Here is a 115,343-nt window from a genome sequence, read left to right on the forward strand (position 1 = left end):
GGGTCTGGCCAGTGTGGAAGCTGTGGGATTTCGCCCAGCCTAGGCCGAAGCGGATGCTCAGGCTGCCCATTTTCGCGGCGGCATCGACAGCGCCCGGATCTTCGGTCACGTACAGGCCCGGAATACCGATCTTGCCGGCGACACGCACCACGCCCATCAGCGAGTTGAGCACCGTGGCCGGGGCTTCGGATTTGACGCCGTCGTGACCATGGCCGCGAGCTTCGAAGCCGACGCAGTCCACCGCGCAATCCACTTCAGGCTCGCCCAGCAATGCAGCGATCTGTTCGTGCAACGGGGTGTCTTTCGACAGGTCAACAATCTCGAAACCCTGAGCCTTGGCGTGGGCCAGGCGGATGGTATTGACGTCTCCGACGATCACCACCGCCGCGCCGAGCAAACGGGCGGAGGCGGCTGCGGCCAGACCGACCGGACCTGCACCCGCGATGTAAACGGTGCTGCCCGGACCAACGCCGGCGGTAACGGCGCCGTGGTAACCGGTCGGCAGAATGTCGGAGAGGCAGGTCAGGTCACGGATTTTCTCCATGGCCTTGTCGCGGTCCGGCAGTTTCAGCAGGTTGAAGTCGGCGTACGGCACCAGCACGTATTCGGCCTGGCCGCCGGTCCAGTCGCCCATGTCGACGTAACCGTAGGCACCGCCGGCGCGGGCCGGGTTGACGGTCAGGCAGACGCCGGTGTGTTGCTCCTTGCAGGAACGGCAGCGCCCGCAAGCCACGTTGAACGGAACGGACACCAGGTCGCCGATTTTCAGGTTTTCGACGTCGCTGCCCTTCTCGATCACTTCACCGGTGATCTCGTGCCCCAGCACCAGACCGACCTGGGCGGTAGTACGGCCGCGCACCATGTGCTGGTCGGAGCCGCAAATATTGGTTGAAACCACACGCAGGATGACGCCGTGCTCGATCTTCCTGCCGCGCGGGTCCTGCATTTTCGGATAGTCGATTTTCTGTACTTCGACCTTGCCAGCGCCGAGATACACCACACCACGATTGCCAGACATGCTTTCACCTCGCTGTTGTTTTTATGGAACCGCGCCGCCCAGGCAGGCAGCGCGTTAAGTGCTCGGGTACAGATGCTGATTCTTGTGTTGCCTGTTATGGCCTCATCGCCAGCAAGCTCGCTCCCACAGGGGTACGCATTCCAATGTGGGAGCGAGCTTGCTCGCGAAAGCGATCTAGAGAACGACCGTGCGATTGGCGTTCAAAAACACCCTCCGCTCAATGTGATACCCCACCGCCCGGGCCAAGGTCAGGCCTTCGATATCACGCCCCTTGGCGATCAGGTCTTCGGGGTAATGACTGTGATCCACCGCCTCGACGCCCTGGGCGATGATCGGCCCCTCGTCGAGGTCGTTGTTGATGTAATGCGCGGTGGCGCCCACCAGTTTCACGCCCTTGTTGTAGGCCTGGTGATACGGCTTGGCGCCCTTGAAGCCCGGCAGCAGCGAGTGGTGAATATTGATCGCCTTGCCATCGAGCTTGCGGCACAGCTCCGGCGACAGCACCTGCATGTAGCGGGCGAGGATCACCAGTTCAGCGCCGGCCTCCTCGATCACCTGCAACACCTGCCGCTCCTGGGCCGGTTTGTCGTTGGGGTCGAGGGGGAAATGGTAGTAGGGAATCTGGTGCCAGTCGGCCAGCGGCTTGAGGTCCGGGTGGTTGGAGACCACCGCCGCCACATCCATCGACAACTGGCCGATGCGCTGGCGGTAGAGCAAGTCGTTGAGGCAGTGATCGGCCTTGGAAACCATGATCACCACTTTTGGCCGGTAGTTCGGCGCGGTCAGCTCGAAGATCATGCCGAACGCCTGACCGCGTTCGGCGAGGCCGGCGCGGAAGGATTGCTCGTCGAAGCCTTCGGGCTGACGGAATTCCACCCGAATGAAGAACCGGCCCGAAAGCCGGTCATCGAACGAGTGGTGTTCGGTGACGTAACAGCCCTGCTCGAACAGAAAACGCGTCACCGCGTCCACGGTGCCGAGAACGCTGGGGCAGTCGGCGGTCAGAATCCATGTATCCGGGGCGCGGCTCATCGTTTTCTCCTGGGTCTGGCCTCTGATCGTTCCCATTGCTCTGCGTGGGAATGCCGCAATGGACGCTCTGCGTCCGTTCTTGGGACGCGGAGCGTCCCGGGATGCATTCCCACGCAAAGCGTGGGAACGATCATTACGCCTGAACGCTTAGGCCGTATTCGGCAGACGCATCCTGCAACCACAACCACCAGTAATCCGAGAAGCTGCGACGGATCAGCAGTTCCCAGGTGTCTTCGGCGGTGTGGCGAATCATCAGCTGCGACTTGGCGAACACCGTGCCAACGGCCTTGCCGACCGGGAAGTTGTTCGGGTGCACGTCGTAGCTGGTGGATTTCATCAGCACCTGACGCACGTTCGGGCCGCTCAGTTCGAGTATTTGCTGCCCGCCGCTGACGTTGACGATTGCGATGTGCAGATCGCCCAGCGCTTCGCGCAGTTTCTGCTCGGCGGCGAATTCTTCACCGCTCGGCACGATCAGCAGCCACTCATCCGGCCCCATCCATTGCAGGCTGGTTTCGCCTTTGACGATCACGCTCAGGGCGCCCGGCAATTCGATGCCCAGCGCTTTGTGCACGCCGGCAGCGAACGCGGCATCGTGACCGTCGCCACGGATGGTCAGATGGCCGAGGAGTTTCTTCTCGCGCACGGTCACGCCGGCGGTCTTGCGGCCCTTGCCGACCAGGCTGGCGAGGTCGGCGTGATGCAGCGACGACTCGGCCTTGGCCCCGTTGGTCGGGCGTTGTTGGTAAACGTTGGCTGCGGTCATAAAGCACCTATTCTTTTGTTTGATCGTTCCCACGCTCTGCGTGGGAATGCCGCCATGGACGCTCTGCGTCCGCTCTTGGGACGCGGAGCGTCCCGGGATGCATTCCCACGCAGACGGTTCGACGCCTCGACGTGGGAACGATCAGTGTCAAATGTTCTGGCGATCGCCTTTCGGATCGAAAAACACCGAAGAAACGATTTCCGCCTCGATCACGCTGCCGTCCGCCAGCGGTGCGAACACCCGCTCGCCCATGCGCTTCAGACCGCCTTTCACCACGCCCATGGCAAACGAATAGCCGAGGGAGTTGTGCGCGTAGCTGGAGGTCACGTGGCCGACCATGGTCATCGGGATCGACTGCTTGGTGTTGAACACCAGCTGTGCACCTTCCGGCAGCCACACGTTCGGATCGATCGGCTTCAGGCCCACCAGTTGTTTACGCTGGTCACGCACGCAGTCTTCACGGTTCATGCCGCGCTGGCCGATCCACGAGAACGGCTTGGTGCGACCGACACACCAACCCATGTTCAGGTCGTCCGGGGTCATCGAGCCGTCGGTGTCCTGGCCGACGATGATGAAGCCCTTCTCGGCCCGCAGCACGTGCATGGTCTCGGTGCCATACGGGGTCAGGTTGTACTGCTTGCCCGCCTCGACGATTTTTTCCAGCACGCCCATCGCGTAGTCGGCCTGGACGTTGACTTCGTACGACAGCTCACCGGTGAACGAGATGCGGAATACCCGCGCCGGCACACCGCCGACCAGACCTTCTTTCCAGGTCATGAACGGGAACGCTTCGTTGGCCAGATCGATGTCGGTCACGGCGCTGAGCAGCTTGCGACTGTTCGGGCCGGACAGGGTCATGGTCGCCCAGTGGTCGGTGACGGAGGTGAAATACACCTTCAGGTCCGGCCATTCGGTCTGGTGGTACAGCTCCAGCCACTGCAGGACGCGAGCCGCGCCGCCGGTGGTGGTGGTCATGACGAAATGGTTGTCGGCCAGACACGCCGTCACACCGTCGTCGAAGACCATGCCGTCTTCCTTGCACATCAGGCCGTAACGGGCCTTGCCCACGTCGAGCTTGGTCCAGGCGTTGGTGTACACGCGATTGAGGAACTCGCGGGCATCCGGGCCCTGGATGTCGATCTTGCCCAGGGTCGAAGCGTCCAGCAGGCCAACGCTGTCGCGCACAGCCTTGCACTCGCGTTTGACCGCGGCATGCATGTCTTCGCCGTTTTTCGGGAAGTACCACGGACGTTTCCACTGGCCGACATCTTCGAACTCGGCGCCGTTTTTCAGGTGCCATTGATGCAGCGCGGTGTAACGCACCGGTTCGAAGATGTGCCCGCAGTGACGGCCAGCTACCGCGCCGAATGTCACCGGCGTGTAGTTCGGACGGAACATCGTGGTGCCCATCTGCGGGATGGTCACGTTCAGCGACCGGGCGGCAATGGCCAGACCGTTGACGTTGCCGAGCTTGCCCTGATCGGTGCCGAAGCCCAGTGCGGTGTAGCGTTTGACGTGCTCGACCGACTCGAAACCTTCGCGGGTCGCCAGTTCGATGGCGGCGGCGGTCACGTCGTTCTGCAGGTCGACGAATTGTTTTGGCGCCCGGGAAGTGCCCTTCTCGTGCGGCACCTGGAACAGCGCCAGCGTCGGTTCTTCGTGGCGGCTCAGAGCTTTCGGCAACACGCCTTCGACGGTCTGGAAACCTGCTTCGGCCGCAGCGCGCACGCCACCTTCAAAACCGTCGGCCAGGGAATCGCCGAGACCGTAGACGCCGTTGATGCCACCGACGCACACGCGTTTTTGCGGTGCTTCGCCGGGTACGAAACCGAGGATGTCTTCGCGCCAGATCGGCTTGCCGCCAAGGTGCGACGCCAGGTGAACCACCGGGCTGTAACCGCCGGAGCTGGCGATCAGGTCGCAGTCGAGCCATTCGCCCGGGCTGGTGACCTTGTGGCCTTTGACATCGATCGCCGCCACGCGGGCAGCGGTGACGTGCTTGCTGCCACGGGCCTCGATCACGGCGCTGCCGGTGAGGATGCGAATGCCTTTGGCGCGCGCTTCTTCCACCAGTGCACCACGCGGATTGCTGCGCGCGTCGGCGATGGCGACCACTTGCAGGCTGGCGTCGAGCCAGTCCAGCGCCACCCGATAGGCGTGATCGTTGTTGGTCGACAGCACCAGCTTTTTGCCCGGTGCCACGCCGTAACGGCGCACGTAGGTCGACACTGCGCCGGCGAGCATGTTGCCCGGCACGTCGTTGTTGCCGTAGACCAGCGGACGCTCGTGAGCGCCGGTCGCCAGCACCACACGCTTGGCGCGGACGCGGTGAATGCGCTGACGCACCTGGCCGATCGGAGCACGGTCACCGAGGTGATCGGTGAGGCGTTCGTGAATGGTCAGGAAGTTGTGGTCGTGGTAACCGTTGACCGTGGCGCGCGGCAACAGCAGCACGTCCGGAGTGTTCTTCAATTCAGCGATGACACTGGCCACCCACTCCATCGCAGGCTTGCCGTCGAGGCTTTCGCGGGAGTCGAGCAGGCTGCCGCCGAACTCTTCCTGTTCATCGGCGATGATCACCCGCGCACCGCTGCGCGCAGCCGCCAGCGCAGCGGCCAGACCGGCCGGGCCGGCGCCGACGATCAGCACGTCGCAGTGCTGGTTCATGTAGTCGTAGGTGTCCGGATCGACCTCGGTCGGCGAGCGACCTAAACCTGCAGCCTTGCGGATGTACTTCTCGTAAGTCATCCAGAACGATTGCGGATACATGAAGGTTTTGTAGTAGAAACCCGGTGGCATCAGCTTGCCGCCGACCTTGCCGAGAATTCCCATCATGTCGTTGTTGACGCTCGGCCAGCCGTTGGTACTGGTGGCGACCAGGCCCTGGTACAACGCCTGTTGCGTGGCGCGCACGTTGGGAATCTGGGTGGCTTCGGTTGCACCGATCTGCAGCACCGCGTTCGGCTCTTCGGCACCGGCGGCGAAGATGCCGCGCGGACGCGAATACTTGAAGCTGCGGCCAATGATGTCGACGCCGTTGGCCAGTAGGGCTGCGGCCAGCGAGTCGCCTTCGAAACCTTTGTAGGTCTGGCCGTTGAAGGTGAAGCTCAGCACTTTGTTGCGGTCGATCCGTCCACCGTTGGACAGGCGATTGGTCTGGCTCATACCTTCTCTCCCAGCGCCGTCGTAGCTGTTTTCGCAGTGTCAGCCTTGTCGGTGAATTGCGGCTTGGTGCCGATCTTGTAGGTCTCGAGAATCTCGTAGGTCACGGTGTCGCGGGTGACGTTGAAGTACTGGCGGCAACCGGCGACGTGATCCCACAACTCGTGGTGCAGACCGCGAGGGTTGTCGCGGAAGAACATGTAGTCGCCCCACTCCTCGTCGGTGCAGCTGTTCGGATCCAGCGGACGCGGAATGTGCGCCTGGCCGGATGCATGGAATTCCTCTTCGGAGCGCAGTTCGCCGCAGTGAGGACAGAAGATATGCAACATGGGGATTTCTCCTGTTAGTGGGCGACAGCCGCAGCGCCGTGTTCATCGATCAACGCACCGCTGTGGAAACGGTCGATGGAGAAAGGTGCGGCCAGCGGGTGCATTTCACCCTTGGCCAGACTCGCGGCAAACACGTTGCCCGAACCCGGTGTGGCCTTGAAGCCGCCGGTGCCCCAACCGCAGTTGAAGAACATGTTCGGCACCGGGGTCTTCGAGATGATCGGGCAGGCGTCCGGCGTGGTGTCGACGATGCCGCCCCACTGACGGTTCATGCGCACCCGCGACAGCACCGGGAACATCTCGACGATGGCCTGGATGGTGTGCTCGATCACCGGGTACGAACCGCGCTGGCCGTAGCCGTTGTAACCGTCGATACCGGCGCCGATCACCAGGTCGCCCTTGTCGGACTGGCTGATGTAACCGTGCACGGCGTTGGACATGATCACGCTGTCGATGATCGGTTTGATCGGCTCGGACACCAGCGCCTGCAACGGGTGGGATTCGATCGGCAGACGGAAACCGGCGAGTTTGGCCATGTGCCCGGAGTTACCGGCGGTCACCACGCCGACGCGCTTGGCGCCGATGAAACCCTTGTTGGTTTCAACGCCGATGCACACGCCGTTTTCCTTGCGGAAACCGATCACTTCGGTCTGCTGGATCAGGTCCACGCCCAAGGCGTCGGCGGCACGGGCAAAGCCCCACGCCACGGCATCGTGACGGGCCACGCCGCCGCGACGCTGAACGGTTGCGCCCATCACCGGGTAGCGGGTGTTTTTCGAGCAGTCGAGGTACGGAATTTCGTCCGCGACTTGCTTGGCGTTGAGCAGTTCGCCGTCCACGCCGTTGAGGCGGTTGGCGCTGACCCGACGCTCGGAATCACGGATGTCCTGCAGGGTGTGGCACAGGTTGTAGACGCCGCGCTGGGAGAACATCACGTTGTAGTTCAGGTCTTGCGAAAGGCCTTCCCACAGTTTCATCGCGTGTTCGTACAGGTGCGCCGATTCGTCCCACAGGTAGTTGGAGCGGACGATGGTGGTGTTGCGCGCGGTGTTACCGCCGCCCAGCCAACCCTTCTCGACCACGGCCACGTTGGTGATGCCGTGTTCTTTGGCCAGATAGTAGGCCGTCGCCAGACCGTGCCCGCCGCCGCCGACAATGACCACGTCGTAGACCTTTTTCGGGGTCGGCGTGCGCCACATGCGCTGCCAGTTTTCGTGGTGGCTGAGGGAGTGTTTGAAGAGGCCGAAGCCCGAATAGCGTTGCATAGTCATGTACTCCAGAACGCTCAGCGATAAACCGGGAAGTCAGCGCACAGGGCCGAAACCTGCTGGGCGACGTTGGCCTCGACATCGGCATCGCCGAGGTTGTCGAGGATGTCGCAGATCCAGCCGGCCAGCGTCACGCACTGGGTCACCTTGAAGCCGCGGGTGGTCACCGCCGGGGTGCCGATGCGCAGGCCGGAGGTGACGAACGGCGACTGCGGGTCGTTCGGTACGGCGTTCTTGTTGACGGTGATGTGCGCGCGACCGAGGGCGGCGTCTGCGTCTTTACCGGTGAGGCCCTGACGGATCAGGCTGACCAGGAACAGGTGGTTGTCGGTGCCGCCGGACACTACATCGTAGCCACGTTTGATAAAGACGCTCGCCATCGCCTGAGCGTTGTCGATCACTTGTTGCTGATAGGCCTTGAAGCCAGGCTCCAGCGCTTCCTTGAAGCACACGGCCTTGCCGGCGATGACGTGCATCAGCGGGCCGCCCTGGGCGCCGGGGAATACCGCCGCGTTGAGCTTTTTCTCGATCTCTTCGTTCGCCTTGGCCAGGATCAGGCCGCCACGCGGACCGCGCAGGGTCTTGTGGGTGGTGGTGGTGACCACATCGGCGTACGGCAGCGGGTTCGGGTACAGACCGGCGGCCACCAGACCGGCAACGTGGGCCATGTCGACGAACAGCAGCGCGCCAACCTTGTCGGCGATCTGACGGAAGCGCGGGAAATCGAGGGTTTTCGAGTAGGCCGAGAAACCGGCGACGATCATTTTCGGTTTGTGCTCGACGGCCAGACGCTCGACTTCGTCGTAATCGATCAGGCCGGTGTTGGTGTCGATGCCGTACTGCACGGCGTTGTACAACTTGCCCGAGGACGACACCTTGGCGCCGTGGGTCAGGTGACCGCCGTGGGCCAGACTCATGCCGAGAATGGTGTCGCCTGCTTGCAGCAGGGCCAGGTACACGGCGCTGTTGGCCGAGGAACCGGAGTGCGGCTGGACGTTGGCGTAATCGGCGCCGAACAGTTGCTTGGCGCGTTCGATGGCCAGCGCTTCGACCTTGTCGACGTGCTCGCAGCCACCGTAGTAGCGCTTGCCCGGATAGCCTTCGGCGTATTTGTTGGTCAGGCCGCTGCCTTGCGCTTCCATCACGCGTTTGCTGGTGTAGTTCTCCGACGCGATCAGCTCGATGTGATCTTCCTGACGTTGCTCCTCGGCATTCATCGCCGCCAGCAGTGCATCGTCGTAACCCTGGATCCGGTCTTGCTTGCTGAACATCGCGTCTCTCCCAGCGGCATCTGTGCGCCATTCGTCTCGGTAAGGCACGGCGTTCAGCCAGTGCCCTTTGATGCGATGGTATGGCCGGCGCAGGGAGGTCAAATGCCTACGGACGCCACGCAAAGGTGCGTTTACGACATGGCGGGGACGACGGACTCAAACAAGCAGCTGGCGCAAGGCCAGAAGGACCATGAAATGCGCGGGATAGAGCGCATACGCCCAGCGCCGCATGGGTGGCGCGTGGAGGTAAGTGGCGTGTCGCAACAGGAACATTCCGAGCAGTGGCGCCATCAGGCAGGTCGCAAGCCCGAAGATGGCGACGATGTTGCCGAACTGCGCGGCTTCGTACAGCACCCGCCATTGATTCGCGGCCACACACACCAGCCCTGGTAGCAGGCTGAAATACCAGGGCCGATGAAATACCAGCAACATCGCCAGCGGCAGCAGGACGCCGAACAGACCGAACATCAGCCGCTCCGGGAACATCGCCGCCGCCAGTAAGGCTCCGACTCCCAGCAGTCGTGAAATCAGCACTCGATCCTGCCAGCCTCGCGCCACCAGCAAACCCAACGCCAGCGTGGGCATCACGTTCAAGGTGTCGGGCTCGGGAATGTACAGACGGTAGGGAATTTCACTGATAGCGCTGAACAGCAGCAACCAGCCCAGATAGCGCCATTCGGTCTTGCGTGCGCCGTCCCGCGTCAGATTCGCCGCCATCGCCAGGCAGAACCACGGGAACGCCAGCCGTCCCGGCACATACAGCCAATCGGCGCTGATCCCGACATATCGCAGGTGATCGAGCAGCATGCTCAGCAGCGCCAGCCACTTGAGCAGATCGAGTGCGCCGTCGCGCCGGCTCAGGTGCATAATCGGCTCGCATCCTTGTAAAGTTTTGACAGCGACATCCCGTGTGCTCCCCGGATGATCTTCGGTACAGTGCGCACCATCATTGACCCCACGAAGCGCCACAAGCGCCTCGATTACGGAAGCCGGCCATGACCGACAAGAGCCAACAATTCGCCAGCGACAACTATTCCGGTATCTGCCCTGAAGCCTGGGCTGCCATGGAACAGGCCAACCACGGCCACCAGCGCGCCTATGGCGACGATGAGTGGACAGCACGCGCCTCCGATTATTTCCGCAAGCTGTTCGAGACCGACTGCGAAGTGTTCTTCGCCTTCAACGGCACCGCCGCCAACTCCCTCGCGCTGTCGTCGCTGTGCCAGAGTTACCACAGCGTCATCTGCTCGGAAACCGCCCACGTCGAAACCGACGAATGCGGCGCACCGGAATTTTTCTCCAACGGTTCGAAACTGCTGATCGCCGGCACTGAAAACGGCAAGATCACCCCGGCCTCGATCCGCGAGGTCGCGCTCAAGCGCCAGGACATCCACTACCCGAAACCGCGCGTGGTGACCCTGACCCAGGCCACCGAAGTCGGCAGCGTCTACACCCCGGAAGAAGTCCGCGCCATCAGCGACACCTGCAAGGAACTGGGCTTGAACCTGCACATGGACGGCGCGCGCTTTTCCAACGCCTGCGCCTTCCTCGGCTGCTCGCCGGCGGACCTGACCTGGAAGGCCGGCGTCGACGTACTGTGCTTCGGCGGCACGAAAAACGGCATGGCGGTGGGTGAAGCGATCCTGTTCTTCAACCACAAACTGGCCGAAGACTTCGACTACCGCTGCAAACAGGCCGGGCAACTGGCTTCGAAGATGCGCTTCCTGTCGGCGCCGTGGGTCGGCATCCTGGAAAACGACGCCTGGCTCAAATACGCCCGCCACGCCAACCACTGCGCGCAACTGCTGGCTGAACTGGTCAGCGACATTCCGGGCGTGGAACTGATGTTTCCGGTCCAGGCCAACGGCGTGTTCCTGCAACTCTCGGAACCGGCCATCGCCGCCCTGACCGCTCGCGGCTGGCGCTTCTACACCTTCATCGGCAAGGGCGGCGCCCGCTTCATGTGCTCGTGGGACACCGAAGAAGAACGCGTACGCGAACTGGCGCGCGACATCCGCGAAGTCATGTCGGCCTGATCGCCTCCCCGTGGCGTTGATCGTTCCCACGTCGAGGCGTCGAACCGTCTGCGTGGGAATGCATCCGGGGACGCTCCGCGTTCCTCTCAGCAGCACCGCAAGATTCAAGGATGAATCCCATGGGCCGAAGCCGCTACACCATCACCGAATCCGACAAACCTCACTTCCTGACCTGCACGCTGGTGGAGTGGCTGCCATTGTTCGTTCGTCCCTACCTCGTCGACCACCTGCTCAACTGTTGGCGCTATCAACAAACCCATCAGGAGCTGAAGCTCTACGGCTACGTGATCCTGGAAAACCACCTGCACTTCGTCGCCCAGGCGCCTGACCTGAGTAAATCCCTGAGCCAGTTCAAATCCTTCACCGCTCGACAGATCATTGATGATCTGCAAAGTAAGGGTGCAGAAAGAGCATTGAATCGGCTTCGCTTCAGCAAACGGGCACACAAGGAAGATCGGGTGTATCAGATGTGGCAGGAAGGTGCTCACGCAGAGGTGGTCTACAGCGAAGAAGTCATGCGCCAGAAACTCGATTACATCCACAACAACCCGGTAAAGCGCGGTTATGTCGAGTTGCCTGAGCACTGGCGGTATTCGAGTGCCCGAAATTATGCAGGGCTGGAGGGGTTGATCGAGGTTCAGCGCTGGTACTGAAGCCCCCGATATCCCACCCGCAGATCGTTCCCATGCTCCGCGTGGGAATGCCTCCCGGGACGCTCCGCGTTCCTGCCACACCACCGACGCAACGCCTGCCACCGTCATGACGCGGAGCGTCAAAGGCTGCATTCCCACGCGGAGCGTGGGAACGATCACTACTCATAGCGACAACTGAATTTCCTACCGTCGCCACAGACGCCTATTCACGCATGGTCACATCGGCCTCCCTACTCCGATCGTTCCCATGCTCCGCGTGGGAATGCATACCGGGACGCTCCGCGTTCCTGCTGCACCGCCGATGCACGCCAGGCACCGTCATGACGCAGAGCGTCGAAGGCTGCATTCCCACGCGGAGCGTGGGAACGATCACCACTCAAAGCGACAACTGCATTCCTACCGCCGCCACAGACGCCTATTCACGCACGGTCACATCGGCCTCCCTACTCCGATCGTTCCCATGCTCCGCGTGGGAATGCCTCCCGGGACGCTCCGCGTTCCTGCCGCACCGCCGATGCAATGCCAGGCACCGTCGTGACGCGGAGCGTCGAGGGCTGCATTCCCACGCGGAGCGTGGGAACGATCAGGCTCCCCCCTTCCATTTCAGCTCCATCGTCTACATTGTTTGTCGAGCCTTCGCTCGCATAACAATAAGCAGGAGCTTGCGCATGTCGCTAAAAGGCAAAACCTTGTTCATCACTGGCGCCAGCCGTGGCATCGGGCGCGAGATTGCGCTGCGGGCTGCGCGGGACGGGGCCAATATCGTGATCGCGGCCAAGAGCGCCGAACCGCATGCCAAATTGCCCGGCACCATTCACAGTGTCGCGGCGGAAGTCGAAGCGGCCGGCGGCAAGGTACTGGCGTTGCAAGTGGATGTACGCGATGAAGACGCGGTGCGTCAGGCGCTGGCCCAGGCCAATGAAAATTTCGGCGGGATCGATGCGCTGGTGAACAACGCCGGGGCGATCAAGTTGACCGGTGTGCAGCACATCGAACTCAAGCGTTTCGACCTGATGCATCAGATCAACACCCGTGCGGTGTTGCTGTGCAGCCAGGCGGCGTTGCCCTATTTGAAGAAGTCCTCTGGACACATTCTCAACCTGTCACCGCCGCTGAACCTGGCCAGCAAATGGTTCGCGCAATACAGCCCATACACGGTGACCAAGTACGGCATGAGCATGCTGACGATCGGGATGAGCGAGGAATTCGCCCACTACGGGATCAGTGTCAATTCGCTATGGCCGCAGACCATGATCGCCACGGCGGCGATCGAGTTTCAGCTGGGCAATCGCGAGTCGTTCAAGCATGCGCGCACGCCGGCGATCATGGCGGACGCGGCACATGTGATTCTGAACAGCAGCGGACGGCGGATTACCGGGCGGTTGTTGATTGATGAGGAGGTTTTGCGGGAGAGCGGCGTGACCGAGTTCGATCATTACCGTTTTGAACCGGGAAGCGATGCGAAGTTGATGACGGATTTGTTTGTCGACTGAACGACAAACCCTGTGGGAACGAGCTCGTTCCCACAGGGTTCATGCCTCCATCAGTATTCGATCCGTACATCCCCCTTCGGCACGCTGCAGCAAGAAAGAATGTACCCCTCCGCCTCGTCGTCCTCGGTGATCCCGCCGTTGTGATCCATCTCTACCTCGCCGCCGAGCTTGAGCACCTTGCACGTCCCGCAGATCCCCATGCCGCAGGCTTTCGGGATCATCAGGCCGACCTTGGCCGCCGCCGCATGCACGGTCTCGCCCGGAGCCACGCGGATGCTCTTGTCCGATGAGGTGAATTCCACCAGGTGCAGATCCGCCGCCGGGATTTCCGGTGCTTCGGCGGCCTGCTCGGCCTGTTCCACCGCATCGGCGCGGGCTTCCGGCGGCGTGGCGCCGAAGGACTCCTCGTGATAGCGCTTCATGTCGTAGCCGGCGTTTTCCAGCAAGCGCTTGACCGCTGTCATGTACGGCGTCGGGCCGCAGCAGAAGACTTCACGCTCAAGGAAGTCCGGCACCATCAGTTCCAGCATCTTGTGGTTGAGATAGCCGCGATAGCCGGCCCAAGGCTCGCCCAGCCCGTGCTTCTCGCAGATCAGGTGCAGGCTGAAGTTGTCGATCCGCGACGCCATGTGTTCCAGCTCGCGGTGGTAAATGATGTCCTTCGGTGAGCGGGCGCTGTGGATGAACGTCATGTCGACGTTGCCGTTGGTGTCGTAGAACCAGCGCGCCATGGACATCACCGGAGTGATACCGACGCCACCGCTGAGGTACAGCACTTTCGGGCTCGGGAAGTCGATGGCGTTGAACAGCCCGACCGGGCCGTGCACCGCCAGCTCCTGACCTTCATGCAGGGTGTCGTGCAGCCAGTTGGACACCTTGCCCCCCGGCACGCGCTTGATGGTCACCGAAAAGCTGTACGGCACCGACGGCGAGCTGGAGATGGTGTACGAACGCATGATCGGCTGGCCTTCGATTTCCAGCTCCAGGGTCACGAACTGCCCGGGCTTGAAGAAGAACAGGATCGGCTGGTCGGCCATGAAACAGAAGGTGCGCACGTCCCAGGTTTCCTGGATGACTTTGACGCAACGGACGATGTGTCGGCCATTGGCCCAGGTCTGGGTGGTGACCGGATTCAGGAAGCTGTTCGACATGCTGTTCTCCACGGCCGACTGTCGGCCTTCATGTGGCGATTCTGCGTATAGCGTGAACGCCCCGTTTACCTATCCGCGACATTCACATACTTATCGCGACCAGCCCCCAACCACCGGGGGTTGCGCGTCGGGAACAGATTGCACCATGTCGCCCATGGATAAGGTTCCCGCCTGCGCCGGCCCCACACTCGCCCCAACACAAACGGTTTCTTTACACCTTGCGCTGCAACCCTGATCAGCCACTTTCGCGGCCACGCAGATGGCCTTGAGGAATTCATCGATGGACACCGCAAAAATCAGCCTGGGCGACCTGCTGGAACCCGCACGCAAGGCCACCGCACAAATGCTGCAGGAGCGCGAGCGCACCTTTTCCCTGCCGCAACCGTTCTACAGTGACGAGCGCCTGTTCGATATCGACATGCAGGAGATCTTCCAGAAAGAGTGGTTGATCGCCGGCATGACCTGCGAGATCCCGGCCAAGGGCAACTACCTGACCCTGCAGATCGGCAAGAACCCGATCATCGTCATTCGCGGTGCCGAAGGCGTGGTGCATGCGTTCCACAACGTCTGCCGCCACCGTGGCTCGCGCCTGTGCACCAGCGACAAGGGCAAGGTCGCCAAACTGGTCTGCCACTATCACCAGTGGACCTACGAACTGGACGGCCGCCTGCTGTTCGCCGGTACCGAGATGGGCGCCGATTTCGACATGAATCAGTACGGCCTCAAACCGGTGAACGTGAAGACCGCCGGCGGCTACATCTTCATCAGCCTGGCGGAAAACCCGCCGGCCATCGATGACTTCCTGTCGACCCTGAACCACTACATGGAACCCTACGACATGGAGAACACCAAGGTGGCGGTGCAAACCACCTTGATGGAAAAGGCCAACTGGAAACTGGTGCTGGAAAACAACCGCGAGTGCTACCACTGCAACGGTTCGCACCCGGAGTTGCTGAAAACCCTGCTGGAGTGGGACGACGTCACCGACCCGCGCGCCGACCAGGCGTTCAAGGATCACGTCGCCGCCTCTGCCGCTGCCTGGGAAGCCGAGAAGATCCCTTACGCTCACGCCAGTTTCGGCCTGCGCAACCGCATCGTGCGCATGCCGCTGCTCAAGGGCACCGTGTCGATGACCATGGACGGCAAACAGGGTTGCGCCAAGCTGATGGGCCGGATCAAGAACCCGGACCTGGGTTCGATGCGCATCCTGCACCTGCCGCACTCGTGGAACCACTGCATGGGTGACCACATCATCGTCTTCACCGTGTGGCCGATCAGCGCCCAGGAAACCATGGTCACCACCAAATGGCTGGTGCACAAGGATGCGGTCGAAGGCGTGGATTACGACGTCGAACGCATGCGCAAAGTGTGGGACGCGACCAACGATCAGGACCGTCGTCTGGCCGAAGAGAACCAGCGCGGGATCAACTCCACCGCGTACCAGCCGGGGCCGTACTCCAAGACTTATGAGTTCGGCGTGGTCAACTTCGTGGACTGGTACAGCGAGCGGATGCTGAGCAACCTCGGCGCCGAGCCTGCACCCTACCTCAAAGGCGTCCCGGTTCAGGGTTAAACCCGCGCCGTACAACAAAACCCGCAGACGTCGTCCGACGCTGCGGGTTTGTTTTTTCGTGCCTTACTTCGCCATGATTCTCATGCTCGAAACCTTGCCATCCAGCGTGTTGCTCGGACCGCCTCGAATGACGCGGTAGGCACCCGCGTCATAACTCCTCTCGAAGCTGCCAATGATCACCGGCGTAGTAATGTCGCTTATAAAATCCACCCGTGCGTAGCCCTGGTTTTCATTCACGTTCTTATTTCCATAGACCATGAAACTGGAGCCGCCCTTGGCTTTCACAACCTTCGCGGACCGCGCTTCATCGTTATCACAGTCACCGCTGAAGTTGAATGTCCGGGTGGTCGCGAGGTTCACCGTACAAACAACATTTTCAGTGGCGGAATTGCCCTCGTAGAACACCACACTTGCGTCACGAAAGTCGCCTGGCGCCGGTGATTTTCCTATCGAAATACGCGAGATCTTTCCATCCAGACCGTTATTACGAACATGGGTTACTTTGATATCGGCGCTTTCAAAGTTGGCCTCGAAACTGCCAAGTTTTACTGATTCATTGATCCCGATATCACGTTTAACATCAACAAAGGTGTAATCGTCACTGGTATTGCCACCGGACGAGTCATAAACACTCAGACGTGTACCTTTGGCGATACCACGCAACTCAAGCGAGCGCGCTTCATCATTCTCACAACCCCGTGCAGGCAAACTGAAATCGAGATCCTGCCCCGCCGGAACAACACAGACACTGTCACCGGTCTTGTCCACATTGTTTTTCGAGTAGAAGTAGAAACCACCCTGAGTCAATGCGGCTGCGTAGGGGAAGGCATCCCCCGTCTGATTGAAATCAATCGTCAGGAAGCTGGGGGCGGTGCGCTTGCCCAGTGCGCTTGCACAATGGTTATCAACACGGCGCTCAAGCCAGGTCAGGTTGTTATCGGTACTGCCCGCATGCAGTGATGTCGCGCCCCAGCCGTGGAACTGGTTCATCACGAACAGCCTTGGCCATTGAGTGAATCCAGTGACTGACACGGTCGGATGGTAATTCGTCCAGCGCGAAGGGCAACTCCATTCATGCTTGAGCGAAGTAATGCCCAGATCCCAGTAGTTCTGGCTTTCCCATTGACTGTCCTGCAGGACATTGATGGTCTTGCCATTGACGTTGTACTCCCCGGCATTTCGGTCGGTGAGAATAACCAGTCGCTTGCCGCTGCCGATCATCTGCTCAAGCGTCGGCCATGTACGGGTGTTCGGATAGGCCTTGGGATCGAATACCCAATCAGCCAGACCTGGCACCCGATTCATCGCATTGTTGAATTCGGCCCTTCCCACAAGGTTTTCCAGCAACAGCGTCACGACAGCGTTGGGATTACTGCGCAGATAAGGCAGAAATACATTGTTCAATGCATCGGCAAATTTCATGTCCGTACGTATGTCGCAAGTGCCTTTTTCTCCGGTGTGACACAGATAGGCATCGGCCCCACCCGTCAGGTTCCCGGGGTGCAAGTCCAGCATGAAACCACGAACGCCCCGGTTGAGCTGAGTGCGCATGTCATCCAGATAACCATTGTGAGCAGTGACCCACGAATATTCGTTGAACGGCTTCTTGAAGTCAGTGATACCCGGCGCTGTTTCAGCGGCGGACACTAACGACAAAGAACCAAGCTGGGCACACAAGAGCCCCAGCGAAAGTGCTGTTTTCTTGATAGTAAACATTGTTCAATCTTCCATGATAAAAGTCCCGACAATCGAATGACTGCCGGCAACTTATTTACCGAAAAATCAAACAAGTCGCATATCGAATATATAGTTCCGAATGTTTTTATAAGTTTGAAAAACAAAAATGCGCCCAACCGGGCGCACTTGAGTTAAATACACTAGATTGATCGCCAGCGAACTTCCCCATTCTCGGCGATAAATTCTTCAACGATATTTTCGCCATCCAGCCGAACTTTCGCATATCCGTTCAACACCCGCAGCGGGTAGTCCGGATCGTTCGCATCCTTCGTCTCCGAAAACAGCACCCGCGAATGTCCGTTCAGCTCGCTGGTGGTGCCGTAAGGAATCGCGCCGTGCCCGGCACAGCGCGCATGCAGCCCACCTTGTGGTGCGTAGACGATGCCGTTGTGCAGATGCCCCCAGTACCAGTAATCCGGCTCGCGCCCCAATGCATCGCACACCGGCTGATACAGCGCGGTCTTGTTGTGCCCGGTGATGTCAAAGCCCTGATGGTGGCTGAGCACCATGAGTTTCTTGCGTTTCGGCAGGCCCTTCATCCACTCGATCTGAGGCTTGTTCAGAGTGCCGTCCATGTACAGGTTCATGACGTCCGAGGCATACGCCGTGTCCAGACCGACAATCAGCCAGTCGTCGTTGATCAGGGCAAAGTAGCTGGTGCCCTGCTGCCCCGGAAAACGCGCGGCCAGTTCCTTGAAATAGCCGTGGGCGCCGCTGTACATCTCGTGGTTCGAATTAAGGGTGAACGAGCCGCGGGTGCCCATCGGCCAGCCCGCCATGTCGGTGTCTTCCTGAGAATGGGTGCCGGCGTAATAAACGTCCCCCAGGTGAATGGTGAAATCGGCATTGGCCAGTTGCATCTGGTTGGCCACCGACACCGCCGGCGCATGGCTGTTGAACGGACCAGTGCCCCAATCGCCGGCAATCGCCAGCGTTACCTGGCGATCCATTTTCACCAGTGCCGGATCGGTGCCGAAGGTCGCGTGATGGCGCAGGTTTTCAATCCACTTGAGCAGCGCCTCGCTCCACAGCAGATCCAGCAGTTCCCACTTGCGACAGCCCAGCAGCGTGCCGTCCTTGAGCACTTTGGTCTGCAGTTGATCGGGCGATTGCGGCAGCGGCGTCGCGTTGCCGATGCGCAGGATCGACAAGCCGTGGGACAGCTCCCATGGCACCGCCGGTTCGTCGTCCGGCAGCTCGCCGTGCTTGAGCACGTATTGCGCCTGATCGTGACCGCGCTGGAGCAATTTGATGATGGCTTGAAACTCCTGCGGCTCGAGTTCGCTGATGAGCTTCATCCAGGCCATTTCGATGCGCGTGAACAGGCCGTGCAGGCGCACCTTGACCTTGTCGTATTCGTGTTTCAGATGACCGACCGCTGACATGACGTAATCCTCTATCCGTAAGGGTTCACAGGGTTTTCATGAATTCGATCAGCGCACGCTTGTCGTCGTCCGACAGCGTCGTGCCGTACAGGTGACCGCTGTTGTGGTTGCCCTCCAGGCGCGTGTCGTAGGTGAAGTCCGCCGAGGCCTTGGCCTGGGCGCCGCTGGTCACGAAACCGACGTTGACCGGGTCGTAGACATCGGAGCCGGTGATGAACACCTGCGGACGTTTTTCCGGCGGTTGCAGCAAGTCCCACAGGGTCGGCACCGAACCGTTGTGCAGGTACGGCGCGCGCAGCCAGATGCCGTCGGTGGGCGTGTTGCTGTAGCTCTGGGTCTTGCGGTAGGCGCCGAAATCGAACGGCGGTTTCTTGAAGGTATGGAACGCCGCCACCAGCCCGGTAGTGAACGAGTTCAGCCGGTGCGGATCGGTGCCGAGCTGGTCGATGTTGGTGGTGACCTGCCCGGTGTCGACGCGACCGAAATCGTGACAACCCGCGCAGTTGGCCTCCCACACCGGTTTGCCCTGAGCGACCCTGGCCTGATCCAGTGCCCACGGCCACGCCGGCGCCTTGTGTCCGAGCAGCCAGTTGGTCACCCGGTTGAAACTCGGCGGCAGCACCGATTCCGGCGTCGCGCCCACGGCCATCGCGGCGGCGTAGTTGCGCTCGTGGATCTTGTTGTTATTGCCGTCCCAGTGCAGGTACATCGATTCCCGGGGTTTCTGGTTCCACACTTGCGGCAGGTCGACGGTGCCGATGGTCGAGTCATCCGGGAAGCCGAACACCACCATTTTCGTCGGGTTGAAGGTGTCGGTGCGTCCCGGCCCCTGTTGCGGGCGCAGCTTCTGCCAGGCGTAGGCCTGCTTCTGTTTGAGCAGCGCGGTCTTGGCCATCGGGATGATCAGGTAACGGTTGTAGAGCTTCTCGAAAAAGCCCAGCTGGAACTTGCTGTTGATCGCCGCCATCACCGCGTCGGTGGTGAATTTCGGATCGCTGGCGCAATCGTAGGCGAACCACTGGAAGGCTTGCAGTTGCAGGGTATTGGCCGGCGCGCTCGGCACATTGACCGCGACGTCGCTGGCATTCGCCCGGTAGGAGCCGGTGTGGCACAACGCGCAGTTCGGCTCGACGGTCGGGTAGCCGATCTGCCGCTTGGCCATCCCGATCGGCAGGTCCTTGCCGTTCTCGAACAGGAAACCGAAGACTTCCCAGCCGCCGGGTTTCGGCAGTTTTTCCGGGCACATCTGCGGCAATACCGAGAACAGGTAATAGGGAATACGCGCTTCGATGCCCAAACCAATCGCGGCGTATTTGTAGTGATCTTCGTCGGAGGCGTACTCCTGCTCCGGCACCACGCGCAGCATCTGATACCAGGTCTGGTAACCGATGAACGCCAGCAGCGCGACCACTACCAGCGTACCGACCTTGAACGCGTGGTTCTGCCAATGCCGCGCCCACGCCGCGCGCCATTCGCGCCAGCCGTCACAGAGCAGCGCCAGTGGCCGGTTTTCAGGCGTGGTGCCGAGGTACAGCAGAATGCCGAGGATCAGGAAAAAGCTCAGGTCGCCCATCAGCATCGGCACGAACACCGAACCCTGACTGCTGGTGTTGATCAGGTAGATCCAGAACGCCACGGCGATCAGCCGCGTCAGCACGCACAGCCAGGAATGCACCACGTAGCGCGGCGCGTTGAAGCCCGAGGGCATGTAGAACACGCTGATACCCACCAGCAGCATCCCGGCGTTTTCCAGCCACGGGTCGGAGAGTTGCGGCGGCAGGCCGACCACCGATGTCAGCAACCCCGGCGCAAACAGCGCCGGGATCGCGAACACCATGTTCATCGCAATGCCTAGCCAGATGAAGCGTTGAAACCAGCGGATGTAGCTGTCCATATCAGTTCCCCAGATCCTACCCACGTCGACGCGTCGAACCGTCCGCGTGGGAATGCATCTCGTGACGCTGCGCGTCACAAAAGCGGACGCAGAGCGTCCATGGCGGCTTTCCCACGCAGAGCGTGGGAACGATCGACGGCTATCCGAGGGCGGTTTTCTCCAGGTGTTCAAGGATGATCGGATACACATCGACCACCGCGTTCTTGCCGAACATGCAATCGATGTGGCCGTAACCCGGCACCACATGCCGGCTGTAGCGCTCCGGCCCGTGCTTATCGCAAACCCGCTGATAGGTCTTGAGCGTACTTTCCGGCAGATAACACTGATTGTCGGCGCCGCTGATGAAGCAGATCGGCATGGTCAGCCGATCGAAGTGCGGCATGTACACATCGTGCCCTTTGAAATCCACCAGATGCCCTTTGCGCACGATCAGCGCCAGGTGTTCGAAGGTCTCGATGTTGGACTCGCCGAACAGCTCGTGCAGGTTGTCATGCAGTGTCTCGTTGAGGGTGTCGTGGCGATACAGCGAGGCGTACATGAAGGTGATGCGGTGGCACACCGGGTTGGTGCAATAGCCCTGGGCTTCGATCCGCGCGTAGCCGTTGAGCGCCTTGTCGTAGAGCCGGTTGAACCAGTTCTCCTTGCTGTCGGCGTAGGCGGTCATCGATTTGATACCGATCGCGTCGAGCATCCCCGGCAAGTGCAGACCGGCCTTGAGCCCCGTCGCCGTCGCGACCACCGTGTCGGCGGCGATCTGCGAGCAGACCACCGAACGCACGCCTTGCAGCCCGGCGAGCAGCGACATGAAGAACGTGGTCGCGCCGTAGCAATGCACCACGCATTGCACGTCCTTCGCGCCGGTCTTCTGCTGGATCTGCGCAATGGCGGCCTTGAAGTCGTACTGGGCGATCTGGTCACCGTTCCATTCCTTCTTGCTCGCCGGCAGCAGGATGCTCACCCGGAAATCCAGCAGCCACACGTCGTAGTCGTGCTTGCAGAGAAACTCCAGCAGGTTGGTCTGGATGGTATCGGTGGAAAAGATATTCGAGCCCACGCCCAGACCATGCACCAGCATCACCGGGCCTTTGCTGCCAGCCTGATAGCGGGTCAGACGCAACTGCACGGCATCTTCGGTGGAGAAGAAATGCACGGCCGGCGTCGGCGCATCCAGCGGCCGTTTCAACCGTGGCGGCGCGTCGGGGTTGAAGTATTTGTCACCGGCGAACACCCCGCCGTAACTCTCCCAGAGGATCCCGGCGAAGAACTTGCCGAACCGCGCCAGCCCTTCGATGCGCTCGCGCTCGTTGCGCGCATTGAGGACCTTCATGGTGGTCATCTGTTTGGCGAAGTCGGTCGGCTTGATGTGCATCACGCCAGAGCCGATCACCTCGCCGGTCTTGTCCGGCCCGCGATACAGCGTGACGTAGAGGGTGCTGGTGTCGTGCCAGATATTCAGCACGCCGTTGTCTTCCGGCACGGTCTTGAAGGCGCTGAAGAAGTAGTCGTTGCCGTCCTCGGCCGTCAGTTTCATGTCGTACTTCATGTGGCGCGTGTCGACCTGCTGCTCGAACTGCTCGAACAGGTTGAACACGCCGTTGCTGGCGGTCAGCGGCTGCGGCGACAGCGCCGGGGCGATCACCGTGCCGACGATGGTCGCGGCATGCTCCGGCTCCTTAATCATCCGGTTGAGGTCGTTGGCGGTGATGGTCAGGGTGAAGTCGATCGGCGAGTTGTCCGCCTCGCCGCGCTTGGCTGCCGCCTCATAAACCTTCAGGTCGGTGCTTTGTGCGGCGGTGAATGCGCGGGAGAAGTAGCCCTTCATGGTCTCGGTGAATTGCACGCCAAGGGTCGGTGGCACCGGTTGTTTGCGCGGTGCCGAGGGCAATGTGTAATCGATCCTCCAGCCCCGGTCGGCGGCCAGCAGGCCCATGTTGCGCTCGCTCACGGCGGAGATGGTCAGCAGTGGGTTGACCGCCAGTGACGTCGGGATCACCGCGCCGTCGGTCACGTACAGATTGGCGTAGACGTCGGTGCCGGTCGCACCACTGAACACCTGGCCCTTGTGGTTGACCACGCCTTGCGCGGCGTCATCGCCCATCACGCAACCGCCCAGCGGATGCACCGAGACGATGCTGTGCTTGAGCAGCTTGGTCCAGATCGGGTTCTCGACCCAGATCCCGCCCAGGGCCTTGGTGCTCTGGTACAGGCGTTCGTTGCCGATCTTGAAGTTTTCCTGCTCGCCGACGCCCGGCCAGTCGATGCGCAGTTGATCCTTGCTGTCGAGGACCATGCGTCCCTGACCGCTGTCGTGGCTCATGATCAGGTAGGTCTGCATGTTGTGCAGCGCGCCGTGATACGGGCCGCGCAGAAAGCTTTCCGCTTCGCGCTCCTTGTACTTCACTTTGCCGCTGAAGCTGTCGTCGGTGGGCTTGCCGATCATCTCGGCGAACCCGGCCATCGCCGGCACCATCGGCCGGCCGAGCGCTCCGGGGATCGAACCTTCCTCGATGACCATGCGACTGCTGCGGTCACCCTCGGTGCGCATGTCGATGATCGAGGTGATGCACGGGCCGACCGGTTGCAGTTCCTTGGCCGAATGCGCGCCGAAACCGATGCCGTTGATGGTCTGCTCGCAGTTGTGGCCGAAGCCGAGGATGTCGCCGTTGCCGCTCATGTTCTCGCCGAGCTGGCCGGACATCACCAGGCCCTTGTCCCGCGAGCGCAGCAGAATTTCGGTGGAGCCGAGGGTGCCGGCGGACACCACCACGATGTCGGCTTTCACGAACAGCGTCGGCGCGTCGAACTTCTCGCGGCCGCTGTCGAGGTATTGGAAGTGCACAATCCAGCCGTTGCCGTCGCGCTCCAGATGCCGCACCTGGGCCTGGCAGAAAATCTCCGCGCCGTGATTGGTGGCGTCCGGCAGGTAGTTCATCAGCGTGGTGTTCTTGGCCTTGTTATTACAGCCCGAAACGCAGTCGCCGCAGTGGTTGCACGGCAGTTGCTCGACGCCGACGTGGTTGAGGTTGTTGGGCAGTTTGTCGAAGGTCACGTTGATTGGCGGCTTGTAGAAGTGCGCGCCTTGCTTGAGGAAGTCTGCGGATTTTTTGTTGGCGTCGAGTTTCGGCAGGTTTGGCGCGGTGCTCGGGTAGGGGTTGGGTTTGAGCATCTCCCGGGCCCTTTCGTAACCCGCCTTGAGCAGGCCGTCGTGGTCCTCGCGCACCGCCAACGGCCAGCGTGGATCCTTGAACACATCGGCTGTCGGTTCCAGCGAGACGTTGGCATTGATCAGCGACGTACCGCCGAGGCCGCAACCGACCACCACGTTCTGCTGCGCGTTGACGTGCAGATCGAACAACCCGGTGCGCGAGCCGATATGGCCGTCCGGGTCGTGCACCTGCAACTCCTCGGTCGCGGCGATCATGGTATTGGGATATTCGCCGGGCTGAATCTCCCGACCGCGTTCCAGCAGACAGACCCGTTTACCGGCCCGGGACAGGCGCGACGCGGCAATGCCGCCGCCATACCCGGAGCCGATGACGATCACGTCGTAATGTTCCTTGATTTCGCTGATGGGCGTTGCGATCCGTGTCATGAGGGGGTTCCTCTCTCAGGCAGATGGGGCAACTCTGCGGTTGCCTGCAATCAATGGGCGAACGGGCACCTGGCCTCCGGGAAATCCCGACGGCATTACAGCGGTTTGGGCAGGAATCAGGCGCTACAGACGGGCGTGCTGATTGGCGGCACGACGCAACGTGCGCTTGCGCGGCGAAGGTGCCGGCAGCGCGCGGAGCGTGCAGGGACTGAGGGGTAAGCGGTGGGGCCGGGTATCCATCACGCGTTCTCCCTGAACCAGATGTGGATAAGTGACAGCTGTCCTTGTGCCATTGCAGTGAAGACAGGCACCGGATCGAAGTCAAGGCAGGCTCTTAGAACTGTATGAAATGTGATCAATTGCCGTTTGGACTAAGCGCGCCGGGGGCTGCAGAGTTCAGCGAACAAGTTATCCACATAGCCACCCACAGCTAATGGGGACAACTGTGGATGAGATGGAAAAATAATCGGTTTTTTGTGAAGAAATACCGTGACTTATTCAGAAACAGGGTTTCCATTTGTGATTGATTGTTTTTTGATCAAATCTCTGCACATCCCGGATTACTTGGCTTTCAAGGGATGGCAAACACCTTATCCACAGAAGCGCCAACAGAGTTCGGGGGTAACTTGGCGTGCGCTGTGGAAAAACGCTGGAGGCGTTGATAAATCGGGGTTTGCGAGGGAATTGACGGGTTGAAAGGCTGAATTGAACGTTTTTTGATCAAGCCTCTGCAAGCCACGTTTTATATGGCCCCTGGCGGATAGCGAACATCTTATCCACAGAAGCGCCAACAGAGATTGGGGGCAAGTCTGTAAGTTGCCCAGGGGAAAAAGCTCGTAAAAACCGCGAGTCAGGCTGGTTGTTTATTGATCTGATGGCTGGAGCGCTTGATTGGCGTGGGGTGCAGGGAGGGGCGAACACGTTATCCACAGATCCGCCAACAGGGATTGTGGTTAAACCGCCCTCTCCCGCGGGAGAGGGTCAGCAACGTTTGTTTAGCGGACCACACCTTCTTCGATCAGCAGCTTCAGAATGGCTTGCGCACCGGCCTGCGCGGTAACGCCTTTGAGCACCTGCCCACCGCCACCGCTGGCCTTGGCCGTCGCTGCCTTCATCCGGTCCGCCCCGCTCTTGGCCTTGATCACCTTCAACCGTTTCGGCCGGGGCTTGGCCGGTTGCAGGGTCGCCACCGCAAGCAATTCGTCCTCCACCACTTCCACGTCTTGAGCCTGGAGAACACCGCGCCGCGCCGGGCCGTAAGCACTCTGCCGAGGTTTGGGTGCGGCGTTATCCACAGTCGCCAGAAACGGTAGGCGCACCTTCAACCGGCGCCGCTGCCCACGGGGCAACGCTTGCAGCACCAGTGCCGAACCGTCGTTGATCGACTCGACCTGCGCCAACCCAACCACCAGCGGCCAGCCCAGTCCTTCGGCCAGCAGAAACGGCAGCATCCCCGAGCCTTCGCCGGTTTCCGCCTGGCTGCCAGTCAGTACAACCTGTGCACCGGCATCACGCAGATACTCGGTCAACGCCGGCAGCGCATCGGCGCCAGCCGGTTGTTCCAGCACGTGCAACTGTTCCAGTCCCATGCCCAGGTAGGCGCGCAGCGCCGGTTCCGCGATGTCGCCGGCGTGCAGCACTTGCAGATTGTCGCCCGCCAGTTGCAGGCCGAGCTCCACCGCGCGGGCATCCTGATCGGCGCGGCGCGGGCGGCCGGAGGTCGGGTGGGCACCGATTGAAACCAGACTGATGATCTTTGTGCTCATAACCGTTCCTTAAGCCGCATCGCGCTTGGCTTCGTTGCGGTAAGCCTCTACCGCCGCGATCAAGGCCTGAAGAATTTCCGCGCTTTCGCCGATCACCGACAGGTCGGCACGCTTGATCATGTCGCAACCCGGATCGAGGTTGATCGCCACCACCTTGTCGCAGGCACCGATGCCTTGCAGGTGCTGGATCGCCCCGGAAATCCCCACGGCCACGTAAACCCGCGCGGTGACCCAGGTGCCGGACGCGCCGACCTGACGGTCGCGGGCCATGAAGCCATCGTCCACCGCCACCCGCGAAGCGCCTTCGGTGGCACCGAGGGCGGCAGCGGTCTTGTGGAAAAGCTCCCAGTCCTTGACCCCGTTGCCGCCGGAGAAGATGAACTCGGCTTCGGCCATTGGAATCGCTGCCGGGTCCACCGCCACCGCGCCCAGATCCTCGATCCGTGACAGGCTGCGCGCCACGGGTGTGGATAACTCCACCGGCAGCGCTTCGTGACGGGTTTCGCTGACCGGTTCGGCGCACTCGGCGGACGCCAGAATCAGCCGCGCGACCGGGCGGGCCAGATCCTGCAACCCGGCACCGGCGCGACCCATACACTCCTGATCCTTGACCTGCCACACCCGCGTGGCCGGGCGCTCGCCCAGCGCCGCCGCGAAACGCCGACCCAATTCGCCACCACCGCTGCGGCTGTCCGGCAGCAACCAGTGACGCGGGTTGAACTGGTTATCCACAGCCCGCAGACCCTGGATCCGTTGTTCCGGTGCATAACCGCTGAATTCTTCACCTTCCAGCACCAGCAAGCGGTCAACGCCTGCGGTGGCGAAAGCGTTTTCCTTGTGCTCGCCGAACACCACGGCCAGCACCGCACCATCGCTGCCGGCCAGTTGACGGGCCAGGCCGAGCAGATCGCGGTCGTGGCTGCTCAAACGGCCACCGACCATGTCCGGCACCACGCTGATATAGAACGCCGGAGCCGGCACCTGATGCAGCGGCAATTGCACTTCGACCGCTGCCGAGCGTTTGACCGCCCCGCCCTGCTGGGCGCCGCTGCGGTCGATGCGCTTGATGCCGTTCGGCCCGATGAAGCCGATGCCGTGCAGGTTCTTGCGGATGATCCCGTTCGGGCCCATCCAGCTGTGTTGCGCCGGTTGCATGGCCGCGTGCAGCGGGTGCAGGCGGTTGCGTGCGATCCACTCGGCGCGGGGGTCGCGGCGGATAATGTCGCTCATCAGTGGGCCTCCGCAGGTTCACGTTTGGCCGGGGTGGCAGGCTTGTTCGGCGCGGCGTCTTCGAGCAGCGCGTCGGCCACCAGTTCGGCGATGTCCTTGATCAGCGGACGCGGTTCGACCACGCCTTCGAGCATCGCCGTGCACTGTGGACAACCCACGGCCACCAGCTCGGCGCCGGTCTCGCGGATGTCTTCCATGCGCATGTCGGGGATCCGCTGCTTGCCCGGAATGTCGGTGATCGGCGCCCCGCCACCGCCGCCGCAGCAGCGCGAACGGAAGCCGGAACGTTGCATTTCCTTGATCTCGATGCCGAGGGCGCGCAGCACTTCGCGCGGCGCCTCGTACTCGCCGTTGTAACGGCCGAGGTAGCACGGGTCGTGATAGGTCACGCTGTTGCCTTTGTGCTGACCAAGGTTCAGCGCGCCGGCCTGGATGATTTCCGCCAGATAAGTGCTGTGATGCTGCACGAGATAATTGCCGTCGAACGCGCCGTACTCGTTTTTCAGCACATGGAAGCTGTGCGGATCGCAGGTGACGATGCGGTTGAAGCTGTATTTGGCCAGGGTCTGGATATTGCGTTTGGCGAGCAGCTGGAAGGTCGCTTCATCGCCAAGACGCCGGGCCACATCGCCGCTGTCGCGCTCTTCGAGCCCCAGCACCGCGAAGTCGACCTTGGCCGCTTTCAGCACTTTGACGAAGGCGCGCAGGGTGCGCTGGTTGCGCATGTCGAAGGCACCGTCGCCCACCCAGAACAGCACGTCGGTGGACTTCTTCTCGCTGAGCAGGTTGAGGTTCAGGTCCGCCGCCCAGTTCATCCGCCCGCCCGGGGCGAAACCGCCAGGGTTGTCGGTGGCAATCAGGTTTTCCAGAACCTCGGCACCCTTGTTCGGGGTCGCGCCTTTTTCCAGGGTCAGGTGACGGCGCATGTCGACGATGGCATCGACGTGCTCGATCATCATCGGGCATTCCTCGACGCAGGCGCGGCAGGTAGTGCACGACCACAGGGTTTCGGCATCGACCAGACCGTTGACGATCGGTTGATGCGGATTGCCGCTGTGTTCGCCCACCGGTTTGCCCGGATACGGGCTGCCGGCGAACTGGGCATCGGTGCCGCCGGCGAGGCCGACGACCATGTCCTGAATCAGTTTTTTCGGGTTCAGCGGCTGGCCGGCGGCGAATGCCGGGCACGCGGCTTCGCACTTGCCGCACTGCACGCAGGCGTCGAAACCGAGCAGTTGGTTCCAGGTGAAATCCTTGGGCTTTTCCACACCCAGCGGCGCGGTCGGATCATTCAGATCCAGCGGTTTCAAACCGGTGGAACGGCCGCCGCCGAAGCGTTCGGCGCGGCGGTGCCAGGCCAGGTGCAAGGCACCGGCGAAGGCGTGTTTCATCGGGCCGCCCCAGGTCATGCCGAAGAACAGTTCCGACACGCCCCATAGCACACCGACCCCGAGAATCGCCGCCAGCACCCAGCCACCGAAGTTCTCCGGCAGGATCCCGGCCACCGGCAAGGTCACCAGGAAGAACGAGGCCGAGAACGCCAGCAGGCTTTTCGGCAGGCGCATCCACGGGCCTTTCGACAGCCGCGACGGCGGGTTGAGCCGACGCCGATAGACGAAGATCGCGCCGACGAACATCACCGCCGTCATCAGCAGCAACGCGTAGCCAAGAATGCGGTTATGCAGGCCGAAACCGTGCACCAGAATCGCCAGCACGATCGACGCCACCGCACCGCCCGCCGTGGCGACGTGGGTGTTGGCGATGTACTTGTCCCGCGCCACCACGTGGTGCAGGTCGACCATGTAACGCTTGGGCATGGCGAACAGGCCGCCGATCAGATCGACCTTCGAGGCCCGGCCCCGGCGCCACATGGCCACCCGCCGCAACGCACCCAGCACCGCAAGGGCCAGGGCTGCGAACAACAGGATTGGAAGAAGGGTGTTCAACATGGTGAAGCTCCCACCAGTACAGCCTGGAGAAACACGTTCGGCGTGTTCCTGTGGGAGCGAGCTTGCTCGCGAAAGCGCCGGGTCAGTCGATGCAGCGGTGACTGACAGAATGCATTCGCGGGCAAGCCCGCTCCCACAGGGTCATGTGCAAGCTTTTAGAAATCCTTGCAGAGGCGCAGGGCGTCATAGATCGCAGCGTGGGTATTACGCTGCGCCACGCAGTCACCGATGCGGAACAGCAGGTAACCGTCGCCATTGCTGCTCAACGAAGGTTGCGGCTGGATCGCGAACAGCGCCTCGACATCGATCTGGCCCTTGTTGCGCGAGCCGTCCTTCAGCGCGTAGTAGATTTCTTCGTCCGGACGCACGCCGTTCTCGACGACCACCTGATCCACCACCCGCTCCTCTTTGGCGCCGGTGTATTCGTTCTCCAGCACCGCGACGAGTTTGTCGCCTTCGCGGTAGACCTTCTCCAGCATCATGTCGCCGGTCATGATCACTTCTTTCGGGTACATGCTGCGGTAGTAGGTCGGGAACGACGTACCGCCGATGGCCACGCCCGGCTTGATGTCGTCGGTGACAATCTCGACCTGGCTGCCCTTGTCGGCGAGGAAGTCGGCCACCGACATCCCGGTGAACTCGCAGATGGTGTCGTAGACCAGCACGTTCTTGCCCGGCGCAACCTTGCCGTCGAGCACGTCCCAGCTGCTGACCACCAGCCCTTCGGCAGCGCCCCAGTGTTCGTTCTGCTCCAGGTAAGGGTGACCGCCAACAGCCAGCACGACGATGTCCGGACGCAGGTCCATGATGGTGTCGGCATCGGCGGCAGTGCCCAGACGCAGGTCGACTTTCAGCCGCGCCAGCTCCAGCTGGAACCAGCGGGTGATGCCGGCGATCTGGTCACGCTGCGGCGCTTTCGAAGCCGTGGTGATCTGCCCGCCGATGAATTCCTTCTTCTCGAACAGGGTCACGTCGTGGCCACGTTCGGCCGCCACGCGGGCAGCTTCCATCCCCGCCGGGCCGGCACCGACGATCACCACCTTGCGTTTCGGCCCGGTGGATTTCTCGATGATGTGCGGCACGCCCATGTATTCACGGGAGGTCGCGGCGTTCTGGATGCACAGCACGTCCAGACCCTGGTACTGGCGGTCGATGCAGTAGTTGGCGCCGACGCACTGTTTGATCTGGTCGACCTGGCCCATCTTGATCTTGGCGATCAGGTGCGGGTCGGCGATGTGGGCGCGGGTCATGCCGACCATGTCGACGTAACCACCCTCCAGAATCCGCGTGGCCTGGTTCGGGTCCTTGATGTTCTGCGCGTGCAGCACCGGAACCTTGACCACTTCCTTGATCCCGGCCGCCAGGTGCAGGAACGGCTCCGGCGGATAACTCATGTTCGGGATCACGTTGGCCAGGGTGTTGTGGGTGTCGCAACCCGAGCCGACGACGCCGATGAAATCGAGCATGCCCGTATCGTCGTAATACTTGGCGATCTGCTTCATGTCTTCGTGGGACAGACCGTCCGGGTGGAACTCGTCGCCGCAGATGCGCATGCCGACGCAGAAATCGTCACCCACTTCGGCACGCACGGCCTTCAGGACTTCCAGACCGAACTTCATCCGGCCTTCAAAAGTGCCGCCCCATTCATCGGTCCGCTTGTTGACGCGCGGGCTCCAGAACTGGTCGATCATGTGCTGGTGCACGGCCGACAGTTCGACGCCGTCCAGGCCGCCGGCCTTGGCGCGACGCGCGGCTTGCGCGTAGTTGCCGATCACCCGCCAGATTTCTTCCGGCTCGATGGTCTTGCAGGTGGCGCGGTGCACCGGTTCGCGGATGCCCGACGGCGACATCAGGGTCGGCCAGTGAAAACCGTCCCAACGCGAGCGACGGCCCATGTGGGTAATCTGGATCATGATCTTGGCGCCATGCTTGTGCATGGCGTCGGCGAGATTCTGGAAGTGCGGGATGATCCGGTCGGTGGACAGGTTCACCGAACTCCACCATTGCTGCGGGCTGTCGATCGCCACCACGGACGAACCGCCACAGATCGCCAGGCCGATGCCGCCCTTGGCTTTCTCTTCGTAATACTTGACGTACCGTTCGGTGGTCATGCCGCCGTCGGTCGCGTAGACCTCGGCGTGCGCGGTGCTGAGCACGCGGTTGCGGATGGTCAGTTTGCCAATTTGAATTGGCTGAAACATTGCTTCGAAAGCCATGGCGGGTTCCTCGACTTACAACGGCTTGACGGTGAACAGGCCGTCGTCGTGGCCTTCTTCGGAGCCACCGTAGACCTGCTCGGCCACGGTGCGGATCTTGCTGCCGCGAGCGGCGAGGATCTGATCCATCGCTCCGGCAAACCAGCCGGTGAACATGTAGTCGACCTTGCGCCCGACCTTGCCGTAGACGTAGACGAACGCCGAGTGTTCGAGCTTGACGCTGGCGGTGCCTTTGTCGAGGTCGATGTCCTGGATCTTGAACAGGCCCCAGCCGCGCTGCGACAGGCGCTTCATGTAGTGCTCGAACACCGCGACGCCTTCCAGACCGTGGCACTCGGCTTCTTTTTCACACCAGTGCCAGGCGGATTTGTAGCCGGCCTTGTAGAGGATTTCGGCATAGGCCTCGGCGCCCAGCACTTCCTCGATGCCCATGTGGTTGTTGACGAAGAAATGCCGTGGCACGTACAGCATCGGCAGGGCGTCGGAGGTCCAGACACCGGTCTCGCTGTCGACTTCGATTGGCAATTGCGGGGCGATCTTGGCCATGGAAACTTAACTCCAGAAAAATTTTGGTGTTGCCCCCGGCGCGGACGGCCGGGGGAAAGTATTCGGGAAGCGGCGGCTTATTCGCCCCAGACGTCTTTCAGGACGTTCACCCAGTTTTCACCCATGATCTTGCGTACCACGCGCTCGGAGTGGCCGCGCTTGAGCAGGGTTTCGGTCAGGTTCGGGAACTCGCCGACGGTGCGGATGCCCAGCGGGTTGATGATCTTGCCGAAGTTGGTCAGACGGCGGGCGTAGCCCTTGTCGTGGGTCAGGTATTCGAAGAAGTCCTGACCGTGACCCTGGGTAAAGTCGGTGCCGATGCCGATGGCGTCTTCGCCGACCAGGTTCATGGTGTATTCGATGGCTTCGGCGTAGTCGTCGATGGTCGAATCGATGCCTTTGGCCAGGAACGGCGCGAACATGGTCACGCCGACGAAACCGCCGTGGTCAGCAATAAACTTAAGCTCTTCATCGGACTTGTTGCGCGGGTGCTCTTTCAGCCCCGACGGCAGGCAGTGGGAATAGCAAACCGGTTTTTTCGATTCGAGGATGACTTCCTCGGAGGTCTTGGAGCCGACGTGGGACAGGTCGCACATGACGCCGACACGGTTCATTTCGGCGACGATTTCGCGACCGAAGCCCGACAGGCCGCCGTCACGTTCGTAGCAACCGGTACCCACCAGGTTCTGGGTGTTGTAACACATCTGCACGATGCCGACGCCGAGCTGCTTGAACACCTCGACATAGCCAATCTGGTCTTCGAACGCGTGGGCGTTCTGGAAGCCGAACAGGATGCCGGTCTTGCCCTGCTCCTTGGCCTTGCGGATATCGGCGGTGGTGCGGACGGGGATCACCAGGTCGCTGTTTTCACGAATCAGTTTCTGGCTGGCGGCGATGTTGTTGACCGTGGCCTGAAAACCCTCCCACACCGACACGGTGCAGTTGGCCGCCGTCAGACCGCCCTTGCGCATGTCTTCGAACAGCTCGCGGTTCCATTTGGCAATGATCAGACCGTCGATAACGATGCTGTCGGCGTGTAATTCGGCTGGGCTCATCAGGCGTCCCCTTATTGGCGATTCATGCGCCGAATCGTCTGCCGGCGCTTTGGGGCCAGCATATGCCTCGGTGCGCGACCAGCCGGGTGCAAAAACGACAGGGGAATTGCCGAAAGCGTCAATCCGCGACAAAGGGTCGCCAACCGGTCCGACCGGCCACCTGTTCAAGCCCGCGAGCTTGAGCCAGAATCTGCCGCATCCCGGAAACACCACTGGATTAGAGCGGCGACATCAATGAAATCGATCTTCCTGGCCCTGGCCCTGATTGCGACCGGCGTACACGCCGCCGAAGAGTCCGACAACAACCCGTGCGATGCGGTGGAAAACGACGTTCAGACCCTGGAATGCTCGACCTACAGCCGCACCACCGCCGAAGACCTGCTCAAGGACAACTACGCCAGCCTGAACGAGCGTATGCAGGCCACCTACGGCAAGAACCCGGCGCAACTGGCCGACATCACCGCCAAACTCAAGGCCGCCCAGCAACAATGGCTGAAAACCCGCGACGCCGACTGCGCCGTCGAAGCCTTCCCGGCGACGGACGGCAGCAAGGCGTTCAAGATTGCGCAGAATGACTGCGTGGCGCGGATGAGTGACGAGCGGTCGGAGTTTTTGGAGTCGATTGGGCAGGAGTAATCGCTTATTCACCGGAGAAAGCTGGAAGTATTTTCAGCTTTCTGATGCAAAAGAATCTTTTCCCACAAAGCGTTCAGATCTGCCCCACAGATTCTGTCTGAAGCCTCTGTTCTCTGGGCTTTCCATGAAACATAGCGTCAAGTTTTGTTTATTGGCCACCTGAAAAATATAAGCAAAGATTCGCAAATCTTATAAAAGACTTATATTCTGCCATGAACAGCATCCACTGGAACCGAAAGGCCGTTAAGCAACTCCTGAAATTGCACTCCGCTCATCAGTGTCAGGTCAGAGATGCCATCACGGTGCTTGCTGACATGCCTGATGTGGGTAATGTGAAAGCACTGGTTGGTCATGACTACGCCTATCGGCTGCGCGTCGGTAATTACCGAGTCATGTTCGACTGGGATGGCGCGATCAAAGTGGTCAGTATTCAAGAGGTAAAAAAACGCGATGAACGCACTTACTGACATCCAAATCATCAATGATTCCGAGGGCAAACCCGCTTTCGTAGTCATTCCTTACGCGCAATATGTGGCGCAGAAAATGGAGCCTGACCTGATTCCCCATGAGGTGGTCAGTCGTATTGTCGACGGGGCAACTCCGATCAGGGCCTGGCGCGAACATCTCAACCTGACCCAGGAAGAAGTAGCTCGGCGCATGGGCATTTCACAGCCTGCCTTTGCCCAGCAGGAAACCGTTGCAAAGCCGCGCAAGGTCACTCGCGAAAAGATTGCAGCGGCGTTTGGTATCACCGCCAACCAGCTTGAGCTGTAAGCTGCACCTCTTCCGCCAATCAAGGGATTCACATGAACATCTGCGGTATCGAAATCAAAGGCAGTGAAGCGATCATCGCCGTGGCGTCCCTCGACGGTTCGGTGTTGAGCCATGTCGCTTTGAACACCAAGAAAATCGCGCTGGACGATGACGACGAGGCGGCCAACGTCAAACTGTTCGCAGCGCAGGTCGCATCGTTTGTGCGCGAGAACTCCATCGATCGCATCGCGATCAAGAAGCGCAGCAAAAAAGGCGAGTTTGCCGGTGGTCCGACCACGTTCAAGATCGAGGGTGTGTTTCAGTTGCTGGACGGTTGCGAAGTGATGTTGCTGTCGCCGCAGACGATCAATGCCCAGGCCAAGAAGCACCATTTCGAACTGCCGGGGACGCTGAACAAGTATCAGCATGAGGCTTACAAAACCGCCTGCGCGGCGCTATTGAAGAAGTAGGAATTTATCCAGCCAACACAAACCACTGTGGGAGCGAGCTTGCTCGCGAAGAGGGAGTATCAGTCGACATATTTGTTGTATGACCCGCCGCATTCGCGAGCAAGCTCGCTCCCACAGGTTCTTTTTCTGGCCTCAAAATCAAGCCTGAGCGGTACGCCGATCCTCTCTCGGACACCGGGCAAACTTCGCCCGGTAGCTGCGGGTGAAGTACGACGGGGATTCGAACCCGCAGGCGATGCTGACTTCCAGCACGCTCATGTCGGTCTGGCGCAACAGCTGCCGGGCCTTTTCCAGCCGCAAGCGCAGATAGAAATTGCTCGGTGTGTCGTTCAGGTGCAGGCGGAACAACCGCTCCAGTTGCCGCCGCGTCACCTTGATCGATTCCGCCAGTTCGAGGGTGGTCAGCGGCGGTTCGCTGTGCTGCTCCATCTCGCCGATCACATGCACCAGCTTCTTGTTGCTGATGCCATAGCGCGTGGCGACTTCCATGCGCTGGTGGTCCTTGCGCGGACGAATCCTTCCCAATACAAACTGCTCGCTGACCTGGATCGCCAGTTGAGGGCCGTGGGCCTGGGCGATCAGGTCGAGCATCAGGTCGATGGACGCGGTGCCGCCGGCAGACGTGATGCGCCGACGGTCGATCTCGAACAGCTCCTGGGTGACGCTGAGCTGTGGATAAGATTCCTTGAAGGCGTCGATGGCTTCCCAGTGCAGGGTCAGGCGATGGCCATCGAGCAGGCCGGCTTCGGCGAGGACGAAGCTGCCGGTGTCGATCGCGCCGAGGGTTACGCCTTCGTTGTCCAGCCGTCGCAGCCAGTGTTCCAGCGCCGGAGTGGCAAATTTCAACGGCTCGAACCCGGCGACCACCAGCAGCGTCGCCCCTTTCTTCAGGGGCTCCAGCGCCGCATCGGCGTTGACCGACATCCCGTTGCTCGCCAGCACCGCTCCGCCATCGGCGCTCAAGACGTGCCAGCGGTACAGCTCACCGCGAAAGCGGTTGGCCACCCGCAGCGGTTCGATCGCAGAGATGAAACCGATGGCCGAAAAACCCGGCATCAACAAAAAGTAGAAATCCTGGGACATGGTGCGCACTCGGTCAGCGGGTAGCGTGCAACGTTGATACGCCAGTTGTCGGCGGCATTCAAGAGCACAGGTCGCTACAGTGCAAGAGCCAGTCGCCGCAGTGCGTTTTCACAGGGGCATTGCTGCGTAACTTGGCATCACCGGCGCGACAGACGCCGGGACCCACAATAACGACCTGCCGAGGAACCCGACATGAAACGACTGATCAGCAGCTGTGTTCTCGCACTCAGCGGTACCGCGTTATTAAGCGCCAGTGTCATGGCGGCCGATTCCGCATCGTGTCAGAACGTGCGCATGGGCGTGGTGAACTGGACCGACGTGATCGCCACCAGCGCCATGGCTCAGGTGCTGCTCGACGGACTCGGCTACAGCACCAAACAGACCAGCGCCTCTCAGCAAATCGTTTTCGCCGGCATCCGCGACCAGCGTCTGGATCTGTTCCTCGGCTACTGGAACCCGCTGATGACCCAGACCATCACCCCGTTCGTCGACGCCAACCAGGTCAAGGTGCTTGAAGCACCGAGCCTCAAGGACGCCCGCGCCACCCTTGCCGTGCCGACTTATCTGGCGGACAAGGGCCTGAAAACCTTCGCCGACATCGCCAGGTTTGAAAAGGAACTGGGCGGCAAGATCTATGGCATCGAGCCAGGCTCGGGCGCCAACACCCAGATCAAGGCGATGATTGCGAAGAACCAGTTCGGCCTCGGCAAGTTCCAGCTCGTGGAATCCAGCGAGGCCGGCATGCTCGCCGCCGTCGATCGCGCGGTGCGCCGCAAGGAGGCCGTGGTGTTCTTCGGCTGGGCGCCGCACCCGATGAACGTCAACGTGCAGATGACTTATCTGACCGGCAGCGAAGACGCCCTCGGCCCGAACGAAGGCATGGCCACCGTGTGGACCGTCACCGCGCCGAAATACGCCGAACAATGCCCGAACGTCAGTCGCCTGCTGAGCAACCTGACGTTCACCGCCGAAGACGAGAGCCGGATGATGCAGCCGCTGCTCGATCACAAGGACGCTTTCGAATCGGCCAGGCAATGGCTCAAGGATCACCCGCAGGACAAACAGCGCTGGCTCGAAGGCGTCACCACGTTCGATGGCAAACCGGCGGCTGAAAACCTCCAGCTCACCAGCAAATAAACCACAACGAAAGAACCACTTCGCAGCCCGCCACGGGCTGCGAACAGACCCATCACGCCTGAAGGAAAACGCACCATGAACCACGACGTCATCATCACCTGCGCACTCACCGGTGCTGGCGACACGACCGCCAAAAGCCCTCACGTGCCGGTCACTCCAAAGCAAATCGCCGCCGCCGCAGTAGAAGCGGCCAAGGCCGGCGCCACCGTCGTGCACTGCCACGTCCGCGACCCGCAGACCGGCAAGTTCAGCCGTGACGTGGCGCTGTACCGCGAAGTCATGGAGCGCATCCGCGAAGCCGACGTCGACATCATCGTCAACCTCACCGCCGGCATGGGCGGCGACCTGGAAATCGGCCCGGGCGAGCGTCCGATGGAGTTCGGTCCGAACACCGATCTGGTCGGCCCGCTGACCCGCTTGGCCCACGTCGAAGAACTGCTGCCGGAAATCTGCACCCTGGATTGCGGCACCCTGAACTTTGGCGACGGCGACACCATTTACGTCTCCACCCCGGCCCAACTGCGCGCCGGTGCCAAACGCATCACCGAGCTGGGCGTGAAGGCCGAGCTTGAGATTTTCGACACCGGTCACCTGTGGTTCGCCAAACAGATGATCAAGGAAGGCCTGCTCGACAACCCGTTGTTCCAGCTGTGCCTGGGCATCCCGTGGGGCGCGCCGGCCGACACCACCACCATGAAAGCCATGGTCGACAACCTGCCCGCCGACGCTGTGTGGGCCGGGTTCGGCATCGGTCGGATGCAGATGCCGATGGCCGCGCAAGCGGTGCTGCTCGGCGGCAACGTGCGGGTCGGTCTGGAAGACAACCTGTGGCTGGACAAGGGCGTGCTGGCGACCAACGGCCAACTGGTCGAACGCGCCACCGAGATCCTCAGCCGTCTCGGCGCCCGTGTGCTGACCCCGGCAGAAGGTCGCAAGAAAATGGGCCTGACCCAGCGCGGCTGACGGCCACACATCAAACCCTGTGGGAGCGAGCCTGCTCGCGAAGAGGCCGGTACATCCGAAGCATCTTCATCAGCAGTGCCGCCGCATTCGGGAGCAAGCTCGCTCCCACAGGGAATCACCGAATTTTCCTAGGAAATCACCATGAGCTTTATCACCGAAATCAAAACCTTCGCAGCACTGGGCAGCGGCGTCATCGGCAGCGGCTGGGTCGCCCGCGCCCTCGCCCACGGCCTCGACGTGGTGGCCTGGGACCCGGCGCCGGGTGCCGAAGCGGCGCTGCGCAAACGCGTAGCCAACGCCTGGGGCGCGCTGGAGAAAAACGGCTTGGCGCCGGGCGCTTCGCAGGATCGCCTGCGCTTTGTGGCGACCATCGAAGAGTGCGTGCGCGATGCGGACTTCATCCAGGAAAGCGCCCCGGAACGCCTCGAACTGAAACTGGATTTGCACAGCAAAATCAGTGCGGCGGCCAAGCCGAACGCTCTGATCGGTTCCAGCACTTCGGGCCTGTTGCCGAGCGAGTTCTACGAGAGCTCGACCCACCCGGAACGCTGCGTGGTCGGTCACCCGTTCAACCCGGTTTACCTGCTGCCACTGGTGGAAGTGGTCGGCGGCAAGAACACTGCGCCGCAAGCCGTTCAAGCGGCGATGAAAGTCTACGAATCCCTCGGCATGCGCCCATTGCATGTGCGCAAGGAAGTGCCGGGCTTCATCGCCGACCGTCTGCTCGAAGCGCTGTGGCGCGAAGCACTGCATCTGGTCAACGACGGTGTGGCGACCACCGGTGAAATCGACGACGCGATCCGCTTTGGCGCCGGTCTGCGCTGGTCGTTCATGGGCACGTTCCTGACTTACACCCTGGCCGGTGGCGATGCCGGCATGCGCCATTTCATGTCGCAGTTCGGCCCGGCGTTGCAGCTGCCGTGGACGTACCTGCCGGCACCGGAATTGACCGACAAGTTGATCGACGATGTGGTGGATGGCACCAGCGATCAGCTGGGCCGGCACAGTATTTCGGCGCTGGAGCGCTATCGTGATGATTGCTTGCTGGCGGTGCTTGAGGCGGTGAAGACCACCAAAGAAAAGCACGGGATGAGTTTCAGCGAGTAATCCTTGCGCCAGCAATTCTGGCCTCTTCGCGAGCAAGCTCGCTCCCACAGGGGACTGCATTCAACTGTGGGAGCGAGCTTGCTCGCGAAGACGGCAACCCAGACAACATCAATGTCGGAACAGATACCATGCCCACCCTCACCACCTACCAAACCAGAATCATCCCCGACTGGGTCGACTACAACGGCCACCTGCGCGACGCCTTCTACCTGCTGATCTTCAGCTACGCCACCGACGCCCTGATGGATCGCCTCGGCATGGACAGCAACAACCGTGAGGCCAGCGGTCATTCGCTGTTCACCCTCGAACTGCACCTCAACTACCTGCACGAAGTGAAGCTCGACGCCGAAGTCGAAGTGCGCACGCAGATCATCGGCCACGACCAGAAACGCCTGCACCTCTATCACAGCCTGCATCTGGCCGGCGGTGACCAAGAACTGGCCGGCAACGAACAGATGCTGCTGCACGTCGACCTCGCCGGCCCGCGTTCCGCACCGTTTACCCCGGACACCCTGGGCCGTCTGCAAGCCATCGTCGCCGAGCAGGCCGACCTGCCCGCCCCTGCTTACATCGGCCGGGTCATCGCCCTGCCCCCAGCCCGGTAAATCCATCCATCGCAAGGAGCCGCCATGCAAACCGCCGTCGCAGTTGCCGATTTCCGTACTTATCCGTTGATCAGCGCGCTGAACGGCGTGCAGACCCTGGCGGATCGCGTCCTGATTGAATGGGCCGACGGGCGTGTCAGCCCGTTCCACCACGTGTGGCTGCGGGACAACTGTCCGTGTCCGCACTGCGTCTACAGCGTCACCCGCGAGCAGGTGTTCGAGATTGTCGACGCAGCGCCGGATCTGTCGCCCTCCGCTGCGCATATCGACACCGATGGCTGCCTGCGCATCGACTGGCAGGACGGCCACCTCAGCCGCTTCGATGCGGGTTGGCTGCGGGCCCACGCCTACGACGACGAATCCCGCTCCGAACGCCTCGCCGCCAAGCCGAAACCCTTCCTGTGGCGCAGCGATTTGCAGCTGCCGGTGTTCGACTATTCAGCCCTGATGCACGACAACGCCGCACTGCTGCAATGGTTGCTGGCGGTACGCGACATCGGTCTGACCCAGGTGCGCGGCGTACCCACCGAGCCCGGTTCGCTGAAGCTGATCGCCCAGCGCATTTCATTCATCCGCGAGAGCAACTTCGGCGTGCTGTTCAACGTTCAATCCAAGGCCGATGCCGACAGCAATGCCTACACCGCTTTCAACCTGCCATTGCACACGGATCTGCCGACTCGCGAGCTGCAACCGGGGCTGCAATTTCTGCATTGTCTGGTGAACGATGCCGAGGGTGGCGAGAGTATTTTTGTCGACGGTTTTGCGATTGCCGAAGCGCTGCGTCAGGAAGATCCCACGTCGTTTCAGGCGCTGTGCGAAATCCCGGTAGAGTTTCGCAACAAGGACCGCCACAGTGATTATCGCTGCCTCGCCCCGATCATCGCTCTGGATGCCTTGGGCCGGGTCGCAGAAATCCGCATGGCCAACTTTCTGCGCGGCGCGTTCGACACGTCCGTGGAACAGATGCCGCTGCTGTATCGCGCTTACCGACGCTTCATCGCCATGACCCGCGAGCCGCGCTTCCGGGTGATGCAGCGACTCAACCCGGGCGAGCTGTGGTGCTTCGACAACCGCCGCACCTTGCATGCACGCAATGCCTTCGACCCGTCCACCGGGGCCCGGCATTTTCAGGGCTGCTATATCGACCGGGACGAATTGCTGTCGCGGATTCTGGTGTTGCAGCGCTAGCCCGCGTCAGCCTTATTCGCAGGCAAAAAAAGCCCCGATACAAGCCGTGACAGGATCGGGGCGAGGGTACTGTTGAGGAGCTGCCATACCGAGGGTGACCAAACCTTCGTGAAGCGAGCTGAGGCCAGTGTGCCCACTCCCCTGGCCGGCAAGTTAGCCGAAAACGACCTGTTCATAGCCGTCGCGGCCACTGCGACAAATCGCCCTTGCCGTGCCTGGGCATGCCTACCAGAATCGAGCCACGACCTCCGTTGCCAAAGAAGGATTCGCGTCATGATGTATGCCGATTTGATCGATCAGGAAGACCTGTTGGGCCAGCTCAAGTCGTTGGGATTCGAAGTACCGTCGGGCTCCACTGCCCAGCAGGCCTGTGAATGCGCGGTGCGGGGGCTGGACGATGTGCGGGCCAACACGCTGCGCACCATGGTCAAGCAGATGTACACCAGCAGCGCGAGCATTCAGCCGATCGTGCGCGAAGCCATCGACAAGCAGTTGCTGCCGGCACTGGCGCAGTACCAGCAAACCCGCGCCTGACAACCCCTCATCGCTGGCAAGCCAGCTCCCACAGGATTTGTGCCGGACACAGTTAAAGTGTTCAGCACAAATCAGTGTGGGAGCTGGCTTGCCAGCGATTGAACGATGACTCGATTCAGAGCCTTACGCTGGCAAAAGTGGACTCGTTGCGTGCCTGACTGAGCGCCGACATAGGCCCGGACAGCGGCGACATCACGATGGCCTGCGGCAGCGGCATCATCGCCACCTGCTGGGTGGTGTTGGAGCCGACGCGCTCGTCGCGCGGCGGAATGCCGAAGTACTCGCGGTAGCACTTGGAGAAGTGCGGCGTCGACACAAAGCCGCAGACCGACGCCACTTCGATGATCGACATCGGCGTCTGCTTGAGCAGTTGCCGCGCGCGGATCAGCCGCAGCTTGAGGTAGTAGCGCGACGGCGAGCAGTGCAGGTATTTCTGGAACAGGCGCTCAAGCTGACGACGGGACACGGCGACGTACACCGCCAGTTCGTCGAGGTCGATCGGCTCTTCCAGGTTGGCTTCCATCAGCGCAACGATTTCCTGCAGTTTCGGCTGGTTGGTGCCGAGCATGTGCTTGAGCGGCACGCGCTGGTGATCCTGCTCGTTGCGGATGCGTTCGTAGACGAACATCTCGGAGATCGCGGCTGACAGCTCACGACCGTGATCGCGGCTGATCAGGTGCAGCATCATGTCCAGCGGCGCGGTGCCGCCGGAGCTGGTGAAACGGTTGCGGTCGAGGGTGAACAGGCGGGTGCTCATCGCAACGCGCGGGAAAGCTTCCTGCATCGCCGCCAGACATTCCCAGTGCACGCTGCAATCGAAACCGTCGAGCAGACCGGCGCAGGCCAGGGCCCAGCTGCCGGTGCACACGGCGCCGAGACGGCGCGACTGACGCGCCTGGCTTTGCAGCCACGACACGTGTTCACGGGTAACGGTGCGCTGAATGCCGATCCCGCCGCACACGATGATGGTGTCGAGGGCCGGAGCTTTGTGCATGGAGGCGTCGGGGGTGATCTGCAGACCGTCACTGGCCCAGACCTGGCCACCGTCGACGGTGAGGGTGGTCCAGCGATACAGCTCGCGACCGGACAACTGGTTGGCCATGCGCAGCGGTTCGACTGCGGAAGCCAGGGAAATCAGCGTGAAATTGTCCAGCAGCAGAAAGCCGATGGATTGAGGCGCACGGTTCTGGGGTTGAGCCCCGGAGTTGAACGACGTCATCGCGGTATCTCCTCACACAAAGCGGGTGATGGCCTCAGGCGGAGGCTCTTGTTATTGCCATCGTTCTCTTGCGTGAGACGGGCTTTGTTATGACAGAGCAATTGCCATGCCTAAATTTGAATGGCTGTTCAATAACTCCTGAAAACGACGTCGCGACGCGTCTATACAAGCGCTCCAACGAAGGGTAATTCGAAGTGCCATCAGCGGCCGCGAATGCCCTGCTCCGAAGCGTGTGAGCAAATCGGTAGCACTTGTGGGAACTGGCCTGCGCACGATTGTCCTACAGTGTCACCGCTGGCACAGGTGACGGACGGTAGCGCCTTCGAATCAGGCGCTGGAGGTGGGAAAGACGCTTATCTGATAACGACGCGCCAAAAGGTGGCGCGTTTTGATTCCGGTGTGCACTTAACGCGCAGTTTTGACTGGTCCGGCCTCATCGCTGGCAAGCCAGCGATTGGGGCGACCAGGTATCAGCATTCCACCGCGCTGACCGCCAACCCGCCCCGCGAAGTCTCTTTATATTTGTCATGCATGTCGGCGCCGGTATCGCGCATGGTGCGGATCACCCGGTCCAGAGAAATGAAGTGCTGACCATCGCCACGCAAAGCCATCTGCGCCGCATTAATCGCCTTCACCGCCGCAATCGCATTGCGCTCGATGCACGGCACTTGCACCAGACCACCCACCGGATCGCAGGTCAGACCGAGGTTATGTTCGAGGCCGATTTCCGCCGCGTTGCACAACTGCTCCGGCGAAGCGCCGAGGACTTCGGCCAGGCCGGCCGCCGCCATCGCACAGGCCGAACCGACCTCCCCCTGACAGCCGACTTCAGCGCCGGAGATCGAAGCATTCTTCTTGCACAGAATCCCCACCGCCGCCGCCCCGAGGAAGTAATCGACCACGTTGGCGTCGGTCACTGCCTCGCTGAATTTCATGAAGTAGTGCAACACCGCCGGAATGATCCCCGCCGCGCCGTTGGTGGGCGCCGTGACCATGCGGCCGCCGGCGGCGTTTTCCTCGTTCACCGCCAGGGCGAACAGGTTGACCCACTCCATCGCGCTGAGGGTCGAGCCGATCACGTTGGGCTTGTTCAATTCCTGAAGACTGCGGTGCAACTTCGCCGCACGGCGGCGCACGTTGAGGCCGCCGGGCAGGATGCCTTCGTGCTTGAGGCCCTGCTCGACGCAATCCTGCATCGCCCGCCAGAGTTTCATCAGGCCGGCGCGGATTTCCTCTTCGCTGCGCCAGACCTTCTCGTTGGCCATCATCAATTCGGCCACGCGCAGGTTGTGGGTCTTGCACAGTTCCAGCAGCTCCACCGCGCTGGAGAAGTCGTAGGGCAATTCAGTGCGATCCAGATCCACCACGCCGCTGGAGGCCTGCGCCTCATCCACCACAAAACCGCCGCCGACCGAATAGTAGGTGTCGCGATGCAGCTCGCCGTGATCGCCTTCGGCAACCAGGGTCATGGCGTTGGGGTGGAACGGCAGGTTCTCGTCGATCAGGCGCATGTCGCGGCCCCATATAAAGGGCACCGACAAACGACCGTCGAGCAACAGCGTGTGGGTTTCGCGCAGGGCCTGGATGCGCGGGCCGATCTGCGACGGGTCGATCGCGTCCGGCCACTCGCCCATCAGGCCCATGATCACCGCGTTGTCGCTGCCATGACCGACACCGGTGGCCGACAACGAACCGAACAGCTGCACCTCGATGCGGCGCACCTGCTCCAGCAGGTGTTTGTCGCGCAATGACTCGACAAACAGGGCGGCGGCGCGCATGGGCCCGACGGTGTGGGAACTGGAAGGGCCGATGCCGATTTTGAACAGGTCGAAAACGCTGATAGCCATTGCTGCAGAGCTCCTGAGAGTGCCGGTCCGGGGCATGAAACGCCCGCTGGCGGAGCTGCTACGCTCAAGCTGCGATCCGCCGGAATGCCCGCATCATCGGGCTTTTCCCGGGTCGCTCGGCGTCTGACACCGACGTACTCATGCCCACTAACGCCGTGCCGGTTTCAGCCCGTGTTTTCGCCGTTTTTATGCGGTTCAGATGGCCAGACAGGGCAGAAAAAAGCTGTAAACGACGTCACTGACACTGGATGCGACCATCCCTGTACTGGATACGACGCACCCTGTAGGCGTCAGATTTTCACTGGTACATGATCGTATCGACTCGATTGCAAGGCGCTGCGGTAGAGCTGTCTCCAGAACGCCATCCAACCGCAACCCATAAGTGCGGTGGTCCAATCGGAACACTGCCAAAAAAAACACCAAGGAGTCCCCATTCATGAAAGGTTCCCCGTCGTTGTTGTTGGCCGCCATGCTGAGTCTGCCATTGCTGGCTCAAGCCGCAGAACCGGCGCAGTGCAGTACCGTGAACTTCTCCGATGTCGGCTGGACCGACATCACCGCAACCACCGCCACCACCTCCGTCGTGCTCAACGCGCTCGGCTACAAGACCAAGACCACCATGATTTCCGTACCCGTGACCTACAAGTCGCTGGCCGACGGCAAGAACATGGACGTGTTCCTCGGCAACTGGATGCCGACCATGGAAAACGACATCAAGGCCTACCGCGACGCCGGCACCGTGGAAACCGTGCGCACCAACCTCAAGGGCGCCAAATACACCCTCGCCGTTCCGCAAGCCTTGTATGACAAGGGTCTGCACGACTTCGCCGACATCGCCAAATTCAAGAAAGAACTCGACGGCAAGATCTACGGGATCGAGCCGGGCAACGACGGCAACCGCCTGATCCAGAGCATGATCGACAAGGACGCCTTCGGCCTGAAGACCGCCGGTTTCAAGGTCGTCGAATCCAGCGAAGCGGGCATGCTGTCGCAGGTCGACCGTGCGCAGAAACGCGACACTGCCGTGGTGTTCCTCGGCTGGGCACCGCACCCGATGAACAAGCGCTTCAAGATTCAATACCTGACTGGCGGCGATGATTTCTTCGGCCCGGACTTCGGCGCGGCGACCGTCGCGACCAACACCCGCAAGGGCTACGTCGAGGAATGCAGCAACGTTGGCCAACTGCTGAAAAACCTGGAGTTCACCGTCGACATGGAAAGCGAACTGATGGGCAACATCCTGGACGACAAGATGAAGCCTGACGCGGCCGCCAAGGCCTGGCTGAAAAAGAATCCACAGGTGCTCGATACCTGGCTCGCTGGCGTGACCACCATTGACGGCAAACCAGGCCTGGAGGCCGTGAAAGCCAAGATTGCCCAGCCTTGAATTAAGGAGCATCGCTTATGCCGGGCGGCGTACGCCGTCCGGGCTGTTTATTTCCTTGCATGCGGACGTTCACTACCATGCTGATTGATCAGAAAATCCCTTTAGGCCAGTACATCGCGGGCTTCGTTGAATGGTTGACGCAACACGGCGCCAACACCTTCGACGCAATCGCCGTGACCCTGGAAACGATGATCCACGGCGTGACGTTTGCGCTGACCTGGTTCAACCCGCTGGTGCTGATTGGCCTCATCGCCCTGCTGGCCCACTTCATTCAACGCAAATGGGGCCTGACCGCGTTCGTGGTCGCCTCCTTCCTGCTGATCCTCAACCTGGGGTACTGGCAGGAAACCATGGAAACCCTCGCCCAGGTCATGTTCGCGACCCTGGTCTGCGTGGTCATCGGCGTGCCGCTGGGCATCGTCGCCGCGCACAAACCGATGTTCTACACTTTGATGAGGCCGGTACTCGATCTGATGCAGACCGTACCGACCTTCGTTTACCTCATTCCTACCCTGACCCTGTTCGGGCTGGGTGTGGTGCCAGGCCTGATCTCGACGGTGGTGTTCGCCATCGCCGCGCCGATCCGCCTGACCTATCTGGGCATCCGCGATGTCCCGCAAGAACTGATGGACGCCGGCAAGGCTTTCGGCTGCTCGCGTCGCCAACTGCTTTCACGGATCGAACTGCCTCACGCCATGCCGAGCATCGCGGCCGGCATCACCCAGTGCATCATGCTGTCGCTGTCGATGGTGGTGATCGCGGCACTGGTGGGCGCCGACGGACTCGGCAAACCGGTGGTCAACGCACTGAACACTGCTGATATCGCCCTGGGCTTCGAAGCGGGCCTGGCGATCGTACTGCTGGCGATCATGCTCGACCGTATCTGCAAACAACCCGACGCCAAAGTAGGGGGTGACGCATGAGCATAATTCGCTTCGATAACGTTGACGTGATCTTCACCAGAGATCCGCGCGAAGCACTGAAACTTCTCGATCAAGGCTTGACCCGTAGCGAGATCCTGAAAAAGACCGGGCAGATCGTCGGTGTCGAAAAGGCCAGCCTGGACATCAACAAAGGCGAGATCTGCGTACTGATGGGCCTGTCCGGCTCCGGCAAGTCGAGCCTGCTGCGCTGCATCAACGGCCTCAACACCGTAAGCCGCGGCAAGCTGTTCGTCGAACACGAAGGCAAGCAGATCGATATCGCCTCCTGCTCCGCGGCCGAGCTGAAAATGATGCGCACCAAACGCATCGCGATGGTGTTCCAGAAGTTCGCCCTGATGCCCTGGCTGACGGTGCGCGAGAACATCAGTTTCGGTCTGGAAATGCAGGGCCGTCCGGAGAAGGAACGACGCAAACTGGTCGATGAAAAACTCGAACTGGTGGGCCTGACCCAATGGCGCAACAAGAAACCCGACGAGCTGTCCGGCGGCATGCAGCAGCGTGTCGGCCTGGCCCGTGCGCTGGCGATGGACGCCGACATTCTGCTGATGGACGAACCGTTCTCCGCCCTCGACCCGCTGATCCGTCAGGGTTTGCAGGATGAGCTGCTGGAACTGCAACGCAAGCTGAGCAAGACCATCGTATTCGTGAGCCACGACCTCGACGAGGCGCTGAAACTCGGCAGCCGAATCGCGATCATGAAAGACGGCCGGATCATCCAGTACAGCGTGCCGGAAGAGATCGTGCTCAATCCTGCGGACGATTACGTGCGGACCTTCGTCGCCCACACCAACCCGCTGAACGTGCTGTGTGGTCGCAGCCTGATGCGCACCCTGGACAACTGCAAACGCATCAACGGTTCGGTGTGTCTGGATCCGGGTGGCGACTCGTGGCTGGACCTGGCCGAAGGCAACACCATCAAGGGTGCGCGGCAGAACGGTTCAGTGCTGAACCTGCAGAACTGGGCACCGGGGCAAGCCGTGGAAGGACTGGAACGCAAACCGACACTGGTGGACTCGAACATCGGCATGCGCGATGCGTTGCAGATCCGTTACCAGACCGGCAACAAACTGGTGCTGCACGATAACAATCATGTGGTGGGGATTCTGGGCGACAGCGAGCTGTATCACGCGCTGCTCGGCAAGAACCTGGGGTAAAGAGAACAGACACAAAAACGCCGCGAGAGGATCGCGGCGTTTTTGTTTATCAGGACATGATGATCGTTCCCACGCTCCGCGTGGGAATGCCTCAAGGGACGCTCCGCGTTCCAGCCGCGCTGCCGATTTCAAGCTTGGCATCGATAGGACGCAAAGCGTCCTGGGCTGCATTCCCACGCGGAGCGTGGGAACGATCCTGGATCACAACTCAGCTATAGACCCGGCCAAGGAGTTGCCGATGGCTTTCAAACTGATCGAGCACATCGCGCGTGATCTGATCCTGTGTGAAGCCCATCAGGTCGTAGTCCTGGCTGCCGTTGTGCAGGTACACCTCGGCGCGGTAGAAACGCTGGCGCGCTTCATCGGACTGAGCCGACTCGCTCGGGGTGGCCAGATAGCCGTCCAGGCTCACTTCGTAGACAAAAGGGTTGCCCTCTTCCATCTCGACCCGTACGCCCATGCAACGCTTGGACTTGCCCAGCAGCGTCTGCACTTCCAGGCCCTGGGCACGCATTTGCGCAGCGGCATCTTCCAGCGCCGGGCTGACGTGTTTGTCCATGAAGCGCTGCACCACCGACTGACTCGGTTGCAGATCCAGCTGGGTCAGACGCTCGCTGAAACCACGACGACCGCGTTCAGCCAGTTGCGCCTGCTCCTGTTCGATCTGCATGTCCTGACGCATCGCCTTGTGCAGGCCGAACATGAAGCACACCAGCACCACCGAGAACGGCAGACCGGCCAGCACCACCATGGTCTGCATGGCTTCGAAGTTACCGGCGAACAGCAGGCCGATGGTCACCAGGGTGATCACGACCGACCAGAAGATCCGCAGCCAGTGCGGGGCGTCTTCGTCGACGTTGCCGCCCTTGCAGGACAGGTTCGCCATCATCACCGCGCCGGAGTCGGCCGGAGTCAGGAACAGCACGAAACCAACGAAGATCGACACACCGATGACGAGTTTCGACGCCGGGTAGTGTTCAAGCAGTTGATAGATCGCCATCGACGGCTGTTCCAGCGCCGTCTTGCCAAGTTCCACCGCGCCCTGGTTCATCACCAGATCCAGCGCCGAGTTACCGAAGATCGACAGCCACGCCAGGGTGAAACCCAGCGGAATCAACAACACGCCGGCCACCAGTTCACGCACGGTGCGACCACGGGAAATACGCGCGATGAACATGCCGACGAATGGGGCCCAGGAAATCCACCAGGCCCAGTAGAACAGAGTCCACAGGCCCAGCCAGCGGTCGGACTTCTCGCTGTCGCCTTCATAGACGTACAGGTCGAACGTCTTCATGACTACGCCATTGAGGTAGTCGCCGATGTTCTGCACGAAGCCGTTGAGCAGGTGCAGGGTCGGGCCGAACAGCAGGACGAAAATCAGCAGGCCGCTGAACAGGATGATGTTGAGGTTGGACAGACGACGGATGCCGTTTTCCACACCGGACACGGCAGCGATGGTCGCCACGGTGCTCATCACGATGATCACGATCAGCAGGTTAGTGTTGCTGTGTTCCATGCCGAACAGGTTTTCCAGACCCGAAGACACTTGCAGCGAGCCGATCCCCAGGTTGGTCACCAGACCCAGCAGGGTCACGAACATGCCGAAGCCGTCTACCGCATGACCGGCAGCGCCCTTGACCCAACGCTCGCCCACCAGCGGGTACAGCGCCGAACGCAGGGCCAGCGGCTGGTTATGACGGTAAGCGAAATAAGCCACGGCCAGACCGACCAGCGCGTAGATCGCCCAGCCGTGCAGGCCCCAGTGCAGGAAAGTCAGCTGAACAGCCTGACGCGCCGCCAGGTTGGTGGCCGATGCACCTTCCGGCGGGTTGAAGTAGTGATCCAGCGGCTCGGAAGCGCCGAAGTACAACAGCGAAATACCGATACCCGACGAGAACAGCATCCCCGCCCAGGCGCCGTAACTGAAGTCAGGGGTATCGTCCTTGCCACCCAGTTTGAGTTTGCCGTAGGAGGAAAACGCCAGGCCGACCACGAAAACGAGATAAGCGGCGATCACCACCATGTAGTACCAGCCGAAGCTGCGGGACAACCAGGCCTGAGCCACTCCCAGCATTCTGCCGGCCTCTTGCGGGGCGATGATCAGAATGGCGGTCAACAACAGAATCAGCGCGGTAGAGGTGTAGAACACCCAACCGTTGACCGTCACCTTCTCGGGCGGGGTCTTTATAAGCGAGGCAGAACTCATGGCACAAATGCTCCAGGCAGTGCGAGAGAAGAACACAAGGCAACACGGAACCCGACCAATCGGTTAGTTGGCAGCCGACCGGCGGGTGATATAAAGACACCCCGAAAAAAGCCCGAACCTGCAGAGATGGCACCGCGAATCGCCGTCGTGGCCGAGGCATGGACGTTCATCCGAAACCTGGCCTTGAGCGTCTTGCCCATTCAACACGTCCATCGAACGTCGAACCGCGCCTTGCCCCGCGCAGGTTTCGAGCATTTTCGGATGTCGTTTTATCGCCACTTACACGTAGGAAAAATCTGTAGGCAGCGACGATTTGTCGCAGATCTTATTCTTTGTTGATTGAACGTTCAATCAAAACAAAATAGACTGGCCCTCAATCCGCCAGGCGTTCATCGCCCGTCGGAAGGCCTAAGGAGATGTGCAAGATGCCCAAGGTCGGTATGCAACCCATCCGCCGCCAACAACTGATCGAAGCCACTTTGCAGGCGGTTGATCAGGTCGGAATGGGGGACGCCAGCATTGCGCTGATCGCCCGTTTGGCCGGTGTCTCGAATGGCATCATCAGTCACTACTTTCAGGACAAGAATGGCCTGATCGCCGCCACGATGCGGTACCTGATGACCGCCCTCAGCGAGAGCGTCACCGCGCGCCGTCAGGCGCTGGCAGACAGCAGCCCCCGGGCGCATCTGCAGGTGATCATCGAAGGCAACTTCGACGCCAGCCAGGTCAATGGCCCGGCAATGAAAACCTGGCTGGCCTTCTGGGCCACCAGCATGCACCAGCCGTCTTTGCACAGGTTGCAGCGGATCAACGATCACCGTCTGTATTCCAACCTGTGCTGCGAGTTCCGCCGTGTGTTGCCGCTCGAAGATGCGCGCACCGCCGCCCGTGGACTGGCAGCTCTGATCGACGGCTTGTGGTTGCGCGGCGCGCTGTCGGGAGACGCTTTCGACACTGCGCAGGCGCAACAGATCGCTTACGAATACATGGATTTCCAATTGGCCAAGCAGGTGAGCTAGAGCACAGAGAAAACGCTCGGCCCCCTGAACTGTCACCGACCAGCGATGCCACAGCTACATGGCTCACCCGGTGACCAACGCCAACCACTAATGCACTTGCGAGGACACTATGGCCCGTTTCGAACTGCAAAAACTCTACATCGATGGCGCGTACTCCGACGCCGGCAGCGATGCCACCTTCGAAGCCATCAACCCGGCTAACGGTGAAGTCCTCGCACACGTGCAACGTGCGACCAAGGAAGACGTCGAGCGTGCTGTGGTCAGCGCCGAAAAGGGCCAGAAAATCTGGGCCGCGATGACCGCCATGGAGCGTTCGCGCATCCTGCGTCGCGCCGTCGACATCCTGCGCGAGCGCAACGATGAACTGGCTGCCCTGGAAACCCTGGACACCGGTAAAGCCTTCTCCGAAACCAAGTACGTCGACATCGTCACCGGCGCCGACGTGCTGGAATACTACGCAGGCCTGGTGCCTGCCATCGAAGGCGAGCAGATCCCGCTGCGTGACACCTCGTTTGTCTACACCCGTCGCGAACCGCTGGGCGTTGTCGCCGGTATCGGCGCGTGGAACTACCCGATCCAGATCGCCCTGTGGAAATCCGCTCCAGCCCTGGCGGCCGGTAACGCGATGATCTTCAAGCCAAGCGAAGTCACCTCGCTGACCACCCTGAAACTGGCCGAGATCTACACCGAAGCCGGCGTTCCGAACGGCGTGTTCAACGTGCTGACCGGCAGCGGCCGTGAAGTCGGCACCTGGCTGACCGAGCACCCGCGCATCGAGAAAGTCTCCTTCACCGGCGGCACCGACACCGGCAAAAAGGTCATGGCCAGCGCTTCGGCTTCGTCGCTCAAAGACGTGACCATGGAGCTGGGCGGCAAGTCCCCGCTGATCATCTGCGACGACGCCGACCTGGATCGCGCCGCCGACACCGCCATGATGGCCAACTTCTACAGCTCCGGTCAGGTCTGCACCAACGGCACTCGCGTGTTTGTGCCGAGCCACCTGAAAGCCGCTTTCGAAGCCAAGATCGTCGAGCGCGTCGCCCGTATCCGCGTTGGCAACCCGGAAGATGAAAACACCAACTTCGGCCCGCTGGTCAGCTTCGCGCACATGGAAAACGTGCTGGGCTACATCGCCAAGGGTAAAGAAGAAGGCGCCCGCGTTCTGTGCGGCGGCGAGCGCATGACAGACGGCGAATTCGCCAAGGGCGCGTTCGTGGCTCCGACCGTGTTCACCGACTGCACCGACGACATGACCATCGTCCGTGAGGAAATCTTCGGCCCGGTGATGTCGATCCTGACCTACGAAACCGAAGAAGAAGTCATCCGCCGCGCCAACGACACCGACTTCGGCCTGGCCGCCGGTATCGTCACCCGCGACCTGAACCGCGCCCACCGCGTGATTCATCAACTGGAAGCCGGTATCTGCTGGATCAACGCCTGGGGCGAGTCCGACGCAAAAATGCCGGTTGGCGGTTACAAGCAGTCGGGCGTCGGCCGTGAGAACGGCATCAGCTCGCTGAACAACTTCACTCGCATCAAATCGGTACAGGTCGAACTGGGCGATTACGTCTCGGTGTTCTAAGACCCGAGTTCTGTATTGCTCGCGAGGCCGCCTTCGCTGGCAAGCCAGCTCCCACAGGTCGGGTGCCGCCCACCCAATCTGTGGCAGCCCCGATCCCTGAGGGAGCGGGCTTGCCCGCGAATCGAGTGCAAAGCACTCGCCAGGCCTGACCTGACCAACTTTCAAAGAGGGTGCATGCAATGTCCCAAGAATTCGATTACATCATCGTCGGTGCCGGCTCTGCCGGTAACACCCTGGCGACCCGCCTGACTGAAGACGAAGGCGTCACCGTCCTGCTGCTCGAAGCCGGCGGCCCGGACTACCGTTTCGACTTCCGCACGCAAATGCCGGCCGCTCTGGCCTTCCCGCTGCAAGGTCGTCGCTACAACTGGGCATACGAAACCGATCCAGAGCCACACATGGACGGTCGCCGGATGGAATGCGGTCGCGGCAAGGGCCTCGGCGGTTCCTCGCTGATCAACGGCATGTGCTACATCCGCGGCAACGCGATGGACTACGACGGCTGGGCGAAACTGCCAGGCCTGGAAGACTGGACCTACCTCGATTGCCTGCCGTACTTCCGTAAAGCGGAAACCCGCGACATCGGCCCGAACGACTACCACGGTGGCGACGGTCCGGTCAGCGTGACCACGCCGAAGGCGGGTAACAACCCGCTGTTCCACGCGATGGTTGAAGCTGGCGTACAGGCCGGTTACCCGCGCACCGAAGACTTGAACGGCTACCAGCAGGAAGGTTTCGGCCCGATGGACCGCACCGTGACGCCGAACGGCCGTCGTGCTTCCACCGCCCGGGGTTACCTGGACGTGGCCAAAAAGCGTTCGACCCTGACCATCGTCACTCACGCCCTGACTGACAAGGTTCTGTTCGAAGGCAAACGTGCCGTTGGCGTGCGTTACCTGGTCGGCGCTGCCGAAGAGCGCGTTGAAGCCCGCGCCCGCAAAGAAGTCATCGTCTGCTCCGGCGCGATCGCTTCGCCGCAACTGCTGCAACGCTCCGGTGTCGGCCCGGCGAAACTGCTGGAAAGCCTCGACATCCCGGTCGTTCACGATCTGCCGGGCGTCGGCGAAAACCTGCAGGATCACCTCGAGCTGTACCTGCAATACGCCTGCACCCAACCGGTTTCGCTGTACCCGTCGCTGCTCTGGTACAACCAGCCGGCCATCGGTGCCGAGTGGCTGTTCAACGGCACCGGCATCGGCGCCAGCAACCAGTTCGAAGCCGGCGGTTTCATCCGCACCCGTCCGGAATTCGAGTGGCCGAACATCCAGTACCACTTCCTGCCGGTGGCGATTAACTACAACGGCAGCAACGGTGTGAAAGAGCACGGCTTCCAGGCGCACATGGGTTCCATGCGTTCGCCGAGCCGCGGTCGCGTCCAGGTCAAATCCAAGGATCCGCGCCAGCACCCGAGCATCCTGTTCAACTACATGGCCACCGAGCAGGACTGGCAGGAATTCCGTGACGGCATCCGCCTGACCCGTGAAATCATGCAACAGCCTGCACTGGACGCTTTCCGTGGCCGCGAAATCAGCCCGGGCATCGAAGTGCAAACCGATGAGCAGCTGGACAAGTTCATCCGCGAGCACGCCGAAACCGCGTTCCACCCGTCCTGCTCGTGCAAGATGGGCACCGACGAGATGGCCGTAGTGGACGGCCAGGGCCGCGTGCATGGCATGCAGGGTCTGCGTGTGGTCGATGCTTCGATCATGCCGATCATCACCACCGGCAACCTGAATGCGCCGACGATCATGATGGCCGAGAAAATCGCCGACAAGATCCGTGGTCGTCAGCCACTGCCGCGCAGCAAGGCGCCGTACTACGTCGCTGGCGATGCGCCGGTGAAAGGCAAGCCGATGCGTGAAGTGAGTACTGTTACTCAGTAAGCCGTAACACTCCCCCTTGATCGCTTCCACGTTTTGCGTGGGAGCGATCAGCTGTTTCCTACACCCCCTCTTCACTTGATCCTACCCCCTCGCAGGCCTACTCTAGTCCTCGCCCAATCGTTTCACCCCCCTCCCCGCCGCATCCGCTGCGCCGCTGCTCCCATGACAAGGAGGTTCCCTGATGTTCGATTTCCACCCCCAGCTCAAGCAGCGCTTCGCTGCCTTGCGCACGGGCGCCGAGTTCTTTTCCTTGAGGTATGTCCGCGAGTCCGGCCAGTACCTGTCGGTGCGCAAGAACGTCGCCGAACCGCCGAGCCTGAGCCGCGATGAAGGCGCGATGCTCACCGTCCGGGTCAACGGCGTCGAAGCCTATGCCGCGACCAATGACCTGTCGCAACAAGGCCTGCAAGCCGCCCTCGAGCGCGCCGAACAACAGGCCCGACGGATCAAGCCGCACGCCCTGCTCGACCTGAGCCAGCAGCCGGTGTCCAGCGACCGCGCCGACTACTTTTCACCCAATCTCGAACAACCCTTTCCGTCCCTGAGCGAATGCTTCGAGCTGCTCGGCGCGGAATCCGCCTCGGTGCCAAAGGATGAGCGCCTGGTGAATTGGCAAGTGAGCATCGGCATCACCCACGTCGAACAGATCTACCTGAGCAGCGCCGGCGCCGAATTGCGTCAGGCCCAGCGTTTCGTCTACCCGGGCCTGGACGTCACCGCCTACGACGGCAGCGACAGCCAGACCCGCAGCCTCGGCCGCGAGAACTTCGGCCAGCAGGGCGGCGCTGACGTGATCAGCCGTTGCGGCCTGATTGGCGCCGGCCCGCAAGTCGCCGATCAGGCACTGCAACTGCTGCTCGCGCCGAACACCCCGCAAGGCCCTCGCGACCTGCTGCTGATGCCCGACCAGATGATGTTGCAGATCCACGAATCCATCGGCCACCCGCTGGAGCTCGACCGGATCCTCGGCGACGAGCGCAATTACGCCGGCACCAGTTTCGTCAAAGCCTCGGATTTCGGCAGCCTGCAATACGGCTCGAAACTGCTCAACGTGACGTTCGATCCGGGCATTCCCGAAGAACTGGCGAGTTACGGTCACGATGACGACGGCTCCAGGGCCAGCAAGCAATTCCTGATTCGCGAAGGCCTGCTGGTCCGGCCGTTGGGCGGTGCCTTGTCGCAGTTCCGCGCGGGTCTGGACGGCGTCGCCAACAGCCGCGCCTGCGGCTGGAACCGACCGCCGATCGACCGCATGGCCAACCTCAACATCGAGCCGGGCGACCAGCCGCTGGAGCAACTGATCGGCGGTATCGAAAACGGCATCCTGATGAGCACCAACCGTTCCTGGTCGATCGACGATGCACGCAACAAATTTCAGTTCGGCTGCGAATGGGGCCAGTTGATCGAAAACGGCGAACTCAAGGGCGTCGTGAAGAATCCGAACTACCGGGGCATTTCCGCGCACTTCTGGAAGAGCCTGCGCGCCGTCGGCAACGCCGGCACCACCCAGGTGCTGGGTACTCCGAACTGCGGCAAGGGCGAACCGAACCAGGTGATCCGCGTCGGCCATGCGTCACCGGCCTGCGTGTTCAGCAATGTTGATGTGTTTGGGGGAGACGCCTGATGAGTATTTCCAAGAACCCGTCCGAGGCGTTCAAGGTGCTGGTCGACTGGCTGCGCGATGCCGTGCGCGAGCCGGAACAGTTCACCCTGAGTTATGACGCCGAATCCTCGGCCTTCGTGCGCTTCAACCACGCCAAGGTGCGTCAGGCCGGGCAAGTCCAGCAAGCCGGTATCGGCCTGAAACTGATCGACGACGGTCGTCATGCCGACCTGCACATCACGTTGTCCGGTGAGCAGGCCACCGATCTGCAACGCCTCGCCGAAGGCTTGCAGCAACTGCGCGAAACCCTGCCGTTGCTGCCGCAGGATCCGTACCTGTTGCTCAACCACAACAGCTGGCAGAGCAAGAACGTGCAGGAACATCCGCTGCCGGACACCGAGCAGGTGGTGGCTGAAATTGCCCAGGCGGCCGAAGGTCTGGATCTGGTCGGTTTCTATGCTGCCGGCCCGATCAGCCGTGGTTTTGCCAGTTCTTCCGGCGCGTTCGGCTGGCATCAGGCCAACAGCTTCAACTTCGACTTCAGCCTGTTCCATGAAAACGGCGAAGCGGTGAAGGCCAGCTACGCCGGGCATGACTGGAACAGCGAAGACTTCGCCAGACGCATCCAGCAGGCCCGCGAGCAACTCGAGTTTCTGGGGCGACCGCTGCGCACCCTGCCGCCCGGTCAATACCGCGCCTATCTGGCGCCGGCGGCACTGGAAGAAATCATGGGCATGTTGTGCTGGGGCGGTTTTTCGGCGCAGTCGATTGCCAGCAAGAGCAGCCCGTTGCAGAAGCTGTATGCCGGCGATCAAGCGTTCAGTCCGCTGGTGTCCCTGGACGAAAAAGTCAGCGACTCGCTGAGCCCGGCGTTCTCCGGCGAAGGTTACCCGCGCAGCGATCTGCGGTTGATCATCGAAGGCAAGGCAGGTGATCAATTGGTCGGTTCGCGCAGTGCTGCCGAATACGGGCTGACGGCCAACGGCGCCGGTGGTGGCGAATCGCCGAGCGCGCTGAACATGGGTGCCGGTGATCTGCCGCAGGCCGAGATCCTCAAGCAGTTGGGCACCGGTCTGTACATCAGCAACCTGTGGTACCTGAACTTCTCCGATCAACCGGCGGCGCGACTGACCGGCATGACCCGGTTTGCCACGTTCTGGGTCGAGAACGGAGAGATTCAGGCGCCGGTCAGCACCATGCGGTTCGACGACAGCGCCTACAGCCTGCTGGGTTCGCAGCTGGAAGCGTTGACCGCCGAGCGGGAATTGCTGCTGTCGGCGAGCACTTACAGCCAGCGCAATACCTCATCGGCACTGTTGCCGGGGGCGCTGGTGAGCCGATTGACCCTGACTCTCTAACCTTCCGACCTGATCGTTCCCACGCTCTGCGTGGGAATGCAGCCCGGGACGCTCCGCGTCCCAGCCAAAAGCGGACGCAGAGCGTCCATGGCGGCGTTCCCACGCAGAGCGTGGGAACGATCATCTTCCAGACAACAAGAGGTTCCATGCCCAACCGCCCGCCACTCGACGCCATCACCGCCCGCTGGTTGCCGTGGGTCGTCGCCATCGCTTTCTTCATGCAGTCCCTCGACGGCACCATCCTCAACACCGCCCTGCCGGCCATGGCTAGGGACCTGGCCGAAGACCCGTTGCGCATGCAGGGCGTGATCATCGCCTACATGCTCACCGTGGCCCTGCTGATTCCGGCCTCGGGCTGGATCGCCGACCGCTTCGGCACCAAGAAAATCTTCTTCGGCGCGATCCTGCTGTTCAGCCTCGGCTCGCTGCTCTGCGCCTTGTCGAGCAGCCTGAGCATGCTGATCGGCGCACGCGTGATCCAGGGCCTCGGCGGTGCGCTGATGCTGCCGGTCGGACGCTTGGTGGTGCTGCGCGCCTACCCGCGTTCGGAACTGGTGCGGATCATGGGCTTCATCACCATTCCCGGCCTGCTCGGTCCGCTGATCGGCCCGACCATGGGCGGCTGGATGGTGGAATACCTGACGTGGCACTGGATCTTCCTGATCAACCTGCCCGTCGGCGTCATCGGTTGCTATGCGGTGTGGAAATTCATCCCCGACCTGCGCGGCACCGAGCGCACGCGCTTCGACAGTCTGGGATTTCTGCTGTTCGGTGCGGCGATGGTGCTGATCACCATCGCCATGGAAGGCCTCGGCGAACTGCACCTGCCGCACTTGCGGGTGATGTTGCTGCTGTTCGGCGGCATGGCGTGTCTGGCGGCGTACTGGTTACGCGCCGGGCACATTGAAAACCCTTTGTTCGCGCCGTCGCTGTTCAAGACCCGCACCTTCGCCGTCGGCATTCTCGGCAACCTGTTCGCTCGCCTTGGCAGCGGCGCCCTGCCGTTTCTGGTGCCGTTGCTGCTGCAAGTGGCGCTGGGTTATTCGCCGTCCCAGGCCGGGATGAGCATGTTGCCTTTGGCCGCAGCCGCGATGGTCGCCAAGTGGGGCGCGCGACCGCTGATCGAACGTCTGGGCTATCGCATCGTGCTGACCGGCAACACCCTGCTTCTGGGAATCATGCTGGCGAGCATGGGTCTGGTCAGCGAGCAGACGCCGTACTGGCTGCTGCTATGCCTGCTGGCGATTCTGGGGGCGATCAACTCGCTGCAATTCACCGCCATGAACACCGTGACCCTGATCGATCTCGACGACGCCAGCGCCAGCAGCGGCAACAGTTTGCTGTCGGTGGTGGCGCAGTTGTCGCTGAGCCTGGGCGTGGCCTGCGCCGGTGCGTTGCTCGGCGGTTTTACGGCACAAGTCGGCAATGACGGCGTTGAGACCGTGTTGGGCGCATTTCAGCTCACGTTCGTGACCGTGGGGATCATGGCGATGCTGGCCGCGACGATTTTCTCGCAGCTATCGAAAGAGGACGGACGGCGTACCAAACGCCGGGAGGAACATATCGAGCATTGACCGGGGTCCGCGTGGCGAGGGAACAGGCCCTCGTCACAGGCTTTGCGTTCGTCCAGAACTTTCGAGGAAAGTGGCCAGAGGCTGCTACACTGCGCGACATTTTGTTTTGCAGGCCAGTCCCGTGACCACCATCGCCACCGCTTTTAATACTTTGCCGCTGTCCGCCGCCATGCTGGCTAACCTCGACTCCCTCGGTTATGCCCAGATGACGCCGATCCAGGCGCAGAGCTTGCCGGTGATCCTCAAGGGGATGGACCTGATCGCCCAGGCCAAGACCGGCAGCGGCAAGACCGCCGCGTTCGGTATCGGCCTGCTGAACCCGATCAATCCGCGCTACTTCGGTTGCCAGGCGCTGGTGATTTGCCCGACTCGCGAACTGGCCGACCAGGTCGCCAAGGAAATCCGTCGTCTGGCCCGTGCCGAAGACAACATCAAGGTCCTGACCCTGTGCGGCGGCGTGTCCTTCGGCCCGCAGATCGGCTCGCTGGAGCACGGCGCGCACATCATCGTCGGCACGCCGGGCCGCATCCAGCAGCACCTGCGCAAGGGTTCGCTGGTCCTAGACGGCCTGAACACGCTGATCCTCGACGAAGCCGACCGCATGCTCGACATGGGTTTCTACGACGCCATCGAAGACATCATCGAGCAGACCCCGGCCCGCCGTCAGACCCTGTTGTTCTCGGCCACCTACCCGGTGGGCATCAAGCAACTGGCGTCGAAGTTCATGCGCGATCCGCAAACGGTCAAGGCCGAAGCGTTCCACGACGACACCCAGATCGAACAGCGCTTCTACGAGATTTCCCCGGAAGAACGCATGAGTGCGGTGACCAAGGTTCTGCACCACTTCCGCCCGGCCTCCACCGTGGCCTTCTGCTTCACCAAGCAGCAAGTGCAGGAAACCGTCGATCATCTGACCTCCAAAGGCATTTCCGCCGTCGGCCTGCACGGTGATCTGGAACAGCGTGACCGCGATCAGGTGCTGGCGATGTTCGCCAACCGCAGCACCTCGGTGCTGGTGGCTACCGACGTCGCCGCCCGCGGCCTGGACATCGATTCGCTGGACATGGTGATCAACGTCGAGCTGGCCCGCGATTCGGAAATCCACATTCACCGCGTCGGCCGTACCGGTCGTGCCGGCGAGAAAGGCATCGCGGTCAGCCTGGTGGCGCCGTCCGAAGCGCACCGCGCGCAAGCCATCGAACAATTGCAGAAAACCCCGCTGAACTGGGATCAGTTGGACAACCTCAAGTCCCAGGGCGGTGCCCCGCTGCAACCGCCGATGAGCACGCTGTGCATCGCTGGCGGGCGCAAGGACAAAGTGCGTCCGGGCGACATTCTCGGCGCACTGACCGGCGAAGCCGGCATTCCGGGCGCTCAGGTCGGCAAGATCGCGATCTTCGATTTCCAGTCTTACGTGGCGGTTGAACGCACCGTGGTCATGCAGGCGCTGCAGCGTTTGAACAACGGCAAGATCAAGGGTCGTTCGCTGCGCGTTCGGGTTTTGTAAGAACGCTTAAATGATCGTTCCCACGCTCCGCGTGGGAATGCCGCCATGGACGCTCTGCGTCCGCTTTTGAATCGTGACGCGGAGCGTCACAGGATGCTTTCCCACGCAGAGCGTGGGAACGATCTGCGTGGTCATTGTGTGAGGACACCGTTTTGCGCTCTACCGAAGTCGTGATCATTGGCGCTGGCGCCGCAGGGTTGATGTGTGCACTGACCGCCGCCGGGCGCGGGCGTCAGGTGTTGCTGCTCGACCACGCGAACAAGGCCGGCAAGAAAATCCTGATGTCCGGCGGTGGGCGCTGCAACTTCACCAACATGTATACCGAACCGAGCAATTTCCTCTCGCAGAATTCGCACTTCTGCAAATCCGCGCTGGCCCGCTACACCCAGTGGGATTTCATCGGCATGGTCGCCAAGCACGGCGTGCCGTATCACGAGAAGAAACTCGGTCAGCTGTTCTGTGATAACAAATCCAGCGACATCCTCGGCATGCTCCTGGACGAATGCGATCAGGTCGGCGTCAACATGCACCTCGACACCTCGATCCAGACCATCGAAAAGGTTGAAGGCGGTTACCTGCTCGACACCACACTCGGCCAGATCCAGTGCCAGTCGCTGGTGATCGCCACTGGCGGGCTGTCGATCCCGACGCTGGGCGCCACCGGTTTCGGTTACCAGGTCGCCAAACAGTTCGGCCACGAGCTGCTGCCGACCCGCGCCGGGCTGGTGCCGTTCACCATCACCGATCAGCTCAAGGAGTTGTGCACCGAGCTGTCCGGCACCTCGGTGGATTGTCTGGTCAGCTGCAACGACCAGAGCTTTCGCGAGAACATCCTGTTCACCCACCGCGGCCTCAGCGGCCCGGCGATCCTGCAGATTTCCTCGTTCTGGGAGCCGGGCGACACAGTCGAGATCAACCTGCTGCCGGATCACGACGCCGCAAGCTGGCTGCAACAGCAGACCGCCGAGCGTCCGAACAGCGAACTGAAAACCCTGCTCGGCGAAATCTTCACCAAGAAGATGGCCAACCTGCTGGCGGACAACTGGTTCGTCTCCAAACCGATGAAGCAGTACACCCACGCCGAACTGGCGGACATCGCGCAGAAACTCGGCAGCTGGAAAGTCGTCCCGGCCGGCACCGAAGGCTACCGCACTGCCGAGGTAACGCTGGGTGGCGTCGACACCCGCGAAGTCTCGTCCAAGACCATGGAATCGCTGAAAAGCCCGGGTCTGTATTTCGTCGGCGAAGTGCTCGACGTCACCGGGCATCTGGGCGGTTTCAACTTCCAGTGGGCCTGGGCCTCTGGCTACGCCGCCGCGCAGTACGTCTGATCCAAAGCCATATACAAAACCCTGTGGGAGCGAGCTCGCTCCCACAGTGGTATGTGGTGCATGAAAGGAACACTTTTTGCTGTCAGATGTGATCGGCGCCATTGCGTCGGCGTCATTACTGGCTCAATTTAGCGGCATCGCCTCGGAAGGCCTTCGCACTTCATGTCCTCGACCTCGTTTCGTCAGTCTTTGCGGCGCCTGTGGGCGCTGGATAAATTCAGCTACAGCGTGCGGGTGTTCATCGCCCTGACCGGCAGCATGGCGCTGTGCTGGTATCAGGATGAAATGGGGCTGCTGATTCCGCTGTTCCTGGGGATCATCGCCAGCGCCCTGGCCGAGACCGACGACAGTTGGCAGGGCCGCCTCAACGCGCTGGCGGTGACGCTGGTGTGTTTCAGCGTCGCGGCGCTGTCCGTGGAATTGCTGTTTCCCTACCCCATCGTTTTCGTCATTGCGCTGGCACTGGCCAGTTTCGGCCTGACCATGCTCGGTGCGCTCGGCGAGCGTTATGGCGCGATTGCTTCGGCGACCCTGATTCTTTCCGTCTACACCATGATCGGCGTGGATCAGCGCGGCGGCGCGGTCACGGATTTCTGGCATGAGCCTATGCTGCTGGTGGCCGGCGCCGCATGGTACGGCCTGCTGTCGGTGCTGTGGCAGGCGATGTTTTCCAACCAGCCGGTGCAACAGAGCCTGGCGCGGCTGTTCCGTGAACTGGGCTTTTACCTGAAGCTGAAAGCCTCGCTGTTCGAGCCGATCCGTCAGCTGGACGTCGAAGCGCGGCGCCTGGAACTGGCCCAACAAAACGGTCGGGTGGTCGCAGCGCTGAACAGCGCCAAGGAAATCATCCTGCACCGGGTCGGCAACGGTCGGCCCGGCTCGAAAGTCAGCCGTTACCTGAAGCTGTACTTCCTGGCGCAAGACATTCACGAACGCGCCAGTTCTTCGCACTATCCCTACAACGCCCTGGCCGATGCGTTTTTCCACAGCGATGTCCTGTTCCGCTGCCAGCGCCTGCTGCGCCAGCAAGGCAAGGTCTGTCGGGCGCTGGCCGAATCGATCCAGATGCGCCAGCCATTCATTTACGACGCGAGTTTCGCCGAAGCCCTGAGCGACCTGCACGCTTCCCTCGAACACCTGCGCATCCAGAGCAACCCGGCCTGGCGCGGACTCCTGCGTTCGTTGCGCGCACTCGCCGCCAACCTCGGCACCCTCGACCGGTTGCTCAGCGACGCGAGCAACCCCGATGCGCTGGCGGATGCCACCGACAGCAGCCTGCTCGACCGCTCGCCGCGCAACTTAAAGGATGTGTGGATTCGTCTGCGCACGCAGCTGACGCCGACCTCGCTGCTGTTCCGTCACGCCCTGCGCTTGCCGCTGGCACTGAGCATCGGCTACGGCATGGTGCACCTGATCCACCCGTCGCAGGGTTACTGGATCATCCTCACCACGCTGTTTGTCTGCCAGCCGAACTATGGCGCGACCCGGCGCAAACTCGGCCAGCGGATTTTCGGCACGGCGATCGGCCTGACGATTGCCTGGGCGCTGTTCGATCTGTTCCCGAGCCCGCTGGTGCAATCGTGCTTCGCCATCGCCGCCGGCGTGGTGTTCTTTACCAACCGCACCACCCGCTACACCGTGGCGACCGCCGCGATCACGATCATGGTGCTGTTCTGCTTCAACCAGGTCGGTGACGGCTATGGCCTGTTTGTGCCAAGACTGTTCGACACCTTGCTCGGCAGCCTGATTGCCGGGCTTGCGGTGTTCCTGTTCCTGCCGGACTGGCAGGGTCGGCGCCTGAACAAAGTGCTGGCCAACACCCTCACCTGCAACAGCATTTACCTGCGCCAGATCATGCAGCAATACGCCGCCGGCAAGAGCGACGACCTCGCCTATCGACTGGCCCGGCGCAACGCGCACAACGCCGACGCGGCACTCTCCACGACGCTGGCGAACATGCTGATGGAGCCGGGGCATTTCCGGAAGGAAGCCGACGTCGGTTTCCGCTTCCTGGTGCTGTCGCACACCTTGCTCAGCTATCTGTCAGGGCTTGGCGCACACCGGGAAACCCAACTGCCGGCCGAGGTGCGTGAGCATCTGATCGATGGTGCGGGAGTGAAACTGGCCAGCAGCATCGACGAGATCGCCCAGGGCCTGGCGAGCAAAACGCCGATCGCGATCCAGAGCGATGAGGAAGAGGCGCTGGCCAATGAGCTTGAGCAAATGGCAGACGAGATCGACGAAGGCCAGCGACTGGTGCAGACGCAACTGGCGTTGATCTGCCGCCAGCTTGGCCCGTTGCGCACGCTGGCGGCGCACCTGATCAAAGACACAGCCGAAGACTGAGTTGGCCGCACAGGCCTCATCGCTGGCAAGCCAGCTCCCACAGTGTCGGTGTGGTACACAAAATATGTGAACTGCCGCTGTACCTGTGGGAGCGGGCTTGCCCGCGAAGAGGCCCGTTCGTGCACTAAAAATCTTTCAGGCTACATTCCGTGTTGCCTGAGCAGCTTGTCATAGCTGCCATCGGCCTTCATCGACGCAATCGCCTTGTCGAACCCGGCCACGATCTGTTCGTGCTGCGGGTTCTTCAGGCTGACCAGAATGTGCAGGCTGTTCTCGCTCAGCGGCTTGGGCAGAAACTCCACTGCGTTGCGTACTTTCGGTGACTCCCGAGCCAGGTAATAGCGGGCGACGTATTCGTCTTCCAGGGTCAGCTTGACCCGGTCCGCCGCCAGCATGCGCACGGCCATCGCGAAGTTATGCACAGGGACTTTCTGTAACGCGGCGTCGGCATCGAACGGCGCCGAATAGGCGTAGCCGCGCACGACCGCAATCGGATAGGTGTGCAATTCCTGCAGGTTGTTGTATTCGATGGGCGAGTCTTTGCGCTTGAGAAAACGCACGCGATTGAGCAGATACTCGGCAGAAAACTGCCCCAGCTTCGTGCGCTCGTCGTTGTACCAGGCGTTTACCAGCACGTCGTAACGCCCTTCGCCAACCCCCATCAACGCCCGCGCCCAGGGCACCTGCTCATAGGCGCTGGCATAACCGGCACGGGCCAGGGCCGTGCTGACGATGTCGGTTGCCAGCCCACCGTTGACCAGCGTGTCATCGGTAAAAGGCGGCCAGACGTCGAATACCAGACGCAGTTTCTCCGCTGCAGCGCTTTGACCCAGCAACAGCAACCCGATCAAAGCAAAGGCTCGATGCAATCGCGGCATGCTTGAAAATCCTTAGCGGGCGGGCCGCCCGGCGTGTTTTCAGTCAAAACCCCAAGGCCCCTTACCGGCGAATCCCAGGCCCTAACATTAGCTCATTGAAGCCATCGCACAGCGCTTCCCAGCAGATTACACAAAGTACGGCGGGCCGCGATATTGGAATGATGGCATTTTGGCCTTTGTCACAGATTTCTCAGCCATACAGACTTATTTCGGCGCTGCGCTTAGTATCGGGCGACGTAGTTCAAGGAATCGGAAGATGACAATCGAGTGGGTCTGCAAACATCACAGCGATCTGGGACTGGAGCAGCTGTACGCCATTTTGAAATTGCGCTCGGAAGTGTTCGTGGTCGAACAGCGTTGCGCGTACCTGGATCCGGACGGACAGGATCTGGACGGTGACACCTGCCATTTGATGGGCTGGGACGGTAATCAACTGGTGGCGTACCTGCGCCTGCTGGACCCGGAATCCCAGGGCGGCGACGTGGTGATCGGCCGCGTGCTCACGGCGCCGGCCGGGCGTGGCAAGGGGTTGGGCCATGAAATGATGGAACAGGCGCTGAAACAGGCCGAGAAGCGTTGGCCTGAAGTGCCGATCTACCTGTCGGCCCAGGCGCATTTGCAGGGGTATTACGGGCGGTACGGGTTTGTGGTGGCGGGTGAGGAATATCTTGAGGATGACATTCCGCACATCGGGATGCGCCGGTCCTGAAGGTCTCTTCGTCGGAACGCCCTCGCGAGCAAGCTCGCTCCCACAGGGGGAACACATTTCAATGTGGGAGCGAGCTTGCTCGCGAAGGCGTCAGCCCTGACGCCACAAGACTCAGGGATACTCGAGAACAGCCTTGATCTGCCGCAGATTGCGCTCGATCCACCCCCGATCAATCGCCCCCCACTCCCGAATCCGATAACGCCCCGCATGATTGCGCGCGCCCTCTTCCTGTTCGAACTCGCAGACGATATCCAGATCCGCCAGCGCCGCAATGGTGTCCTGCGCCGTACGCCGGGGCATGCCGGTGATCTCGGTCAGCGCCGGCACGCTGCTGGCCAGGCCGCTGTCGATCAGGTACGCCACGTACAAGCGCCGGTAGAAACTGCTCTTGGTCTTGCTTACGTCCATGCATGCGCTCCGGTGTTTGATGTCTTATTGCATGTCCAGCCACGTCAGGTACACCCGCAGATCGAACTCGATCTGGTGATAGCCCGGCAGCATGTGCTCACATAATTTATAGAACGCCTTGTTGTGATCCGACTCCTTGAAGTGCGCCAGTTCGTGCACGACGATCATCTTCAAAAACTCAGGCGCGGCCTCCTTGAACAGCGAGGCGATGCGAATCTCTTTCTTGGCCTTGAGCTTGCCGCCCTGCACCCGCGAGACCGTGGTGTGCAGGCCGAGGGCGCGGTGGGTCAGGTCGAGGCGGTTGTCGAACAGCACCTTGTCGATGGCCGGGGCGTTGCGCAGGTATTCCTGCTTCAAGTCCAGCGCGTAACCGTACAACGCCTTGTCGCTCTGCACGTCGTGACGGCCCGGATAGCGTTGGCTCAGGTAATCACCAAGGCGGTTGTCAGCGATCAATTGGCGCACCTGATCCTGCAGATTCGCGGGATAGGCCTGGAGGTATTTCAACGCAGTCATGGGGCGGCACAGATCATGAAAAGGCCGCCAGTGTAGCGAATTCAATCGGCCAACGCGCTCCAGTCGAACGGCTCGGTAAAGCGTGCGGTGTCCTCGGCGACCAACGGCCGCGCCACCAGGAAGCCCTGCACGTACTCGCAACCATGAGCTTGCAGCCACTGATATTGCTCGACGGTTTCCACGCCTTCGGCAATCACCAGCAAGCCGTATTCCTTGCATAAGTCGATGACCGTGCGCACCAGCGAAGCGTCGCGAGACGAGTCCGGCAATCGGGCGATCAGGTGCCGATCGAGTTTGAGGGTATCCAGTTCCAGATCGCGCAGATGCGCCAGCGAGCAGGACCCGGAACCGAAATCGTCCAGCGCCACCCGCACCCCGAGATTGCGCAGCAGCTTCAGCTGTTTGCGGGTCTCGTCCGGGTTGATCGTCAGCGCCTCTTCGGTCACTTCCACTTCCATCTGGTGCGGCTGCAAACCATGGCGCTCCAGCACCTGACGCAATTCGGTGACCAGATTCGGCAGGCCGAACTGGGTGTTGCTCAGGCTCACGCCGATCACCAGATCTCCTGAGAACTCGGCCTCCCACGCCTTACGCTGCCCGGCGCTGCGATGATAGATCCAGCTGCCGAGCCGGCTGATCAGCGTCGCCTCTTCCAGCAACGGCAGGAACAACCCCGGCGGCACGTCGCCGACGCTCGGGTGCTGCCAGCGCAGCAACGCCTCGAAACCGCGAATCCGGCCATCGCCAATCGCCACCTGCGGCTGGTACACCAGATTGAAATCGCGGTTTTCGATGGCGTTGCGCACGCTCTCTTCCAGCATCAGCCGCGAGCGCGCGCGGCCGTTCATTTCATGATCGTAAAAGCGATATTGCTGACGCCCGGCACGCTTGGCCTCGTACATGGCGATGTCCGAGGCGCGCATCAAACCGTCGAGGTTGTTGCCGCAATCCGGGTAGGTGGCGATGCCGATGCTCGCACCCAAAGCAATATCGAGGCCTTCGATCTGCTGACAGATCGACACCCGCTCGATGAGTTTCTCGGCGATCTTCGCCGCTTGTTCGGGGAATTCCAGATCCAGCAGCGCGGTGAATTCATCGCCACCCATCCGCGCCAGAATGTCGAACGGCCGCAGGCAGGCTTTCAGTTGTTCGGAGACCCAGCGCAACACCCGGTCCCCGGCATCATGCCCGAGGGAATCGTTGACCCTTTTGAAGCCGTCGAGATCGAGGTACATCAGCACCCAGCTGCTGTCCGTGCGCTCGCCGCGCAGCAACAGGTTTTCCACAGTCTGGTAGAAACCCCGACGATTGAGCAGCCCGGTCAGCGGATCAGTGACCGCTTGAAATTCCAGCTGTTGATGCAGATGACGCACCACCGACATGTCCAGGACCGTCACCACCATCGCGTGCTGTTCACTCGGCAACGCTGCGCAGGACAAGGCCACCGGCACCTGCTGGCCTGGTGCGGTACGCAGCAACGCGTCGTGTAAGCGCAACGTCTCGCCGCGTTTGTAACTGGCATAAAACTCGGAATCGACCCACAGCGGAATGTGCGGTTTCTGCAGGAAATCGAGAAACTCCTGCCCTTCCAATTCCTTTACCGGTGCATTGAGCAGCCGGGAAATCGCCGGGTTGGCGAAGCGGATCAGACCCTCCTCGCCCAGTACCAGAATCCCTTCGGCAGCGTTATCCAGCACCGACGCATTGAAGGCCCGCGCCGACTCCAGATCCTGACTCAGGCGCTGCAACGCCCGGCGATTGCGTTGATGTTCCAGCAACGCCTGGACTTTGGGTTTGAGAATCTGCGGATCGAACGGTTTGAACAGGTAATCCACCGCACCGCTGGCATAGCCCTTGATCACGGCGTCCTGGGACTGCTCGTTGGCGGTGAGAAAGATGATCGGGGTCAGGCGCGTGCGCTGGCTGCCGCGCATCAGACGCGCGACTTCAAAACCGTCCATGCCCGGCATCTGCACATCCAGCAGCACCAGATCGACGTCGTGTTCGAGCAGCAAACTGAGGGCTTCGAAACCGGAAGCTGCGGTCATAACCTGCCAGTCCTGGCGCTGCAACAATGCGCGCATGCTGATCAGATTTTCAGGGTAATCATCAACGATCAAAAGGACTGAGCTGCCTTCACCTGGCTGGGGTTGCGCGCATTCCATGCTGCTTCTCTTGTCGGGACATCTTGTGTCGGGGCATCTCGGATCAGTGTTCCGGCGTTTTCTCGTGAAAACCGTACAGTCACTGAGCGTTCACTCTAGTCCGGGATCTGTAAAAGCAATAGCTGTCATCCAGCCATCATTTAACCAAACCGATAGGCAGCCGACTAACGGTCACCGCTGAAGCCCTCGAAAACCGGGAAACATGGCATTTCGACAGGTTGTTGACGCCAATCATCCGCCAGACGGCCGTTAACAAAAAATCCCACTACGCTTATAAAGGCCGCCCCCAAGAACCGCGGGGTAGAGCATCTGGCACGCGCGTACAACTGCAAAAGAGTGGAAGAACCGACATGATCGACCTCGCAACCTGGAACCTCAGCGTTCCCGTTGGCAGCCCGCCCTACACCGTCGAAACCTCCAGACTGGTGAACGGCTTCAAGGATCAGTACTTCCATTCCGACACCGGCACCCTGTTCTTCTGGTCCCCGGTGACCGGCTCGAAAACCGAAAACGCCATCTACCCGCGTACCGAACTTCGTGAAACCTACAGCAACGGCACCCTGCGCAACTGGTATTACCCGGACGCCGACAACCTGCTGCGCGCGACCCTCTCGGTCAACAAGGTGCCCAGCTCCGGCAAGATCGTCATCGGGCAGATCCATGCCTATGAAAGCCAGAAGCCGATGCTCAAGCTTGAGTACCAGTACAAGGACAAAACCGAAACCGGCAACCTGGTGATCAAACTGCGCACCCATCCGGATCAGGACGAAAGCCGCGTCATCACCCTCGCCACCGGGATCAAACTCAATCGCGAGTTCAACTACCTCATTCACCTGAGCCCCGGCGGCGCGCTGGGCGTGAGTGCGGCCGGGTATCAGTGGGATTCGCAGATCAGCGCGACGTGGCGCAACAAACCGCTGTACTTCAAGGCGGGCGTTTACGTACAGGACAACACCGGGTACACCAGCGAGGGTGGGCAGGTGACGTTCAGCAAGCTGGATATCGATCACGATAAATAGCGACGGCGCGCTCGTTTAAGGCTGCTGTTTAAAGACGGTTCGCGTTACTTCCTGAAGCCTACAACGGCTTGCGTCGCGGCCTACCGGTACGCCAGAATCCGCCGGCTTGTGCGCCTGGAGGGCCGTCGGTAACTTGATTCGGGTCACTGATTCGCAGTGATCGGGTTTAGTAGCCTGTGGTGTTTTCAGCTACGTGCAACGCGCTGTCCATCAGACATTCCAGTCTGACTGTGATGGTGGCTGTGCGCAGGGCGCTTCGGCGCGCCGGTTAATGCTGAATACTCCCCGGTCTACTAACCTGCGCACAGCTGCCACCCTTCTTTTAGTAGGGAAGGACCGGCAGCTCCTTACAGGAGTTTTCAGCTTATGTTCAAACCTACGCCTAACCCGCCAGAAACCGATCCGGCCTCCCCCTACGATTCCCTCGACCCCAAAAAACTCAACGAAGCCGCCGAACGCGCCCTCGACCACTACCTCTGCCCCGGCGCCCGTATCATGGCCACGGTCAACGAACCCGACCCCATGTACTTCGCCAACCCCGCCTACAACACCGAATCACTGCTGGCCAACGCCAGCGAAACCCTCGGCTCCGCCAGCGAAATGCTCAACAACTTCGCCGCCACCCTCCCTCCCGCCGACCGCAAAACCGCGATAGGCATTGCGCAACTGGTGATGCTTGGAGAACTGGCGGTGAATCAGGCGCTGGACCACGTGGAGCCAAAAACTTAATCAGCAACTGGCTGAGGTAACTCATCTACCACAGAACCCGCCATAGGCGGGTTTTCTTCGCGCAGTACCGAAAAACTGCCAACAATAAATCCGTCACCTTCTTAATACGTCGCAAAAAACCAGTATCGACATATAACTATTCGATTTTGAACAAATAAGTAATTGATATAAAAAACTGTCATATTTGACAGTTAGAAAAACCAGAAAAACAACTCACACTATTGACACCAAAGCCAACAAACCTCGAGTAACCAAGAGAGAGCATCATGGCCAAGTACGTCGTACTTCCAGGAGTAACTCTTTATTACAGCGACGCTGTACAGCACCCACTAAAGTCACCATTCGGGGTTAATATGAAAGACCCTCAAAATGTTGTCTACCAGATTCACGGACTACCTTATGCGTCTTACCAGCGCCTATCCGGTATCAGCATAAAACTCCCCGCCAACACACCAATGGCTGGGGACTTGTCTCTCTATATCGACAACGTAACAATGGAAAAATATATCCAGACAATCATAAAAACCCTACGCACCATTTTCCACTCGACAGCGGCGCGACTCAATAGGTACGCCCGCATGAAGCTTAATAGTTTAGGAGCCATAAATCATGGCACAACCGACATACATAGTGACTTCAGCTACAACGTTTTTTTATTCGGACTCTACAATTCCTGCCGAAAAAACTATCGGCATTGACACTAAGTTTCCCCAAAACGCCGCTTATACACTATATGGAAAACCCTATGGGCAATTCCAGAGGCTAGGTGAATTCAACTTGGCTATTGACCCTTCAATCCCTTTACAAGTTGGCCAAACACCCGATGCATATGGTGACAACATCATGACCAACAACCCTGCCAATTCGTTCTCACATAACCGTCAAATATTAGGACCTCAACCGCTTAAAGTTTTTGCTGGAATGCCGGCCATGAGAATACTGGACACTGGAGATATTGAATGCTACGGCTCGGTGACTGATACAGCGAACAACAGGATTTACATAATCCTCTCCAGCGATCATTACCATACAACAGCCATAACCCAAGAACAACGAAACGTACCAAGTTGGGCCAGACAGAAATTTTTAACTAGTAGGATAAGACACACACGATCGCAGAGCATATAAAAACCGCCATATACAAAATCACAAATCTTCCCTATCAAGCTATATCCCCCCAACAACCAAACGGAGAATCAAACCATGAGCACTTCCACACCAACAATATCAACCCAGCGGTCAGTTCCATTTGTGCTTTTCCCATTCGACTCTATAGGTAGGGGCGCGAAATGCTGGATTAGAAGACCTGACGGCACAAGCGAAACAGTCGTATTAGACAACATAGATATGATTAACAGAAAAATTTACGCCACACGTCTCGACGGAACAAGTATTACCGAGGAAATCTCTGACATTGAACTATACCGAGAGAGCTACGTTGAGTGGCAAGCAGCCACAAAAAAATAGCGAGTTAACTTTTTAAAACATCAAAAGATGATGGAGAACAGAATGACTATCTTTCACTCCCAGGGCGAAGGTTTGCAATACAAAATTGGCGACACTATCAACTTCACCCACGACGGGTCAGCACTTTTCGACATGCGAATAATTGGAATCGACCAGACCGCAACCTCTTTAATTGCCGCACCTAATAGTGCTCCAAGCAAACTGAAACCCTACCTATTCAGGAATACAACACTCCTTACAAAAATAAGTTTCAAAGAACCGCCTAAAAACCAACTTTCAGTTGGTACGCAAACGCTCACTGCTTATCCAAGGAATGGTAATGGTGCAGTCTCAGGCGGCTTGATTGCATTTTGGGGAACGCCCGGTGCCGGGAGCACTAATTGGGATGACGGTGAGCCACCCTTAGTTCCACGCCCAGAGCACGCTTGGAATGTCCCTGATTATCCTGGGCAACAAACAAGTTGGCACTCGAACCTTTGCGTTTGCTGGAGGTGTCAGGCGATTTACGCTGCTGCCACTGCTTCTCTTGGTCATCCTGCAACGCCATGGGGAGATTATAGGTACGGTGACCCAGTGAAACCTTGAAAGATCAGAAAGGTGAGCTTAAAAAAATAGAAAAAAGGGGAGAAAAAGGGGACGGATTTATTTATCAACAAATAAATCTTCCCCTTTTTCCTTCCATGTAGACCATTCGATTTTTATACACCGCAAAATACTCACCAGCCAACGGAGGCACTTCACATGGCTAAGTACATCGTTTCTCCTGCACCTCTAGTTTTTTACTCCGATAGCAATATTCCAGCAGAACGAAAAATAGGTTTCGACCCCAAGGATATGAACAATGTTGCCTACACGCTCTACAACAAACCGTATAGCTTGTTTCGGCAAAATGACTTTAAGTGACTTTAAGGGGACAGATTTATTTAACATATGAATCCGCCCCCATAAAAAGCCCCTCATCTTTCCTCAAGCATTGAAAGACAGCGTGACCACCTTAACTAAAAAAGGAAGCTCTCCATGGCCACCCAATACGTTGTAGTTAAAGAACCATTTGCCCATTTCTATTCAGACACAACAACTGAAAGAGCGGAACCCATCATGGGTGTAAAACCAAGAGACACCAATAACGTCGCCTATACCTTGTACAACAAACCTTACGGCAAGTATCAATTTCTGGGCGGCTGTAATTTTTTGCTTCCAACATCCATTCCTTTCATACCCGGCATGGTCGTAGACTTTTATGCAGACAACACAACCACAGGCATAACTGCAAACTCATTCATCAACCAGCTGACACTACCCAGCAACTTCAACAATACCGATGTAAGGATTTTCATGGGCATTCCAGCCATGGACAAACTGGATAACGGCCTGATCGAGTGCTATGGCTCTGTGACAGACGCAGTGAACAACACTGTTTATGTCATGCAGTCTCTTTTCTTCACGATCCAGAAACCTTAGAAAACCGGATCATTGAATACCAAAGTGAAAAATTGAGGGGGCGTAATTTATAAATTTGCCATACACACCAAACCAATGAGTTCATCTGCAGAATAAATAAATCTGTTATCGGTCACTTTAACACCATCACACCAAGAAACCTGGAGTAACTGACATGAGTACAACACAAAACGTACAACGCCAGGTGCACCTGCGCACTGGCGACAAATTCACCGCGATCACAAAAAAAAACAAATTGGTCGACGGCACCATCGAATCGATAGACGGCGCAAGCGTAAAAGTAAAGAATACAGCAGGCATATTAGAAACTATTAGAAAGACTGATATCACTGCACTGCAGCTAGACAATTTTGATTATCATATACTTGATTATGTTGGCTCAAAGCCAGCAGCTTTCAACCCGCAGCCTGACTCCCCAAATATCTATCCGGGAATCGCAGAAACCGTAAGCATACCTAGTTTCCCACCCGCCGACCCAAAACCAATTACTGTTAAACCCTATATCCCTCCTGAACCTGATAGCACTCCGTGGATTTGGGATCGCTACAATAATCCCGGGTACGTGGAGGGTTCAAACGGACAACAATTACAACAAGGCTATGTTAGAAGCGACTCAACTACTTATGCATTGAAATTTACCTTCGAAGCGCAAGAAACAATTGAGGAGTCAACTGAAACCGTCAAGGTAAAAAGATATACATACCGCCCTGCATAAGCCAACCGACGACTCCAAGAGCTCTAGAGAACTATGAAGAGCTTATGGGGACAGCGAAACAAGAACTTATGGGGACAGATTTATTTATCATGCCATTGAGCAAACAGCAGCGCCGTTTGCTCTTACTTTTGGATAACCTCATGGCCCAAGAATATCGTCGCCCATAAAAAATCCGCCTCTCGGCGGATTTTTTATTCAATCAGCTCAACACCCAGTCTCAATTGACCTTGGCGTTCAACTCACCCTTCAGATAACGCTGATACATGCTTTCCAGCGAGATCGGCTTGATCTTCGAAGCATTGCCGGCAGTACCGAAAGCTTCGTAACGAGCGATACATACGTCGCGCATCGCCTTCACGGTTTCGCCGAAGAATTTACGCGGGTCGAATTCGCTCGGGTTGGTGGCCATCAGGCGACGCATGGCGCCGGTGGATGCCAGACGCAGGTCGGTGTCGATGTTGACCTTGCGCACGCCGTGCTTGATGCCTTCGACGATTTCTTCAACCGGTACGCCGTAGGTTTCTTTGATGTCGCCGCCGTACTGGTTGATGATCGCCAGCCACTCTTGCGGAACCGACGAGGAACCGTGCATCACCAGGTGGGTGTTCGGAATGCGCTTGTGGATTTCCTTGATGCGGTCGATCGCCAGCACGTCACCGGTAGGCGGCTTGGTGAACTTGTAGGCGCCGTGGCTGGTGCCGATAGCGATGGCCAGGGCATCAACTTGGGTCTTCTTGACGAAGTCAGCGGCTTCTTCCGGGTCGGTCAGCATCTGGCTGTGATCCAGAACGCCTTCGGCGCCGATGCCGTCTTCTTCACCGGCCATGCCGGTTTCCAGCGAACCCAGGCAGCCCAGCTCGCCCTCAACCGAAACGCCGCAGGCGTGAGCCATGGCGACAGTTTGTTGGGTCACGCGGACGTTGTATTCGTAGTCGGTCGGAGTCTTGCCGTCTTCGCCGAGGGAGCCGTCCATCATCACCGAGCTGAAGCCCAGCTGGATCGAGCGCTGGCAGACGTCAGGGCTGGTGCCGTGGTCCTGGTGCATGCACACCGGGATGTGCGGGAATTCTTCGATCGCGGCCAGGATCAGGTGACGCAGGAACGGGGCGCCGGCGTATTTGCGAGCGCCGGCCGAAGCCTGGACGATCACCGGGGAGTCAGTCTTGTCAGCGGCTTCCATGATGGCGCGCATCTGCTCAAGGTTGTTGACGTTGAAGGCTGGAACGCCGTAGCCGAACTCGGCTGCGTGGTCCAGCATCTGGCGCATGCTGATAAGTGCCATTGTGTGTCTCTCTCCCGGTTTGGGTCGTTAATCGTGCCAGCCTGCCGGAGCGGCGGCGGCTATTCAAGTGATTGCAGATCGGGGGTTGAGGCCCGGCCTGGTGATTCGATAAAGCAAATTCTGTGTTATTGGGCTTTGCAGCCCCGGCCGATCAGATCATTGGTAGCGACCCAGTAGACCAGGCCTTCATTACCTTTGATGTGAAACGCCAGCATGTCGTCGCTGTACAACGTGCCCGAGGCGCCCGGCTCTTCTTTCAGGCGATAGACCTGATCGCCACCGCCCAGTCGCACATCGACTGCCTTCTGGCCGGCGTCGGTGTAACGCCACAGCACCTTGGCCTGGCTGTCGCAGGTCCAGGTGGTCCAGTTATCCACAGGAGCGGACGACTGGAACGGGTTCCACTGCGCACAACCACCCAACAAGCCCAGTGCCGCAACGGCGATCAAACCTTTCATCCGTGTTCCTCGACCGGCAGCGCACGCCGCCGGACTTGAGTAAAGAGTCAGACCGGTCAAGGACAACCATGTTCCTTGGCCGGGGTTTGCGTCTCGTATTTGTCCAGACCGTCCGGCCCCGAGCGCTTGTTCAGCACCGGGTTGGTTTCGGCCTGCCAGTCGGCCTGGTAGCAGCCCTTCTGTGCCTCGCCGGGTGCCGGCTCCGGCGCAGCCTTCGGGTTACTCCCGCAGGCTGCCAATGTACCGGTCAGCAACAACAGCGCTAACGACTTGACCATCTGAACACTCCTTTGCCTGGCCAAACGGGCGGCCTCAGGCCTTGGCCCGGCTTTCCAGGACTTCAACGGCCGGCAGCACCTTGCCTTCGACGAATTCGAGGAACGCGCCACCACCGGTGGAAATGTAGGAGATCTTTTCTGCCACGCCATATTTATCGATGGCGGCCAGGGTGTCGCCACCGCCGGCAATCGAGAACGCCGCGCTTTCGGCGATGGCTTCGGCCAGCACTTTGGTGCCGTTACCGAACTGGTCGAATTCGAACACGCCGACCGGGCCGTTCCACAGGATGGTTTTCGACGACTTCAGCAGTTCGGCGAAGTTGGCAGCGGTTTGCGGGCCGATGTCCAGAATCATGTCGTCGGCAGCGACGTCAGCGATCAGCTTCACGGTCGCTTCAGCGCTTTCAGCGAATTCCTTGGCAACCACAACGTCCACCGGCAGCGGCACGCTGACCTTGGCGGCAATGGCGCGAGCGGTGTCCAGCAGGTCCGGCTCGTACAGCGACTTGCCGACCGGGTGACCGGCCGCAGCGAGAAAGGTGTTGGCGATGCCGCCGCCGACGATCAGTTGATCGCAGATCTGGCTCAGGCTGTTCAGCACGTCGAGTTTGGTCGAGACCTTGGAACCGGCAACGATGGCCGCCATCGGCTTGGCCGGGGCGCCCAGGGCTTTGCCCAGTGCATCCAGTTCAGCGGCCAGCAGCGGGCCGGCAGCAGCGACTTTGGCGAACTTGGCCACACCGTGGGTCGAACCTTCGGCGCGGTGAGCCGTGCCGAAAGCGTCCATCACGAACACGTCGCACAGGGCGGCGTATTGCTGGGCCAGTTCGTCGGTGTTCTTTTTCTCGCCCTTGTTGAAGCGCACGTTTTCGAACAGCACGATGTCGCCGGCCTTGACGTCAACGCCGCCCAGGTAGTCCGTCACCAGCGGCACTTCGCGGCCCAGGGCCTTGCTCAAGTAATCGGCGACAGGCTTGAGGCTGTTCTCGGCGGAGAACTCGCCTTCGGTCGGACGACCCAGGTGCGAGCAGACCATCACGGCCGCGCCTTTTTCCAGGGCCAGCTTGATGGTCGGCAGCGAAGCCAGGATACGCGCATCGCTGGTGACAACACCGTCCTTGACTGGGACGTTGAGGTCTTCGCGGATCAATACGCGCTTACCTTGCAGATCGAGGTCGGACATCTTCAACACGGTCATGGGTCGCACTTCCTACGGTTTTTTTGAAGTCGCTGTCTGCAGATAGTGTTCTGCAACATCCAGCATTCGGTTGGCAAAACCCCATTCGTTGTCGAACCAGGCCAGGATGTTCACCAGCCGAGGGCCGGAAACGCGGGTCTGACTGGCATCGACGATGGCCGAATGTGGGTCATGATTGAAATCACAACTTGCGTGGGGCAGTTCGGTGTAGGCCAACAGACCTTTGAGCGGGCCGCTGGTGGCAGCCTCGCGCAGGATCCGGTTGACCTCGCCGGCGTCGGTATCGCTCGCGGTCTGCATCGTGATGTCGAGGCAGGACACGTTGACCGTCGGCACGCGTACGGCTTTGGCCTGGATTCGCCCGGCAAGTTCCGGCAGCAGGCGCTCGATACCTCGCGCCAGCCCTGTGGAAACCGGGATCACCGACTGGAACGCCGAACGGGTGCGGCGCAGGTCTTCGTGGTGATAGGCATCGATCACCGGCTGATCGTTCATCGCCGAGTGAATCGTGGTGATCGACACATAATCCAGGCCGACTGCCTGATCCAGCAGACGCAATAGCGGCACGCCACAGTTGGTGGTGCAGGAGGCGTTGGACACCAGCAATTCATCGCCGGTCAGGCAATCCTGATTGACGCCGTAGACGATGGTGGCGTCGACATCCGCCTCGCTGGCCATCGGCTGCGAAAACAGCACACGCGGCGCGCCAGCGTCGAGGAAACGCTGGCCGTCTGCGCGGGTGTGCCAGGCGCCGGAGCATTCGAGCACCAGATCGACGCCCAGCGACGCCCAATCGATGCCTTCGGGGGTGGCACTGCGCAGGACCTTCACGCAGCCGCCATTAATATGCAGACAATCGCCGTCGACCCTCACTTCGCCGGGAAACCGGCCGTGAGTGGAGTCGAAGCGTGTCAGGTATTCGATGCTGGCCATGTCGGCCAGGTCGTTGATCGCGACAATTTCAAACCCTGCCTTCTCGCCTCGCTCGAACAACGCACGCAAAACGCAACGACCAATCCGGCCGTAGCCGTTGAGTGCAACTTTGTAGGGACGCGGTTGAGGCATGGGGTTCTCGATTACCGTGGTGTATCCGTTGATGCGATGGCGCCTGAACCATCGCTATCGCGAGCAAGCTCGCTCCCACATGGGGCCTATGTTGCAAACACTATTTGTGTCACACAACAAATCCCCTGCGGGAGCGAGCTTGCTCGCGATGGCGTCAGTTCAGGCGACACCTATTCTGGATCAGTCTTCCAGCAGCTCTTCAGCCTGACCCAGGATGTTTTCCAGGGTGAAGCCGAACTCTTCGAACAGTGCCGAAGCCGGAGCCGATTCGCCGTAGGTGGTCATGCCGATCACGCGACCTTCCAGACCCACGTACTTGAACCAGAAGTCGGCGTGGGCCGCTTCGATCGCGATACGCGCGCCAACCTGCAACGGCAGGACCGATTGCTTGTAGCTGGCGTCCTGAGCATCGAACGCGCTGGTGCATGGCATGGAAACCACGCGCACCTTGCGGCCTTGCTCGGTCAGTTTGTCGTAGGCCTGAACGGCCAGACCGACTTCCGAACCGGTGGCGATCAGGATCAGCTCAGGCTCGCCTGCACAGTCCTTCAGTACATAACCGCCACGGCTGATGTTGGCGATCTGGCCAGCATCACGGGTTTGGTGCTGCAGGTTCTGACGCGAGAAGATCAGCGCCGACGGGCCGTCCTTGCGCTCCAGGGCGTTTTTCCAGGCCACGGCCGATTCAACGGCATCGGCCGGACGCCAGGTGTCGAGGTTCGGCGTGCTGCGCAGGCTGGTCAGTTGCTCGATCGGCTGGTGCGTCGGGCCGTCTTCGCCCAGACCGATGGAGTCGTGGGTGTAGACGTGGATGACACGCTGCTTCATCAGAGCGGACATGCGCACCGCGTTGCGGGCGTACTCCATGAACATCAGGAAGGTCGCGCCGTAAGGCACCAGACCGCCGTGCAGGGCAACGCCGTTCATGATGGCGGTCATGCCGAATTCGCGCACGCCGTAGTACATGTAGTTGCCGCTGGCGTCTTCGGCGCTGACGCCTTTGCAGCCTTTCCACAGGGTCAGGTTGGAACCGGCCAGGTCGGCCGAACCGCCCAGCACTTCCGGCAGCAGCGGGCCGAACGCGTTCAAGGTGTTCTGGCTGGCTTTACGGCTGGCGATGGTTTCGCCTTTGGCCGCAACGTCGGCGATGTAGGCGTCAGCCTTCTCGGAGAAGTCGGCCGGCAGCTCGCCGCTCAGGCGACGGATCAGTTCATTGGCTTCGGTCGGGAATGCGGCGGAGTAAGCAGCGAAACGCTGATCCCACTCGGCTTCGACAGCGCGGCCTTTTTCCTTGGCGTCCCACTCGGCATAGATGTCGGCCGGGATTTCGAACGGGCCGTGGTTCCAGTTCAGCGCCTGACGGGTCAGGGCGATTTCCGCGTCACCCAGCGGGGCGCCGTGGCAATCTTCCTTGCCTTGCTTGTTCGGCGAACCGAAACCGATGGTGGTCTTGCAGCAGATCAGGGTCGGCAGCGGGCTCTTGCGAGCGGTCTCGATGGCGGTCTTGATCTCTTCCGGATCGTGACCGTCGACATTGCGGATCACCTGCCAGTTGTAGGCTTCGAAACGCTTCGGCGTGTCATCGGTGAACCAGCCTTCGACTTCGCCGTCGATGGAGATGCCGTTGTCATCGTAGAAGGCGATCAGCTTGCCCAGGCCCAGAGTGCCGGCCAGGGAAGCGACTTCGTGGGAAATGCCTTCCATCATGCAGCCATCACCCAGGAACACGTAGGTGTGGTGGTCGACGATGTTGTGGCCGGGACGGTTGAACTGGGCGCCCAGTACCTTTTCTGCCAGGGCGAAGCCCACGGCGTTGGCCAGACCCTGACCCAACGGGCCGGTGGTGGTTTCAACGCCCGGGGTGTAACCGAATTCCGGGTGGCCCGGGGTGCGGCTGTGCAATTGACGGAACTGTTTCAGGTCGTCGATCGACAGGTCGTAACCGGTCAGGTGCAGCAGCGAGTAGATCAACATCGAGCCGTGGCCGTTGGACAGCACGAAGCGGTCACGGTCGGCGAACGATGGATTGCTCGGGTTGTGCTTGAGGTAGTCGCGCCAAAGCACTTCGGCGATATCTGCCATACCCATGGGGGCACCGGGATGGCCGCTGTTGGCTTTTTGCACGGCATCCATGCTGAGGGCACGAATGGCGTTGGCACGCTCACGACGGCTAGGCATCGCTGATCTCCTGGGTGTGAATAGATTGAAACGGAAAAAAGGAGGGCATTTTCCCTCACCCGAGCGCCTCGGGGCAATGACAGATAGTCATCCGGAGGCGTTTTTCCAATGGATAACATCGGTTTCGGCAGGTGAAACCTTTCCGCTGTTCGTTTGTAGAGTTGACCGGACGGCGAGAAGTGCAATCGAATGCGCCATCCATCGAGCAATATCAAAACTTTTTGATATAGACCTTGCGATGCCTTCCGACCGTCACTAGACTGCCAGCCCTATGAACTTACGTGTGCCTTCCATTCGCCATGACGATTGCGACGAGCTGGCGGCCCTGTGCAAGGCCGGCGGCGATCCACTGCGGCTGAATGTATTGCGCGCCCTGGCCAACGACTCGTTCGGCGTTCTGGAACTGGCGCAGATTTTCGATATCGGCCAGTCCGGCATGAGCCATCACCTTAAAGTGCTGGCGCAGGCGGATCTGGTGGCGACTCGCCGCGAAGGCAATGCGGTTTTCTATCGCCGCGCCCTGCCCCACACCGAGTTGCTGGGCGGCAAGTTGCACACTGCATTGTTAGAAGAAGTCGACAATCTGGCGCTGCCGGCCGACGTGGAAACCCGGATCGCAAAGGTTCACGGGCAACGCGCTGCCAACAGCCAGGACTTTTTTGCCCGGGTCGCGGAGAAATTCCGCGCCCAGCAGGATTTGATTGCCGGCCTGCCGCAGTACCGTGAAAGCGTGCTGGCCCTGCTCGACAAACTGAATTTCAATGGCGCAGCCACGGCCATTGAAGTCGGCCCCGGCGATGGTGCATTCCTGCCGGAACTGGCGCGCCGCTTCGGCACCGTAACCGCACTGGACAACAGCGCGGCGATGCTCGAACTGGCCCGTCAGGTATGTGAACGTGAACAGCTGGCTAACGTCAGCCTGCAATTGGCCGATGCATTGAATGGCGTGAGCCTTCAGGCCGATTGCGTGGTGTTGAACATGGTGTTGCACCATTTCGCCGCGCCGGCCGAAGCGCTCAAGCACATGGCCAGCCTGCTGCAACCGGGCGGTAGCCTGCTCGTGACAGAGTTATGTAGCCACAACCAGAGTTGGGCCAGGGAGGCCTGCGGTGATCTGTGGTTGGGGTTTGAACAGGACGATCTGGCCCGTTGGGCCACCGCTGCGGGACTCGTTCCCGGGGAAAGCCTCTATGTAGGCTTACGTAATGGTTTCCAGATTCAGGTCCGCCATTTTCAGCGACCGGCTGGCGACACTCACCATCGGTAAATTCAGGAAAACATCGAGATGAGCGAATACTCCCTCTTCACCTCCGAGTCCGTGTCTGAAGGACATCCGGACAAAATCGCCGACCAGATTTCCGATGCAGTGCTGGACGCCATCATCGCCCAGGACAAGCACGCACGCGTTGCGGTGGAAACCCTGGTCAAGACTGGCGTGGCCATCGTTGCCGGTGAAGTGACCACCAGCGCCTGGGTCGACCTGGAGCAGATCGTTCGTGACGTGATTTGCGACATCGGCTACACCAGCTCCGACGTTGGCTTCGACGGCGCGACCTGCGGCGTGATGAACATCATCGGCAAGCAGTCCCCTGACATCAACCAGGGTGTTGATCGTGCCAAGCCTGAAGATCAGGGCGCCGGCGACCAGGGCCTGATGTTCGGCTACGCCAGCAACGAAACCGACGTGCTGATGCCAGCACCGATCACCTTCTCGCACCAACTGGTGCAGCGTCAGGCCGAAGCCCGCAAGTCGGGTCTGCTGCCTTGGCTGCGCCCGGACGCCAAGTCGCAAGTGACCTGCCGTTACGAAGGCGGCAAGGTTGTCGGCATCGACGCCGTGGTGCTGTCGACCCAGCACAATCCTGAAGTGTCGTACAACGACCTGCGCGAAGGCGTGATGGAGCTGATCGTCAAGCACGTGCTGCCTGCCGAACTGCTGAGCAAGGACACCCAGTTCCACATCAACCCGACCGGCCAGTTCATCATTGGCGGTCCGGTGGGTGACTGCGGCCTGACCGGTCGCAAGATCATCGTCGACAGCTACGGCGGCATGGCTCGTCATGGCGGCGGCGCGTTCTCCGGTAAAGATCCATCCAAGGTTGACCGTTCGGCTGCCTACGCTGGCCGTTATGTTGCCAAGAACATCGTGGCTGCCGGCCTGGCCGAGCGTTGCGAGATTCAGGTTTCCTACGCGATCGGCGTGGCCCAGCCTACCTCGATCTCGCTGAACACCTTCGGCACCGGCAAGATCAGCGATGACAAGATCATCAAACTGGTCCGCGAAGTGTTTGACCTGCGTCCATACGCGATCACCACCATGCTCGACCTGCTGCACCCGATGTACCAGGAAACCGCAGCCTACGGCCACTTCGGTCGTGCTCCGCAGACCAAGACTGTTGGCGAAGACACCTTCTCCACGTTCACCTGGGAAAAAACCGACCGCGCCGACGCTCTGCGTTCCGCTGCCGGCCTGTAATTTTCCTGGCGGTACAGGAAGCCCCGCACGGTTCGCCGTGCGGGGCTTTTTCATTCGTACTCCGTGGGAGCGAGCTTGCTCGCGAAGAGGCCCGAATCAGCGACATCACATTCGGACTGGAAACAGCTCGCAAAACACCCATCTCTCTCAACAACAAATCCTCGCCTAGCCTTCAAGCATCTACCTGAGCAAGGACGCTCACGATGCTTGCCACACTGCGCCTGTTTTTGTTTTTCCTGCCGGTTTTCCACCTCAATACCTTCGCTGCCACCTGCCCGGACTGGCCCGCCGACCGGGCATCGAGCGAAGTCGCCGCCCTGCAACAACAGATCGACCGTTGGGACGACGCCTACCATCGCGAAGGCCGATCAGTGATCGCCGATGAGCTGTACGATCAGTCACGCCTGCGCCTGAACCAATGGCGCCGATGCTTCAAACTTCCTTCGCCACCCGAGCCGTTGCGCACTGCATCAGGCCCGGTGGCGCACCCTGTCGCCCACACCGGCCTGGACAAACTTCATGACGCTGCGGACATCGCGATCTGGCTGCGCAACCGCCAAAACGTCTGGATACAACCCAAGGTCGATGGCGTGGCGGTCACCCTGATCTATCGCGACGGCCGGTTGCATCAGGCAATCAGTCGCGGGGATGGCATTCGCGGGCAGGACTGGACGGCTTCGGCCAAAAAGATCGGAGCCATTCCGCAACAGCTGACGCAACCACAGGATCTGCTGGTGCAAGGCGAACTCTACTGGCGCTTGAACGGACACATGCAGGCACGCGCCGGCGGCGCCAATGCCCGCGCCACCGTGGCCGGTCTGCTGGGGCGCAAGGATCTCGACGCGGAACATGCCGCCGGCATCGGGCTGTTTGTCTGGGACTGGCCGCAAGGGCCTGAGGACTTGCCAGAGCGAATCGCGGCCCTGGCGCAATTCGGCTTTCCCCCCACCGAACCCTACACCCAGGCCGTCGCCAGCCTGAACGACGCGCAACGCTGGCGCGATCACTGGTATCGCTCGCCATTGCCATTCGCCACGGACGGCGTGGTTCTGCGCCAGAGCCAGCGACCGCCCGCCGAACGCTGGCAGGCTCGTCCGCCCTACTGGGCTGTCGCCTGGAAATACCCTTTTGCCCAGGCGCTGGCAGATGTACGCAAGGTGAATTTCAAGATCGGCCGCACCGGGCGCATCACGCCGGTGCTTGAACTGTCGCCGGTAACGCTCGATGACCGGCAGATCAAACGGGTCAGCGTCAGTTCGCTCAGGCGCTGGCAGGATCTGGACATTCGCCCCGGCGATCAGGTGGCAATCAGCCTGGCCGGGCTGACGATTCCGCGACTCGACAGCGTAGTGCTGCGCAGCAAGGAACGCGCCGATCTGAACGTTCCGCTGGCCAGCGACTTTCATGCCCTGAGCTGCTGGCAACCGACGCCAGGCTGCGAAAGCCAGTTCCTCGCGCGCCTGACCTGGCTCAGCGGGAAACAGGGGCTGGCCCTGCCCCATGTCGGTCGCGGTACCTGGGAGAAACTTCTCGAAACAGGCCGCCTGAACAGCCTGCTGGATTGGTTGACCCTCGACGGGCCGGAGCTTGCTAACATTGCCGGTCTCGGCGAGCGCAGCAGTGCCCGCCTGCTGCACAGTTTTCACAGCGCCCGCCAACGGCCGTTTCTACAGTGGCTCAAAGCCCTGGGATTGCCACCGACCGGTCAGGCAACACTCGCCGATTCGTGGCAGGCGCTGGCACAACGCAACACCGAACAATGGCAGGCAGAAGCCGGGATCGGCCCGGGCCGCGCGGCGCAATTGAGCGCCTTTTTTCGCGACCCGCAGGTACTGGCCCTGAGTGAAACCCTGCAAGCCGCCGGCGTCGACGGCTTCTGAACATGCAATCCCCGGCCCGCCGGGAACCCAATGTCCGCCGGAGCGCTCCAACAGCGCAGTGCTTTACCGACCCGATTGCCTTTGCACATGGAGCTTTTATGAAATTTCTCGCACCGCTCGCCCTGCTGTCTTTCTGCGCAGTCCTCGCCGCTCCCGTGATGGCCGACGAAGACGCGCCGGGCCTGACCGGTTGTGCCGCCAAGAAGCAGGGCATCATCAACCAGATCGAACAGGCCAAGTCGCGCGGCAACACCGACCAGCAGGCCGGCCTCGAAACCGCCCTGCGCGAAGTCACCGAACACTGCACCGACGCCGGTCTGAAGAAAGAACGCGAAAACAAGGTACTCGATGCCAAGCACGAAGTGAGCAAGCGCCAGGCCGATCTGGACAAGGCCATGAAGAAAGGCGATCCGGAGAAGATCGACAAGCGCAAGAACAAGCTCGCCGAATCGCGCAAGGAATTGCAGGACGCGCTGGACGAACTCGACAAGTAACCGCCAATGCGTTGAATGTGATGCCCTCTTCGCGAGCAAGCCCGCTCCCACATCAGACCGGGTTGCTCAGGTGAATACGGTCAAGTGTGGGAGCGGGCCTGTTCGCGAAGGCGTTCACTCAAACAACAGAAATCAATGGTCCCGAAATTCTTTATGGCAGGCACTGCAGGCATCTTCGACTTTCTGCACGGCCGGCCCCAGGTTACTGGCCTTGTAGGGTTGAACCTTACTGGCGATCACCAGTTCACCGGTAGCCGCTTCAAGGGTGCGGGCCATTTCCTGGAAGCGGGCCTGTTTTTGCCAGACATCGTCCTTGGCGCTGGTGTGATCTTCCTCGCGCACCTGCGGGAAATGTTTCCACGGTTCATGGGACAACGCATCGAGCTTGACCGCACCTTCCGCAAATTTCGGCCCGTCGAAGGCAATGCGTCCGCGCAGCATGCCACCCAGGTCTTCGCTGGTCTTGAGCATCTGTTTGAAGATCGCCTTGCGCTGACCCAGCGGGGAATTCGGGTCGACACCGCCACAGGCGGACAAGGTCAGGCAGGCCAGCAATACAACAGAAATTCTTTTAAGAGTCATGGTGGCTTCAGGTCACGGAAATCGGCGGCCAGTATCCTCGGGTCACCGCCAAACACCAATAGCCCTATTAACAATAAGGGTTGCTTGAGCGCATGGAGCACTTCTGCAACCGGCACAGGAAATTCTCCATGAACAGCCGTTTCAAGGCCTGGCGTCATCCGCTTATCGCTGCCCTCCCGCTCTTGGCGGTCCTCGCCGGCTGCACCGGTGGCGACAGCGCCAAGCCGAAAACCCACGCCTTGGCCACCTACTCCAGTGCCACCTGGGACGCATTGCCGGCAGTGTCCGACAGCGATCTGGTGGCCGGTTTCGGTTCCTGGCGCAGCGCCTGCACCCGGCTCAAGGCTGATCCGGTCTGGGGCGCGACCTGCGCGGCAGCCGCCAATGTGCCGCAAAGCGCCGGCGACATCCGCGCCTTCCTCAAGCAGAACCTCGACGTCTTCGGCCTGCGCGCCGAGAACGACAACCCCAACGGCCTGATCACCGGCTACTACGAACCGGTCTATCCCGGCAGCCTGACGCAGACCGCCACCGCCAACGTGCCGGTGTATGGCGTGCCCGAGGACATGATCATTGTGTCGCTGGACAGCATTTACCCGGAACTGAAAGGCAAGCGCCTGCGCGGCCGCCTCGAAGGTCGCGTGCTCAAGCCTTACGACGACGCGGCGACCATCGAAAGCCAGGGCGTCAAGGCGCCGGTCGTGGCTTGGTTGACCGACCCGATGAACCTGCAATTCCTGCAGATTCAGGGTTCGGGGCGGATTCAGACCGATGACGGCCGCCAACTGCGTATCGCCTACGCTGACCAGAACGGTCACCCGTACCGGCCGATCGGCCGCTGGTTGGTGGAACAGGGCGAGCTGAAAAAAGAAGAAGTGACCATGGGCGCAATCAGCGACTGGGCCAAGGCCAACCCGTCGCGCATTCCGGAACTGCTGGCGAGCAACCCGAGCTACGTGTTCTTCACCCGCAACCCGGACAGCAACGAAGGCCCGCGCGGCTCGCTGAATGTGCCGCTGACCGCCGGTTACAGCGCGGCAGTGGATCGCAAGGTGATTCCGCTGGGCAGCCTGTTGTGGCTGTCGACCACTCGCCCGGACGGCACGCCGCTGGTGCGCCCGGTGGCCGCGCAGGACACCGGCGGCGCGATTGCCGGCGAAGTTCGCGCGGATCTGTTCTGGGGCACCGGCGATGCCGCCGGACAACTGGCCGGCGACATGAAGCAGCAAGGGCAGATCTGGATGCTCTGGCCAAAAGGCGCGGCGCTGCCGCAAGTGCCGCAGGTGGCCGACAAGCCGTAGGCACAATGCAAAAGATCGCAGGCCTCGTCAGCCTGCGATCTTTCAGGGTTCAGACCGACACGAAGAAGAAACTGGCAATCAGCCCCATCCCGACGAACCACACCAGCGACCGCAGCATCGCCCAGTCCGCCAGATAGCAAATGATGTAGAGCAGGCGACTGGTGATGAACAGCACCGCCAGCACATTGACCGTTACCAGCTCCGCAGTGCCCACCAGGTGCGCGACGATCACCGCCGTCGCAAACGCCGGGGTCACTTCAAAACTGTTCAGTTGCGCCGCATGGGCACGGCGCGCCACGCCATCCACGCTGTCCAGAAAGTCCCGGGGATCATGATTGTCCCGCAGCCTGAAACCACCCGAGGCCTTGGCCACGACGGTGCACAGATAGGGCAGAAAGATCGCGATCAACACACACCACAGAGCCACCGTCATAACGCCGTCCTTCTTTCGAGTTTTAGAGTTGCCGGGCGGTCAGAGCTTCATCACCAGCATGCCGACCAGCACCAGCCCACAGGCTAAGAGCCGTGGCCGGCCGAAAGGTTCTTTCAGGTATCGCATGCCGAACAGCACCACCAGGATCACGCTGATTTCACGCAATGCCGCCGCTTCGGCAATCGAACCCAACTGCATCGCCCACAGCACCAGAGCGTAGCTGAACAACACGCAGAACCCGACCGCCAGACCCAGCCTCCATTGCTCGCGCCAGAACAGCCTGAACGCCGGACGTTTGGCCACCCACGCCAGCAACGGAAACGGCCAGGCACTGAGCAGTGTGACCCAGACCAGGTAATCCAGCGGATGCGACCAGCGCCGCAACGCCTGGCCATCGATGTAGGTGTAGCAGCCGATGCACAAGCCGATCAGCGCCACTACCGGCAGCATCGACCACGGCAGGTGTTTCCCGCCGCCGCCCTGCCAAAGCAGGCAGGCCATGCCCAGCGGGATCAACAGGATCCCGAAGATCTGCTGGGTGGTCAGCACTTCGCCGGCGAAGATCAGGGTCAGCGCCAGCACGACCAGCGGCGACAATCCGCGCATCAATGGATAGACCAGCCCCAGGTCGCCGACCCGATAGGCCTGGATCAACAGGTAGCGATAAAGCAGCTCGAACGCCGCCGACGCCAGAATCCACGGCCAGATCTCCGGCGGCGGCAGGCTGATGAAAGGGAATGCCAGCGCGACGAACAACAGTGCCACGGTGTCCATGCAGGCCACCACCAGCAGCCGCTCGGCACTGAATTTGATCAACGTATTCCACGCTGCGTGCAACAGCGCCGCCACCAACACCAGAGCTGTCGCCAGCACGTGCCACTCCTTGCTTCTTGTTATTGAGCCTGAGCCAATTAGTCAGATTATTGATTCGCGATGTGTCAGCAGCTGTTTATACTGCAAGCGACCACGCCGCACTCAGTTGCGCACAGACAAATTCCAATAATTCCTGCCTGCCCCGTTCTCGTCCGAGAGCGGTCGCCGGCCTGCGTATGCCTGATCAAAGCGTCAAGACTAACGACAGAGACCTTGCGCATGCCACTCGCCTTGCTTGCACTCGCTGTTGCCGCTTTCGGCATCGGCACCACTGAATTCGTCATCATGGGCCTGCTGCCCGATGTCGCCCGCGACCTCGCGGTGAGCATTCCCCACGCCGGCCTGTTGATCACCGGCTACGCCCTGGGCGTGGTGTTCGGTGCGCCGATCCTGGCGATCGGCACCGCCAACATGCCGCGCAAGGCCACACTGCTGGGCATGACGCTGATGTTCATCCTCGGCAACGTGCTGTGCGCACTGGCGCCGAACTACGCGACACTGATGGCGGCGCGGGTGGTCACTGCGTTGTGCCACGGGGCGTTCTTCGGCATCGGTTCGGTGGTGGCCGCCGGGCTGGTCGCGCCGAACAAACGGGCGCAGGCAATTGCAATGATGTTCACCGGCCTGACTCTGGCCAACGTCCTCGGTGTACCGCTGGGCACTGCGCTCGGCCAGTACGCAGGCTGGCGCTCGACCTTCTGGGCGGTCTCGGTGATCGGTGTGATCGCCGCCCTCGCCCAGTGGCTGTGGTTGCCGAAACATATCCCGATGGACAAGGCCAACCTCGCCAGCGAATTCAAAGTGCTGGGCAAGGTCAACGTGTTGCTGGCGCTGGGCATGAGCGTGCTGGCCTCCACCAGCCTGTTCAGCGTGTTCACCTACATCGCGCCGATTCTGCAGGACATCACCGGCGTCAGCCCCCACGGCGTGACTGTGATGCTGTTGTTGTTCGGCGTCGGCCTGACCGGCGGCAGCATGCTCGGCGGTCGCCTGGCCGACAGTCGCCTGCTGCCGTCGCTGGTGGGTGTCGCGCTGGCGGTGGTGGTGATTCTGGCGGCGTTCAGCCAGACCAGTCGAGCGGTGGTTCCGGCGGCGGTCACGCTGGTGCTGTGGGGGATTTTTGCCTTCGCCCTGTGCCCGATCCTGCAACTGCTGATCATCGATCAGGCGCATGAAGCACCGAACCTCGGTTCGACCCTGAACCAGAGCGCGTTCAACCTCGGCAATGCCGCCGGCGCGTGGATCGGCGGGCTGGTGGTCGCCAGCGGTGCGGACCTGGCCGACTTGCCGTGGACCGGCGCGCTGATGGGTGTGCTGACCGTGCTGACGGCGCTGTTTTTCATCTACCTGCAACGTCGGGGTGTTGCTGCGGTCAATGTGTCCGGCTGATTTCCCCGGGGACACCATTGTGTCCCCACCCGGCGTCAGCCCATCCAACCCTTGCGTCCTTGAGCGGGCGCGCTGTCTTTCACCCCCCATCCAAAGGACTCCGGATGCTTGAACTCGTTGCCGCTTTCATCTGCCTGACCACCCTCCTCACCTTCGTCAATTTCCGTTTCATCGGCCTGCCCCCAACCATCGGCGTGATGGTGACTGCACTGATGTTTTCCCTGTTGCTGCAAGGCCTGAGCCTGCTCGGTTACCCCGGTCTCGAAGAGCGCGTGCAGCAGCTGATCGGCCAGATCGACTTCGGCGATCTGCTGATGAACTGGATGCTCTCGTTCCTGCTGTTCGCCGGCGCCTTGCACGTCAACCTGAGCGACTTGCGCAGCTACCGCTGGCCCATTGGTCTGCTGGCGACCTTCGGCGTACTGATCGCCACTGCCGTGATCGGCAGCCTCGCCTATTACATTTTTGCCCTGTTCGGCTGGCACGTGAGCTTCCTCTACTGCCTGTTGTTCGGCGCACTGATTTCCCCGACCGACCCGATCGCGGTACTCGGCGTGCTGCGTACGGCCAACGCCTCGAAGCCGTTGAAAACCACGATCGTCGGCGAATCGCTGTTCAACGACGGCACCGCCGTGGTGGTGTTCACCGTGTTGCTGGGCATCGCGCAATTGGGCGAAACCCCGACCGTCGGCGCCACGGCCATGCTGTTTGCCCATGAGGCCATCGGTGGCGTGCTGTTCGGCGGGCTGATCGGTTATCTGGTGTACCTGATGATCAAGAGCATCGAGCAGCACCAGATCGAAGTCATGCTGACCCTGGCGCTGGTGATCGGCGGTTCGGCGATGGCCACCGAGCTGCACGTCTCGGCGCCGATTGCGATGGTGGTTGCCGGTTTGATCATCGGTAACCTCGGCCGCAACCTGGCGATGAACGACATGACGCGCAAATACCTCGACGGGTTCTGGGAATTGCTCGACGACATGCTCAACGCCCTGCTGTTCGCGCTGATCGGGATGGAGCTGTTGCTGCTGCCGTTCAACTGGCTGCACGTGGCGGCGGCGACTCTGCTGGCGCTGGCGATTCTGCTGTCGCGCCTGCTCACCGTGGCCCCGGCCATCGTCTTGCTACGGCGCTGGCGCACGGTGCCGCGCGGCACGATCCGGATCCTGACCTGGGGTGGTTTGCGCGGCGGTGTTTCGGTGGCACTGGCCCTGGCCCTGCCGCTGGGCCCGGAGCGCGATCTGCTGCTGAGCATCACCTACATCGTGGTGCTGTCGTCGATCCTGTTGCAGGGCCTGACCATCGGCAAACTGGTCAAGCATGCAACGCGCGACGAGCCGGCAACCGCTGCCGAGCTCGCGCACCACTGATCATTTTTTGATCTGCTGCGGATCGGGCTTTTTGGCCTGATCCGCTTACTCTTTTGGCGCAGCCGTCTCTTTCAGCGCAGCCGTCTCTTTCAGCGCAGCCGTCTCTTTCGGCGCACCGCTTTCACTGCGGATCTGCGCATGACTGATCAGGGCGAAGATGAAACTGCCGCCGATGATGTTCCCCGCCAGGGTCGGCCCGGCAAACACCGCCCAGAAATCACTCCACGGCAGCTCGCCGGCAAACACCAGATAGGACACCTCGGCCGAACCCACCACGATGTGCGTGAAATCGCCCAGCGCCATGAGATAGGTGATGAGGATGATGATCCACATCTTCGCGCTCTCCATGGACGGAATCATCCAGACCATGGTGGCGATCATCCAGCCAGAAACGATGCCCTTGGCGAACATCTGACTCGCGTGGTTCTCCATGACCTTGCGGCCGATTTCGAGAAAGGCCTCGTCGGTCTTGCTATCGAAGATCGGCAGTTCGAGCATCACGTACGCCACCAGAATCGTGCCGCACAGGTTGCCGAACAGCACGACAGTCCAGAGCCGGATCAATCGGCCGAAATTGCCGAACGTCGGTTTGGTCATCACCGGCAGCACGGCGGTCAGGGTGTTTTCGGTAAACAGTTGCTGGCGGGCGAGGATCACTGCGAGAAAGCCTGCGCAGTAGCCGAAGCTGGCGATCACCTTGAATTCGTCGCCCTCGGGCAGACGCGAATTGAGCAGGCCCATGCCCATCAGCGACAGGCCCATGGTCAGCCCGGCGGCCAGCGCCGACCACCACAGCGCGGCAATGCTGCGCTCCAGTTCCTGGTCGCCCTGTTTGCGGATGATTTCATGCAGAACCGCCGCGCGGGGCGGCTGGCTTTTCTCGACTTCGTGTTGTTCCTTGGCCGAGAGGTCGGGGGTCTTGCCGTCTGTTGGTGTGGTCATGGCGGGAAACCGGTGGCGGAGTCATAAGGCTACGACACGCGCCGCTCGGCTTCCGTTCGCCGGTCAGACGCGATTACTCGGTAACGGGCACGTCATCCTTGAACTGGTCTTTGACGTATCTGATTTCGGTCCGCCCGTGCGGCGCCGGCAGACCGTCTTCGCCGAGGTTGACGAAGACCATTTTCTCGACGGTCAGGATGCTTTTGCGGGTGATCTTGTTGCGCACTTCGCAGGTCAGGGTGATCGAGGTACGGCCGAACTCGGTGGCGGTGATGCCCAGTTCGATGATGTCGCCCTGGCGCGAAGCGCTGACGAAGTTGATTTCGGAAATGTACTTGGTCACCACACGCTGGTTGCCCAGTTGAACGATCGCGTAGATCGCCGCTTCTTCGTCGATCCAGCGCAGCAGGCTGCCGCCGAACAGGGTGCCGTTGGGGTTGAGGTCTTCGGGTTTTACCCACTTGCGGGTGTGGAAATTCATCTTCACTCCTGAGCGTCTTGCCGAATGATGGCGCCATCTTGGCAGACTGAGTGGTCATGCTCCATGAGGCTTCTACTATGGTCGCGATTGGCGATCTTCATCCGGCCGACAGAAACCCTTTGGAAGATCAGTCTAGACGGCTATAATCGCCCCCGTTTCAAAACGGTAACCTTCACTTGATACCGTTTTCCCGCCACCTGTCCGAGGGGCGCTGCAGCAGGTTCAACCTGTCAGGCTCGGATGGGGCGTTGGCCGGCTTGCGCCGGACACTAAACGCACAACGGCGCCCATTCGCATACATTACGAATGGAGGCTCTTCATGAGCGCTGTTATCACGCCTGCAGATTTTAACGATTACAAAGTTGCCGACATGTCCCTGGCTGCCTGGGGCCGTCGCGAAACCATCATCGCCGAGTCGGAAATGCCGGCCCTGATGGGTCTGCGCCGCAAGTACGCTTCCGAGCAGCCTTTGAAAGGCGCAAAAATCCTCGGCTGCATCCACATGACCATTCAGACCGCCGTGCTGATCGAAACCCTGGTTGCCCTGGGTGCCGAAGTGCGCTGGTCGTCCTGCAACATCTTCTCGACTCAGGATCAGGCCGCTGCTTCCATCGCCGCTGCCGGCATCCCGGTTTTCGCCTGGAAAGGCGAGACTGAAGAAGAGTACGAGTGGTGCCTGGAGCAAACCATCCTGAAGGATGGCCAGCCATGGGACGCCAACATGATCCTCGACGACGGCGGCGACCTGACCGAGCTGCTGCACAAGAAATACCCACAGGTTCTGGACCGCGTTCACGGCGTGACCGAAGAAACCACCACCGGCGTACACCGTCTGCTGGACATGCTGGCCAAGGGCGAGCTGAAAATCCCGGCGATCAACGTCAACGACTCGGTGACCAAGTCCAAGAACGACAACAAGTACGGCTGCCGTCACAGCCTGAACGACGCCATCAAGCGTGGCACCGACCACCTGCTGTCCGGCAAGCAAGCGCTGGTCATCGGTTACGGTGACGTGGGCAAGGGCTCGGCCCAGTCCCTGCGTCAGGAAGGCATGATCGTTAAAGTCTCCGAGGTCGACCCGATCTGCGCCATGCAGGCCTGCATGGACGGTTTCGAACTGGTTTCGCCGTTCATCGACGGTATCAACGACGGCACCGAAGCGAGCATCGACAAAGCGCTGCTGGGCAAGATCGACCTGATCGTGACCACCACCGGTAACGTCAACGTTTGCGACGCAAACATGCTCAAAGCCCTGAAGAAGCGCGCCGTTGTCTGCAACATCGGTCACTTCGACAACGAAATCGACACCGCTTTCATGCGCAAGAACTGGGCATGGGAAGAAGTGAAGCCACAGGTACACAAGATCCACCGTACCGGCCCGGGCGCTTTCGACGCTCAGAACGACGACTACCTGATCCTGCTGGCCGAAGGCCGTCTGGTGAACCTGGGCAACGCCACCGGTCACCCGAGCCGCATCATGGACGGTTCGTTCGCCAACCAGGTTCTGGCGCAGATCTTCCTGTTCGGCCAGAAGTACGCCGACCTGTCGCCAGCCCAGAAAGCCGAGCGTCTGACCGTTGAAGTACTGCCGAAGAAACTCGACGAAGAAGTAGCCCTGGAAATGGTTCGCGGCTTCGGCGGCGTGGTCACCAAACTGACCAAGCAACAGGCTGACTACATCGGCGTGACCGTCGAAGGCCCGTTCAAGCCGCACGCATACCGCTACTAAGACAAGAGCAGCTGCGAGCTACAAGCTTCAAGCGGCAAGCAAGGTCAAAAGCCGGACTTGCCGTACGAAGCTTGAGAGCTCTGCCCCTATTTCAAAACAGTTTCAGGCAGCAGGTTTCACGCACGAGAGATCAGCGCACCTCCGCTTCTTTCGCAGCGTGTAACTTGCCGCTCGTAACTGGAGGCTCCCTCCATGTCCCAAGAACGCCGCTACAGCTTCGAGTTCTTCCCGACCAAGACCGATGCTGGGCATGAAAAACTGCTCGCCACTGCCCGTCAGCTGGCCACCTACAACCCTGATTTCTTTTCCTGCACCTACGGCGCGGGCGGTTCGACCCGTGACCGCACGCTGAACACCGTGCTGCAGCTGGAAAGCGAAGTCAAAATCCCCGCCGCCCCGCACCTGTCGTGCGTCGGCGACAGCAAGGACGACCTGCGCGGCCTGCTGAACGAGTACAAGGCTGCCGGCATCAAGCGCATCGTCGCCCTGCGTGGCGACCTGCCGTCCGGCATGGGCATGACCAGCGGCGAGCTGCGTCACGCCAATGAACTGGTTGAATTCATTCGTGAAGAAACCGGCAATCATTTCCACATCGAAGTCGCCGCTTATCCGGAGATGCATCCGCAAGCGCGCAACTACGAAGACGATCTCGCCAACTTCGTGCGCAAGGCCCGCGCCGGCGCCGACAGCGCGATCACCCAGTACTTCTTCAACGCCGACAGTTACTTCTACTTCGTCGACCGTTTGCAGGCGCTGGGCGTGGACATCCCGGTCGTGCCGGGGATCATGCCAATTACCAACTACAGCAAACTCGCGCGCTTCTCCGATGCCTGCGGTGCGGAAATCCCGCGCTGGATCCGCAAGCAGCTGGAAGCCTACGGCGATGACAGCCAAAGCATTCAGCGCTTTGGCGAACAGGTCGTCACCGAGATGTGCGAACGCCTGCTGCAAGGCGGCGCGCCTGGCCTGCACTTCTATTCCATGAACCAGGCCGAACCGAGCCTGGCAATCTGGAACAACCTGAAGTTGCCGCGCTAAAAAGACGTAACCGCAGGACCAGGAGATCGCAGTCGCGACAGCGCTTTCAGCGTTTTCGCCGATGCGATCTTTTGCTTTTAACGCCCGAAACAGAGCTTCTGCGGCCAGTTTCTGGCTCTTTGCCGTTTCTCGTCGTAATCTCAAGCCATGCCTTTGATCACGCAGTTATTCGCCGTGCTGGTTTTTGCTTGCCTGAGCTTTGCGGCTCGGGGCGAGAAGCTGCGTATCGTCACCGAACCGTGGGCGCCGTACGTCTATGAACAGGGCGGCAAGAACCTCGGACTGGACTACGAAACCACCGCCATTGTGTTCAAGCGCCTGGGCATCGAAGTCGAATGGCAGTTCCTGCCCTGGAAACGCTGCCTGTCGATGCTCGAAACCGGCCAGGCCGACGGCGCGCTGGACATCTTCCACAGCGACGAACGCGACGCCACCCTGCTTTACCCGAGCGAACCACTGTCGGACGTCGAGTTCGTGATGTTCTATGCCAACGACCGGCCGCACCCTTTTCACAGCCTTGAAGACCTCAAGGGCCTGACCGTCGGCACCTCGCCGGGCTATCTCTACAGCTCCGACTTTCGCGAATCGACCCTGTTCACCCGCGAGCCGGCCCCGACCCACGAAGCCAACTTCGGCAAACTGGTGCGCGGGCGTATCGACCTGCTGATCACGGATCGCCGGGTGGGCCAGCATTTGCTCGATGAGTTGGGCATTCGCGACAAAATTACCGAAAATCCGACCGTCATCAGCCGCCAGAGCCAGTTTCTGGCCGTGCGGCGCAATGCCGGGATGGATCTGCTGGTGCAGCGCTTCGGCGCCGAGCTCAAGCGTTTCAAGCGCGAACCGGCCTACGCCGAGCTCAGCGCCCGCTACGGCGCGGCCCCCGCCCTGGCGGCGCCGCTGGGCAACGCCACCGCCAGCGGCAAAACCGTTGAGCAGCAGGAAAGCGGCGCGCAGTGATTGCTCTGTTATACTCCGGCGTTCCCGCCAGGCTCACGCCCGGACGCCCGGAACCGTAACAGGCCTCCCGACCCGCTACAGCGCAGCTTTTCAGCCCGCGCGAGCACTCCGGACGTGCCTTCGGAACCGCAGCAGGACCGGACGGGATTGCGTCCTCTTAAACGCCATTCGCGCCAGGCAAGACTCCCATTGGGCCAAGCCCTAACTGAAACAGGATTACTCATGTCCTTTGCTTCCCTCGGTCTCTCCGAGGCTTTGGTCCGCGCTATCGAAGATGCGGGCTATACCGAGCCTACTCCGGTGCAACAGCGGGCCATCCCCGCCGTGTTGCAAGGTCGCGACCTGATGGTTGCGGCACAGACAGGTACCGGTAAAACCGGCGGTTTCGCCCTGCCGATCCTCGAGCGGCTGTTCCCCAACGGCCACCCGGACAAATCCCAGCGTCACGGCCCGCGCCAACCGCGCGTGCTGGTCCTGACCCCGACCCGCGAACTCGCGGCCCAGGTTCACGACAGCTTCAAGATCTACGCCCGTGACCTGAAATTCGTCAGCGCGTGCATCTTCGGCGGCGTCGGCATGAACCCGCAGGTTCAGGCCATGTCCCGCGGCGTGGACGTCCTCGTTGCCTGCCCGGGTCGTTTGCTCGACCTGTGCGGCCAGGGCAGCGTCGATCTGTCCCACGTTGAAATTCTCGTGCTCGACGAAGCCGACCGCATGCTCGACATGGGCTTCGTCCATGACGTGAAGAAAGTCCTCGCGCGCCTGCCGGCCAAACGCCAAAACCTGCTGTTCTCGGCGACCTTCTCCAAAGACATCACTGACCTTGCCGGCAAGCTGCTGCACAACCCGGAACGCATCGAAGTGACGCCGCCGAACACCACAGTCGAGCGCATCGAACAACGCGTCTTCCGTCTGCCAGCCAGCCACAAGCGTGCACTGCTGGCCCACCTGATCACCGCCGGCGCGTGGGAACAGGTGCTGGTGTTCACCCGCACCAAGCACGGCGCCAACCGTCTGGCCGAATATCTGGACAAACACGGCCTGCCGGCTGTGGCGATCCACGGCAACAAAAGCCAGAACGCTCGCACCAAAGCCCTGGCCGACTTCAAGGCGAATCAGGTGCGCATCCTGGTAGCGACCGACATCGCGGCTCGCGGTCTGGACATCGACCAGTTGCCACACGTGGTCAACTACGAACTGCCGAACGTCGATGAGGACTACGTGCACCGCATCGGCCGTACCGGCCGTGCCGGCCGTTCGGGCGAGGCGATCTCGCTGGTCGCGCCGGACGAAGAAAAGCTGCTGAAAAGCATCGAACGCATGACCAAGCAGAAAATCGCCGACGGCGACCTGATGGGCTTCGATGCCAGCACCATTGAGGCCGAAAAGCCGGAAGCCCGTGAACGTCCGGACATGCGCAACCCGCGCAACGCCCGTGGCCCACGCGGCGACGGCCCGAATGGTGGCGGTGGCGGCGGCGGTCGTAAAGACAAAGGCAAAGACAAGGGCAAGGAAAAACCGGCCGGCGAACGCGGTGAGCGTGGCGAGCGTCCTGCCCGTCAACAAAAGCCGCGCGAAGGCACCCAGGCTCGCGAACAACGCCAGCCGAGCCAGCCGCCACGCATCCCGGCAGATCGCGCTCCGGATGAATTCCTCGACGACGATATCGATAATTTCGGCAACCGCGTTGACTACGTGCCGAAGCAGGCTCCGGCCGGTGGCCGTGGTCGCCGTCCTGGCGGTCAGGGCCAGGGCGCAGGTTCGGGCGCGCCACGCGGTGGTCAGTCGCAAGGCCGCCAGAACGGCCCGCGCAACAGCAACGGTTCGAGCACCGGCACCCCGCCAGGCAAACGCAACGGCCCGCGCAATGGCGCCCCGCGTGACGGCCAGGGTCGTCGCGATGAAAACTCGCGCAACCGCCGCCCGGCCCGTGACGATCAGCAACGCGCTGAACCGGCCGTGCAGAACCCGCGCAGCAGCGGGCCGAAGATCATGCACAAGGAATCGAAAGCCGACCGCTTCCCGACGCCTGAGCAGCTGGATCAACTGCCAAGCCGCCCACGCGGTGAAAAACCGGCCTTGCTGACCCGCAATCGCTGAGTTTTCGACTGCTATGAAAAATGCCCCGGCCTGAAAACCGGGGCATTTTTTTGTGCGTCGCCGAGACGAGCGTTGCCGAAGGCAATAAAAAACGCCCCCGGTCGCAAGACCGCGGGCGTTTTTGTGTGTCAGGCGAAAATTACTTCGCTTTGACACCTTCAAACGAGATGTACAGGTCGACGTTGTCGGACTGTGGACCCAGATCCATCATCTTGCCGAAATCAGAGCGCTTGATGCTGGTAGTGCCTTCGAAGCCGGCACGGTAGCCGCCCCATGGATCCTTGCCTTCACCCAGGAAAGTGGCCTTGACCACGATCGGCTTGGTCACGCCGTGCAGGGTCAGGTCGCCGGTGACGTCAGCCGTGTCTTTGCCAGCGGCGTTCTTGCCGGTGGATTTGACGCTGGTGGAAACGAACTTGGCGTCGGCGAATTTGCCCACATCCAGGAAGTCTTTGCTGGCGATGTGCTTGTCACGCTCGGCGTGGTTGGTGAACACGCTGGCGGTCTTCACGTCGAATTCGATCTTGCTGTCTTCAGGCTTGGCAGCGTCGAAGCTGAACTTGCCGCTGATGTCCTTGAAGGTACCCGTGATGTAGCTGTAGCCCAGGTGGCTGATCTTGAAGTCGACGAAGGCGTGCTGGCCTTCTTTATCAACCACGTAGTCAGCGGCCATCACGTTGGCGGACAGAACGGCAGAACCGATTGCCAGAGCGGCCAGAGTCTTTTTCAACATGCTTTGTTTTCCTTTGGAGTCGAGGTTGAACATCAGGCTTTGCGTCCCAGCATTCGTGTCAGGGTCGCATCACGATCGATAAAGTGGTGCTTCAATGCTGCCAACGCATGAAGGCCGGAAAAAATTACCAGCGCCCACGCCAGCCAGAGATGAATCACACCGGCGGTATCTGCCTGATCCGGTAGTCCGGAAACCAGTGCAGGAACTTCAAACAGGCCAAACACCGGGATCCCGACACCGTCTGCGGTGGAAATCAGGTAACCGGCAATCATCACGGCAAACAGACCGAAGTACAGAAATGCGTGGCCGAACTTCGCGCCGAGGCGCGTCATGCGGCTGTAGCTTTCCAGCGACGGCGGCGGCGGGCTGACAAAGCGCCACATCACCCGCAACACCATCACTCCCAGCAGCACCAGACCGATGCTCTTGTGCAGATCCGGCGCGTCTTTACGCCAGGTGCTGTAGTAATCCAGCCCCACCATCCACAAGCCCAGCGCAAACAGCCCGAAGACCGCCAGCGCCACACCCCAGTGCATGAAGATGCTGACCCAACCGTAGCGCGAAGAAGAGTTACGTAGCTGCATTGCCCAAATCCTGTGAGAACTGCGAACCAAGACTAGCGAGTTATCTATCGAATTAAAGCGGAAAATTTTGCTTTGAAATATCGAGAAATACGATCAAGAGTCTGGAAGTGGCGTGTTAAGGAAAGATTAAAGGCGATTTTGCCCAGGTGCGGTTGAGAAAGGGCTGGCAGACCCTCCCCCCATTTCTGCGGCGTGATACGAGGCATGGACCTCGCCGCTCCGCTCGCAGAGACGGCCACGTAGGACAAACATTAACGATATATATGTATTGCAGATTGCGAATTTGCCCATGTTCAAATGAAAACTCAGGCATTCATTTGACAGGTGAAAACATGGCTCTACGATACATTCCTTTTCAAGCAAGTGGATCATCGGTACTACCTCCCAATCAAACAATGACAGCGGGGCAATATCTTCAATCCGAAAACGGCCGATTCCGTTTACTATTACAAAGTGATGGAAATCTAGTAATTAAAGATGGAGAAGCAGTGATCTGAATTGCAGATAGCAATCAGGCTTACAGTAAAACACTCCATCAAAAGAGAATGCGCGAACCTCTGCAATTCGTCATTAGTAACAACGGATTCCTATATGATCCTTCCCGAAGGCGTTTATGGATCGCGGAAGGCAACCACAGTACTGATAAATCGCTTTGGTACAACGCTCACCTCATCCTGCAGGATGATGGAAATCTAGTCATCTATGACGGACGGACTGGGAAACTTAGCTGGGCCCGCTGGGGGTTTGTCCCCGGCAGATTTCCTAAGCCAAGGCCTCTCAAGATCTTGTCTGAAGGCATTCCAATATTCATATGGAATTTCCCATAAAATCCGCCCTCTGAGCGCTTCAATTAATAGTCAAAGAGCATTCAGCTAATTTACCGAGCACTCCGGTTTAAATGGATCAATCTTGCATTTATGTGCTAACTCGAAATCATTCCTGGGAATCATCGGGATTTTCAATGGGTCTCTGCACTCACCCAATACGCACCCAGAAAGTGCAACTGACAGGATCAACAATATTGTAAATTTCATAGATGCTCCAAGTTTTTATGGAGCCTATGGCGTACCGCGAGCTGCAAGCAATCAATCCCTTCCGAATAATTTGTGGGATGTTTCCGATTGCTTTGAAAGATCACCGGCACTGCTCAAAAAAAACGTAATAACCAAGCATCTGATAGTGGATGAACGCGAAAAAAAACGCGGCCCGTATGGCCGCGCTTTTTATTGAAGCAAAGGCTTACTGAGCCTTCGTATCAGTGGTTGCCGCCGGTTTGGCCGCTGGCTTCTTCGCCGGTTCAGCTTTTTTCACCGCAGGTTTGGCTGCAGGTTTTTTCGTTTCGGTCTTGGCCGCCGGTTTCTTCGCTGCTGGCTTGGCTGGCGCTTTCTTCGCCGGCTCGGCCTTCACCGGAGCCGCTGGCTTCGGTGCTTCTACCGGGGCAGGCGCAGGCGCCGGGGTCGGTGCAGGGGCTGGAGCGGCTGGAGCAGGTGCCGGCTCTGGCGCTTTTACTGGCTCTGGCTTCTTGTCGTCGTCCGAACCACCGAACAGGTTGGTGAAGAAGTTGCCTTTCTTCGCTGCCGTGGCCGCACCTGCTGCACCTGCCGCCGCGGCTGCGGTGGCCGCTGCCGGGCCGACCTTGATCGGTTCGAAGGATTTGCCTGCCGCCAGGTCTTCAACCTGACTGGCCGCGCGCTGGCCGGTGCGCAGCGCGCCTTCCAGGGTGCCCGGGTACAAGGTGTCGGTGTGTTCGCCGGCAAACGCTACGCGTTGCAGTGGACGTTCCCACAGGCGCCAGAATTTGCTGATCTGGCCAGGACCGAAGGCCAGGTAAGAGCCGCCAGTCGACGGGTCGGTGCTGTAACGACGGATTTCGTAGCCGGTGAACGAGCCACGGGCCTGTGGATAAAAGGCGTGAAGACGGATCAGCACCTGATCGACCATCTGCTTGTCGCCAAAGGCCTGCATGACGCGGGCATTGTCGCCGGACAGGTTGATCACCACGTTGGCGCCGCCCTTCAGGGCTGGCTCGATCCACAACATGCCCAGGCCGGTGTTGCTGTAGATCTCGCCGGACATCCGCGCCTTGCTTTCCCACACCGGCGTCTTGAACTTCAACATGATCTGGTCGCGCCAGCCGTAGTTGGTGCCCTTGATCGCGGCCAGGTGCTGGGCATCCAGCGCCGGGGTCAGCTGGATCTTGTTGAGGGCGCGCAACGGCACCGCCAGCACGACGTAATCCGCCTGGTAGCCAACGCTGCCGACCTTGACGGTGACGCCATCCTTGTCCTGGGTGATGGCGGACACCGGCGAGTTGGTCTTGATGGTTTTCAGCTGTTTGACGAAGGCCTGGGCCAGCACCGGGCTGCCGCCGACCAGACGCGAAGCGCGCAGGTCACGGTCGGACACGCCGCGATACACCCGGCTCTGCTGCGCGAAATACAGCAGCGACAGACGCGAAGGCTCGTCGTAGTGGGTGCGGATATCCTGGTTGATCAGCTGACGCGCAGTGGCCGGCAGATTCTGCTTGTCGAGCCAGCTCGAGACGTTGATCTGGTCCAGGGCGTGCAGGGTGTTGGTCGCCGCCGGATTCTGCGGGTCGTCGATCGAGCGCGCCAGGTCGTCACGGGTTTTCTCGTAGCGCTTGAGCGCTTCGGCCGTGGCCGGTTGTTTGGTGGTCAGGTCGGCGGCGGAGAAATATTCGCCGTCGATCAGGTAACCCGGAGTCCGTACGAATTCAGGGGCTGGCGTGGTGTTCAGCTTGAAGGTCGACACGTACTTGTTCAGCACCGGCTGAGTCTTGTCGTTGCCGATCCACTCGCTGGTGGCCATGCCCGAGCGACCGCCCAGGCTCGGTTTGGCTTCGAGCAGCGTGACTTGCCAGCCCTTGTTCTGCAGTTCGTAAGCCGCCGTCAGGCCCGACAGGCCGCCGCCGATCACGATTGCGGTTTTATCCTTGGCCAGCGCCGTAACGCTAAACAGCCCCAACACCACTAGCGCACAGGCGCGCAGCCAACCGACAGACATTCAGCGAACTCCGGAAAAACACGTAGGAAAATGCAGTTTTGCGGGTCATACGACCCAAAGAATCGCGAAGAATACGTCAGCCATCAAAACGCCGCCAGCGACGTCTATCGGCCCGTACAAAGTAGCTCAATCGACACAATGGGTTGTTCCGGCGCGATGCATTGCATAGGCTTGCGCGATTGTTTGCCCGCGCCTGACGCGAGCCGCCTCGAGGAGACTGAACATGGGCCTGAACAACCAGTGGATGCAACGCGATCTCGCGGTGCTGTGGCATCCCTGCACCCAGATGAAAGACCACGAACAGCTTCCGCTGATCCCGATCAAGCGCGGTGAAGGTGTCTGGCTGGAAGACTTCGAAGGCAAGCGTTATCTGGATGCGGTCAGCTCCTGGTGGGTCAACGTGTTCGGCCACGCCAACCCGCGCATCAATCAGCGCATCAAGGATCAGGTCGATCAGCTGGAGCACGTGATTCTGGCCGGTTTCAGCCATCAGCCGGTGATCGAACTGTCCGAGCGTCTGGTGAAGATGACGCCGGAAGGCCTGAACCGGGTGTTCTACGCCGATAACGGTTCGTCGTGCATCGAAGTCGCGCTGAAAATGAGCTTTCACTACTGGCTCAACCGCGGCCAGCCGAACAAGAAGCGCTTCGTCACCCTGACCAACAGCTACCACGGCGAAACCATGGCGGCGATGTCGGTCGGCGACGTGCCGCTGTTCACCGAGACCTACAAAGCGTTGCTGATGGACACCCTCAAGGTGCCGAGCCCCGATTGCTACCTGCGTCCGCAGGGCATGAGCTGGGAAGAACACTCGCGCAACATGTTCGCGGCCATGGAGCAGACACTGGCGGAAAATCATGACAGCGTCGCGGCCGTGATCGTCGAGCCGCTGATCCAGGGCGCCGGCGGCATGCGCATGTATCACCCGGTCTATCTCAAGCTGCTGCGCGAGGCTTGCGACCGTTACGGCGTGCACCTGATCCACGACGAAATCGCCGTCGGTTTCGGTCGCACCGGGACGATGTTCGCCTGCGAACAGGCCGGCATCCGACCGGACTTCCTCTGCCTGTCGAAAGCCCTCACCGGCGGTTACCTGCCGTTGGCGGCGTGCCTGACCACCGACGAGGTTTACGGCGCGTTCTACGACGACTACCCGACCCTGCGCGCCTTCCTGCATTCGCACAGCTATACCGGCAACCCGCTCGCGTGCGCGGCAGCGCTGGCGACCCTGGACATTTTCGAGCAGGACAACGTGATCGAGAGCAACCGGGCGTTGGCTCAACGCATGGCCTCGGCGACGGCGCATCTGGTGGATCATCCGAATGTCTCGGAAGTCCGTCAGACCGGCATGGTCCTGGCCATCGAGATGGTCAAGGACAAAGCCACGAAAGAGGCTTATCCGTGGCAGGAACGCCGCGGCCTGAAGGTGTTCCAGCATGCGCTGGAGCGTGGCGCATTGCTGCGTCCGCTGGGCAGCGTGGTGTATTTCCTGCCGCCGTACGTAATCACCCCGGAGCAGATCGACTTCCTTGCCGAAGTCGCCAGCGAAGGCATCGACATCGCCACCCGCGAGAATGTCAGCGTGGCGGTACCGAAGGATTTCCATCCCGGGTTCCGTGATCCGGGTTGATTCGGCTTACTTGAGATTTGCAGTGCCTGGACTGCCTCTTTCGCGAGCAAGCTCGCTCCCACAGCGAAATGCATTCTAAATGTGGGAGCGAGCTTGCTCGCGAATGAAGTCGACTCCGATCCAACTGATTCACATCTTTTCAGAGAACCACCATGAGACTGTCCCGCTTCTTTATCGACGCCCCGCTGAGCACCGGCGAACACGAACTGCCGGAAGCCCAGGCGCATTACATCAGCCGCGTGCTGCGCATGGCCGAGGGCGATGCGGTGCAGTTGTTCGACGGTTCCGGCCACGAGTTTCGCGGATCGCTGGTGGAAGTCGGCAAGAAACGCGTGGTGGTGCAGATCGACGAGCAGTTCGCAGGTCAGGTCGAATCGCCGCTGCAAATCCACCTCGGCCAGGGCCTGTCACGGGGCGAGCGGATGGACTGGGCGATCCAGAAAGCCACCGAACTGGGCGTGACCGAAATCACCCCGATCTTCAGCGAGCGCTGCGAAGTCCGCCTCAAGGACGAACGCGCCGACAAACGCCTGCTGCACTGGCGTCAGGTGGCAATCAGCGCTTGCGAGCAATGCGGTCGTTCGCGAGTGCCGGTGATTCACCCACCGGTGCTGCTCACCGACTGGCTGAAGCAGACCGAAGCCGAGCTGAAACTGGTACTGCACCCGGTCGCCGAGCCGTTGATCAGCCACGCCAAACCATCGACCCTGGCGTTCCTGATCGGCCCCGAAGGCGGCTTGTCCGACGCCGAAGTCGAGCAGGCCAAGGCCAACGGTTTCCACGCCGCCCGCCTCGGTCCGCGCGTGCTGCGCACCGAGACCGCGCCAGTTGTGGCGCTGGCGGTGGCGCAGCAACTGTGGGGTGATTTCTAACCCGTCACTGCACCGGATCACTGATCGGTCTGGCAATGATTGCCTTGAGTTCGCTGGTCATCGGGAACTCAAGGTTCAAGCCTTTGGGCGGGATCGGCTGTTCGAACCACTTGCGGTAGATCCCGTTGATCTCCCCCGAGCTGTACAGGTCGGCCAACACACCGTTGACCAGTGCAAGGAACTGCGGATCATCCTTGCGCACCATGCAGCTGTAGATTTCCCGCGACTGCTCCTCCCCCACCACGACCCAGTTGTGCGGGTCGCGCGCCTTGGCCCGTTCGCCGTAGAGCAACGCATCGTCCATGTAGAACGCCGCCGCGCGCCCCGATTGCAGCATCTGGAACGCCTCGCCGTGATCCTTGGCACTGATCACGAAGATGTTCAATTTGTGATCGAGGTTGTAGCTCTTCAGATAGCGCTCGTTGGTGGTGCCGGCGGTGGTCACCACGTTCTTGCCGCGCAGGTCATCGAAGCTGTGGATTGCGCTGTCCTTTGCGGTCAACAACTGGCCTTTGACGTAGATGAAACCGTAGGAGAACGCGACCTGCTTCTGCCGTTCGGCCGTCACTCCGGTGGAGCCGCATTCAAGGTCGACCGTGCCGTTCTGCACCAACGGAATCCGCGTCTGCGAGGTCACCAGGTTGTACTTCACCTTCAGCTCCGGCAGCGCCAACTGCTGTTTGATGCGCTCGACGATCCTGTCCGCCAGTTCCACCGAATACCCCATTGGCTGCCCGGTGTGATCGCCCACATACGAGAACGGCACCGACGCATCGCGATAACCCAGGGTGATGCTGTTGGCGCTGGCGATCTTGCCGAGCGTACCGGTCAGCGGCACTTCATTGGCCTGTGCCTGGGCGCCGATGAACAGCGCCAGTGTGCAGCCGAGCAACGTGATTTTTTGCATTGTTATTCTCCGTTGTGGGTGGGGTGTTTTAGCAGAAAACGTCACGCCGCACGGGGATTGAACCCGTGCAGATCAATGGATGTGCGTTGCTGGCCGATCAGTTCGCTGAGCAACTGCCCGCTGCCGCAGGCCAGGGTGAAACCGAGCGCACCGTGGCCGAGGTTGAGCCACAGATTGCGATACGCCGTGGCGCCCAGCAGCGGAACGCCGGTGGGCGTTGCCGGACGCATGCCGGCCCACTCAATGGCGGCGTCATAGTGGCCGGCGTCGGGAAAGGTGTCGCGGGCCTGGCGTTTGATCAGCGCCAGTCGCTCGGGGTCCACCGCCGGGTCGAAACCGACGATGTCGACCATCGCCGCCACGCGTAACTGTTCGCCGATGCGGGCGTAGACGATCTTGCGGTCGTAGTCGGTGATGCTGACGTCCGGTGCCCGGTGTTCACTGCCAATCGGTACGGTCAGGCTGTAGCCCTTCAGCGGATACAGCGGCAGGCGCAGGCCGGGCAGCGCCAGCAACGGGCTGCGATGGCCGGCGGCGATTACCAGTTGTTCGACCGGCAGGGTTTCTTCGCCAAGTTCGATGGCCGTGACGGCGCCGTGGCTGTGACGGATGCCGGTGACTGCCTGACCGAGGCGAAACTCGCAGCGGCCCGACGCGTTCAATCGCGCCGCCAACTGTTGGCAGAAACCGTGACAGTCGCCGATCTCTTCATCCGGCGTGTAGATCGCGCCCACAAACGGCGCCTTGGCCAATGCCGGTTCCAGTTGCGTACATTCGGTGGCGGACAACACCTGCTGTTGCCGCGGATCGGCCAGGCCCTTGCGCGCATGGTCGAAGCTGGCGGCGTTGCGGAAGGTCACCAGTTTGCCGTTGCGCCGCCAGTTGAAACCGGCCAGCCCGTCGTCCTCGCGCCAGCGTTTCAGCGTGCTCTGGCTGAACAGCGCCAGACGCAACAGATGCGCGGCGTTTTCACGATTGACCGAGGTGCGGCAGGCGGCGAGAAACGACGCCATCCAGCGCCACTGCGTCGGGTCCAGGCGCGGGCGCAGCTTCAGCGGTGAATCGCCACGCAGGATCCAGCCGATCGCCTGCAGCGGCACACCGGCATCGGCCAGCGGCGCAACATAGCGATAGGACAACTGGCCGCCGTTGGCGAAGCTGGTTTCGCTGCCCAGCGACTGCCGCGCCTCGACCACTGTCACTTCGAAGCCGTCGCGCACCAGCGCATAGGCCGTTGCCAACCCGATCACGCCGCCGCCGATGATGCACACACGCTGAGCCATGTCCGTCCTTAATCGTTCTTGAAGACGAGACCGAGGTTAGGGCGAGGTGACAGGCGCCGAACAATGAATAAAGATGCCAGACCTATAAACCAAGGTTATGGACTCACCATGCGCCTTCGCCACATCGAGATTTTCCAGGCCATCCGCCAGACCGGCTCGGTCAGCGCCGCTGCGCAATTGCTGCACGTCTCGCAACCGGCGGTGACCAAGGTGTTGCAGCACGCCGAGCAGCAGCTGGGTTTTCCATTGTTCCTGCGGGTGCGCGGCAAGTTGCAGGCGACCCCGGAAGCGCTGGAGCTGGAGCGCGAAGTCGACAAGGTCACCGAAAGCCTGCAAAGCGTGCGGCGTCTGGCCCAGAGCCTGCGCCGCGAGCCCGGCCACAGCCTGCGGATCGGCGCGACGCCTGCCCTGGCGCTGTCATTGCTGCCGCCGGCGATCCGGCAATGGACGGCGCAGTTCCCGGACATCGCCTGCGAACTGTCCAGCGCCCACAGCCGCGAGCTGATGCAGAACCTGCTGATGCGCGAAGTGGACGTGGCCCTGACGTTGCAGTTGCCGGATCATCCAGGGCTGAAGGCGCAGGCATTGGCAGTGGGCGTGTTGGTGGCGCTGGCACCGAAAGGTTACTGGCCCGAGGAAGACGCGGGTCAGCCGTTGTCGCTGATGGCCCTGGCTGGTGCGCCGCTGATCGGGCTGTCCAGCGCCGATCCGCTGGCCGCCCGGCTCGACAGTTATCTGGAAGCCGTCGAACCACCGCCTCGAGTGCGGATTGCCGTGCAGACTTACTCACTGGCGCGAGCGATGGTGGAGTCCGGCGCCGGGGTGGCGGTGATCGATCCGTTCACGGCGCTCGGTGCTTCGCCGACCAGCACTGTGATCCGCCCTCTCGCCCCGCCGCTGCCGATCACGCTGTACGCGGTAACTCGCGCCACTGAACCGCCGCCGCATACCCTCGGCGACCTGTTGCAGATATTCAGCAGCCGCGCGCAGATAGAACTGCAAAACCTCGGCCCTGCGGGAGCGGGCTTGCCAGCGATTGCGCTGGCCCCTTCAACACCTGAGTGACTGACAGTCCGTCACCGCGGGCAACCCCGCTCACGCAAGGTTTTGGGTGATCTACAGGACGTAAAACAGAATCGCCCCAAAGTGCAGCAGACTCCCGGCGATCACGAACAGATGCCAGATCCCGTGGGCATGCCGTAACCGATGGTCGAGGGCGAAAAAGATGATCCCCACGGTATACAGCACGCCCCCCGACGCCAGCCAGGCAAACCCCGCAGTCCCCAGCGCCGCAATCAGCGGCTTGACCGCCACCAGCACGATCCAGCCCATCACCGCGTAAATCACGATCGACAGGATCCGCGCCTCGGAGCGCGGTTTGATCTCTTGCAGGATGCCGATCAGCGCCAGGCCCCAGACAATCCCGAACAACGTCCAGCCCCACGGCCCGCGCAGGGTCACCAGGCAGAATGGCGTGTAACTCCCGGCGATCAGCAGGTAGATCGAAAAGTGATCGACCTTCTTCATGATCGCTTTCTTGCGCCCGCGCACGCTGTGGTACACGGTGGATGCGCTGTAGAGCACCAGCAAGGTGAAGGCGTAAATCGCCACGCTGACGATCTTCCACGGGCTGCCGTCGAGGCTGGCGATCACCAGCATCCAGACGCCCCCGACAAACGCCGCTACCGCCCCGACCAGATGCGTCCAGGCGTTCAGTTTTTCTCCGTGATACATGTGTCGCACACCTCGATTTCATTACCGCAGCGCGCAAGGCTCGGGCCTTGAGCGTAAAAGCGCAATGTTTCCGTTCAACGCGGGCCTGCGCCTGTCCTGATATTTGGGCACAATCGACCGATACCAAGAAGAGTCCGCGCCATGCTGATCGACGAAGAATTGACCCTGAAGAAACTCGAGGTGTTCCTCGCCTTCATGCGCACCGGCAACCTCGCCCGCGCCGCCGCCGAGTTGCAGACCAGCAACGTCAGCGTGCACCGCGCAATCCATTCGCTGGAAAGCGCCCTGCGCTGCCCGTTGTTCAAGCACGAAGGGCGCAACCTGACGCCGCTGGAAAGCGCCTTCGTACTCGAAGAGCGGGCGCAGAAGCTGATTCAGGACGTGGTCGAAAGCGTGCGCCTGACCCGCGAAGCCGCCGGGTTCTCGGCCGAGCGTTTCAAGCTCGGCTCACTGTATTCGCTGACGGTGAAGACCGTGCCGCAGCTGATCATGGGTTTGAAGATCCGCCGCAGCGAACTCAACATCGACCTGATCCTCGGCTCGAACATCGACCTGCTCTACAAACTGAAAAACATGGAAGTCGACGCGATCCTGGTGTCGCTGGACGACACCGTCAACGACCCGGACTGCGAGCAGATTCCGCTGTTTTCCGACGACATCTTCCTCGCCACCCCGGCCGATTCCCGCTTCGCCCAACGCAGCGAAGTGGATCTGGCGCAGGTGCGCGACGAAACCTTCATCACCCTCACCCAAGGCTTCGCCACCCATCAGGACGGCGTCCGGGTGTTCAGGCAAGCGGGGTTCGAACCGAAGGTGGCGATGCAGGTCAACGACATCTTCACCCTGCTGAGCATGGTCAGCTCCGGGGTCGGTTATGCGTTGCTGCCGGGGAGGATTGCGGCGGTGTACGAGAACCGGGTGAAGCTGATTCCGTTGCAGGAGAAGTACCGGTTGCAGCAGCACATCGGCGTGGTGTTTTTGAAGGCCAAGGAGCGGGATCCGAATTTGCTGGCGTTGCTGGCGGAGTGTCGGATGTATGCCAATCGCCAGGTCTCCCAATGATCGTTCCCACGCAGAGTGGGAACGATCACCCATCATCGTCCTAGCCCATCAAACCACGCATCAGCAGAAACAACAGCGAAGGCCCGAGCAAGCATCCAAGTGCGGTATAGAACGCCGCCGTCAGGCAACCATAAGGCACCAGTTTCGGATCGGTGGCCGCCAACCCTCCGGCCACACCACTGGACGTCCCCATCAAACCGCCAAAAATCACCGCACTGCGTGGGTTGTTCAGACCGATCATCGGCGCCACGAACGGCGTCATTACCATCACCAGAATCGCCTTGATCAACCCTGCGGCGATAGACAGCGCCATGACCTCGGAACTCGCGCCAATCGCCGCGCCGGTTACCGGTCCGACGATGTAGGTCACCGCCCCTGCGCCAATGGTCGTCAGACTCACCGCATCGGTATAACCGAATGCCATCGCCACCCCGACCCCGGCAACAAATGACGTGCCCACGCCGACAAACAACGCCAGCACACCAACAAACCCGGCCCGCTTCAGCTCATCGACACTGACGCCAAACGCCGTGGCAACAATCGCGAAGTCCCGCAGCATGGCGCCGCCAAGTAAACCGATACCCGACAACAACGGAATATCCACGACCCCTTTCTGACCGCCAGTCAGGGCTCCGCCGATATACGACAGCACCAACCCGAGCAAAATGGCGATGGCCGAGCCGTGCAGACGGCCCTTGGTGAAGGTGTTGGACATCCAGTAGGACACCCACATGGTCAGGCCGACAATCAGGAAACCGCTGATCAGCCCGTAGCCGGTGATGACTTTCATCATTGATTCGTACATGGCGCTCACCCCGCAGTCTTGGCAGGTGTGATCGGCGCCGGTTCCTTGTGACCCAGGCGCACCAGCACCGGCACCAAGGCAAAGGCAATGACCACGGCGAGCGTCCCCGCAAGGATCGCCATCGGCCCGCCCTTCAGCGCGCCGTAAACATTCTGTTGCGCGGCCATGGCGACCACGATCGGAATGTAGATCGCACTCCAGAACTCGACGCCCTGTTCGGTCTTGCCCTTGAGCCAGCCACTTTTGTTCAAGTAACTGCCCAACCCGATCAACAGCAGCATCGCAATACCGACACCGCCGACATTGGCCGGCACGCCGATCAACTTGCCGAGCAGTTCACCGACCCAGATACCCACCAGCGTACAAAAGGCGAGAAACGCCACACCGTAAATAATCATTGTTGTAGTCCTCAAAGTGCATCGTCGAATGTTGTTTTTGTTGTTCGAAGCCTGAGTCGGTGATTTAGGGTCGTCGGCCCTCCTCTTCACGCAACAGCGCCTGCAAGGTGTCGAGCCGGGCACTGTCGAAGGCAGTGACGGTCCCCTGTTCGAACACCCGGCGCGCCAGCCCGGTCAGCACCGCACCGGGCGGCAGTTCGATCTGTAGTCGCACGCCGCGCTCGTAGGCGCTTTGCACGGTGCCGCGCCAGTCCACCACGCGGCACATGTTGAAGGCGAGGTCGTCGCGCAGCGCTTCTACCTTGGTCACAGGCCTTGCGCGACTGCCGCTCAGGTAAGCGATTTTTGGTGCCTTCAGCTCTACCTGGGTGAACGCCTCGGCGAGGCTTTGCGCAGGCTCATCCAGCAACGGGCAGTGGGACGGCACGCTGACCGCCAGACGTTTTGCCAGCCCGGCGCCGCGACTGCGCGCCAGCTCGGCCACTGCCTGCATTGCCTTGTCGCTGCCGGCAATCACCACCTGGTTATCAGCGTTGATGTTGGCCAGGTACACCGGTGTATCTGCGCTGTGCACCTGAGCCAGCAAATCTTCGACTGTGGAGAGTTGCAGACCGATGATCGCGGTCATCCCGAAGCCCTGTGGAAAAGCCTGCTGCATCAACTCGCCGCGCAGGCTGACCAGATGCAACGCATCGCTGAAGCTCAACGCTCCCGCGACCACCGCTGCCGGATACGCACCGATGGACAGGCCGGCGACGTAATCGGCGGTAAGTCCGGCCTGCAACAATTGCCGCGAGGCGGCGACGCCGGCGATCAGCAGGCAGAGCTGAACCGCCCGGGTGCTGCGTAATGCTTCGCCGGAATCCAGCCGCAAGACGTCTTCACCGAGGCTATCGCTGGCCTCAATCAGCGTTTCCCGAGGCAAACGCTGGAGCATGCCGGGCTGCTGCGCGCCCTGACCGGGAAACACCAGCAGGCTGCTCACGCTGCCAGCTCCTGCGGGTTCCACGGATCGCTCACCAGACAGGCTTCATGGGCGTTTTTCAGCAGCACCCGCGAAGTGTTTCCGGCCCACTCGCGCAGGGCGACAGCACCGAATGGCGTCTGCAACTGCAGGTCGACCCGGCAGATCGCCTGATCGAAAACCGCCACCAGTTCGCGTGCCTGGTGACGGGTGATGAGTTGCGGTGTACGCAGGATCAAATCGAGATCACTGGCTTCGTGCATGGCCGCAAAACCGCTCGCCAGTTCAAACCCGACACTGCCACTGACACCCCAGACCCAGCCGCAATCATCGAGCATCGACCGCAGTTGCCGAAGCGCCTGCATGACCGGCAGATCACGCTGGCTGTCGACCTGACAAAGCGCTTCCGGGCTGACCCGGCAAGCAATCGAATCGAGCGCCATGAATGCCGCCAACCGCTGCTCACGCAAGCGACCGCGCACACCCACCGCCACGAATCCCTCCTCACTCAACGCCCGCCGCACCACCACCGGTTGCCCGGCAGCCAGCGAGTCAATCGCCCACTGCGGCGCATCCGCCGGCAGTTGCGCCGGCATCATGCCCCACAGCAGGTCGTGGGCCAGAGGCGTGTTCACCACTGCGCCCTCAACAGTTCACGCACGCGGCTGGAGGCTTCGCGATTTTTCGCACCGAGACGATTGCTCAAATCCGTCGCGCCAATATCGCCGATCGCCTGCTTCAGGCATTCGCCGACCCGCGCCAGATCCTCCGCCGTCGGCTGCTCGATCTGCTGCACCGACAGGGTTTCCCAGAGCAACCCGAGACTGGCATAGCTGTCGATGTCATAGGCCATCGGCGGCACGCTGGACGCCAGGGTTTCCAGTTCTTCGACGCTGCGCAAGGTCACCCGCGCCGCCGAAGCCTTGCCCATCGCATGCACCATCACCCCCGGATCACGCAGGGCGATCAAGCGATTGGCCTGATAACCGTGAGCGAGAAACGCCCCTGACATGGCCTTGCCCACCAGCAGCGCTATCACTGGGTGCCCGGCCAGACGCGCGCGAGCATAAGCGTCCGCCGCACCGGCCAGAGCCTGGTGAATGCCGAGGGCTTCTTCGCGGCGACCGTAGGCCTGGCTCGGCACATCGACGATGGCGATCAAGGGACGCTTTTGCGGTTTGTCACGGTCGGCGGTGATCGCATCATCCACAGCCTTGGCCAGACCCCAGCCTTCGAGCAACCCGACTTCGCCGTTGCGAGCGCGAGGGAAACGGTTTTGCGGATCGGCGACCACTGCGATAAACCGCCCGAGCTCACCATCGGCGACCTTCAACGAGGGCGGCAAACCCTCAACGGCCTTCGCGCCCGCACTCAAGGCGTTGAACCAGTTCAAACCGCGCACGGAATAACCACTCATGAGCGCTCTCCTTGATACAGATCGCGAACCACCGAAGGCTCGATTTGCTTGTCAGTGTCCAGGCTCGTCAGGCGTTGCAGGAACCACTCGGCCCGTTGACTGCGCGGTTGTTTCGGCAGGCCTTGGTGCAGCAGCTCGCCGACCTGATGGCGAATCTGCGCCACGTCATCAGCGGCATAACGGTCTACCAGGCCACTGGCGAAACGTTGCTCGCCACCGGTCAGGCTCCAGATGAAGGGCCGGTCGCGGGAGTCGTATTCCTCGATCCCGGCTTCCTGCTCGATCACCTGCGGACCGTTCAGGCCGAGGCGTGCTTCCTGGGTCACCAGCAAATAGCTGCACAGCGCGGCAGCAATCGACATCCCGCCAAAGCAACCGACGCTGCCGGCCACCACGCCGACCACCGGTTGGTAACGCTGCAGATCGACAATCGCCGCGTGTATATCGGCAATCGCCGCCAAGCCAAGGTTGGCTTCCTGCAGACGCACACCGCCGGTTTCCAGCAGCAGGATGGCGCGGGTCGGGATGCCTTTGCGGTTGTCTTCGGCGGCCAGTTCCAGCGCGCCGGCGATTTTCGCGCCGCCGACCTCACCGAGACTGCCGCCCTGAAACGCGCCTTCAATCGCCGCGATCACCACCGGCAAACCGTCGAGGCGGCCCTTGGCGATCACCACACCGTCATCCGCCTGCGGCACCACGCCCTGACGCCCGAGCCACGGCGACATGACGCGTTGAAACGGGTCGAGCAGTTCGCGGAAGGTGCCGGCGTCGAGCAAGGCTTTCGCCCGCTGCCGTGCG

Annotated in this window: 99 protein-coding genes and 1 riboswitch (2 of these 100 cut by a window edge); of the genes, 49 read left to right on the forward strand and 50 right to left on the reverse strand. The window is 60.8% G+C overall.

From position 1 onward, the window contains the following. The 8 genes from fdhA to CAF79_RS10870 form a co-directional block, all read right to left on the reverse strand. Positions 1–1,018, reverse strand: partial view of a formaldehyde dehydrogenase, glutathione-independent gene (gene fdhA, locus CAF79_RS10835; RefSeq protein WP_085688554.1) — the 5' portion only. Its footprint begins 182 nt before the window's first position; the window shows 1,018 of its 1,200 coding nt (coding positions 1–1,018); it begins with the start codon at positions 1,016–1,018; its stop codon lies off the left edge, out of view. A 174-nt stretch (positions 1,019–1,192) separates the two neighbouring features. After that, positions 1,193–2,050 (reverse strand): formyltetrahydrofolate deformylase, encoded by an 858-nt coding sequence (gene purU, locus CAF79_RS10840; protein WP_085697763.1) that lies wholly within the window; start codon positions 2,048–2,050, stop codon positions 1,193–1,195. Positions 2,051–2,183: 133 nt separating this feature from the next. Continuing rightward, positions 2,184–2,816 (reverse strand): sarcosine oxidase subunit gamma, encoded by a 633-nt coding sequence (locus tag CAF79_RS10845; protein WP_085697764.1) that lies wholly within the window; start codon positions 2,814–2,816, stop codon positions 2,184–2,186. Positions 2,817–2,963: 147 nt separating this feature from the next. After that, positions 2,964–5,981 carry a sarcosine oxidase subunit alpha gene (locus CAF79_RS10850; protein ID WP_085697765.1) on the reverse strand — a complete coding sequence of 1,006 codons (3,018 nt, stop codon included), beginning with the start codon at positions 5,979–5,981 and terminating at the stop codon, positions 2,964–2,966. Then, entirely contained in the window at positions 5,978–6,307 is a 330-nt protein-coding gene (locus CAF79_RS10855) for a sarcosine oxidase subunit delta (RefSeq protein ID WP_011336273.1), read from the reverse strand. The genes CAF79_RS10850 and CAF79_RS10855 overlap by 4 nt, the downstream gene beginning before the upstream one ends. Positions 6,308–6,321: 14 nt before the next feature. Then, on the reverse strand, positions 6,322–7,572 hold the full coding sequence (locus tag CAF79_RS10860; protein WP_085688558.1) for a sarcosine oxidase subunit beta: 1,251 nt from the start codon (positions 7,570–7,572) through the stop codon (positions 6,322–6,324). Between the two features lie 20 nt (positions 7,573–7,592). Next, positions 7,593–8,846, reverse strand: coding sequence for a serine hydroxymethyltransferase (glyA, locus tag CAF79_RS10865; RefSeq protein WP_085697766.1), 1,254 nt, complete (start codon positions 8,844–8,846; stop codon positions 7,593–7,595). Between the two features lie 156 nt (positions 8,847–9,002). After that, positions 9,003–9,713 carry a TraX family protein gene (locus CAF79_RS10870; protein WP_085697767.1) on the reverse strand — a complete coding sequence of 237 codons (711 nt, stop codon included), beginning with the start codon at positions 9,711–9,713 and terminating at the stop codon, positions 9,003–9,005. Positions 9,714–9,841: 128 nt separating this feature from the next. Between CAF79_RS10870 and CAF79_RS10875 the strand changes: the two genes are divergently transcribed. From CAF79_RS10875 to CAF79_RS10890, 3 genes are all read left to right on the forward strand, one after another. Next, positions 9,842–10,882 carry a low specificity L-threonine aldolase gene (locus CAF79_RS10875; protein WP_007959802.1) on the forward strand — a complete coding sequence of 347 codons (1,041 nt, stop codon included), beginning with the start codon at positions 9,842–9,844 and terminating at the stop codon, positions 10,880–10,882. A 119-nt stretch (positions 10,883–11,001) separates the two neighbouring features. After that, positions 11,002–11,535 (forward strand): transposase, encoded by a 534-nt coding sequence (locus tag CAF79_RS10880; protein ID WP_085697768.1) that lies wholly within the window; start codon positions 11,002–11,004, stop codon positions 11,533–11,535. Positions 11,536–12,203: 668 nt separating this feature from the next. Beyond that, positions 12,204–13,028, forward strand: a complete 825-nt coding sequence (locus CAF79_RS10890; RefSeq protein ID WP_085697769.1) for an NAD(P)-dependent oxidoreductase — start codon at positions 12,204–12,206, stop codon at positions 13,026–13,028. A 50-nt stretch (positions 13,029–13,078) separates the two neighbouring features. Here CAF79_RS10890 and gbcB read toward each other — a convergent pair whose 3' ends face one another. Beyond that, complete coding sequence (gene gbcB / locus CAF79_RS10895) at positions 13,079–14,179, reverse strand: glycine-betaine demethylase subunit GbcB (protein ID WP_085697770.1); 1,101 nt, start codon at positions 14,177–14,179, stop codon at positions 13,079–13,081. 280 nt (positions 14,180–14,459) lie between these two features. Between gbcB and gbcA the strand changes: the two genes are divergently transcribed. After that, positions 14,460–15,752: a glycine-betaine demethylase subunit GbcA gene (gene gbcA, locus CAF79_RS10905; protein WP_085697771.1), complete on the forward strand. Its 1,293-nt coding sequence runs from the start codon at positions 14,460–14,462 to the stop codon at positions 15,750–15,752. Positions 15,753–15,815: 63 nt separating this feature from the next. On the opposite strand, the gene CAF79_RS10910 is transcribed toward gbcA, so the two are convergent. The 10 genes from CAF79_RS10910 to CAF79_RS10955 form a co-directional block, all read right to left on the reverse strand. Next, complete coding sequence (locus tag CAF79_RS10910; RefSeq protein ID WP_085697772.1) at positions 15,816–17,468, reverse strand: hypothetical protein; 1,653 nt, start codon at positions 17,466–17,468, stop codon at positions 15,816–15,818. A gap of 161 nt (positions 17,469–17,629) precedes the next feature. Further along, positions 17,630–18,874 carry a metallophosphoesterase gene (locus CAF79_RS10915; protein WP_085697773.1) on the reverse strand — a complete coding sequence of 415 codons (1,245 nt, stop codon included), beginning with the start codon at positions 18,872–18,874 and terminating at the stop codon, positions 17,630–17,632. A 25-nt stretch (positions 18,875–18,899) separates the two neighbouring features. Beyond that, complete coding sequence (locus CAF79_RS10920; protein ID WP_085697774.1) at positions 18,900–20,768, reverse strand: hypothetical protein; 1,869 nt, start codon at positions 20,766–20,768, stop codon at positions 18,900–18,902. Between the two features lie 139 nt (positions 20,769–20,907). Then, a complete protein-coding gene (locus tag CAF79_RS10925) occupies positions 20,908–24,360 on the reverse strand; it encodes an alpha/beta fold hydrolase (RefSeq protein WP_085697775.1) in 3,453 nt (1,150 codons plus the stop codon). Between the two features lie 995 nt (positions 24,361–25,355). Next, a complete protein-coding gene (locus tag CAF79_RS10930; RefSeq protein ID WP_085697776.1) occupies positions 25,356–26,126 on the reverse strand; it encodes an electron transfer flavoprotein subunit beta in 771 nt (256 codons plus the stop codon). Positions 26,127–26,135: 9 nt separating this feature from the next. Beyond that, a complete protein-coding gene (locus tag CAF79_RS10935) occupies positions 26,136–27,356 on the reverse strand; it encodes an electron transfer flavoprotein subunit alpha/FixB family protein (protein ID WP_085697777.1) in 1,221 nt (406 codons plus the stop codon). After that, positions 27,356–29,305 (reverse strand): dimethylglycine demethylation protein DgcB, encoded by a 1,950-nt coding sequence (dgcB, locus tag CAF79_RS10940; protein WP_085697778.1) that lies wholly within the window; start codon positions 29,303–29,305, stop codon positions 27,356–27,358. Before dgcB ends, CAF79_RS10935 begins: the two co-directional genes overlap by 1 nt. Positions 29,306–29,460: 155 nt before the next feature. Continuing rightward, positions 29,461–31,521 (reverse strand): dimethylglycine demethylation protein DgcA, encoded by a 2,061-nt coding sequence (gene dgcA, locus CAF79_RS10945; RefSeq protein WP_085688582.1) that lies wholly within the window; start codon positions 31,519–31,521, stop codon positions 29,461–29,463. 15 nt (positions 31,522–31,536) lie between these two features. Further along, positions 31,537–32,067, reverse strand: a complete 531-nt coding sequence (locus CAF79_RS10950) for a DUF5943 domain-containing protein (RefSeq protein WP_003228980.1) — start codon at positions 32,065–32,067, stop codon at positions 31,537–31,539. A 77-nt stretch (positions 32,068–32,144) separates the two neighbouring features. Then, complete coding sequence (locus tag CAF79_RS10955) at positions 32,145–33,122, reverse strand: dipeptidase (protein WP_039768004.1); 978 nt, start codon at positions 33,120–33,122, stop codon at positions 32,145–32,147. Positions 33,123–33,356: 234 nt separating this feature from the next. Between CAF79_RS10955 and CAF79_RS10960 the strand changes: the two genes are divergently transcribed. The 4 genes from CAF79_RS10960 to CAF79_RS10975 all read left to right on the forward strand — a co-directional run bounded on the left by CAF79_RS10960 (position 33,357) and on the right by CAF79_RS10975 (position 34,981). Further along, entirely contained in the window at positions 33,357–33,758 is a 402-nt protein-coding gene (locus CAF79_RS10960) for a lysozyme inhibitor LprI family protein (RefSeq protein WP_085697909.1), read from the forward strand. Positions 33,759–33,970: 212 nt separating this feature from the next. Next, a complete protein-coding gene (locus CAF79_RS10965; RefSeq protein ID WP_085697779.1) occupies positions 33,971–34,225 on the forward strand; it encodes a type II toxin-antitoxin system RelE/ParE family toxin in 255 nt (84 codons plus the stop codon). Further along, positions 34,209–34,532 (forward strand): helix-turn-helix domain-containing protein, encoded by a 324-nt coding sequence (locus CAF79_RS10970; protein WP_085697780.1) that lies wholly within the window; start codon positions 34,209–34,211, stop codon positions 34,530–34,532. The genes CAF79_RS10965 and CAF79_RS10970 overlap by 17 nt, the downstream gene beginning before the upstream one ends. 32 nt (positions 34,533–34,564) lie before the next feature. Further along, entirely contained in the window at positions 34,565–34,981 is a 417-nt protein-coding gene (locus tag CAF79_RS10975; RefSeq protein ID WP_085697781.1) for a DUF3010 family protein, read from the forward strand. Between the two features lie 138 nt (positions 34,982–35,119). On the opposite strand, the gene CAF79_RS10980 is transcribed toward CAF79_RS10975, so the two are convergent. Then, the gene (locus CAF79_RS10980) at positions 35,120–36,064 is read right to left on the reverse strand and encodes a GlxA family transcriptional regulator (RefSeq protein WP_085688589.1); all 945 of its coding nucleotides are present in this window, start codon (positions 36,062–36,064) and stop codon (positions 35,120–35,122) included. A 192-nt stretch (positions 36,065–36,256) separates the two neighbouring features. On the opposite strand from CAF79_RS10980, the gene choX reads away from it, so the two are divergent. The 6 genes from choX (at position 36,257) to CAF79_RS11010 (ending at position 41,598) form a co-directional block, all read left to right on the forward strand. After that, entirely contained in the window at positions 36,257–37,201 is a 945-nt protein-coding gene (choX, locus tag CAF79_RS10985) for a choline ABC transporter substrate-binding protein (RefSeq protein WP_085697782.1), read from the forward strand. Between the two features lie 75 nt (positions 37,202–37,276). Beyond that, on the forward strand, positions 37,277–38,164 hold the full coding sequence (locus tag CAF79_RS10990; protein WP_085697783.1) for a 3-keto-5-aminohexanoate cleavage protein: 888 nt from the start codon (positions 37,277–37,279) through the stop codon (positions 38,162–38,164). Positions 38,165–38,305: 141 nt separating this feature from the next. Further along, on the forward strand, positions 38,306–39,271 hold the full coding sequence (locus CAF79_RS10995; protein WP_085697784.1) for an L-carnitine dehydrogenase: 966 nt from the start codon (positions 38,306–38,308) through the stop codon (positions 39,269–39,271). 128 nt (positions 39,272–39,399) lie between these two features. Next, positions 39,400–39,876, forward strand: a complete 477-nt coding sequence (locus CAF79_RS11000; RefSeq protein WP_085697785.1) for a thioesterase family protein — start codon at positions 39,400–39,402, stop codon at positions 39,874–39,876. 24 nt (positions 39,877–39,900) lie between these two features. Next, on the forward strand, positions 39,901–41,064 hold the full coding sequence (locus tag CAF79_RS11005) for a gamma-butyrobetaine dioxygenase (RefSeq protein ID WP_085697786.1): 1,164 nt from the start codon (positions 39,901–39,903) through the stop codon (positions 41,062–41,064). 273 nt (positions 41,065–41,337) lie between these two features. After that, positions 41,338–41,598 carry a hypothetical protein gene (locus CAF79_RS11010; protein WP_085688602.1) on the forward strand — a complete coding sequence of 87 codons (261 nt, stop codon included), beginning with the start codon at positions 41,338–41,340 and terminating at the stop codon, positions 41,596–41,598. Positions 41,599–41,713: 115 nt separating this feature from the next. Here CAF79_RS11010 and CAF79_RS11015 read toward each other — a convergent pair whose 3' ends face one another. Together CAF79_RS11015 and CAF79_RS11020 are read right to left on the reverse strand one after the other, a co-directional pair. Further along, a complete protein-coding gene (locus CAF79_RS11015; protein ID WP_007959756.1) occupies positions 41,714–42,817 on the reverse strand; it encodes a GlxA family transcriptional regulator in 1,104 nt (367 codons plus the stop codon). A 470-nt stretch (positions 42,818–43,287) separates the two neighbouring features. Then, positions 43,288–44,664 carry an L-serine ammonia-lyase gene (locus tag CAF79_RS11020; protein ID WP_085697787.1) on the reverse strand — a complete coding sequence of 459 codons (1,377 nt, stop codon included), beginning with the start codon at positions 44,662–44,664 and terminating at the stop codon, positions 43,288–43,290. A 436-nt stretch (positions 44,665–45,100) separates the two neighbouring features. Here CAF79_RS11020 and CAF79_RS11025 point away from each other — a divergent pair, with 436 nt between their 5' ends. From CAF79_RS11025 to choV, 3 genes are all read left to right on the forward strand, one after another. Beyond that, positions 45,101–46,051, forward strand: coding sequence for a choline ABC transporter substrate-binding protein (locus CAF79_RS11025; protein WP_085697788.1), 951 nt, complete (start codon positions 45,101–45,103; stop codon positions 46,049–46,051). Between the two features lie 77 nt (positions 46,052–46,128). After that, positions 46,129–46,974, forward strand: coding sequence for a choline ABC transporter permease subunit (gene choW, locus CAF79_RS11030; protein ID WP_007959749.1), 846 nt, complete (start codon positions 46,129–46,131; stop codon positions 46,972–46,974). Next, on the forward strand, positions 46,971–48,149 hold the full coding sequence (gene choV / locus CAF79_RS11035; protein ID WP_085697789.1) for a choline ABC transporter ATP-binding protein: 1,179 nt from the start codon (positions 46,971–46,973) through the stop codon (positions 48,147–48,149). The genes choW and choV overlap by 4 nt, the downstream gene beginning before the upstream one ends. Before the next feature lie 208 nt (positions 48,150–48,357). On the opposite strand, the gene betT is transcribed toward choV, so the two are convergent. Beyond that, positions 48,358–50,355 carry a choline BCCT transporter BetT gene (gene betT, locus CAF79_RS11040; protein ID WP_085697790.1) on the reverse strand — a complete coding sequence of 666 codons (1,998 nt, stop codon included), beginning with the start codon at positions 50,353–50,355 and terminating at the stop codon, positions 48,358–48,360. A 425-nt stretch (positions 50,356–50,780) separates the two neighbouring features. Here betT and betI point away from each other — a divergent pair, with 425 nt between their 5' ends. The 9 genes from betI to yccS all read left to right on the forward strand — a co-directional run bounded on the left by betI (position 50,781) and on the right by yccS (position 64,558). Beyond that, positions 50,781–51,374, forward strand: coding sequence for a transcriptional regulator BetI (betI, locus tag CAF79_RS11045; RefSeq protein WP_007959743.1), 594 nt, complete (start codon positions 50,781–50,783; stop codon positions 51,372–51,374). A gap of 109 nt (positions 51,375–51,483) precedes the next feature. Beyond that, positions 51,484–52,956 carry a betaine-aldehyde dehydrogenase gene (betB, locus tag CAF79_RS11050; protein WP_085697791.1) on the forward strand — a complete coding sequence of 491 codons (1,473 nt, stop codon included), beginning with the start codon at positions 51,484–51,486 and terminating at the stop codon, positions 52,954–52,956. A gap of 179 nt (positions 52,957–53,135) precedes the next feature. Beyond that, positions 53,136–54,839: a choline dehydrogenase gene (gene betA, locus CAF79_RS11055; RefSeq protein WP_085697792.1), complete on the forward strand. Its 1,704-nt coding sequence runs from the start codon at positions 53,136–53,138 to the stop codon at positions 54,837–54,839. A gap of 181 nt (positions 54,840–55,020) precedes the next feature. Then, on the forward strand, positions 55,021–56,463 hold the full coding sequence (locus CAF79_RS11060; RefSeq protein ID WP_085697793.1) for a TldD/PmbA family protein: 1,443 nt from the start codon (positions 55,021–55,023) through the stop codon (positions 56,461–56,463). Beyond that, entirely contained in the window at positions 56,463–57,800 is a 1,338-nt protein-coding gene (locus CAF79_RS11065) for a TldD/PmbA family protein (RefSeq protein WP_085697794.1), read from the forward strand. The genes CAF79_RS11060 and CAF79_RS11065 overlap by 1 nt, the downstream gene beginning before the upstream one ends. Before the next feature lie 146 nt (positions 57,801–57,946). Then, positions 57,947–59,374 (forward strand): multidrug transporter subunit MdtD, encoded by a 1,428-nt coding sequence (gene mdtD / locus CAF79_RS11070; RefSeq protein WP_085697795.1) that lies wholly within the window; start codon positions 57,947–57,949, stop codon positions 59,372–59,374. A 121-nt stretch (positions 59,375–59,495) separates the two neighbouring features. Continuing rightward, positions 59,496–60,881, forward strand: coding sequence for an ATP-dependent RNA helicase DbpA (dbpA, locus tag CAF79_RS11075; RefSeq protein ID WP_085697910.1), 1,386 nt, complete (start codon positions 59,496–59,498; stop codon positions 60,879–60,881). A gap of 152 nt (positions 60,882–61,033) precedes the next feature. Further along, on the forward strand, positions 61,034–62,212 hold the full coding sequence (locus CAF79_RS11080; RefSeq protein ID WP_085697796.1) for an NAD(P)/FAD-dependent oxidoreductase: 1,179 nt from the start codon (positions 61,034–61,036) through the stop codon (positions 62,210–62,212). A 162-nt stretch (positions 62,213–62,374) separates the two neighbouring features. Further along, complete coding sequence (gene yccS / locus CAF79_RS11085; RefSeq protein WP_085697797.1) at positions 62,375–64,558, forward strand: YccS family putative transporter; 2,184 nt, start codon at positions 62,375–62,377, stop codon at positions 64,556–64,558. A gap of 140 nt (positions 64,559–64,698) precedes the next feature. Here the strand turns inward: yccS and CAF79_RS11090 are convergent, their stop codons facing one another. Continuing rightward, on the reverse strand, positions 64,699–65,436 hold the full coding sequence (locus CAF79_RS11090) for an ABC transporter substrate-binding protein (protein ID WP_085697798.1): 738 nt from the start codon (positions 65,434–65,436) through the stop codon (positions 64,699–64,701). A gap of 256 nt (positions 65,437–65,692) precedes the next feature. On the opposite strand from CAF79_RS11090, the gene CAF79_RS11095 reads away from it, so the two are divergent. Beyond that, positions 65,693–66,145, forward strand: a complete 453-nt coding sequence (locus CAF79_RS11095) for a GNAT family N-acetyltransferase (RefSeq protein ID WP_085697799.1) — start codon at positions 65,693–65,695, stop codon at positions 66,143–66,145. A gap of 111 nt (positions 66,146–66,256) precedes the next feature. Here the strand turns inward: CAF79_RS11095 and CAF79_RS11100 are convergent, their stop codons facing one another. Genes CAF79_RS11100 through CAF79_RS11110 form a run of 3 tightly spaced genes read right to left on the reverse strand, consistent with a single transcriptional unit; the run spans position 66,257 to position 69,234 of the window. Next, positions 66,257–66,553 (reverse strand): helix-turn-helix domain-containing protein, encoded by a 297-nt coding sequence (locus tag CAF79_RS11100; RefSeq protein WP_085697800.1) that lies wholly within the window; start codon positions 66,551–66,553, stop codon positions 66,257–66,259. Between the two features lie 24 nt (positions 66,554–66,577). Beyond that, the gene (locus CAF79_RS11105) at positions 66,578–67,069 is read right to left on the reverse strand and encodes a M48 family metallopeptidase (RefSeq protein WP_085697801.1); all 492 of its coding nucleotides are present in this window, start codon (positions 67,067–67,069) and stop codon (positions 66,578–66,580) included. 41 nt (positions 67,070–67,110) lie between these two features. Continuing rightward, positions 67,111–69,234, reverse strand: coding sequence for a bifunctional diguanylate cyclase/phosphodiesterase (locus CAF79_RS11110; protein WP_085697802.1), 2,124 nt, complete (start codon positions 69,232–69,234; stop codon positions 67,111–67,113). Between the two features lie 350 nt (positions 69,235–69,584). Between CAF79_RS11110 and CAF79_RS11115 the strand changes: the two genes are divergently transcribed. From CAF79_RS11115 to CAF79_RS28810, 7 genes are all read left to right on the forward strand, one after another. After that, a complete protein-coding gene (locus tag CAF79_RS11115) occupies positions 69,585–70,253 on the forward strand; it encodes a polysaccharide lyase family 7 protein (protein ID WP_085697803.1) in 669 nt (222 codons plus the stop codon). A gap of 366 nt (positions 70,254–70,619) precedes the next feature. Then, entirely contained in the window at positions 70,620–70,982 is a 363-nt protein-coding gene (locus CAF79_RS11120) for a DUF6124 family protein (protein WP_085697804.1), read from the forward strand. 266 nt (positions 70,983–71,248) lie between these two features. Next, positions 71,249–71,680 (forward strand): hypothetical protein, encoded by a 432-nt coding sequence (locus CAF79_RS11125; RefSeq protein ID WP_085697805.1) that lies wholly within the window; start codon positions 71,249–71,251, stop codon positions 71,678–71,680. 811 nt (positions 71,681–72,491) lie between these two features. Continuing rightward, positions 72,492–73,034, forward strand: a complete 543-nt coding sequence (locus tag CAF79_RS28805; RefSeq protein ID WP_139832586.1) for a hypothetical protein — start codon at positions 72,492–72,494, stop codon at positions 73,032–73,034. A gap of 156 nt (positions 73,035–73,190) precedes the next feature. Further along, a complete protein-coding gene (locus CAF79_RS29125) occupies positions 73,191–73,352 on the forward strand; it encodes a hypothetical protein (protein ID WP_170929723.1) in 162 nt (53 codons plus the stop codon). A gap of 114 nt (positions 73,353–73,466) precedes the next feature. Then, positions 73,467–73,910: a hypothetical protein gene (locus CAF79_RS11130; RefSeq protein WP_085697806.1), complete on the forward strand. Its 444-nt coding sequence runs from the start codon at positions 73,467–73,469 to the stop codon at positions 73,908–73,910. A gap of 154 nt (positions 73,911–74,064) precedes the next feature. Further along, positions 74,065–74,625 (forward strand): hypothetical protein, encoded by a 561-nt coding sequence (locus CAF79_RS28810; protein WP_139832587.1) that lies wholly within the window; start codon positions 74,065–74,067, stop codon positions 74,623–74,625. A gap of 217 nt (positions 74,626–74,842) precedes the next feature. Here the strand turns inward: CAF79_RS28810 and fba are convergent, their stop codons facing one another. From fba to tkt, 6 genes are all read right to left on the reverse strand, one after another. Then, a complete protein-coding gene (gene fba, locus CAF79_RS11135) occupies positions 74,843–75,907 on the reverse strand; it encodes a class II fructose-bisphosphate aldolase (RefSeq protein ID WP_007959708.1) in 1,065 nt (354 codons plus the stop codon). Positions 75,908–76,032: 125 nt separating this feature from the next. Continuing rightward, on the reverse strand, positions 76,033–76,365 hold the full coding sequence (locus CAF79_RS11140) for an MliC family protein (protein ID WP_085697807.1): 333 nt from the start codon (positions 76,363–76,365) through the stop codon (positions 76,033–76,035). A gap of 56 nt (positions 76,366–76,421) precedes the next feature. After that, entirely contained in the window at positions 76,422–76,643 is a 222-nt protein-coding gene (locus tag CAF79_RS11145) for a hypothetical protein (protein WP_085697808.1), read from the reverse strand. Positions 76,644–76,677: 34 nt separating this feature from the next. Beyond that, positions 76,678–77,841: a phosphoglycerate kinase gene (locus tag CAF79_RS11150; protein WP_085697809.1), complete on the reverse strand. Its 1,164-nt coding sequence runs from the start codon at positions 77,839–77,841 to the stop codon at positions 76,678–76,680. Positions 77,842–77,853: 12 nt separating this feature from the next. Next, the gene (gene epd, locus CAF79_RS11155) at positions 77,854–78,906 is read right to left on the reverse strand and encodes an erythrose-4-phosphate dehydrogenase (RefSeq protein WP_085697810.1); all 1,053 of its coding nucleotides are present in this window, start codon (positions 78,904–78,906) and stop codon (positions 77,854–77,856) included. Positions 78,907–79,086: 180 nt separating this feature from the next. Next, positions 79,087–81,084: a transketolase gene (gene tkt / locus CAF79_RS11160; RefSeq protein WP_085697811.1), complete on the reverse strand. Its 1,998-nt coding sequence runs from the start codon at positions 81,082–81,084 to the stop codon at positions 79,087–79,089. A gap of 271 nt (positions 81,085–81,355) precedes the next feature. Here tkt and CAF79_RS11165 point away from each other — a divergent pair, with 271 nt between their 5' ends. From CAF79_RS11165 to CAF79_RS11180, 4 genes are all read left to right on the forward strand, one after another. After that, on the forward strand, positions 81,356–82,351 hold the full coding sequence (locus CAF79_RS11165; RefSeq protein WP_085697812.1) for a metalloregulator ArsR/SmtB family transcription factor: 996 nt from the start codon (positions 81,356–81,358) through the stop codon (positions 82,349–82,351). Between the two features lie 18 nt (positions 82,352–82,369). Then, a complete protein-coding gene (gene metK, locus CAF79_RS11170) occupies positions 82,370–83,560 on the forward strand; it encodes a methionine adenosyltransferase (RefSeq protein ID WP_011336330.1) in 1,191 nt (396 codons plus the stop codon). Between the two features lie 203 nt (positions 83,561–83,763). Next, a complete protein-coding gene (ligB, locus tag CAF79_RS11175) occupies positions 83,764–85,440 on the forward strand; it encodes an NAD-dependent DNA ligase LigB (RefSeq protein ID WP_085697813.1) in 1,677 nt (558 codons plus the stop codon). Between the two features lie 98 nt (positions 85,441–85,538). Then, positions 85,539–85,934: a DUF1090 domain-containing protein gene (locus CAF79_RS11180; protein WP_085697814.1), complete on the forward strand. Its 396-nt coding sequence runs from the start codon at positions 85,539–85,541 to the stop codon at positions 85,932–85,934. Between the two features lie 132 nt (positions 85,935–86,066). On the opposite strand, the gene CAF79_RS11185 is transcribed toward CAF79_RS11180, so the two are convergent. Beyond that, positions 86,067–86,516: a cytochrome c gene (locus CAF79_RS11185; protein WP_085697815.1), complete on the reverse strand. Its 450-nt coding sequence runs from the start codon at positions 86,514–86,516 to the stop codon at positions 86,067–86,069. Positions 86,517–86,644: 128 nt separating this feature from the next. On the opposite strand from CAF79_RS11185, the gene CAF79_RS11190 reads away from it, so the two are divergent. Continuing rightward, on the forward strand, positions 86,645–87,817 hold the full coding sequence (locus CAF79_RS11190; RefSeq protein ID WP_085697816.1) for a murein transglycosylase A: 1,173 nt from the start codon (positions 86,645–86,647) through the stop codon (positions 87,815–87,817). A gap of 49 nt (positions 87,818–87,866) precedes the next feature. Here CAF79_RS11190 and CAF79_RS11195 read toward each other — a convergent pair whose 3' ends face one another. Both CAF79_RS11195 and CAF79_RS11200 read right to left on the reverse strand, forming a co-directional pair. Continuing rightward, positions 87,867–88,250 carry an MAPEG family protein gene (locus CAF79_RS11195; RefSeq protein ID WP_085697817.1) on the reverse strand — a complete coding sequence of 128 codons (384 nt, stop codon included), beginning with the start codon at positions 88,248–88,250 and terminating at the stop codon, positions 87,867–87,869. Positions 88,251–88,289: 39 nt separating this feature from the next. Further along, entirely contained in the window at positions 88,290–89,123 is an 834-nt protein-coding gene (locus CAF79_RS11200) for an EamA family transporter (RefSeq protein ID WP_085697818.1), read from the reverse strand. 219 nt (positions 89,124–89,342) lie between these two features. Here CAF79_RS11200 and CAF79_RS11205 point away from each other — a divergent pair, with 219 nt between their 5' ends. Together CAF79_RS11205 and CAF79_RS11210 are read left to right on the forward strand one after the other, a co-directional pair. Then, positions 89,343–90,512, forward strand: a complete 1,170-nt coding sequence (locus CAF79_RS11205; RefSeq protein ID WP_085697819.1) for an MFS transporter — start codon at positions 89,343–89,345, stop codon at positions 90,510–90,512. Positions 90,513–90,616: 104 nt separating this feature from the next. Further along, on the forward strand, positions 90,617–91,882 hold the full coding sequence (locus tag CAF79_RS11210) for a sodium:proton antiporter (protein WP_085697820.1): 1,266 nt from the start codon (positions 90,617–90,619) through the stop codon (positions 91,880–91,882). A gap of 45 nt (positions 91,883–91,927) precedes the next feature. On the opposite strand, the gene CAF79_RS11215 is transcribed toward CAF79_RS11210, so the two are convergent. Both CAF79_RS11215 and CAF79_RS11220 read right to left on the reverse strand, forming a co-directional pair. Beyond that, the gene (locus CAF79_RS11215; protein WP_085697821.1) at positions 91,928–92,824 is read right to left on the reverse strand and encodes a formate/nitrite transporter family protein; all 897 of its coding nucleotides are present in this window, start codon (positions 92,822–92,824) and stop codon (positions 91,928–91,930) included. Positions 92,825–92,897: 73 nt separating this feature from the next. Then, the gene (locus CAF79_RS11220) at positions 92,898–93,305 is read right to left on the reverse strand and encodes an acyl-CoA thioesterase (protein ID WP_011336338.1); all 408 of its coding nucleotides are present in this window, start codon (positions 93,303–93,305) and stop codon (positions 92,898–92,900) included. Positions 93,306–93,502: 197 nt separating this feature from the next. Continuing rightward, a riboswitch (S-adenosyl-L-homocysteine riboswitch) is annotated at positions 93,503–93,601 on the forward strand. Positions 93,602–93,624: 23 nt separating this feature from the next. On the opposite strand from CAF79_RS11220, the gene ahcY reads away from it, so the two are divergent. The 4 genes from ahcY to CAF79_RS11240 all read left to right on the forward strand — a co-directional run bounded on the left by ahcY (position 93,625) and on the right by CAF79_RS11240 (position 99,132). Beyond that, positions 93,625–95,034 carry an adenosylhomocysteinase gene (gene ahcY, locus CAF79_RS11225; RefSeq protein ID WP_085697822.1) on the forward strand — a complete coding sequence of 470 codons (1,410 nt, stop codon included), beginning with the start codon at positions 93,625–93,627 and terminating at the stop codon, positions 95,032–95,034. A 192-nt stretch (positions 95,035–95,226) separates the two neighbouring features. Further along, positions 95,227–96,072, forward strand: coding sequence for a methylenetetrahydrofolate reductase [NAD(P)H] (metF, locus tag CAF79_RS11230; protein ID WP_085697823.1), 846 nt, complete (start codon positions 95,227–95,229; stop codon positions 96,070–96,072). Between the two features lie 147 nt (positions 96,073–96,219). Further along, positions 96,220–97,032 (forward strand): ABC transporter substrate-binding protein, encoded by an 813-nt coding sequence (locus CAF79_RS11235; RefSeq protein ID WP_085697824.1) that lies wholly within the window; start codon positions 96,220–96,222, stop codon positions 97,030–97,032. A 222-nt stretch (positions 97,033–97,254) separates the two neighbouring features. Beyond that, on the forward strand, positions 97,255–99,132 hold the full coding sequence (locus tag CAF79_RS11240) for a DEAD/DEAH box helicase (RefSeq protein ID WP_085697825.1): 1,878 nt from the start codon (positions 97,255–97,257) through the stop codon (positions 99,130–99,132). Between the two features lie 139 nt (positions 99,133–99,271). Here the strand turns inward: CAF79_RS11240 and CAF79_RS11245 are convergent, their stop codons facing one another. The 3 genes from CAF79_RS11245 to CAF79_RS11260 all read right to left on the reverse strand — a co-directional run bounded on the left by CAF79_RS11245 (position 99,272) and on the right by CAF79_RS11260 (position 103,473). Beyond that, the gene (locus CAF79_RS11245) at positions 99,272–99,865 is read right to left on the reverse strand and encodes a YceI family protein (RefSeq protein WP_085697911.1); all 594 of its coding nucleotides are present in this window, start codon (positions 99,863–99,865) and stop codon (positions 99,272–99,274) included. Between the two features lie 32 nt (positions 99,866–99,897). Next, entirely contained in the window at positions 99,898–100,449 is a 552-nt protein-coding gene (locus tag CAF79_RS11250) for a cytochrome b (protein ID WP_085697826.1), read from the reverse strand. Between the two features lie 1,239 nt (positions 100,450–101,688). Next, the gene (locus tag CAF79_RS11260; RefSeq protein ID WP_085697827.1) at positions 101,689–103,473 is read right to left on the reverse strand and encodes a flavin monoamine oxidase family protein; all 1,785 of its coding nucleotides are present in this window, start codon (positions 103,471–103,473) and stop codon (positions 101,689–101,691) included. A gap of 223 nt (positions 103,474–103,696) precedes the next feature. Between CAF79_RS11260 and CAF79_RS11265 the strand changes: the two genes are divergently transcribed. Together CAF79_RS11265 and CAF79_RS11270 are read left to right on the forward strand one after the other, a co-directional pair. Continuing rightward, positions 103,697–105,103 carry an adenosylmethionine--8-amino-7-oxononanoate transaminase gene (locus tag CAF79_RS11265; protein WP_085697828.1) on the forward strand — a complete coding sequence of 469 codons (1,407 nt, stop codon included), beginning with the start codon at positions 103,697–103,699 and terminating at the stop codon, positions 105,101–105,103. Positions 105,104–105,255: 152 nt separating this feature from the next. Next, positions 105,256–105,975, forward strand: coding sequence for a 16S rRNA (uracil(1498)-N(3))-methyltransferase (locus CAF79_RS11270; protein WP_085697829.1), 720 nt, complete (start codon positions 105,256–105,258; stop codon positions 105,973–105,975). Between the two features lie 4 nt (positions 105,976–105,979). Here CAF79_RS11270 and CAF79_RS11275 read toward each other — a convergent pair whose 3' ends face one another. Both CAF79_RS11275 and CAF79_RS11280 read right to left on the reverse strand, forming a co-directional pair. Then, positions 105,980–106,882, reverse strand: a complete 903-nt coding sequence (locus tag CAF79_RS11275) for a transporter substrate-binding domain-containing protein (RefSeq protein WP_085697830.1) — start codon at positions 106,880–106,882, stop codon at positions 105,980–105,982. A 41-nt stretch (positions 106,883–106,923) separates the two neighbouring features. Continuing rightward, positions 106,924–108,165, reverse strand: a complete 1,242-nt coding sequence (locus CAF79_RS11280; protein ID WP_085697831.1) for a D-amino acid dehydrogenase — start codon at positions 108,163–108,165, stop codon at positions 106,924–106,926. Positions 108,166–108,273: 108 nt separating this feature from the next. Here CAF79_RS11280 and CAF79_RS11285 point away from each other — a divergent pair, with 108 nt between their 5' ends. Continuing rightward, the gene (locus CAF79_RS11285) at positions 108,274–109,230 is read left to right on the forward strand and encodes a LysR family transcriptional regulator (protein WP_085697832.1); all 957 of its coding nucleotides are present in this window, start codon (positions 108,274–108,276) and stop codon (positions 109,228–109,230) included. A gap of 51 nt (positions 109,231–109,281) precedes the next feature. Here the strand turns inward: CAF79_RS11285 and CAF79_RS11290 are convergent, their stop codons facing one another. Further along, entirely contained in the window at positions 109,282–109,899 is a 618-nt protein-coding gene (locus CAF79_RS11290) for a hemolysin III family protein (RefSeq protein WP_085697833.1), read from the reverse strand. Between the two features lie 141 nt (positions 109,900–110,040). Between CAF79_RS11290 and CAF79_RS11295 the strand changes: the two genes are divergently transcribed. Beyond that, positions 110,041–110,961: a LysR substrate-binding domain-containing protein gene (locus CAF79_RS11295; RefSeq protein ID WP_085697834.1), complete on the forward strand. Its 921-nt coding sequence runs from the start codon at positions 110,041–110,043 to the stop codon at positions 110,959–110,961. Between the two features lie 40 nt (positions 110,962–111,001). Here CAF79_RS11295 and madM read toward each other — a convergent pair whose 3' ends face one another. From madM to CAF79_RS11325, 6 genes are all read right to left on the reverse strand, one after another. Next, entirely contained in the window at positions 111,002–111,766 is a 765-nt protein-coding gene (gene madM, locus CAF79_RS11300) for a malonate transporter subunit MadM (RefSeq protein WP_085697912.1), read from the reverse strand. A 5-nt stretch (positions 111,767–111,771) separates the two neighbouring features. After that, positions 111,772–112,164 carry a malonate transporter subunit MadL gene (gene madL / locus CAF79_RS11305; RefSeq protein ID WP_085697835.1) on the reverse strand — a complete coding sequence of 131 codons (393 nt, stop codon included), beginning with the start codon at positions 112,162–112,164 and terminating at the stop codon, positions 111,772–111,774. 64 nt (positions 112,165–112,228) lie between these two features. Then, entirely contained in the window at positions 112,229–113,149 is a 921-nt protein-coding gene (gene mdcH / locus CAF79_RS11310; protein WP_085697836.1) for a malonate decarboxylase subunit epsilon, read from the reverse strand. Then, entirely contained in the window at positions 113,146–113,766 is a 621-nt protein-coding gene (locus CAF79_RS11315) for a malonate decarboxylase holo-ACP synthase (protein WP_085697837.1), read from the reverse strand. The genes mdcH and CAF79_RS11315 overlap by 4 nt, the downstream gene beginning before the upstream one ends. After that, the gene (gene mdcE / locus CAF79_RS11320; protein ID WP_085697838.1) at positions 113,760–114,545 is read right to left on the reverse strand and encodes a biotin-independent malonate decarboxylase subunit gamma; all 786 of its coding nucleotides are present in this window, start codon (positions 114,543–114,545) and stop codon (positions 113,760–113,762) included. Before mdcE ends, CAF79_RS11315 begins: the two co-directional genes overlap by 7 nt. Then, positions 114,542–115,343, reverse strand: partial view of a biotin-independent malonate decarboxylase subunit beta gene (locus tag CAF79_RS11325; RefSeq protein ID WP_085697839.1) — the 3' portion only. The gene runs 50 nt beyond the window's last position; the window shows 802 of its 852 coding nt (coding positions 51–852); its start codon lies beyond the right edge, outside the window — the gene reads right to left on this strand; its stop codon occupies positions 114,542–114,544. The genes mdcE and CAF79_RS11325 overlap by 4 nt, the downstream gene beginning before the upstream one ends.

The organism is Pseudomonas sp. B26(2017), from assembly GCF_002113045.1.
In the GTDB taxonomy this organism is placed as follows: domain Bacteria; phylum Pseudomonadota; class Gammaproteobacteria; order Pseudomonadales; family Pseudomonadaceae; genus Aquipseudomonas.

Bases quoted from the DNA above. Each gene is read 5' to 3' on its own strand.
- purU (WP_085697763.1), bottom strand. From the start codon at position 2,050: ATGAGCCGCGCCCCGGATACATGGATTCTGACCGCCGACTGCCCCAGC.
- CAF79_RS10845 (WP_085697764.1), bottom strand. From the start codon at position 2,816: ATGACCGCAGCCAACGTTTACCAACAACGCCCGACCAACGGGGCCAAG.
- CAF79_RS10850 (WP_085697765.1), bottom strand. From the start codon at position 5,981: ATGAGCCAGACCAATCGCCTGTCCAACGGTGGACGGATCGACCGCAAC.
- CAF79_RS10855 (WP_011336273.1), bottom strand. From the start codon at position 6,307: ATGTTGCATATCTTCTGTCCTCACTGCGGCGAACTGCGCTCCGAAGAG.
- CAF79_RS10860 (WP_085688558.1), bottom strand. From the start codon at position 7,572: ATGCAACGCTATTCGGGCTTCGGCCTCTTCAAACACTCCCTCAGCCAC.
- glyA (WP_085697766.1), bottom strand. From the start codon at position 8,846: ATGTTCAGCAAGCAAGACCGGATCCAGGGTTACGACGATGCACTGCTG.
- CAF79_RS10870 (WP_085697767.1), bottom strand. From the start codon at position 9,713: ATGCACCTGAGCCGGCGCGACGGCGCACTCGATCTGCTCAAGTGGCTG.
- CAF79_RS10875 (WP_007959802.1), top strand. From the start codon at position 9,842: ATGACCGACAAGAGCCAACAATTCGCCAGCGACAACTATTCCGGTATC.
- CAF79_RS10880 (WP_085697768.1), top strand. From the start codon at position 11,002: ATGGGCCGAAGCCGCTACACCATCACCGAATCCGACAAACCTCACTTC.
- CAF79_RS10890 (WP_085697769.1), top strand. From the start codon at position 12,204: ATGTCGCTAAAAGGCAAAACCTTGTTCATCACTGGCGCCAGCCGTGGC.
- gbcB (WP_085697770.1), bottom strand. From the start codon at position 14,179: ATGTCGAACAGCTTCCTGAATCCGGTCACCACCCAGACCTGGGCCAAT.
- gbcA (WP_085697771.1), top strand. From the start codon at position 14,460: ATGGACACCGCAAAAATCAGCCTGGGCGACCTGCTGGAACCCGCACGC.
- CAF79_RS10910 (WP_085697772.1), bottom strand. From the start codon at position 17,468: ATGTTTACTATCAAGAAAACAGCACTTTCGCTGGGGCTCTTGTGTGCC.
- CAF79_RS10915 (WP_085697773.1), bottom strand. From the start codon at position 18,874: ATGTCAGCGGTCGGTCATCTGAAACACGAATACGACAAGGTCAAGGTG.
- CAF79_RS10920 (WP_085697774.1), bottom strand. From the start codon at position 20,768: ATGGACAGCTACATCCGCTGGTTTCAACGCTTCATCTGGCTAGGCATT.
- CAF79_RS10925 (WP_085697775.1), bottom strand. From the start codon at position 24,360: ATGACACGGATCGCAACGCCCATCAGCGAAATCAAGGAACATTACGAC.
- CAF79_RS10930 (WP_085697776.1), bottom strand. From the start codon at position 26,126: ATGAGCACAAAGATCATCAGTCTGGTTTCAATCGGTGCCCACCCGACC.
- CAF79_RS10935 (WP_085697777.1), bottom strand. From the start codon at position 27,356: ATGAGCGACATTATCCGCCGCGACCCCCGCGCCGAGTGGATCGCACGC.
- dgcB (WP_085697778.1), bottom strand. From the start codon at position 29,305: ATGTTGAACACCCTTCTTCCAATCCTGTTGTTCGCAGCCCTGGCCCTT.
- dgcA (WP_085688582.1), bottom strand. From the start codon at position 31,521: ATGGCTTTCGAAGCAATGTTTCAGCCAATTCAAATTGGCAAACTGACC.
- CAF79_RS10950 (WP_003228980.1), bottom strand. From the start codon at position 32,067: ATGGCCAAGATCGCCCCGCAATTGCCAATCGAAGTCGACAGCGAGACC.
- CAF79_RS10955 (WP_039768004.1), bottom strand. From the start codon at position 33,122: ATGAGCCCAGCCGAATTACACGCCGACAGCATCGTTATCGACGGTCTG.
- CAF79_RS10960 (WP_085697909.1), top strand. From the start codon at position 33,357: ATGAAATCGATCTTCCTGGCCCTGGCCCTGATTGCGACCGGCGTACAC.
- CAF79_RS10965 (WP_085697779.1), top strand. From the start codon at position 33,971: ATGAACAGCATCCACTGGAACCGAAAGGCCGTTAAGCAACTCCTGAAA.
- CAF79_RS10970 (WP_085697780.1), top strand. From the start codon at position 34,209: ATGAACGCACTTACTGACATCCAAATCATCAATGATTCCGAGGGCAAA.
- CAF79_RS10975 (WP_085697781.1), top strand. From the start codon at position 34,565: ATGAACATCTGCGGTATCGAAATCAAAGGCAGTGAAGCGATCATCGCC.
- CAF79_RS10980 (WP_085688589.1), bottom strand. From the start codon at position 36,064: ATGTCCCAGGATTTCTACTTTTTGTTGATGCCGGGTTTTTCGGCCATC.
- choX (WP_085697782.1), top strand. From the start codon at position 36,257: ATGAAACGACTGATCAGCAGCTGTGTTCTCGCACTCAGCGGTACCGCG.
- CAF79_RS10990 (WP_085697783.1), top strand. From the start codon at position 37,277: ATGAACCACGACGTCATCATCACCTGCGCACTCACCGGTGCTGGCGAC.
- CAF79_RS10995 (WP_085697784.1), top strand. From the start codon at position 38,306: ATGAGCTTTATCACCGAAATCAAAACCTTCGCAGCACTGGGCAGCGGC.
- CAF79_RS11000 (WP_085697785.1), top strand. From the start codon at position 39,400: ATGCCCACCCTCACCACCTACCAAACCAGAATCATCCCCGACTGGGTC.
- CAF79_RS11005 (WP_085697786.1), top strand. From the start codon at position 39,901: ATGCAAACCGCCGTCGCAGTTGCCGATTTCCGTACTTATCCGTTGATC.
- CAF79_RS11010 (WP_085688602.1), top strand. From the start codon at position 41,338: ATGATGTATGCCGATTTGATCGATCAGGAAGACCTGTTGGGCCAGCTC.
- CAF79_RS11015 (WP_007959756.1), bottom strand. From the start codon at position 42,817: ATGACGTCGTTCAACTCCGGGGCTCAACCCCAGAACCGTGCGCCTCAA.
- CAF79_RS11020 (WP_085697787.1), bottom strand. From the start codon at position 44,664: ATGGCTATCAGCGTTTTCGACCTGTTCAAAATCGGCATCGGCCCTTCC.
- CAF79_RS11025 (WP_085697788.1), top strand. From the start codon at position 45,101: ATGAAAGGTTCCCCGTCGTTGTTGTTGGCCGCCATGCTGAGTCTGCCA.
- choW (WP_007959749.1), top strand. From the start codon at position 46,129: ATGCTGATTGATCAGAAAATCCCTTTAGGCCAGTACATCGCGGGCTTC.
- choV (WP_085697789.1), top strand. From the start codon at position 46,971: ATGAGCATAATTCGCTTCGATAACGTTGACGTGATCTTCACCAGAGAT.
- betT (WP_085697790.1), bottom strand. From the start codon at position 50,355: ATGAGTTCTGCCTCGCTTATAAAGACCCCGCCCGAGAAGGTGACGGTC.
- betI (WP_007959743.1), top strand. From the start codon at position 50,781: ATGCCCAAGGTCGGTATGCAACCCATCCGCCGCCAACAACTGATCGAA.
- betB (WP_085697791.1), top strand. From the start codon at position 51,484: ATGGCCCGTTTCGAACTGCAAAAACTCTACATCGATGGCGCGTACTCC.
- betA (WP_085697792.1), top strand. From the start codon at position 53,136: ATGTCCCAAGAATTCGATTACATCATCGTCGGTGCCGGCTCTGCCGGT.
- CAF79_RS11060 (WP_085697793.1), top strand. From the start codon at position 55,021: ATGTTCGATTTCCACCCCCAGCTCAAGCAGCGCTTCGCTGCCTTGCGC.
- CAF79_RS11065 (WP_085697794.1), top strand. From the start codon at position 56,463: ATGAGTATTTCCAAGAACCCGTCCGAGGCGTTCAAGGTGCTGGTCGAC.
- mdtD (WP_085697795.1), top strand. From the start codon at position 57,947: ATGCCCAACCGCCCGCCACTCGACGCCATCACCGCCCGCTGGTTGCCG.
- yccS (WP_085697797.1), top strand. From the start codon at position 62,375: ATGTCCTCGACCTCGTTTCGTCAGTCTTTGCGGCGCCTGTGGGCGCTG.
- CAF79_RS11090 (WP_085697798.1), bottom strand. From the start codon at position 65,436: ATGCCGCGATTGCATCGAGCCTTTGCTTTGATCGGGTTGCTGTTGCTG.
- CAF79_RS11095 (WP_085697799.1), top strand. From the start codon at position 65,693: ATGACAATCGAGTGGGTCTGCAAACATCACAGCGATCTGGGACTGGAG.
- CAF79_RS11100 (WP_085697800.1), bottom strand. From the start codon at position 66,553: ATGGACGTAAGCAAGACCAAGAGCAGTTTCTACCGGCGCTTGTACGTG.
- CAF79_RS11105 (WP_085697801.1), bottom strand. From the start codon at position 67,069: ATGACTGCGTTGAAATACCTCCAGGCCTATCCCGCGAATCTGCAGGAT.
- CAF79_RS11110 (WP_085697802.1), bottom strand. From the start codon at position 69,234: ATGGAATGCGCGCAACCCCAGCCAGGTGAAGGCAGCTCAGTCCTTTTG.
- CAF79_RS11115 (WP_085697803.1), top strand. From the start codon at position 69,585: ATGATCGACCTCGCAACCTGGAACCTCAGCGTTCCCGTTGGCAGCCCG.
- CAF79_RS11120 (WP_085697804.1), top strand. From the start codon at position 70,620: ATGTTCAAACCTACGCCTAACCCGCCAGAAACCGATCCGGCCTCCCCC.
- CAF79_RS11125 (WP_085697805.1), top strand. From the start codon at position 71,249: ATGGCCAAGTACGTCGTACTTCCAGGAGTAACTCTTTATTACAGCGAC.
- CAF79_RS28805 (WP_139832586.1), top strand. From the start codon at position 72,492: ATGACTATCTTTCACTCCCAGGGCGAAGGTTTGCAATACAAAATTGGC.
- CAF79_RS29125 (WP_170929723.1), top strand. From the start codon at position 73,191: ATGGCTAAGTACATCGTTTCTCCTGCACCTCTAGTTTTTTACTCCGAT.
- CAF79_RS11130 (WP_085697806.1), top strand. From the start codon at position 73,467: ATGGCCACCCAATACGTTGTAGTTAAAGAACCATTTGCCCATTTCTAT.
- CAF79_RS28810 (WP_139832587.1), top strand. From the start codon at position 74,065: ATGAGTACAACACAAAACGTACAACGCCAGGTGCACCTGCGCACTGGC.
- fba (WP_007959708.1), bottom strand. From the start codon at position 75,907: ATGGCACTTATCAGCATGCGCCAGATGCTGGACCACGCAGCCGAGTTC.
- CAF79_RS11140 (WP_085697807.1), bottom strand. From the start codon at position 76,365: ATGAAAGGTTTGATCGCCGTTGCGGCACTGGGCTTGTTGGGTGGTTGT.
- CAF79_RS11145 (WP_085697808.1), bottom strand. From the start codon at position 76,643: ATGGTCAAGTCGTTAGCGCTGTTGTTGCTGACCGGTACATTGGCAGCC.
- CAF79_RS11150 (WP_085697809.1), bottom strand. From the start codon at position 77,841: ATGACCGTGTTGAAGATGTCCGACCTCGATCTGCAAGGTAAGCGCGTA.
- epd (WP_085697810.1), bottom strand. From the start codon at position 78,906: ATGCCTCAACCGCGTCCCTACAAAGTTGCACTCAACGGCTACGGCCGG.
- tkt (WP_085697811.1), bottom strand. From the start codon at position 81,084: ATGCCTAGCCGTCGTGAGCGTGCCAACGCCATTCGTGCCCTCAGCATG.
- CAF79_RS11165 (WP_085697812.1), top strand. From the start codon at position 81,356: ATGAACTTACGTGTGCCTTCCATTCGCCATGACGATTGCGACGAGCTG.
- metK (WP_011336330.1), top strand. From the start codon at position 82,370: ATGAGCGAATACTCCCTCTTCACCTCCGAGTCCGTGTCTGAAGGACAT.
- ligB (WP_085697813.1), top strand. From the start codon at position 83,764: ATGCTTGCCACACTGCGCCTGTTTTTGTTTTTCCTGCCGGTTTTCCAC.
- CAF79_RS11180 (WP_085697814.1), top strand. From the start codon at position 85,539: ATGAAATTTCTCGCACCGCTCGCCCTGCTGTCTTTCTGCGCAGTCCTC.
- CAF79_RS11185 (WP_085697815.1), bottom strand. From the start codon at position 86,516: ATGACTCTTAAAAGAATTTCTGTTGTATTGCTGGCCTGCCTGACCTTG.
- CAF79_RS11190 (WP_085697816.1), top strand. From the start codon at position 86,645: ATGAACAGCCGTTTCAAGGCCTGGCGTCATCCGCTTATCGCTGCCCTC.
- CAF79_RS11195 (WP_085697817.1), bottom strand. From the start codon at position 88,250: ATGACGGTGGCTCTGTGGTGTGTGTTGATCGCGATCTTTCTGCCCTAT.
- CAF79_RS11205 (WP_085697819.1), top strand. From the start codon at position 89,343: ATGCCACTCGCCTTGCTTGCACTCGCTGTTGCCGCTTTCGGCATCGGC.
- CAF79_RS11210 (WP_085697820.1), top strand. From the start codon at position 90,617: ATGCTTGAACTCGTTGCCGCTTTCATCTGCCTGACCACCCTCCTCACC.
- CAF79_RS11215 (WP_085697821.1), bottom strand. From the start codon at position 92,824: ATGACCACACCAACAGACGGCAAGACCCCCGACCTCTCGGCCAAGGAA.
- CAF79_RS11220 (WP_011336338.1), bottom strand. From the start codon at position 93,305: ATGAATTTCCACACCCGCAAGTGGGTAAAACCCGAAGACCTCAACCCC.
- ahcY (WP_085697822.1), top strand. From the start codon at position 93,625: ATGAGCGCTGTTATCACGCCTGCAGATTTTAACGATTACAAAGTTGCC.
- metF (WP_085697823.1), top strand. From the start codon at position 95,227: ATGTCCCAAGAACGCCGCTACAGCTTCGAGTTCTTCCCGACCAAGACC.
- CAF79_RS11235 (WP_085697824.1), top strand. From the start codon at position 96,220: ATGCCTTTGATCACGCAGTTATTCGCCGTGCTGGTTTTTGCTTGCCTG.
- CAF79_RS11240 (WP_085697825.1), top strand. From the start codon at position 97,255: ATGTCCTTTGCTTCCCTCGGTCTCTCCGAGGCTTTGGTCCGCGCTATC.
- CAF79_RS11245 (WP_085697911.1), bottom strand. From the start codon at position 99,865: ATGTTGAAAAAGACTCTGGCCGCTCTGGCAATCGGTTCTGCCGTTCTG.
- CAF79_RS11250 (WP_085697826.1), bottom strand. From the start codon at position 100,449: ATGCAGCTACGTAACTCTTCTTCGCGCTACGGTTGGGTCAGCATCTTC.
- CAF79_RS11260 (WP_085697827.1), bottom strand. From the start codon at position 103,473: ATGTCTGTCGGTTGGCTGCGCGCCTGTGCGCTAGTGGTGTTGGGGCTG.
- CAF79_RS11265 (WP_085697828.1), top strand. From the start codon at position 103,697: ATGGGCCTGAACAACCAGTGGATGCAACGCGATCTCGCGGTGCTGTGG.
- CAF79_RS11270 (WP_085697829.1), top strand. From the start codon at position 105,256: ATGAGACTGTCCCGCTTCTTTATCGACGCCCCGCTGAGCACCGGCGAA.
- CAF79_RS11275 (WP_085697830.1), bottom strand. From the start codon at position 106,882: ATGCAAAAAATCACGTTGCTCGGCTGCACACTGGCGCTGTTCATCGGC.
- CAF79_RS11280 (WP_085697831.1), bottom strand. From the start codon at position 108,165: ATGGCTCAGCGTGTGTGCATCATCGGCGGCGGCGTGATCGGGTTGGCA.
- CAF79_RS11285 (WP_085697832.1), top strand. From the start codon at position 108,274: ATGCGCCTTCGCCACATCGAGATTTTCCAGGCCATCCGCCAGACCGGC.
- CAF79_RS11290 (WP_085697833.1), bottom strand. From the start codon at position 109,899: ATGTATCACGGAGAAAAACTGAACGCCTGGACGCATCTGGTCGGGGCG.
- CAF79_RS11295 (WP_085697834.1), top strand. From the start codon at position 110,041: ATGCTGATCGACGAAGAATTGACCCTGAAGAAACTCGAGGTGTTCCTC.
- madM (WP_085697912.1), bottom strand. From the start codon at position 111,766: ATGTACGAATCAATGATGAAAGTCATCACCGGCTACGGGCTGATCAGC.
- madL (WP_085697835.1), bottom strand. From the start codon at position 112,164: ATGATTATTTACGGTGTGGCGTTTCTCGCCTTTTGTACGCTGGTGGGT.
- mdcE (WP_085697838.1), bottom strand. From the start codon at position 114,545: ATGAGTGGTTATTCCGTGCGCGGTTTGAACTGGTTCAACGCCTTGAGT.